Source organism: Aeribacillus sp. FSL K6-8210 (genome assembly GCF_037963925.1).
GTDB classification, from domain to species: Bacteria; Bacillota; Bacilli; order Bacillales; family Aeribacillaceae; genus Aeribacillus; species Aeribacillus composti.
Window position 1 is genome coordinate 1,952,131 of the sequence record NZ_CP150172.1, and the last position, 115,343, is coordinate 2,067,473.

Genomic DNA, 115,343 nt, shown 5'->3' on the forward strand with positions numbered 1-115,343 from the left:
GCTCAGCTTGGATTAACCGAAACGGCGCTTGGGATTATTCCAGGTGCTGGCGGAACTCAGCGTCTCCCGCGTTTAATCGGAAAAGGCAAAGCAAAGGAGCTCATTTTTACGGCTAAACGGCTAACGGCAGCGGAAGCAGCCAGCATCGGAATAGTAGAATATGTTGTGCCGTATGAGCAGTTAATGGAAAAGGCCAACGAACTTGCCGGACAAATAATTCAAAATGCGCCGATTGCTGTTGCCCAAGCTAAAATAGCCATTAATCGAGGTCTGGAAGTCGATTTATATACAGGTTTGAAGCTGGAGCAGATGGCTTATGAGATGACAATTCCAACGAAGGATCGTTTAGAAGGGCTGCAAGCCTTTAAAGAAAAGCGGAAGCCTGTTTATAAAGGAGAGTAAAGGAGGAAGTGCAAGTGATCAACGAGCAAGCAAAAACATTGACCGAGAAATTGGCGGAACAAGTCGAAAAAATTGAACAAGGCGGCGCATTAAAGTACCATCAAAAAAATGCGGAGAAAGGCAAGCTATTCGTACGAGATCGTCTAAAGCTGTTATTTGAAGAGGGAATGCAATTTGAGGATGCTTTATTTGCCAATTGTCTTGCTGACGGTCTGCCAGCTGATGGCGTGGTAACAGGGACCGGAAAAATCAACGGGCAAACCGTATGTGTAATGGCCAATGATTCAACGGTAAAGGCGGGATCGTGGGGATCACGGACCGTAGAAAAAATCATTCGTATCCAAGAAACCGCAGAAAAGCTTCGGTGTCCGATGCTTTATTTAGTAGACTCGGCTGGAGCGCGGATTACGGATCAAGTCGAAATGTTTCCTGGTCGCCGCGGGGCAGGGCGCATTTTTTACAATCAAGTAAAGCTTTCTGGAAAAGTGCCGCAAATATGCTTATTATTTGGACCATCGGCGGCCGGCGGTGCTTATATTCCAGCTTTTTGCGATATCGTCATTATGGTCGAAGGAAACGCTTCGATGTATTTAGGATCGCCGCGAATGGCCGAGATGGTGATTGGCGAAAAAGTGACGCTTGAAGAGATGGGTGGAGCACGAATGCATTGCAGTGTCTCTGGGTGTGGAGATGTACTTGTGAAAACAGAAGAAGAAGCCATTCAGTTTGCACGCAAGTACTTATCTTATTTTCCAGCCAATTTCGCTGAAAAACCGCCGATTGTCGAAGCAAAACCAGCGAAGAGCTTTGAAAAAACGATTGAGGACATTTTACCTCTGAATCAAAATGCGCCGTTTAATATGTATGACTTGATCGAGCGTTTTATTGATGAAGGCTCTTTTTGCGAAATCAAAAAGCTGTTTGCACCTGAATTGATTACAGGACTTGCTCGCTTGAATGGACAGCCAATCGGTATCCTTGCTAACCAGCCGCGCATCAAAGGCGGTGTCCTATTCCATGATTCGGCTGATAAAGCAGCCAAATTTATTACTTTATGTGATGCCTTCCATATCCCGCTTTTATTTTTAGCCGATATTCCAGGATTTATGATCGGCACAAAAGTGGAAAGGGCAGGAATTATCCGCCATGGAGCGAAAATGATTTCAGCGATGTCAGAAGCAACAGTTCCGAAAATTTCTATTATTGTGCGAAAAGCGTATGGGGCAGGTCTTTATGCGATGGCTGGCCCGGCCTTTGAACCGGATTGCTGCTTAGCGTTTCCTAATGCGCAAATTGCCGTGATGGGACCAGAAGCAGCGATTAATGCAGTCTATGCCAATAAAATTGCTGAGCTTCCTAAAGAAGAACAGGCAGCCTTTATTGAACAAAAACGGGAGGAGTATCGCCGCGATATTGATATTTATCGTTTAGCCTCAGAGATGGTGATAGATGGAATTATCGCTCCAAACCAGCTTCGCGAAGAATTGATTCGTCGCTTTGATGCCTATATGTCGAAATATATCGTCTTTTCGGAAAGAAAGCATGGAGTATATCCGGTGTAATAAAAAAGGTTCTTTGTCAAATATTGGGGTTCAGGCTACCGCGCTTCGCTTGGTGGCCTTTTCTTCTGAAAAAGGGGTACCTCCCTTTCTAGAAGAAAAGGTAGCGCTAGCCTATATGTCCCTCAATTCTTTTATACTTGTGGATTCATAGTATTTTTGAGCAAAACGGGTAAAATTCTTATATCCATAGGCATTTCGTTTTCATACCTTTAAATTGTTGATTCCTTGCATTGGCGCTTTTGATGCTGGAAGATACGCCTACTTCCGCACGGACAACCATGTCACAGGCATGTTGTGATTTTTGATACAATCCAGCTTTCAAGCATGTAAACAGCTTGAGATCCGTTGCTTCTCAAAGAGGCCGTAACCGGTCCGCGCTGCTGAATTTAGAAAGCGAACTAACGCGAGTGACGATATCCAATGGGTCGAGGGCGCTGCAGAATAATTTTTCCCCTGTGCCAAGCTCTCAACCTGAAAGCCAGTCTTTTCCGGAAACGGTTGAGCTTAATTCTAATGCACCATAAGCTCAACCCAATGCCATCCCTGTCGGCGGACAAATGAATGAGACGAGAGCTGTAATTTGTCCCCAGAATTCTTTGTTCAACTGTCCGTCATTGATCCTTTTGCATTAAAAATTATAGATTTTATCAATAAAAAGCATCGTTTTACATATTTTCACGAGCAAGAATTATGCCGTTTTGCAGAGGCACAATGTTACAAGCGAGAGACGTACCCAGTAAAAATAGAACTATGTGCTAAATGAACAATATAAAAATAAATTTAATTTACTGTTTTTAAGGAAGTAAACACAAAATCTGAAAAAGGGGAATGCTATAAACCCCCTTTTTCCTCATAATTTGCTATAATTGATGTTAGCTTAAAGAGTAAGTCTGTCAATTAACTCTGAATAAGATTCGCGTTCATTTCACTGTCACGAATTTTTCCTTCGTGTAAATATAAAATTCGATTCCCCAATTTTTTTGCTTCCTCAAGATGATGGGTGACTAATATAATGGGAATGCGCCAAAGCTTATGGATACGTAATAACTCTTCATGACCTTTTACACGTGTTTGATTATCTAATGCAGAAAAAGGTTCATCTAAAAGCAAGGCATCCGGCTCGGTTGCAATGGCTCGTGCAATGGCGACCCGTTGTTTTTCGCCGCCTGAAATTTCAGACGGATATTTATCTCTAAGGTGTTCAATTCGCAGCTCTTTCATTAAATTTTTGACAAAGCTTTCATTTTGCATGCCATAAGCAATGTTTTTCCAAACAGTCATATGGGGAAAAAGCGCATAATCTTGAAATACATAGCCGATGTTTCTTTTTTGAATAGGAACAAATACTTTCTTATTTTCAAATAAAATGGTGTCGTTTAATCGGATGATGCCAGCAGCAGGTTTGCTTATCCCAGCAATACAATTTAAGATTGTCGTTTTTCCGGAGCCGGAGGGGCCAAAAAGGACAACAATCTCATTGGCCACTGAAAATTTTACATCTAATTCAAAATGGGATAGTCTTTTTTGGATTTCAACGATAAGCATAAGAAAAAACTCCTTTAAGTAAGCGACAAATAAGCTCTAAAAATTTTTGAACTTACTATTTTTGTACATGTCTCATCATATTCCTTTTGCTCCACCAATTTAGCCATAAAATAGCGCTAAAGCCGAGGGCAACGATAATGATCACCCAAAATTTTGCCGCTTCCAAATTACCTGACTCCACCGCAAAATAAATGGCTAGAGGAATAGTGTCGGTGACATTCGGAATGTAGCCGGCGAGCATGAGAGTGGCACCAAACTCTCCTAACGCTCGTGCAAAGGATAAAACTAAGCCAGCTAACAGTCCTGGCCATGCCAGTGGAAAAGATATCGTCCAAAACACTCTCCATTTCGATGCCCCCATTGTATATGCAGCATTTTCAATATTTGGGTCATACTGCCGAAACGCTGCAGATGCACTTTGATACATTAAAGGAAAAGACACGACGACTGCTGCGATCACAACAGCATACCAAGTGAAAACAATTTGGAAATCAAACCAATCGAGCAGTAATCGACCAATAAAACCGTTTTTACCAAATATATATAATAAACCAAAGCCTACAACTGTAGGCGGAAGCACGAGTGGCAGCAAAATAATCGCTTCTATAACACTTTTCCCTCGAAAGGAATTACGACTAATCAATCGTGCCAACACAACCCCAGTAACAAATACGATAAACGTGGCGATTGTTGCCGTTTTTAAAGAGAGTATAAGCGGCGAGTAATTCATACTTGTCGTTCACCTTTTCATAAAGTTTCATCATTTTTCGTTATAAATGGTTATAATTATTTTAAACTTTGGAGTAAAGGAAATGGTAAAACAAGAAGTTGAGTCATTTCCATTGAAAAAGAGCGAAACAAAACATGATATAATCAAGATTAGATATAAACTACATAGCCATCTTCTTGTTAAGAAAATAATTAATTTTATTTATATTTAAATATAAATCATTGATACAGAAGTTATCAATACATTATATCAAATTACATTTAATTACTTATAACGAATTTTTTTATGAAGGAGCAAGTAGGTATGGAAAAAAATCTTTCTTATACAACCGAGGAAGTGGCAAACATATTAAAGGTTTCAAAATTAACCGTATATGATTTAGTGAAAAAAGGGTTATTACCTGCTTATCGTGTCGGACGACAAATGCGAATTGATCCTTCCGATCTAGAAGAGTATATAAAAAAGTCAAAAGAAGAACTGCAGCCAAGCTCCGTACAGTCATCAAAAAAAGAAGCATCGATTGAAACTCAAGGGTATTTGCAACCTAGACAATTAATTATAAGCGGCCAGGATATGAGCTTAGATATTTTGGCGAACTACTTAGAAAAATCCTCGAAAAGGTTTCGGCCACTTCGTTCTTATGTTGGAAGCTTAGAAAGCCTAATTTCAATGTATCAAGGATATTCAGACATTGTCAGTACACACTTAATCGAAGGAATTTCAGGTGAATATAATGTTCCGTATATCAATAAGGTACTAGTGAATTTTCAGTATATCGTGATTCATTTACTAACAAGGAAGGCAGGCTTTTACGTCAAAAAGGGAAACCCGTTGAATATTAAGCATTGGGAAGATTTAAGAAGAAAAAATATAAAAATTGTGAACCGGGAAAAAGGTGCGGGTGCTCGTGTTTTACTAGATGAATGTTTGAGAAAGTATCGCATACCTGTTTCTGAAATTAACGGCTATGACAATGAGGTAACCAATCACGTAAGTGTCGCAAGTGCTGTCGCTAAAGGGGATGCAGATGTCGGGGTAGGAATTGAAAGAGGGGCTAACCTAGTTAAAGATGTCGATTTCATTCCGTTAGTTAATGAAAAGTACGATTTGGTTATTTTAAAGAACGATGAGAATAGAGAGTTAATTAGTCAAGTCCTGCAAATTTTAAGATCGGTTCACTTTCAAAACGATTTAAAAGCACTAGGAGGCTATGATTTATCACAAACCGGGCAAGTCGTTTATGAAAGCTGAAATGGATCCAGCTAAAAGCCAGGGGTTTCTCTTAAAAACCTCTGGCTTTGTTTTATCACTTTTTGGCACTGGAATATCTGGTTTTCTTGATTCGTGAGCACTGGAAATGAAAAACCAAAAAGAGAAACATAAGTATATCTTTTTCTATTATATTTATTTATAATTAAATATAATTAATTATAAATAAAAGAATATAGGATGTTGTAAAGATGAACATTCATTTTAAAGCGATAGGAAAAATTCTAACCCCTTTTAACACCTTGGAAGGAATGCCGATTCAATCGGCAGCGGCGAAAAATGTAGAAGGAACAATAGAGCTTAACCCATTGTATGTAGAAGGAATGAAAGATCTGGACGGCTTTTCTCATCTTATTCTTATTTATTATTTTCATAAGGTTCATGAATATTCATTGCAGGTAGTTCCTTTCTTAGATGATCAACCCCATGGTATTTTTGCAACAAGATTCCCGAAAAGACCGAACCCAATCGGCTTTTCAGTCGTTCGATTGAAAAGTATTGAGGGGAACCATATCCATGTCCTAGATGTCGATGTATTGAACGAAACACCACTACTCGATATAAAGCCTTATGTTCCGATGTTTGATGCAATAGAAACATCTAAGATTGGATGGTTTGAAAAAAGAATCGAAAACGTAGATAAAGTAAAAGCTGATAAAAGCATTTATTGAAAAGGCGGTATTGGCAAGGCCGATTAAAAAGCACCTTATGGTTTTTTTCATTGCACTGAACAAAATGTTTTTTTCTATCCATGAACGGAGACACTTTACTATTCTATATAATTATATTTTATATAAATTAATTATATACTATACAAAATAGTTATAAGAAATTATAATAAGTTTTATATTAGATTATAAAAATAGAAGGGGGAGAGAAAGCATGAAGCATTCTATTCGCATGATCATGATCATGTTTTTGTGTGCTTCAATCTTTTTTATTTTTGGTTGTACAAACGAGGGAGAAAAACAGGAATCAAAGAAGACAGAGGATAAACAGACAGTAAAATTAACCATCTCAGCAGCCGCAAGCTTACAAGATGCCTTAACGGAAATTCAGAAAAAGTATGAAAAAGAACATGAAAATATAAAAATTACATTTAACTTTGGAAGTTCTGGTGCATTGCAACAGCAAATCGAACAAGGAGCGCCGGTAGACCTATTTTTCTCGGCTGCTGAAAATAAGTTTCGTCCACTCGTAGACAAAGGATTGATTAACAAAGAAGAGAGTAAAAACTTGTTAGGAAATGAAATCGTTTTAATCGTTCCGAAAGATAAAGCAGACACAGTAAAAGGATTTCAGTCTTTGGCAGACAGCGGTATTAAGCAATTTGCATTAGGAAATCCTGAAACTACTCCAGCAGGTCAATACGGGCAGCAAACTCTGACCAAGCTAAATCTTTGGCCAAAAGTAAAAGAGAAAGTCGTATACACAAAGGATGTGCGCCAAGTATTATCATATGTAGAAGCAAATACAGTGGACGCAGGAATTGTATTCAAAACTGATGCCCAAATATCTGATAAGGTAAAAATTGTCGACATCGCAGACGCAAATATGCATGATCCTATTATTTATCCAGTTGGCATCATTAAGGACACAAAGCATAAAAAAGAGGCTGCCGATTTCTATCAGTACCTACAGACAGAAGATTCGTTTCAAATTTTTGAAAAATTCGGATTTAAGATTTTGAAATAAGCGGGCTTCATTACTTTAAAAACAAAAAATCATAAACATCGATATATCAACGTTTCTAAAACATTAATGGGGGCGTCAATAAGCCGTATAAACGACTTATAAGACACCCCCAAAGCTCCTCAAGAACAACACTGTCATATTTTGGAGCACGAGGACTATGAGATGATAAGACCTTACATCGTTATTAGGTAATTGATTATGGTTTGTCAAAAACTTTTAGTAAAGGGCCCCTGCTAATCGACTTTCAAAAAAATAACCATGCACAACTCATGAAAGCAGCCCATAAAGTATATTATCATTCTAATGGATAATCGGGAGGAATCTATATTGAGTTATACATTTCCGGGAGGTCAACCGCAGGGGAAGCCCATCTTTATCACAAGTAAAATCAGGGAAGCGATGGTCGCTGAGTTAACCGCAATTAATGATTATAATTACCATATTGCAAATTCCAACATGGAAGAAGTCAATAGGGTTTGGAGAATGATCATGCTGGATGAAAAAAAACATTACGGAATGTTTCTAACCCTCTTGCGCAAATACGATCCTGTACAATATCAAACCTATCTCTACTATCAAAACACTCATTTGGATGTAAAGGAACCAATGCAGACCTATAGACCCAATTATGATAAACAATTGATATTAAATCTTGTCAGAAGTGATCTTAAAGGAGAACTAGAGACAGCCGTACTTTATGATCAATATGCAGCTGAAATCTCTATCCCGGATGTTAGTCATGTTTTCTCTGTCATTAGCCGTGATGAGAAATTCCATGCAGAACATTTAACGAAGCTCTTGATAAGTTATGATCCTGATCCCTACAATGGTCTGAAATAAAACTGAACTAAGCCCTTAAACGGTGAATTCCCTCCTTACTCAAGGGGAATGTGTCATCCTCATTCCCCTTGAGTAAGCAGTCTTCTCACCATAAATGATAAATCTAAAAGTCATGTCATTCATATAAGCTTCCCTAGCAATTTTTTATCTACAACTATTTCCACTTGTGATACGGTTCACCTTTAATTAATCTTAAACTGTTCAACAAATTCAATCCCTTTCCATTAGTGAAGTGACAAAAAATATCATCAAACTATAATTTTACTGAACCGTAAACTCTGACTCTTCACCTCTATATTTTTGAACTAATGTCCCAGCATCACGATTCTAACTCTCCCACAGCCGCTTCATCACCATCCGCTCCCACCACTTCCACGGCAATATATTTTTCAAGACCATTCCTAATTTCACGCCTTTGCCAACCGGATACCGCAATTTCGGATAAGGAGACTTTGCCACGTGTACAATCTGTTGGATCACTTCATACGGAGAGGGTGCCGTGTCAGCAACATGGTTGACATATTTCAAAATTTTCTCCATCTCTTTAACATAAGGAGAATCCGGATTGACCGATACCGCATCCAGCCCTTTTGACCAGATTTCCGTTTTATAGGATCCCGGTTCAATTAAAACGACATGAACACCGTACGGCAGCATCTCTAAACGCAAAGACTCGCTGAATCCTTCCACCGCAAACTTGGATGCCACATAAGGTCCCATAGAAGGGAATCCGATTCGTCCGCTAATACTGCTTATATTCACAACCTTGCCGCTTCTGCGTGCCCTCATCGACGGCAAAACAGCTTTTGTTACTGCCACCAAACCGAAAAAATTCGTTTCAAATTGCCTCTGCCATTCTTCAACAGCAAGCTCCTCCGTAAACCCTCCCGCTGCATACCCCGCGTTGTTTACCAACAGATCAATTTGGCCGTAATCTTCAATCACATTCTGAATTACAGTTTCCGCTGCTGAAAAATCGGTTACATCTAGTTGGATAATCTCAATCCGGTCTGTTACACCTGCTTCTTTGGCTGCCGCTTCCAGTCGTCCTCTCTTATCCAAATCTCTCATTGAAGCCAGCACGCGGTAGCCTTCGCGGGCAAGCGCTACACTTGTTAGCAATCCAAAGCCGCTTGAAGCTCCTGTAACAAACGCAACAGGTTGTTTCTTTAAAGTTTGATTCACAAGATTCCCTCCAGCTATTCATATTCTAACACTGCCTTTTTGTCAAATATATGTAGAGCATCATCACTGCTTTCGTTCGCAAATTCCTTCAAAAATCTGCTCCACCTAGATGTTTTGACAATTCCTGTCTCTTCTTAATAAACACTTTTTATTGGAATTGTATCATGGAAATAATGAGATAAAATAAATCCTGCCTTCTTTACAGAGGATTGGTTAAAAATATTTAATTATTAAAAATCGCCAAGTATAATAATTACCGGCGATTTTTAACTTCTATCATAGCTCATATGAATAAGTCGCTTTGCCTTTTCAAAATCTTCATCATTATAAATACTGACTTCTAAATCCCCTGTTCCGATATGACCGATATTTCGAACATCACGGCTAAATCCTAGCTCGAGTTCAATTTCATCTGGATTCACTTTTAAAAATAAGACGATTTTTTCTGTCTGAGGATGCACTTCTAAGCAGACAAAATTTTTAATGCGCTTAAAGGCTATGTAGTATTTTAATACAGCCATTTGTACATCATCGCCTAGTGCCATAATATATGCTTTTATTGCTTCAAACCGGTCTTTTAATTCTGTACTGGATTGTTCCAGATATTCGGAGACTGTCTTATATCCGGGCTTCGATGAGTTAATATGGTTTTCAACTTCCAGTAATGGTTGTGCAGTTGTTGCATTTACTAAATCGAGCAAAAGAAATCCATCTTTATAAAACTTATACTGGTACAACTCAATGTTCCGATTTATTTGTTGAACAGCATGTTCGTCATATTTTGTGAATCCACCCGCAATACATAATAAGCGCGGATTCGTCCAATCAATTGCGTCAGCCAAGTCATTACCGTATTTGCGCATTACCATAAGAGTGAATTCTGCTTTATGATCCAACAGCCAGTCCAGATAATATAATCCTTGGTTAATGACATTTTCATTGACAGCTCGTTTATATTCGATAATAACTGGAGAGTTATTTTCATCAATACCTAATGTATCGATTCTGCCGCCATGTGTCTTACCAGTAGAATATTCTGATGCTAAAAACCGAACACCTAAAAATGTTTCAAGATTACGCTCAATAAGGGTTTGCAGCGATTTTTCAATTGTCAGAGATGTGCCTTCCAATTCACTTACATGTTCTCCATTTATACGAAATAATTTAATATCACCCATGGAACTACTCCTTTTTTTATTGTGAATCTAAAACTACGATTACAATAAATGAATAATGATAGTATACAATAAGCGTTGATATTTAGCGGACTAAATAATTTTTTCGCTTGTAAATGAGACATATTAGTCAATCTATGTAAAGAATACGGAAGAACGTAACAAAAGACCCCAATTCAATTTTAATAATGTTCCACTCGTTCGGAAATATGTTTGCAAAATTATTTTGGCTCTTGGAAATACTAGAGAAACCAATCAATACATTCATTACAAAGACTGCTTGATTATTAACTACATGAAATGTTTATTACCTTTACAAGAAAGGAAATCATGTTGCAAATTGCAACACCAAAGAAGAAAAAAAGTAAAACTGTTAATCGCTTTTACTCAAGTGTCGTTATTAAACTATGAAAAAATTGGGGAATTTTAACGTTTTATTTTTCCTCATAATCAATTGTATTTATATCCATTACCAGTATAATGTATAAAAATGTAGTCAAGAGGTGATATCAGTAAATCAAATCATCAAAATAGTTCTGCGAGATCGAAAGCATGTTGAAGCATATGTACGTACGGAACAAAAGATGGTCGAGGACAATCGATATGAAAGTGCAGATTTTTGCAATTCAAGCCGTGTAAACTAAGTTGTCCAGGGCGGGACATTATTTGCTATCAGATCCAGTTTCAAAAATCAACAGCTGCTTGAATGGATTTTAAATTTTTACAAGTCTGGCGGCATGGTCGCATCGGTATGTTCAGGTGCACTATTGTTGGCAGAAGCAGGTCTATTATCCGGCAAAAAGGCAACTACACATTCATTTGCGATTGAATACATGAAATCTAATTATATGGACATTGAAGTAGTTCAAATGTCCGATTTTTGGATGAAGGCAATATTCTAACTTCTGCTGGAGTGTCAGCTGGAATCGATATGTCTTTATACATTGTAGCAAAATTACTGGGAGAAACAGTAGCACGTACAACAGCAGCTACAGAAGAATATCCATACTGGTCTGAAAATATTGGGGGAGCTGGTCGGAAGTTTTAGTAAAGTTGAGCATCACTTGACTGTAACTTGATTTTCATGCAGGCGAAACAGCGAAAATTTCTGTTTCGCGTAAAGTTATTTGCACTGATTTTAAAAATTTCTTTCATACTTTCGGGTCAATTATAAAGATTATGTTAAAAATCGTATTTTCCGTTGATTTATATAAGTATATTGTTATATGTTTATTGAAGTTAAGGAAATGATAATACTAAACAGTATTCATGTCGTGGATATGAAAAGACATTTTTTAGTGTGCGATGAACCATAAAGTAGATTGATATATAAGTAAATATTTATATAACTATATATGTATAGGGGGTGTTCCAAATGCAAAAAGTAGTGGTGGAAATAGAAAAAGCAGCACACGTTTTAAAGCTACTCGGTGATAAAACACGTTTAACGATTATGGCCATTTTAAAGAAACGCGAGTGTTGCGTCTGTGAGCTTCTAGAAGTATTTGATATGAGTCAGCCGGCTATTAGTCAGCATTTACGCAAGTTAAAAGATGCAGGATTAGTAAAAGAAGATAGAAGGGGGCAATGGATTTATTATTCTCTCAATCTAGAAAATGAGTTATATGATTTCATTCAAGAAATTCTGCAGCACATTCCAGATCAAACAGAGAATATTCGTAAGATTGAGGAAACCAACCCTACACTCCGTTGTGGTTGTTAACCTATTAATTTTAATTTAATTGGGAGGGAAAATGAATAATACGGGGAAAAAACGCCTATCGTTCTTGGATCGATATCTAACGCTTTGGATTTTCCTAGCTATGGCAGCAGGAATTGGCTTTGGATCTGTCTTTCCGGGCTTTGTAGACGCAATAAACAGTTTACAGGCAGGAACCACATCGATTCCAATTGCCATTGGTTTAATTTTCATGATGTATCCTCCGTTAGCAAAAGTTCGCTACGAGGAGATGGGACGCGTCTTTAAAGACATAAAAGTATTGGTTTTGTCCCTTGTACAAAATTGGATTATTGGACCAATATTGATGTTTGTATTGGCGATTGTATTTTTGCCGGATAAGCCGGAATACATGGTCGGACTCATCCTAATCGGTCTGGCACGTTGTATTGCGATGGTGATCGTCTGGAATGATTTAGCGAAAGGAGACAGAGAGTACGCAGCTGGGCTTGTAGCGTTTAACTCTGTATTCCAAGTGCTATTTTACTCTGTTTATGCGTATGTGTTTGTAACAATCATTCCAGAATGGTTAGGACTAGAAGGTGCTGTCGTTCATATTACAATGACGGAAGTCGCCAAGTCGGTGTTCATTTACTTAGGAATTCCGTTTCTTGGCGGAATGGTGACGCGCTTTTTGTTGGTAAAAGCAAAGGGCAGACAATGGTATGAAAAAGTATTCATTCCAAAAATCAGCCCGATTACATTGATTTCTTTATTGTTTACGATTATCGTCATGTTCTCTTTAAAAGGAGACGCTATCGTAAGTTTGCCGTTGGATGTAGTGAGAGTCGCCATTCCATTGTTCATTTACTTTGTATTGATGTTTTTCGTTTCCTTCTTCTTGGGGAAGAAATTTGGAGCGAGCTACCCTGTCACCACCACACTTGCCTTTACAGCCGGCAGCAATAACTTTGAGTTAGCGATTGCTGTAGCTGTTGGCGTGTTTGGGATCCATTCTGGTGCAGCATTTGCAGCTGTCATTGGACCACTTGTGGAAGTGCCTGTCATGATTGCATTGGTCAACGTAGCATTATGGTTTAAACGAAAATACTTTAAAACCGAATCAGTATCATACTAACAACAAAGGTGGAATGAACATGAAAGACAAAAAGACGATTTACTTCTTATGCACTGGCAACTCTTGCCGCAGCCAAATGGCAGAAGGATGGGCAAAAAAATATCTTGGCGACGAGTGGGAAGTGTACAGCGCCGGTATCGAAGCTCGCGGATTAAATCCAAACGCGGTAAAAGTCATGAAAGAAGTAGGAATTGATATTTCGAACCAAACATCGGATATCATTGATCCGGAAATTTTAAATAAAGCGGATTTGGTCGTAACATTATGCGGTCACGCCGCAGACCATTGCCCGGTAACACCTCCGCACGTGAAACGCGTACATTGGGGATTCGATGATCCTGCGAAGGCAGAGGGGACAGAAGAAGAAAAATGGGCTGTTTTCATGCGTGTTCGCGATGAGATTGGTGAAAGAATTAAACGTTTTGCTGAGACTGGTGAATAACTTCCTTCAGTCCCTCCATATCAATAACAAAAAGAGCCTGGAGAACTTTCTCGGGCTCTTCGTGTTTTTTAGGAGAAGAATTAGACAATTAACGAAAAAGTCATATAGCATTGGCTGTTGCAAGACAATATCAACATTAAGATTAATAGATTTGCTGCAATGGGGCAGATTTTAGGGAGAAAAATAGATATTTAATTTAGGTAAAAGTTTTAAGGGATTTATAGTACGATTTGAGGCTTCAATTATTACATTTTTGAAACACCGCCCGATTTCTAACATTATTTTATTTTGGTTATGTGTAGTTTAAGTGGGGCTTGAAAGAATAAAATCGAGAAAGCTTCCGATACAAGCGTCGATTCACAATCGCCTGAATGTGGGACCTATTCAAGTTTCGATATTGGCTGTTTTATACGAGATGTTGATGTATGCGATGGATTCAACTACCGCTATGGAACGCACGTTAAAGAGTTAGGTGATTAGTTGTCGGATGACTTTCGAAAGACGGAACATTCCTTTCTCCAGGTCAGCTAAAGAAGCGTAGGAATAAGAAAGGCGAAGGTACTGGGCTGCATGCTTATCATAGACATTTCCTGGATTTAATAGAATTCCATGCTCTAATGATTTTTCAAAAAGTTCCCGTATGGAGATTGAAGGCAATATGCGCAGCCATATATAAAAACCACCTCTAGGAACAGTCCAGGTCGCAATATCGGAAAAATACCTCTGTAATAAATCAATCATGATCTCTCTTCGAACCTTCAATTCTTTTCTGACCTCTTCCAAATGTTGATGATAGAGCCCGCTTGCTAGCCATTCCGCAACTGCCCATTGAGACAAGGAACTGGATCCGTAATCGGTTTGCATTTTAATATCCGCCAATCGCTCAATAACAGGCTTCGGTCCGACTATCCAGCCGATTCTCAGACCGGGACTCAATGTTTTCGACATGCTCCCAAGATATAAAACAAGCCCATTTTTATCGATGGCTTTCAATGGTGGGGGAGGCGGTGAATCGAGCCAGAGTTCTCGGTATACGTCATCTTCAATAATCGGCAGCCGCTCCTTTTCGCATACATCGATCAGTTTTCTCCGTCTTGCTTCGGACATCAAAATTCCTGTTGGATTATGAAAGGACGGAATTGTATAAAGCAATGAAGCATTTTGCCGCTTTTTTTGTTCCGAAATCTTATTTGCTTGAATTCCATGCTCATCTAAAGGAAGTCCAAATAATCGCATTTCGACAGATTGAAATACATGCAGGGAATACAGGTACGATGGTTTTTCCAGAAAGATCGTAGCACCTCGCCGCAATAGACCTATTGATATCAATTGCAATGCCTGCAGAGCTCCTGACACAATCAAAATGGAAGAAGGGGAAGCTTCAATCCCGATGGTTTTCAAATATCTACTGAGCTGTTCCCTGAGAAAAAGCAGCCCTTTCGGTTCCTCGTAGCCAAGTGAATCAATGTGCCCCGTCAGCTTTTCAAATACTTGTTTCATCATCTCACGTGGAAATAAATCTGGAGAAAGCTCTCCTGTTCCTAGCCGGATGATATTTGAATCAAACTCTGCTTTATTGATTTCCTGTATCGTAGGCAAATTAGGATAATAACTCCCCGCTTGCACATAGGAATTCCAGTCTGGGGGAGGGGTAGAGGTCATCAAAGACCATGAATTGTTAATAATCTTGGTACCGCTCCCTCTTTTTCCTTCCAGCAATCCATCAGCAATCAATTCTTCCATAGCCGCCACGATCGTACTGCGGTTCACTCCGAATGCTTGGGCCAATGTGCGTTGAGGAGGGATTTTTGTCCCTAAAGTCCATTCTCCTGTTTCAATCTTTTCTTTAATATATTCTTTGATCTGGATATAAAGGGGAACTGGAGTCGATTTGTCTGGCTTCCAATCTAATTCATTCATGAAAAAATACTCTCCCTTTACAATCATATGAGTCGATTATACAACTTGGTTGGTATTGAATCCATCCAATTGGTTGGAGACAATAATCGATTTCCGAGTAAAATTGTATTCATATGCTATACAATAGGAGGGATTGGAATGGAGGAAGCCTTTATTCACGGACTTATTCTTGCATTTGGACTTATTCTTCCTCTTGGCGTCCAAAACGTTTTTATTTTTAATCAAGGAGCTCTTCAGAAACACTTCATTCATGCGCTCCCAGCCGTTTTAACTGCTTCACTATGTGATACACTTTTAATCATCCTTGCTGTTTTCGGAGTATCTATTATGGTCTTGGGTTCTTTTTTGATCAAAACGATTATGCTGTGCTTAGGAATTTTATTTTTGTTATATATGGGGTGGAGCACTTGGAAAAGTACCTCTTCTACTGATAAAGAGAATAACGAAAAAACAGCCAAGGAAACTTTTACACCATTCAAACAAGTTCTCTTTTCAGCATCGGTCTCGCTGCTCAATCCACATGCGATCATGGATACGATTGGCGTGATCGGAACGAGTTCACTTCAATACAATGGAGGGGAAAAAGCAGCTTTTGCACTTGCCTGTATTCTAGTTTCTTGGATCTGGTTTGCGGGGCTGGCTTTGGCAGGACGGAGAATAGGGGATCTAGATAAATCTGGACACTTGATGAGTGCTTTCAACAAAATTTCCGCGCTCGTCATGTGGGGAGCAGCGATTTATATTGGATTCACACTGGCAAAATAAAAACAGGAGTTTGCAGTAGAGGTTTCATTACTCCAAATAGTAAACTCTTGTAAGTCTATGAAACAGGATAATAAACTAAAAGAAAAAATCCAGTTGCTGATTACTATAATAATCAGGAGACCAATAACTAGGAGAAAATTTTTTTTTGCGGAGTTAAAAGGAGGAGATAGGATTGAAACACCCGTATGCTCATTATCGTCCTTTATTTCCTGTTTTAGCATCGAAAATCCATCTGGCGAGCTGTTCGCAAGGAGCCATTTCAAAAACTGTTTCCGAATCGATTGAAGCGTATATGAATAGTTTGCTAACGGCGGGGGTTAATTGGAATCAAGCAATAAAAGTAGTTGAACAGGCAAAATACAGTTTTGCAAAATTAATCGGTGCTGAACCTAATGAAATTGCTGTATTATGCTCGGTCTCTGACATTTTTTCTGCTATCGCCTCTTCACTTTCTTTTGAAAAAGGGAAAAATATCATTGTGACGACAGATATGGACTTTCCAACCGCCGGTCATGTATGGCTCGCTCAGGAGAAATTTGGAGCAAAGGTCAGATTTATTCCTTCTCAACAAGGAGTCATTCCTTTAGAATATTATGAACGTTATGTAACGTCTGACACACTTGTCACATCCATTTCCCATGTCTGTTATTACAACGGTTTTAAACAAGATCTCAAAGCGATTGCAGACATTGTTCATCGTAAAGGTTCACTTCTTTTTGTTGATGCATATCAATCTGCTGGACAGGTGCCTATTGATGTAAAGAAAATGGATATCGACATATTGGCAGCAGGAACAAGGAAATACATGTTAGGTATTCCGGGAATATCCTTCCTATACATAAAAGCTGAATTGGCAGAGAAATGGAAACCGCGTGTCACAGGATGGTTTGGTCAGGAGGATCATTCGAAATTCAATGTTCATCAAATTATACCAGCAGCTGGAACACGTCGTTTTGAGACTGGAACGCCTTCTTTTATAAGCGCTTATGCAGCAGCTGCCGCTATTCGTTTACTTCTTGAAATAGGAGTGGAGAATATATCTTCTTATTTAAACCTATTAGCTCAATTCGCATTAGATTATGGACAAGAAAAAGGATTACACACTGTTACTCCTTTATCGGCTCACAAAAGAGGCGGCATAACTGCTTTTTATGTAAAAAATGCTGGGCAAATAGAATCGATCTTGAAAGAGAGAAATATCATTGTTTCTGCTAGAAACGACGTCATCCGAATCGCTCCTCATTTTTACAATACGCAGGATGATATTCGGCAAGCAATTGACGAGCTAACAACTGTTTTAACAGCGAATAAATAAGCAGCACAGGTCTAGGTACTGAAAGACTCGAAACTTTTGCATGGTTCCAATAACAATATATGAGTGGTTTAAAGCGGACAAAAGATTTGTGTGAATAGTCTATTTTTAACTTTATAGTGCAAAATTCAGCTAGTTTCACAACTAATGTCTTAACAGTTTTTTTCGGCTCCATTCAACGATCTGATGGAGCTTCAGTTTATTATTAAAAATGATTATTTGCAAATTGCAAATAATATAGTATAAATAAATATAGAGGTGAAAAAATGGAAAACGTTAGAGAGCTTTTTCAAGTGATGACACGTCGTTTTGGATTGCTGAATAAAAATTGCTGTTCTATTGATGGTGTTGATATTTCTCTCGTTCAAAGCCATATTCTATATGAAATTGATAAAAGAGAATACCCTTCTATGCAACAAGTGGCCGAAGTATTGGGAATGGATATTACGACATTCAGCAGACAGATTCAAAATTTGGTCAAAATGGGTTTAGTAAAAAAAACGCCGCTCCCTGAAGATCGAAGAGTATACACGTTATCTCTAACCAACGAGGGAAAATTTATAGCAACAACTATCGATCGAGAAATCAGACAATATTTAGAAGAGGTATTTTCACACATGACGGAATTCGAGAAAGAAACAGTAATTCGTTCGATTAAATTGTTGAATGAGTGCATGGCAAAATCGAGCGTATGTTGCAAACCATTATTTTAAGGCAAGCTATCTTGGCTTGCCAATTCGTTAAACTTATATTTGCATTTTGCAAATAAAATAAAAGAGATAAGATTATTCGAAAATTTCTTTCTGTTTCGTTGGAATGAACTCTTTTATTTTTAGTATTTTAATTGTTATTCACTTTTTAGATAGATATATTCAGGTTTGAAAAATACGGATTGAAAGTCAAGTTGAAAGTCAAGCTATGCAAAGTAATGGCGAAAGGAGAGATAAAGATTAAAAAGGAAACATGAGAGAAGATTTACAGGACACCTTTTACTATTTGCTTTTGGGTTCAGGCGTTGGAGCCGTTATTCATGGCGCTGTACCGACAGAATGAATTTCAATCTAAATGGGGGTGTATTGCTGCAATCATCGAAAATCCTTGGAATGTCCGTCTTTTCGTGATTCCTATCTCGCCAATGTTGATTACAATGAGCATGACATTGCATTGATGATTAACTGAGAAGCTGCAAGCTTACCGGGATATCAATATTGCACAGTATCTTTAAAAAGAAACTAGTCTTTGCGTTTGTAGACTCTGTCATGACGATGGCAGGGTTATTAGGATTTTTATTCTATCTTATTTAAGGAGTGATCACTTATGAATCACATGAATAACGATCAAATCCGGCAAAATGTCCGAAACCGCTATAAGAAAATTGCGCTGCAGGAAGTGAATTCTGGGGGTTGTTGTTCAGTCAGTTCCGGAGGTTGTGGTACACCTAAGGAGGTATCGGCAAAACTAGGTTATTCGGATGAGGAATTATCTGCCGTACCAGAAGGAGCCAATCTTGGACTTGGCTGCGGCAACCCGCTGGCAATTACGGAATTGAAACCTGGAGAAGTAGTGTTGGATCTTGGTAGCGGTGCTGGATTTGATTGCTTTCTGGCGGCACAACAGGTTGGAGAAACCGGCCGCATCATTGGTGTAGATATGACGCCAGAAATGATCAGCAAAGCTCGGAATAATGCTGCCAAGAATGGTTATACCAACACTGAATTTCGATTAGGAGAGATTGAACATTTACCGGTTGCAGATCGTACGGTTGATGTTATTATTTCCAATTGTGTCATTAATCTTTCTCCAGATAAGCCCCAAGTGTTCAAGGAAGCCTATCGTGTGCTGAAAACAGGTGGTCGCCTTGTCATTTCCGACGTTGTAGCGACAGCAGAGCTTCCATCGGAAATCAAAAACAATATGGATGTCTTGTATTCGAGCTGCGTATCAGGAGCAGCATCAATTAGAGAACTGGAATCATTGTTGCAACAGAGTGGATTCATACAGATCACCATTGAACCGAAAGATGAATCGAAGGAGTTTATCAAAGACTGGGTGCCTGGAGCGAACATCGAAGATTACATTGCTTCTGCGGTCATAAAAGCAATGAAACCTTAAAAAACGTGGTGTAACAGATTAGAAACTGTTAGGTAAGACAAAATGAGCAACTTGTTTTCCATGATGATTCCGATCTCATGAAAAAAGTGAAGATATTGCATACAAAACCGTTATGGATGTTGCCCATCTACATTTAATCGTAAGTGTTGTTATTGTGACATAGAAAAGGCAGTAGGGCGATTCCTAGTGCCTTTTGCCTTTTCTATATAAAAAATAAGGAGAGATTAAATATGAACATTCGCAGCTTTTACAAAGAGGATTGGCTGCAAGTGAAGGAAATTTACGAGCAAGGAATTGCGACAGGACAAGCAACGTTTGAAACGACAGTGCCACAATTCGAAAAATGGGAATCGACAATTGCTGAAAACTTGTGTCTGGTTGCTGAAGATGAAAAAGGTATTCAAGGCTGGTGTAAGATCAGTAAAGTATCAGATCGCTGCGTATATGCAGGAGTGGGAGAGGTGAGTGTATATGTTCGAGATGTGAGCCGAGGAAATGGTGTTGGAAAACAACTTCTGCAAGCCATGATCAAAGAATCGGAAGCAAAAGGATTTTGGACATTAAATGCAGGGATTTTCCCTGAAAACATACCAAGCTTACGTTTACATCAAAGTGTTGGATTTCGTGAAGTTGGTATACGACAACGTTTAGGAAAGTTAAATGGCGTATGGCGTGATGTTGTATTCCTTGAACGCCGCAGCAAAATTGTGGGTATAGATTAATCGTTGCTTTAAAAAAATGATAAACATTTCAATTGAACAGGAAGTGATGGAATTTGTTAGGTAAAAGGGAAAACAGCAATTTATCAAAATTTTCTTTATATATTGGAATGGATAAAGAAATTAAATATAATAAAAATGATAATCATTATCATTAATGGATTGTGGAAGGGGGTATTATGTTGACTTCACATTTATTGATTAGGGATATTCACGATTATTTTGATCATTTCAGTCAACTTGTGCATGGACATGTTCAAAACAATGATTGGGAACAACAGTTTTTCCTGCCTTCACATATTGGGAACGGAACGGTTGACATCATTGCATCTAGGGGTTAAGCAAAAAATAACAGGTAATGAACGATAAGCAAAACAGGCGCGAAATGTTTATATATTTTTGGTAAAATCCTCTTGAAATATTCAGAAAATTCTTTTAAAATAAGTGTAAACTTCATCCTATCTACCTTTTACAGGTGAAGGTAATGAAGATATCTCTTCTTATCTTAATTTAACAGTTGACTGATAAGATTCCATTTCCAGCCTTAGCCGGCTGGTTCAAATGGTTCGTAAAGCCAGTCCATATCACTAAAGTGTGTTTGGGCTGGCTTTTTTGTTTTTAAGAAACCTTTTTCAATAGGAGGCGGTGAACATCGGAGGCGCACTAGAGGGTGTAAAGGTATTAGATTTGACTAGGGTGCTTGCCGGCCCATATTGTACAATGATTTTGGCAGACCTCGGAGCAGATGTTATTAAGGTAGAAGCCCCGGGCGGCAGCGACGAAACGAGGTTCTGGGGACCGCCGTTTCAAAACGGTGTCAGTGCTTACTATTTATGTACAAATCGCAATAAGCGAAGCATTACCGTAAATCTGAAATCAGAAGAGGGCAGGGAAATCATTCGAATTCTGGCAAAAGAAGCGGACGTGCTCATTCATAATTTTAAAACTGGATCGATGGAAAAATGGCAGCTCGACTACGACGCCTTACAAAAAATAAATTCGCGGCTCGTCTATTGTTCCATCACGGGATTCGGGGAAACGGGCCCGTACCGGTATCTGCCGGGTTATGACTTTATTATTCAAGGGATGAGCGGCCTGATGAGTATAACCGGAAGCGAAGAGAGCGGTCCAATGAAAATCGGTGTTGCCATGGTGGATATTTTAACAGGATTATATTCGGTCATTTCCATTGAAGCGGCTTTGTTGGAAAGGGGAAGATCCGGCAAGGGGCAAAAAATTGATCTATCACTGATGGATACAGCGGTCAGCTCGCTTGCCAATGTCGCCAGCAATTATCTAATTTCCGGGAAGGTACCGCGTAGACTCGGGAATGACCATCCGAATATAGTCCCTTATTCGAAATTCAAAGCGTTAGATGGGGACATAATTATCGCAGTCGGGAATAACCGGCAGTTTGCCACACTATGTGAAGTAATGGGGCTGAGCGAAATGGCAATGGATGCTCGCTTCTGTACGAATGTGGCAAGAATGGAAAATAAGCTGGAGCTGACGAGGATTTTAGAATACCAGCTCCAGCTCAAAACGGTCAATGAGTGGATAAAACTGTTTTCAGAAAAAAATATTCCATGCGGTCCCATCCATACTATAGATCAAGTATTTGAACATCCACAAGTTTTGGCCCGTGATATGGTTGTCCAAGTCGAACACCCGGAAGCAGGAATGGTAAAACTCGTTGGTTCGCCTGTTAAACTATCAAGAACGAATACAAAGATAGAACGTCATCCGCCGATGGCCGGGGAGCATACATGGGAAATCCTGCAGGAAGCTGGATTTTCATTTGAGGAGATTACCTATTTTAAAGAGAATAACATTATTTAATCGCGGGAGGAGTTTTTAAGATGAATTTTGAATTCACAGAAGAACAACGGATGTTGAGAAAGATGGTCAGAAATTTTGTTGATAAGAAAATTATCCCGAATATGCGAGAGTGGGATGAACGGGGATATTTCGATCCGATCATTTGGAAGCGCTTAAAAGAATTAGGCTTGCTAGGTGTCTGCATCCCTGAAAAATACGGCGGCAGCGGAATGGATTATAATTCGCTGGCCATCGTTTGTGAAGAACTGGAAAGAGGTGACACAGCTTTCCGCACGGCGGTATCCGTTCATACCGGATTAAACAGTATGACGTTGTTACAGTGGGGGACCGAAGAACAAAAGCAAAAATATCTCGTTCCACAAGCAAAAGGTGAAAAAATCGGCGCCTTTGGCTTAACAGAACCGGGAGCTGGATCTGACGTGGCATCACTTGGAACAACGGCTGTTAAAGACGGTGACCACTACATTTTAAACGGCTCCAAAACATGGATATCTTTATGCGATGTCGCCGATCATTTTATCGTGTTTGCGTATACAGATAAATCGAAAAAGCATCATGGAATTTCCGCCTTTATCGTCGAACGCACTATGCCTGGATTTTCATCCAAGTCCATTAAAGGAAAGCTCGGAATCCGATCCGGAAATACAGGAGAATTGTTCTTTGATCAGGTCCGTGTACCAAAAGAAAATTTACTTGGCCAAGAAGGAGAAGGATTCAAAATTGCGATGTCTGCGCTGGATAATGGACGTTTTACCGTTGCTGCAGGGGCAGTAGGCCTGATTATGGCATGTTTGGAAGAAAGTGTTAAATATTGTCACGAGCGTAAAACATTTGGCAAAGAAATTGGTAAACACCAGCTTGTCCAGCAAATGATTGCCAACATGGAAGCGGGTTTGCAAATGAGCCGTTTATTGGTGTACCGTGCTGGAGAGCTCAAAAACAAAGGATTGCGCAATACGAGAGAAACATCACTAGCCAAATGGCAGGCCTGTAATTTTGCCAATAAGGCCGCAGATGATGCGGTTCAAATTCACGGAGCCTACGGTTATTCCAATGAATATCCTGTTGAGCGCTTCCTAAGAAACTCCAAAGCTCCTGTTATTTACGAAGGAACAAGAGAAATCCACACCATTATGCAGGCAGAATATGTGCTTGGGTATCGGGAAGATAAGCCATTAAATAACATGCTGCCAGCCTGGCCCTTTGAATGATAAAGAGACAGTAACGGATAGTTAGGTACCAATCGATAGCAGGATCGGATTCCATTTTGCATCCGATCCCCTTATTGCTTATTAATTGATAGCTTCATACTGTTTATGCAGATCTTTTAATGCGGCAATTAGGGCATTATTGGCCTTTCCTAAATAACCATTCTTTAACTCTTCCAACGGCTTTTCAATGCCGTTGCGCAAACTATGACCTTTCAAAAGCCTGGAAATATATTCTCTGCCGTGTTCGGTAGCAAGCGTACAGGAAGCATCCACAATCACACCATATAATTTATCAACCTCTGCTGTAATCGTTAAAGTTTCATAAACACTTCTGGCCGCCATCCCTGTCGGAAGTTTGGCGTGACCGGCAATAAAATAAGTATTCATCCATAATCTCTCCTAATCGTTTTATTTTTAGAATAATATGAAAATAATCAAATGATAAGACTATTGATAGATGAAATTTCCAATACATCCCTAACGAAAAAGTTATGAAAATGAAAATATGTGAAAGGCAGAATTAATAGCAAACTTATTTTATGTGGTACGCCATACTTGGTCATATACCTTCGTATATGATTTGAATGTATTTTCTCCCCGTTGGAACAAGTGCGTTCGATATCTATCGGATTAAAACAGGTAGTCGTTTGTTTAAAGTACCAAGGTACCCTAAAATTTACATCTTTAATGCTCGAATGAAGCGATATTTAGAGGTAAGCGTTCAGATTACGGAGCTCTTTCTCTCATTTGAAGTGATTTTTAATCGCTCTTATGAAGAAAAACTTATCATTGGAAGCGGAGGAATTTAGCAGCTTTTGTCGTAAGCTAAATACAGAAAGGAATCTTTGTTAAGAACATCAACCATCCTGCGAATAAAAGAAAAAAGGTTAAGACAACAATGTTCGATTAATCAAATAGATTCACGGGAGGTTGTTTAAAAAGTAAGGTGGTGTTGTAATATGGATAGAACTACTATTTTTATAAGTTCTGTTGCACAAGATGCTCTTTCCTCTATCCGAAACGCTGTATTTGAAGAATTAAAAAATATGGGGCATGAACCTATTCGCTTTGAAGATAGTATGCGATATATTCATCAAGATGCCATCCGAACTTGTTTGGAGTACGTATCAAGAAGTGATATCTTTCTACTATTTATCGCGGATAAAGCAGGAACATTCTTAGAGGATGAAGGGAAAACTGTTACTCACCTTGAATTTTTACGTGCATATCACGAAAATAAACGTCTTATCGTGTATGTTCACGATATAGTTCTTGATACCTATTTTCGGACGATCAGACCTCAAATAAAACAATCGTTAGTACAGTATTTAAGGGAACACGGTAAAGAACCGGATTCAATGTTGAATTTTATAAGCGAAAATATTAAAGAGGAGCCTCATATTGCCGAAAATTACGTATGGTACTTTCTTTATGATGCAGAACAAAAAGGGATATATTTCGAAAAATGCTCATTAGGTGTCGAAATTCTTTCAAACATAAAAAGCTATCTTTCAGCTCTTTTCAAAGAAAGCCTTCAATACTTAAATATTCGTTCTGAAATAGAACGGAGCTTAGAACATGTAGAATTATACGGGGATTTTTATGAACTATCACTTGAATTCATAAGTTTATTGCAGAATGGGCAAATTACAAATTGGAGAAGGCTATTAGCGCTTTTACGATCTAAGATGGTCGGCTGCAATATTTACTCTACAAATACAAAGTACCAACAAGAAGCTATAGGAGCATTAATGGACTGTAAAGCCGTAACTCTTTACGAAAAAAGAGATGAACAGATGATTTGCAAAGAATATGATGGATTAACAACTCCTGAGAACTTTTCATTAGATGATGCTTCTTCTTACGTTGTGCAAACATATAATGATCATAATCATAATGAAAAGCTATACTATTCACTGGAAAAAAGAATATGCTATTTCTTGTTTAAGGTAAAGACTTATGTATTTTGCTTTCATCTGCCCCTGCTAGGAGAGTGGGATTATTATAAACTGAAGGCTTACCAAGAGAATATATTTAATGCTATACTTGAATCAAAAGGATATTCTTATTGTTACTTTATCAAAATGCTGTTAGGAGGTCTCTCAAATGAACAATTATAAAGAAAATGTAATATTAATCGCCTCCGCACCACATGGATATGGAAAAAAAGTTGTAACGAATCGTCTTAGTCAAATGAAACGTGATCACGCAAACTTACAAAATAAACTTTCCCAAATAAAAAGTTCATTTCGTCATTCAAAATAAACGCTCATGATGTAAAGAATGCTCTACTGATAGAAGGAGTAAAATCCATTTCTTCGAATGTTTCAAATTTGCACGCTCTACAATTTCAATATGTTCAAGATAGCAGTAGAAGCCCATCTATCACCAAAGTATTCAAGAAGAAGGTCAGAAGAACTTTATGAAAAGAATGTCCAAACGGATGCAGAAAGGAATTTTCGTTAAGAACCTCAACCATCCTGCGAATAAAAGAAAAAAAGGTTAAGGCAACACTATTGCATTAATCAAATAGATTCTAACTTCATAAATTCACGACACAAATGAACCCCCCCTGAAGAAATCCTCGAATTTGAAGGAGTAACCATTAAGGATACACACCATGAAAGCTTTGCAACAGCAGTAAAAAGTAAGAATTTTCTTATACATGAAAAAGTACGTGGAAGCATTGCGCTTATATGAAGAACTGTATCAAAAAGAACCAGGAAATTTAAATTATCGTTATAAATTAGCTGTAAGTACTCCTCATGAATACGATGATTTAGAATAATAATTCATCTAATCGGATTTTCTAATAGGAAAACGCGGTGTTATAATTTGCGGGTTGAATATTAATGCATGAAATCTAAGAAAATCAAGTCGATCGGTTTGTTAAATTAACTGCTTTTTAACGATGTTCACTTTCTTAACCAGATAATTAAATAAATATTGTGAATACATCAACAATAATAACTTAAATTAATTTTTTTCTAGTTCAGATTCCTTTGAAATGCTTGTTGCATTGGTGATAGAGATTTATAGAAAAGTTATTGTAACTGCATTGGAGAATCATTTAAAAGCATGTGGATTTGAAGTAAACTTAACTAAAAAAGAAAATCATATTCGTTTATATATGAGCAGCCGAAAAACCATTAAGGAATTTTACGACTCATGACAAAGGATTGTACTTAAAACGCAAATTTGAAGTGTTCCCGGATCAAAATTTGGATACAGAAACATTGCAAAACGCAAAATTAAAGACAAAACATGCTGTTGCAGAAAGTAAAAAGCTTTTATCGATGAATATCGAAAAAAAAATTATTGCATTCATCGAGCATGTGGAACTGCTTGAATTACATTAGGAACGTATTATACATGGTTGTTAAAACATGACAAATCATTTAACGAAGAATTTTATAAAATTAACGAAAGGGCAGTTAAGTAGTCAATAGCTGCTTTATATTTTTCGAATTTTAGTTTACATAATATATATTATAGGAAGTTATAAATGGATCTTGTTTCACTAAAGAGATTACTTGTTGTGATGAGACGAAATAAAAAAATGAAACAAATTGTATTTTAATTGCATTTAATGAATTTCTTTTTAAATTGTAAATTTACATTGCAATTTAATTAATTGATCTTAAAAATTCGTTATGATTTGCTGCGTGTTTAAATTCATTCCATGATTAATTTTGGATTATGATTTATTTATTTTTATTAACGCTTCATTTTTGTTTGTTCTATATCCCGAAGTCCGTTCATTCATCTTCTTCTAAGTTTACATAATATATTTATGTTTTTAAAAAACTCCACTCATACCCTCATCCTCATGATTTGAGCGGCAAAATCAATGAATTATTGCCGCTCTTTGCCGTTCTTTTACTTCTCTTTTCCATTTTGTGGTATAAATTGGAAGCGATCATTAAAAAATGTTTTGTAGCCGAATTGCAGTGATAAAAAAGATGAAATCCCTACACTTCCGGCAATACCGATCAAAATCACAATTTGATATTCGATTGCAACTAAAGGGCTTGTACCTGCAAGGATTTGACCTGTCATCATTCCCGGCAAAAACACTATCCCCATACCGACCATGTTATTGATAGTCGGCAAAATAGCTGAATCAAATGCAGAGTTTACGATTGGTTTTGTTGCTGCATCGGGTTTAGCACCTAACATGAGCGCCCCTTCAATCAGATTCTTTTGGGTAGCAAAATTTTCGATCATTTCTTTCATGCCTAGCGTTATACCGATCATTGAATTTCCAATAAACATTCCGGCAATCGGGATAAAGTATTGAGGTTCATACCAAGGCTTAAAATGAATGACGATTAGATTAAAATACAACAGGCTGACGAGAGAGCCGATAACCATTGACAGCACAATGACCAGCTTCAATTTTTTCGATAAAGGCTTATGAAGCTGTTTAAATATATTATAAACGGCAAACGATTCCATGAAACAAAGCACCAATAAAACAATCCAAGGTGAAGGATTTTTAAAAATATACATCAATATGTATCCGACTAGCACAAGTTGAATCGTCATCCTGGCAGTTGAAAGGACAATTAATTTTTCACGTTTAATTTCTCGTTTTTTTACAAGCAATATTAAAATAAGAACAAATAAATATGCTGCCGAGAGCCTCCAAAATTCGATGTTGATAACTTCTTGCTTCATTGATTATCACCTGTTGGTTTATTTATCGTAATAACTTTATCTGCATATGTTTTTGGTATTGTATCTGAGTGTGTTACCATAATAACCGTTTTTTCTTTTTCCTTTGAATAACGAATGAATGCATCCATGATTTTCTCTTCAGTTCCTTTATCTAGCGCAGAGGTTGGCTCGTCTAATAAAAAAACTTCTGGATCCATTAGAAAAATTCTGGCTAGTGCAAGTCTTTGTTTTTCTCCGCCGGACAATTGTTCTACGTCATCCTCTAATTTTTTTTGCAAGCACACAAATTTTAGTGCTTCTTTCAACTTTTCATCGTCAATAGGCTCTTTTTCAGATAAAATTCTGCCGAAATTCAAATTCTCTCGAATATTTCCTTCAAACATTACTGGCTGCTGTGAAAGCATCACAACTTCCCGTCTTAAAGAGATTGGATTCCATTCAAACAATGACCGGCCTTTATAAACAATTTCTCCTTGATCTGGCGACAGCATGTGATTGAGCATTTTTAAAAGTGTTGTCTTTCCTCCCCCGCTTTGGCCAATGATGCACGTTACTTGTTTTTCTTCAATTTTCAACTCGTCAATGTATAGAATATCTTTGTATCGTAAATTTTTGATGTGAAACATGTAAAACAGCCCTTTCTTCATAAAAAGCGAAATCCCCTGTTTTGATTATGAATAAAGTTGCAAATGATTCAAACCATTATACTTATTAAACACTTCCCTCCCTCTATAAATGTTGATATATCAACGGTTGTAGCCGTTTCAGGGGTGTCAAAAAAATATTTTTCGACAAAGTTTCTAACATTATTTCTTAAATATGTGTATATCTTACATTGACTGGGTACGCTTCGCGGCCACTACTGGTTAAATTTGGTTGTAGTGGGGGAAGCGTATGGGATGCACCGTGGATCTCTGCATCGCTGATGATGACGAACCCTCCCATGTCTCTTGGCATCCTTGTGCCTACATTCCTTCGTTCGGTCTAGTCATCAGGCAGAGGCCGGCTAAGCTCCTTTAGGGACTCAAGGTCGAATGGATGATATCGCGCCAGCTTCTCCGTGTCATCCTTGTTGTCTAGAGAATCGAGACTATAGGCATCAAGCAGCCGTTTCGAGGCCAAAGATGTCCTGCATCATTCGCTTCGCATCGAACGCTTGGTGCTTCGTACATACAGCGTGCAATACCTTCAATAATTTTCCGCATAACACCACAATCGATTGCTTCTTCCGCAACGGATTATCAGGACGTGTCGTGTAATAGTCGTGCAGCTGCCGAAACGCTTCGTTGTGGCGGATCATCGGCATCATCACCCGGAACAGAAGGGCGCGCAACCGCCTTCTTCCACGCTTGGAGATCCGTTTTTGCCCTTTGTGTTGGCCGGAGGAATGTTCCCGCAGCGTCAGGCCCGCTAATTTGATAAGCTGCCGCGGATCCTGATAATGGGAGAAACTCCCGATCTCTGATAACAGTTCTACGATGGTCGCATCGCCTAAGCCCGGAACGGTCTTCAACCATTCGTACTCGACCGATGTCTGTACGAGTTCGATCAGCTGCTCTGTCAGTGCCTCGATTTCTTCTTCCAGTTGGCGGTATCGGCGGACAAGCGTGGCAATTTCGATACGGGCCATCTGTTGTCCTTCCGTTACGCCAATGGAGTGTTGGGCCAATTCCATCAACTTCTTCGCTTTCGGTTTTTGTGGCGATTGTAATCCCTCACTTTTCCGGTAAAGGGCCAGCACCTCTTCTAGTTCTTTTCCTGCCAGATCACTCGGAAATGGCGTATATTCCAGCACCGCGAGCGCCATTTTCCCAAATGACAGGAAGACTTGGGAAAACTCCGGAAAATATCGATCAAGCCAGCGAATCATTTGATTTCGAATCGCTCCCTGTTCTTCCACCAATTTGGAGCGAAATGTCGCTCCCACGCGCAGTTCGGCCTCCATCCCTTTCAGAATGCGCGGATAGCTGAATCGGCCGTCTTTCACTAACCGGGCAATGACGAGCGCGTCTTTCGCATCATGCTTGGTTGGAAGATTGTCGTCCAGCTCTTTGGAGCGCTTCACGTGCATCGGGTTTGTCATGACGAGAGGAATGCCCTTCTCGTCAAGAAAGTAAGCGAGATTGAGCCAATAATGTCCCGTTGGCTCGATGCCAACGATCACCTCGGTTTTTCCAAATTCCTTCATGGCTTCCACGATGCACTGGTACAACCATTCCAATCCTTCTCTAGATTGCGGAACGGGAAACGGCTTTTTTAACACCCTCCCTCGCTCATCCACAAAGCAGGCATAATGTTTTTTCTTTGCAATATCCATCCCAACAACCAGCGTTTGATCGGTGACTTGATTAATCTTCTTGTTTGAGATAGAATTCATGTATAGTCCTCCTTGGTATCCAAATTAGGGGTCAATTCGGTTGATTGACACCCCCGAATCATACCAAGAGGGCTTTTTTTATTCAAGTCCCCGAAAAAACTTCTAACAGGAATGCTCTTTATAAAAAGCTTGGCACTCTTATTTATTTTATTTCGTGCAGCAAACCACTGAAAATTTTTTATATCATTTAATGTCGGAACAAAAGAAATGGAAGCTTACAGTTACTCAAAGGAATGGAAAAAAGATAAAAAATTTGAATTTTATACCTCTTGTTTTAAATAAAAAAAGCTTTTTGAATGAAATTTTAACGTATTTGGAGCATTTTGTAAAATTTTTTACGAAGCGGAAAATCAATGTTATTGAAAGGAAAACGCCTTTTAATCATGAGGGCTTAATGAAGATCGACATTTTGCGTCTTGAAGCAGTTTTCTTCCCTGCTTTGGAGAAATGATCAGAGGAGCTTAAAAAAAATTTGTCCTTAACCTTTCGGTTTATCCATCTGCCTCAGCAATCCAACAATTTTGGGGCACTAGACACTTCATAAGCCCCTGGCCTTTTTTGCAAAACGGGATGCAAAAGCATTCAACTCGATATGATAAAATTTTTTCCTTAAAACAATAGAATAACTTGTGAAATAGAGCTGATTGAATCGTTCAGAAAGAATGACATAAATCAAAACAGACGGCAACGAGGCGGTTATAGGACGGTACGAGAACACCCCGACAAGCTCGTTGTCCACAACGCTTAAGCAGCCCTTCATCGATAATGAAGAAGCTCTTATATGCCGAATGAAAAATATGTACAGGGCTCCTTAGAAATTTTTCCAGTTCCAAGAGCCCGGATTGCGAAACATTTGATATGATCATGCTTTTTTCAAAAGTGTCTCTTTCCTTGTAGTTTTCAGCTTGGCGTCCTTTTATTTAAAGACAGAGTAAGTTGATTGGTTTCATGGTAACTAGTTTCTTTCTGCAGCTAAAAATTCTTTTCTATAATGATCAATTACCTATAAAAGTTATAGTTCACGGCGGAAGTCACCGCTTTTGCCGCCTGTTTTCTCCATTAAATATGTTTGGCCGATGACCATTCCTTTATCGATTGCTTTGCACATATCATACACGGTTAAGGCGCAGACGCTCGCAGCAGTTAATGCTTCCATTTCAACCCCTGTGCTTCCTTTTGTTTTCACAAATGAATGGATCATTAATTCATATTTGTTTTCGTCGCATTTCCATTCAAATTGAATATCCACCGCTTTTAAAGCAATCGGATGGCACATTGGAATGATGTCAGCCGTGCGTTTGGCGGCCAAAATTCCAGCTACTTGCGCTACTGACAGAACATCTCCTTTTTTGACCTGTGAGCTTGTGATTTTTTCATACACTTCTTTTGAAACAAGAATACTTGAGATGGCATGTGCAGTACGGACTGTTTCCTGTTTCTCTGAAATATCTACCATTTTTGCCCTTCCTTGCTCATTTAAGTGAGTCAGCTTCTTCATGTTTTTAACCTCCACTCATCGGCGGAATAAGGGCGACAACATCCCCATCCCGAATGATGTCATCTTCTGCAGCAAATTCTTCATTGATGGCAAAAAGGACGGAGGATAGGGCGGGCAGTGAATATTCTTTTTCCAACCGTTCGCGGAGTTGTTTAACAGTTATTTCTTGATATGGCAATGTCATCTCCTTTTTATTCAGCTGCTCTTTTAGTTGGGCGAAAAATAAAATTCGGATCATGACTTCATCTCCTTTGGAATGCCTTTTTCATAAGAAATCGTTTCTTGCTGATTGCCGATCCACAATGAGCCATCCTCCCAATGCTCTTTCTTCCATATCGGTACCATTTCTTTAATCCGCTCGATTGCATAACGGTTTGCTTCATAAGCATCAGCGCGGTGAGGAGTAGATACGGCGATGACGACCGCGGCATCCGTAATTTCTAATCGTCCGATACGATGGACAATGGCAACCTTAGCATTCGGAAACTGCTGTTTAATTTCAGCTCCGATTTGTTCCAGTTTTTTTTGAGCCATCGATTCATATGCTTCATATTCTAAATACAATGTTTTTTTTCCTTTTGTCAATTCCCTTACAGTTCCGATAAATGTAACGATAGCTCCGGCATTTCGATCCACAACAGCTTCGATGACACGTGAAACATCTATCGGTTCTTTCACAATTTGAAACATAATTATCCCTCCAAATATAATATAAAATGGCATTATTGTCTCATTTCCAACAGCTTCTCCTTTACATAGTTCACGATCCAGCTGATATACAAATCTTCATCTTTAATAAAAAATGAATGTTTTTCTTTCAAAGGGATCGAGCTAATCGATGCGATCACATTTGATAAATCAAGCAGATGAAGATCTTTCTCATCACGGATACAGACAATTTTCGGGTATGGAGCTTTTTTCAATCCTTCGATAATCAATACATCAATTGAAAAATGCCGGTAAAGTTCCATAATGTTCGAAAAATGTTCATTCGCTTTTATTTCAGCTTGCAACAGCAAAGTTTCTTCCCCTAGAACCGCCGAAACAACAGCACCAGCTTCCCAATGCCGATACGTATCTTTTTTTGGAATATCCGGTTTTCCACCATGACCGTGATGTTTAAAAGTACCGACTTTTATCCCATGATTGGTCAGCTCTTTGATGCATTTTTCAATTAGCGTAGTTTTTCCGCTGTTTTGATGCCCTACCACTTGTAAAATCATCATAGCCAACTGGAGGCTCCTTCTTCATCTTCGATTAACAGCACGTTAACTTCACTGCCTGCTTGAAATCCTCTGCTTCCGCCAGGCAAAACAATTAAACTATTAGTATGAATTAAGGATGAAACAATATTTGATTTGTCCCTTCCAATCGGATCAGCTACTAGCTTTCCATCATGATAGGACAGTTTTGCTCTCACAAAGCGCGTGAACGGATTCGGCTTTAAAAAATCTTTCGTTAAAATCGCCCGGGCTCGTTTTAAATAACAATTTTTTTGTCCGAGCATCGCCCTTATATACGGACGGACAAACAGCTCAAAACCGACATAACAAGCGGAAGGGTTGCCTGAGAGGCCGAACAAAATTTTGTTGCCGACAACTGCTGCAGAGGTAACACTCCCTGGACGCATGCCAATTTTATTGAATAAAACTTGGGCTTGAAGATGCTCGTACACCTTTGGGATATAATCAAAATCGCCCACTGACACTCCGCCTGTTGTGATGATAATGTCGGCCATTTGCATTGCTTTTGTAACAGCTTGAAATACATTTTGAAATGTGTCTTTCACAATTCCGTATAAAATCGGTTCACCGTGAGCTCTGAAAATTTGTGCCTGCAGCATATAAGTATTGCTATTGTGAATTTTTCCTTTTTCCAGCGGTTTATACACTTCAAGCAATTCGCTCCCGGTTGCTATGACGACAACCTTTGGGCTCTTCATAACCGGAACGTAATGATACCCGAACGTTGCCAGAACAGCGGATATTCCCGGAGTGATCACGGTTCCTTTTTCGATAAGCAAACTGCCCTTTTTCATATCTTCTCCGATGCGGGAGATGTTTTCTCCTGCCTCAACTTTTCTTTTTATTTGCACGTATGTTTTTCCGTCTTTTCTGAATTCCTGTGTTAATTCCTTCATGATGACGGCATTTGCACCTTCTGGAATGGCAGCGCCAGTCATAATTTTAACGGCTTGAAAAGGTTTTAAAGATCCTTTCCAAACAGAATCTGCTCCTTGAGTCCCGACGACTTCCAAAACTGCTGGATTGGAAGCTGAAGCGGCCTCGGTCGATGCTGCCCAAACAGCATATCCGTCATAAGGGGATCGATCAAATCCAGGCACATCCGTTGTAGCAGTTATATCTTGACCAAGCACACGATGAAAGCTGTTTTCGATTGATACATACTCTATTTCACCTTCATAGCTTTTTTCCAACACCCGGTCGATTGCTTCCTCTACTTGAATTGGCTTTCGCAACGATCCCATTCCTTTCCACCCTTCTTGCCCCCACCCGATACTACCAAGGAACATTTATTTTGTTTTGGAAAAGGGAGGCTTGAGGAAAAAGGTTATTATGAACAATATACTGGTCATATTCATCCTTTGTATTAATATTGATGAAAGCATCGTCATCATTGATCTCAACATATCTAGTATGAATACTTGGAAGAAAATGCTTCATGCTTAACTTATTTTGTTCAAGGTGCCATCGTATTTTTTCCTTCACTCGATGATGGTACATGGCGATCAATGGCTGAATATTTCCGTGAACACTAGGAACAATCGCTTCACAACCGTCATTTCTGTATAATTGTAATTTTTTCAACAAATGCGCATTGATAAAAGGAGTATCACAAGGTAAAACGATATACCATTCGGATTTGAATTGGGACATAACGGAATAAATGCCGGCAAGAGGTCCTTTTCCTTGATACAATTCGAGATCTTGAATATATGTCAGCTGGTTCCTTTGCAGCCATTTCGTATCTATTTCAGGATGTATGACAACAACCACGTCTTTTGTGATACATTGCAGCGCTTCGATACTATATAAAATAAATTCCTTTCCATTTCTTTTCGCAAATGCTTTCGGTTGCCCAAACCGTTTCGACTGTCCTCCTGCTAGCACAATCCCGATCATCTTGTTCACTGACGATTCATCTCCCAAACAAGATGGCGAAGTTCCGGCAAAATCAGCTTTTCCATGGCAAGACGAACCGCATTTGTCGATCCCGGCATGCAAAAAATGACTTTTTGTCCAATTGAACCGGCAAGTGCTCGACTAAGCATGGATGCGCTTCCAATTTCTTTATAGCTTAAATAACGAAACAATTCCCCAAAACCAACCATTTCTTTGTCAAGCAATTCTTTTACCGCTTCTACCGTCACATCCCGTTTTGTAAAACCAGTCCCGCCGTTCAATAAAAAAACATCAATTTCCTCAGAAGCCTCTTTCACAGCAGATTGAATGGCTTCCCGTTCATCTTTCACAATCTCGTAATCTATTATTTCCATTTGTTCTCTCGTTAATAATTCGATGATTAATGCACCGCTTTTATCCGTATCCTTCGTTCTCGTATCAGAAACGGTGATCACTTTGCAGCGAACAGGGCCATTTGCCTTGCTGCGATGTTCAGATACACTCATCAATCACACCTCACCCGCCAATATAAGACATTTCCACACGTCTTTTTGCAGAAAGAGCATTGATCCTTCCTCTTTCTTCGGAATAACGATCGTCCCGAGCCTGCCAAACACGGGTGATCTCATCCAATATTTCTTCACCGCTTGCTCCCTTTCGCATTTTAACTAATAAATCAACGCCGTTTGAGGCAAATAGCATGTATACTTTTTACCGTCAGCTGATAGGCGCATTCGCGTGCAATCATAACAAAAAGCTCCTGATAAGGAAGAAATAAAACCGCCTTCCACATCCGTACCTCGGTATCGATACCTTTTAGGAACCTCGCCAAAAACGTTGACTGAACTGGTTTAAGAGGTATTTCTTGGTGAATCATATCATGAACTTCTTTGCTCGTCAAAACTTCGTCCATTTTCCAACCGTTTAAGGTTTCGACATCCATATATTCGATGAAGCGGATCGTCATTCCTTTTTCTTCAAAAAAACGAGCCATCGGTAAAATTTCGCTCTCATTTATTCCTTTTACAACCATGTTCACCTTTACCGCCAGACCTTGTGCAACCGCTTCTTCAATTCCTCTAACAATTTCCTCAGACTTTGCTTTACCTCCGTTCATTTTAGAAAAAATTTCGTTATTTAAAGCATCTAAACTGACATTGATCCGGTTCATGCCCGCTTTTTTTAAACGCTTGGCATATGATATTAAAAATATCCGTTAATGGTCAATGAAACGTCTTGAAGATCTTGAATATTTTTTAACATCGATATTAGTACATCAATGTCCTTTCGGAGGAGCGGTTTCCCCCCCGGTCAGACGAATTTTTCGAATGCCTAAACGTAAAGAGGCTGGCCAAACGATATATTTCTTGAAACGTCATTAGTTATTCCCGTTTTATAAAAGAATACTGTCTTCCTTCCATTTCAGCATACAGTATACACAACGAAAATTACATCGGTCTGTCACCGAAATGCGCAAATTCAATAAAGGGCGGTTCATTGATCTCGCAACATCTTCCTCTCCTTATACATTCATTCTTCATATGTTACAGACAAGATAAACAATAGAATGAGATCTCTGTCACATAAATTCGAATGATCATAAAAGGTTAAATTAATTGTAAAAAAAATTTTCTGAAAAAGAAACCTATTTGGAATACATTTTACCAATTTATCATTTTTTTTATGGCTAACATGATGGGGCTCTATATAATGAATTGAGAAAGCAAAATAGATACACAAAAAATATTTTACGATTTCGGCAAACGGAGGCTTTCATAATAGAATCAGCAGTTTTCATTATGGACAATGTACCAATGCTTGGCGACTTGATGGAAAGAATGGTTATTATATTAGAAAACCGTTCATCCATCAACAGGATCTTCTTAGCTTTTTCCATTTCGGGTCACCTGTCGAGAATCCGTCCAGACTCGAAAAAACTCAAAGTTGATTGAAAAAAAGATACTATCGAAAAACAACTGATAGAAAAACATTAAAGAAAACCGCCGGCAACAAATCCGAAGCTTCCTGAGAATTAGGGATTTCACAAGTTACACTTTACAATAAGATGAAAAAATACCAGCTACCTAAATAGATGAACAACTTCTCAATCGTTTTCGAGAATGGCATTAACTTGGTTTACGCCCCGCTTTTTTCTTCTAGCACACTTTTCAGGCAACCATCTTTTTGATGTCAATGACATACTTTCAATGTTAGAATGATCTTTTTGCAATAGCGCTTTGTCCGGGTTAGACGTATTTTTCGCACAATGGCCGCTGACCATATTAGCAAAGAAATAAATTTCCCTACATGCCATCAGCTGTTTCCGCTTTAAAAACACACACTCTCCTTTCTATTTCAAGCAAAACAATATCCTTAGCGAAATGGTACCGATCTTTCATTGAAAACTGAAACATTTTCTAATGATGTTGCAACATCTTCCCTTCCCTCAATTGGAAGGATATATGCCAATACGGCATCACGAATCAATTATTCATAAACTTTTCAAAAGTGATGACGATGAAGTGAAGCAAATCACAAATTGCGGGAATTGTTTTTACTATGATGAACATTGATAAAAAAGATGGAAAGGAGAATATGGATGGGAAAAACTGTTGAATTAGATGTTCGCGAAGATTTAAAGAAGAAATTAGAGCCGTTTCAAAAAATCATGGCGGCCATTCAGCCTCTTGCACAAGGAGATGTATTTATTTTACACGCTCCGTTTAAACCTGTTCCGCTTTTTCCTATCATGAAGAAAAAAGGGTTTTCTTATCAAGCGGAAAAAATAGAGGATAAACATTGGAAAATTACCTTTGTTAAAACGGAGGAATGAAAAAATGATACTGGATAATCGCGGCTTAGAGCCCCCACAACCGATGATGCGGACTTTAACGGCATTAGCAAAATTAAAAAAAGGAGAAGCGTTGAAAATTATTAATGACCGCCGCCCGATGTTTTTATTTGAACAGCTTGACGATCTCGGTTATACCTATCAAACGCAAAAGCGCAGTGATGGAAGCTATGAAATAACGATTGAAAAGAAGGATGACGATGATGACGGCTAATCATACTTATGAAACGAATATTCGAATCCCTTTTTCGTTTATTATTTTTGGCTTGCTGGCGTTTTTCCTTTCTCAAATTCTTTTATTTCTGTCAACTCGTCAGCTTTCAACCGGAGAAATGCGCCTTCCTGTCGTATTGTCAGCTGTCCATTTATTAGTGATTGGCTTTGCTTTAATGACAGCCATGGGAGCCATGTATCAGCTTGTTCCAGTCGTGTTTTTAACCCCGATATGGAATGAAGCATTCGCTTTTATCCAAATGGTCGTCACGTCATTAGGAATACTATCTTTTAGCATCAGCCTGGCCTTTAATATTCAAATGGCTATATTTTCAGGCTTGCTTCTTACTTGCGGGATTGTAATGTTTTTATGGCAGATGTTCATGACATTAAAAAAACAGAAGAAAAGAACGGTCATCACTTTATTTGTTGGTACCGCCCTCATTTGTTTGCTCCTAACGATCGGGCTCGGATTGACGCTTGCCTATCATTTTTGGAGCGGCAGACAATTAATCGATCATGATTTGATTTTCAAAGCACATATATTGCTGGGATTTTCCAGCTGGTTTACACTTCTTATCTTCGGATTTTCTTACAAAATGGTTCCGATGTTTTCATTGGCGCATCATTTTTCAATGAACACGGCCCGATATGTCTACATTTTTTATATAAGCGGTCTTGTGTTAACTTTCATCAGTTTTATAACGGCAAATGACCGGTTGTTATCAGCAGGGCTTCAATTGATGGCTGTCGGATATGGGTTGTTTGCATACCATATGTTTGCCATTTTAAAGAAAAGGATGAAGAAAAAACTGGATAAACCTTTTCTGTTTGCTCTTTTGGCCATTGTTTTTGGAGTCATCCTGCATATAGCGGCGGCCGGTTTTTCTTTTGAAAGTGAAATCCATTCCCGCATCTTTTCCATCATCATCTACTGTTATCTGTTCGGCTGGATTGTATTAAGCATCATTGGCTACTTATATAAAATTGTTCCTTTTCTATGGTGGACACACCGGTATAGCAAAAAAATCGGCAAAGAAGCAGTGCCGACTTTGAAACAAATGATAAATGAAAAATGGATTGTGATGGAATGCTGTTTATTTGTTGCGAGTCTTATCGGCATGATCGCTGCTCTTGCCTCTTCAAGTACTGGTCTATTTCATCTTGCTCAAGGAGGAATGGTGCTGTTTTCTGGATTATTTGCCTGTACGATTGGCTCTGTATTGCTGAAATAAAAAAATGAGGGAACGATTTACTGAAATATAAAGGGTGATGTTACAATGGAAATAAAAGCAAAGATCTTGGAAAAACTGCAAAACGTTTTAGATCCTGAATTGGGAATTAATGTTGTTGATTTAGGACTGATCTATAAGATTGAAGTAAAAGACGGAACTGCATTCATTTTAATGACATTGACTACACCCGGCTGTCCGTTGCACGACTCAATAGCAGGCGGTGTGAAACGCGCGTTGCGTGATATTGAAGGCATTCAAGACGTAAATGTCCAAATCACTTGGAATCCGCCTTGGTCCCCTGATAGAATGAGCGAAAAAGCATTAAGGCAGCTAGGGTTCCTTTCCTAAACGTTTTTCAAAGACTGTTCCTTTCCTGAAAGGGACAGCTTTTTTTATGAAAGAAGTCCCAATTATTTTGGTGTTTTTGGCTCTTCTTCCAGCTCCCAAACAAACGGCATCACATTTAAAATTTTCGTTTAATCGTTTCCCAGCCAAAAAAATCCCCTTCCAGGAAAATCTTTTTACAAATGCTTTCTTCCTGCAGGGGATAATCGCTGTTCCTTGTTTTTCCGGAGGTGTCAACCAAAAAAATGTAACTGAAATCGCAAATGACGTTTCGTCCATTCCAATGAAAAAGCTCAAAATATTGTCATTCCGTAAGAATTGGCAAAACTGACGCCAACTATGGGACAATTAAAAACAATAAAAGCAAAGAATACATTTACCGTCGGCCATACCGGTCAGTAAATTCCGAGTGGAATTCGCATGACAGAACCTTGCAAGACGGGTTGGCAACTTAGATGCTTTTTTATGTTGCTATCAGGTTATAAATATCTTGGAACGTACTTGCTAACGGAGATAAAATTCGCCATACGGCAAATGCAAATGTCATGGCTAAAGTGGTGACTGGCAGTAATGCTTTTTGTTTCACCAAAATCCCCCTCCTAAACAGATGAATGGTGCCATCATCTGTACCATAAAAATAGGCGGGGAATGTTTGTGAACTTTATCATATAATTATTGATTGCCAAATCATTGTTAAAATTTCACCTCAACAAAAATGTTTTTCCGATTTTTGCCCATTCAATCAAATTGAAAAACCGCTTGCGTTTCCAACGGTTTAAACTTCCCGTTTTTGGCGAAGCGCTTTAGGAATGTATACACAATAAGGCTCACTTTCCAAATAGTCGCCTGTCACAGCATACGCTCTTGAGCGTGAGCCTCCGCAAACAAAACGAAATTCGCAAACACCGCATTTTCCTTTATAAAGATTTGGATTGCGCAATTTTTGAAATATTGGTGATGTTCTATAAATATCGGCCAGTGGTGTTTGTCTTACATTTCCCGCTTTGATTGGAAGCAATCCGCTCGGGTAAACATCGCCAATATGGGAAATAAACACAAAACCGTTGCCATCATTTACTCCCTTCGGAGCACGGCCGAGTCCGTCCACTTCCCCTGTAGCCCCTTTAAACAAAATATCTTCATAATGGATTTCTTTTCCATCTATTTGCTGTTCGCGCATTTTGGCTTGCAAGACGACACGACGGTAATGTTGTCCGGCAGTCGTTTTAATATCAAATGGTACACATTTGCTCTTTTCATATAACCAACGAAAAACTTGTTCATGTTGGGCAGGAGAAATCATATCCGATTGTTTTCCTCTTCCAGTTGGTACGAGGAAAAAAACGCTCCAAAGAACGCAATCAAGTTTTTCAACAAAATCCGCCATTTCTTCAAGAACATGAACATTGTAGCGTGATACAACCGTATTAATTTGAACAGGAATCTTAAATTCATGCAAATATTTGATTCCTTGCATCGTTAAATCGAAAGAACCTTTTGTGCCGCGAAAATGATCATGAATTTCCGCATTCGGGCCGTCCAAACTAAATGCCCAACGGGAAAGCCCGATATCTTTTGCCCTCTGCATCACTTCTTTTGTTACATTTGGAGTTGCACTCGGCGTGATTGAAACACGCAATCCCTTTTCAATAGCATATTCGGCAAGAGCGAATAAATCCGGCCGCATTAATGGATCACCGCCGGTAAATGCTAATAGCGGCTGGTTCATCGCAAAAATATCATCAATTAATTTTTTTCCTTCCTGAAAAGTCAACTCATGGGGATCACGATGATATTGCGCCTCGGCTCGGCAATGCAAACAATTTAATTGACATGCTCTCGTCAACTCCCAAATGACAATAAAAGGGTTTTGGTCATAATCCATCATCACATACAAACTCCTTTCTTTAAAATGAAAAATATCTCTGCTTCTTCTCATCATATAAAAAGGTGAAATTTTCGAAGTGAAAGCCATCACACTTTTCGGTAAAAGGGAAGAAATGATTTTTACGATAAAGTCATTCTTTTGACAAATGTTCAGCTGCTGCGGATCTTCCCCGTGATTGCTTCGGTAATTCGCAAATGGATGAGGTGGTCTGCCCCAAACCTTAAGTATGTTAGACACCTAATTTTTATTGGTAACTATGATTTACATCACACGACTCATTTGTAAAGAAACGCTATAATATGAAACGAAAATCAAAGTTGAAAAAAAGGTGTGATACCATGACAAATAGCTGGGTGTTTGAAAGATTAAGAAGCGTTCCCCTTTTCCGTGAACTGTCTGATGAAGAATTGACTTCCATAGTTGCTATCTCTCAAGTACGTACCTATCAACCAAAATCGTATGTATTCATGCAAGGCGACATGCTGGAAAACGTATATTTCATCCATTCAGGAACGATTAAAATATATAAAACGGACAGAAATGGAAAAGAACAAATTGTTTCCATCTTGCAGAATGGAGAAATGTTTCCCCATACCGGATTTTTTTGCAAAGGATCTTACCCTGCTCATGCAGAAGTTATGGAAGAATCTACATTAATTGTCATTCCCATCAAAGATTTTGAGGAAACGCTTATGCTCTTTCCGGTATTGTCCATCAAATTGTTTCGTGTGATGAGTGAAAAAATCATAGATTTGCAAAATCGGTTAGAAGAGCAAATTCTTCATAATACATATGAACAAATCGTATTGTTGCTGTTGCGGCTTACAAAAACGAATGCACTGCCGCAAGGAAAACTTTATCGTTTGACAACCCATTTAACGAATCGGGAATTGGCAAATATGATCGGAACTTCCCGTGAAACCGTTAGCAGAACGCTTAACCAGATGAAGCGGAAGGGTCTTATTCTTGTTGATGACGACGGATATTATTTGGTTGATGCTGAACAATTGGAGAAAGAAATCTTTATGTAGCGGCCGCCAAAAAGAAAACTGTTTTTTGATGAATGTTTGAAGCGATTAAGAATCATAATAAAGGAAAACGAATTTTCATGGAGGAAACGAAATGTCCACAAAACGTCAAGACAAGAAAATGAAAAATAACCCAACCTTCGGAGCATATGATGAACCTGTAAAGAGCGGCAGCGAATCCGACCTAAAACAAGGTTTGGCCATAACGCAGGAACAAATAAGAGATACATATACGGAGGGCACAATTGATGGAATGATAGAGGATGTTGACGGCAACAACATCCCGTTGAAGACTGAAAAAGAATGATAATGCCTTTTTTTCCTGATATTAAAAATTTAAGTGAAAATGCCTGTACCCCCTGCAATCATCATGATGAATGCGGGGGAATTTCATGGCCAATTTTGTCTTGACAGCGTTTAAAAAAATATATCGGCATTACTTCCCCAAAAAAATCGAATGATCATTGGGCAATCAACCTTCTGCAAAGGGAAAATGCGCTTACGGCAGCATGAACAGATTGATGATCATAAACATTGCAAAACAAAAATATACGGCATTGCCCACTTCAATTAAACCGATTTTTAAAATCGGCATTTTTTTTCCGTAAAAATAAACAGCTCGAATAACACTCGGAATATAAGCTATTATAAAAACGGCATACTCGGTAGCGACCAAGCCGATCATTAAGAAAACATGAAAACCCCATGACAACCATTTATAGTTCGGATTGTTTTTTTCCCGAATCATTGTTTTGACATAAAAAGTGCTGCCCACAAAAAATAAAAAACAAAGCATTATGGTGATGAAAGCTTCTTTTGTTATTTCTCCGCTTACAATAAAAGAACTGGCAAGACCTCCAATGCAAAAAACAGCGATTGCTGCTAGATCATTGAAAAAAGCACGATCTTTTTTCTTTTTCCCATAATAAATATTTATTAAAAAAAACGGTGTCATCGCCATTCCGAAATATATTATTTCCCATCTATAAATTAATGGAAAGAGCAGTATAACGGCAGCAGCGGCAAAATAAAGAGCAAACCACTTTATATAAAATGGCTTGCGCTTATTTTTCATAGCCATCAGTAACGGATATGTTGCTAAATATAAACATAACCAGCCGATAAATAATGGAATATGAATCCAAGAGAACCCTCCTATATAAGCCCCCAATAGAAATGGTATAACAAGCATTGCCCAGGCTCCATGCTGTTTTGGAATCACTAATTTCTTGACGGTTGCCATCATGTATCCACCTTTCATCAACAATTTCTTCTAAATTCCATTATAGTGAAAAAAACTAGCTACGTTGTGATTTGTTGCATACCTCTTTGTTTTGTCACAAAATAGCCACAACACTAAACGGGAAAGTGACACCTGTCACTATTGAAAAGAACGATTTGCGATATTATCTTTTTAACAATGAAATTGGGAGGGCAAAATAATGAAAACAATATTTACGGAAAATACGACAGTTGGAGAAATTGTCGCAATGCTTCCGAAAGCGAGCGATGTTTTTAAAAAAAATAAAATTGATTTTTGTTGCGGCGGTGATCGCTCTTTAAAAGAAGCAGCCGATAAACGGGGAGTGGCGATTGAGGAATTAATGAGTCAATTGCAGGATCTGTATGCTGCAATTGATGAAAAAACAGAGAAAAATTGGTTGACAGCAACATACTCAGAACTTATTGACCATATCATAAATAAACATCATCGTTATTTGTTGGAAGAAATGCCAAACCTTAGTCCCTATGTGACAAAAGTTATGCGAGTCCACGGCGGAAATCATCCACATCTAATAAAGGTTCATAAATTGTTTAATGAATTAAAAACGGAACTAGAACAACATTTATGGAAAGAAGAGTCTGAAGTATTTCCGCTTATTAGCCAGTTCGAGAAGCAGCCGACAAGCGAAAACGAACAAAAAATGAAAAAAATGATTGCCGATCTTACGAATGAACATGATAAAACAGGGGATATCATAAAAGAAATTAGGCGGATCACAAATGACTATACCCTTCCGAACGGGGCTTGCCGAACATATCAACTCGTTTACAATCGTTTAGAAGCTTTGGAATCAGACTTATTTGAACATATTCATTTGGAAAATAACGTATTATTTCCACGCATTCTTCAATAATTTCGGGTGGAAGAGGCGGCGATCCCCCGCCTCTTTCTTCACCATTTCAACATCACGGAAACGGACTGTTCAGACCTTGATTCAACCATTAAGACTTAAAACGTTTTATCAAGGACGAAGCTAAAGGCTATTGACAAGCAAAGTTTCATGGCATGCCGTCGTAATAGAGTTTTTTTCAGAGAATAGAAAGCTAAAAACGAAAAGCGCCTCGGTGTGTGACGTCATTTTCGCTGATGTTGCTGAATAAGCGGCTTTCGATATGGTTTCTTTCTTTTTGGAAGCGCTCTTTTTCTTGTTTTGATATTCTGCTTGTTTGGCACAAAAGAAGAATAACTTAAACATCTTTCTTCTGATATAATAAGTATAATAAGTTATATCCAACTTTTTTCAACTACACCACTACGATCACAAAGGAAGTGAAGGGAAATTGGAGGAATTTGTAGGATTTTGTATAAGGTGCAGCAAACCTATTCATTGTCTAAACGGTTTTTTGAATGGGGCTATTGACGAAAAAAATGGGTCGTTGTTTTGTTTTTCATGCTTAGAAGAGAATGAAAATTCGGATTTTTCTCATCCATCCCATTGAAAGCGCAAATAAATGGCATTTAGATTGCAAAGCCTAGAGTGTACCAACAAGTCTGTTTTCTTTTATTTTCTTCATAAAGCCTTTTTTGACATTGGGGAAATGGCCAAAGCATCTCATTCGCTTTCAAATCATAGTGTGCCAGTTCTCCTTGATCCTCTAACGATCCGCCATCTAGATTCTGTACAAAGATGAGAGAGCTCTGGCAATCGTTTTTAAAAAACAAAATGATATGCAATTTCAAACAACGTTTAGAAATGTGTCCGAATAATATGTCTGATCGAGACCAAGCGGTTTTCTTTCAGAACCCGCTCCTAAACCGCCAATGAAGCAAATAGAGTGAAAAACCCCTATCCTCACTAAATCCGGATAGGGGTGATCATTTTTTATGCTTCCGTTTCCAGCCAGCTATCAGTGACTTCTCCTGCCTCCTCTTTATCTATGTAAAAGGAACCGTTGCTGTATCGATCAGTCACCTTCACATTGGAAAGAGGCACTATTTCCCTGATACCTTTCTCCGTTTCCAATACCAAATTCTCATTTCCGTTGACGAGTAAGATGGCCGCTGTCCGATGCGGGTTTGTTTTCAGCTCTCTGTACAGCATTGATCCTCTTCTGGCTCGTTGTGTTCGTTCGATTTCCCCGATATTGATCATTTTCACAGCGCCTCTGTGCGTGACAATGGCGAGCTTTTGATCGTTAACATGTTTCTGAGCAAACACAAGTCCAGAAACGACTGCATCGCCTTCCTTTAATTGGATGCCTTTGACTCCTGCTGCACGGGAGCCGACAATATTCACTTCTTCTTCGTGAAATAAAAGACCGTATCCAAAACGGGTGGATAACAAAATCAATCCTGTTCCATCAGTTATATGAACCGCAACCACTTCATCGTCGTCTTTTAAATTGATCGCAACAAGCGGCTTGGAGTATCGCTGAGCTTTATATTGGCGAATTTCCGTTTTCTTCACCATGCCTTTTTTCGTAACAAACAAGAAAAATTTCTCGTCGTCAAAACTTTTTAAAGGAATGCCTTGTACAATCCGTTCATCTTGATCAATCGGAATGGTCCTTGAAATATGCTGTCCAATATCCTTCCAGCGAATATCCGGAAGCTCGTGAACAGGACAATATAAATAATTTCCTTTGTTTGTGAATAAGAGAAGAACATCTGTTGTGTTCATTTCATACTGGCATAACAGTCGATCCGAATCCTTCATGCCGAAATCTTTTCCGTTTGATGCTGTATACGACCGCAAGCTCGTACGTTTCACATAGCCGTCTTTTGTCACAGTAACAATTGTATCCTCGCTTGCGATGAGGGATTCCATATTGATAGTAATGGATTCAATTTCCGCCTCAATCTTCGTCCGCCGCTCATCGGCAAATGTTTTTTTCAATTGTTTTAATTCGGATTGAATGACTTTGGAAAGCTTTTTTTCATCCTCCAAAATGCTTGTTAACCCCTTGATTTTTTTCTCAAGCTCTTCTTCTTCCGCTTTCAACGCTGTAATATCAGTGTTTGTCAGACGGTACAGCTGCAACGAGACAATCGCCTCTGCCTGCGGTTCAGTAAATGCAAATTCACTAATTAAATTATCTTTCGCATCCCGTTTATCTTTTGAAGCACGAATAACAGCGATCACTTCATCCAAGATGGATAGAGCTTTGATTAATCCCTTTACGACATGCTCCCTTTCTTGAGCTTTTTGGAGCTCAAAAGTCGATCGGTTGATCACGACTTCCTTTCGGTGTTCGATGTAAGCATCCAACAATTCAGGCAGGCTTAATAATTTCGGATGCCGACGGTAAATTGCAACCATATTAAAGTTATATGGAACTTGCAAATCTGTGTTTTTATATAAGTAATTTAAAACTCCTTCAGCATCGGCATCTTTTTTCAGTTCAATGACGATGCGAAGACCTGTCCGGTCCGTTTCATCGCGCACCTCGGCAATTCCATCCACTTTTCTTTCGTACTTAAGGTCATCTATTTTTTTAACTAAATTTGCTTTATTGACCTCATACGGAATTTCTGTAATGACAATTTGCTCTTTTCCGCCTCGGATTTTTTCAATTTCCGCTTTGCCGCGAACAACAATTTTTCCTTTTCCTGTTTTATATGCTTTTTTAATCTCGTCGATTCCTTGAATGATTCCTCCAGTCGGGAAATCAGGGCCTTTTAACACTTCCATTAATTCCTCAACTGTGCAATCCGGATGATTCATTCGCATAATCACAGCATCAATGACTTCGCCAAGATTGTGCGGAGGAATATCAGTTGCATAGCCGGCTGAAATCCCTGTTGAACCATTGACAAGCAAGTTTGGGAACATCGCGGGGAGAACGACGGGTTCTTTCGTTGTGTCATCAAAATTCGGTACAAACTCGACTGTATTTTTCTCAATATCTTTTAAAAGCTCGGAAGCAAGTTTGGACAGCCGTGCTTCCGTATAACGCATGGCGGCAGGAGGATCGCCGTCAAGGCTTCCGTTGTTTCCGTGCATTTCCACTAAAACATTGCGAACCTTCCACTCCTGGCTCATCCGAACCATCGCTTCATATACAGAAGAATCTCCATGCGGATGGAAGTTCCCGATAACATTCCCGACTGTTTTGGCCGCTTTTCGAAATCCTTTATCATGCGTATTTCCGTCCATCAGCATCGCGTATAAAATTCTCCGCTGCACCGGCTTCAGCCCGTCGCGAACATCCGGAAGCGCGCGGTCTTGAATAATGTATTTGCTGTACCGTCCAAAACGGTCGCCCAGCACATCTTCAAGGGGTAAATCGACATAACGTTGTTGAGCTTCCATGCTGCTCCTCCTCTAGCACATTGTTTTAAATTTCGAACATGTTGTCATTTTCGTCAATACCAAAAGACACATTTTTTTCGATCCATTGTCGACGCGGTTCAACCTTGTCACCCATTAAGGTTGTCACTCTTCTTTCCGCTCTTGCTGCATCATCAATCCGGACGCGGATGAGAGTGCGTGTTTCAGGATTCATCGTCGTCTCCCATAGCTGCGGCGCATTCATTTCTCCAAGCCCTTTGTATCGTTGGATTGTGTAGCCTTTGCCGACCTTCTTAATGGCAGCGGACAGCTCCTTCTCATTCCATGCGTATTCGATGACTTCGGATTTGCCGCTGCCTTTGCTTACTTTATATAAAGGCGGAAGCGCAATATAGACTTTCCCTGCCTGAATGAGCGGCTTCATATATCGATAGAAGAAAGTCAATAAAAGCACTTGGATGTGGGCGCCATCCGTATCAGCATCCGTCATAATGATCACTTTGTCGTAGTTGCAATCTTCAATGTTAAAATCAGCACCGACGCCAGCTCCGATTGCATGAATAATTGTATTGATTTCTTCGTTTTTAAAAATATCCTGCAGCTTCGCCTTCTCCGTATTGATCACTTTTCCGCGCAGAGGCAGAACAGCCTGAAATCTTCTATCCCGACCTTGTTTCGCTGATCCTCCCGCAGAATCCCCCTCCACAAGAAACAATTCATTTTTCTTTGGATTCCGTGATTGAGCAGGCGTAAGCTTTCCGCTTAAAGACATTTCAGATTTTTTTCGTTTTTTTCCTGATCTTGCTTCTTCGCGCGCTTTTCTTGCCGCCTCTCTTGCTTCTTGCGCTTTTATCGCCTTTTTAATCAGGAGGGTGCTGATCTCCGCATTCTCTTCTAAAAAATAAGATAATTTTTCCGAAATGACTGTGTCAACAGCAGATCTCGCCTCTGTTGTACCGAGTTTTCCTTTCGTTTGTCCTTCAAACTGCAAAAGTCCTTCAGGGATTCGGACGGAGATAATTGCCGATAGCCCTTCACGAATATCTGTTCCTTCCAAGTTTTTGTCTTTCTCTTTTAATAAACCGGTCTTTCGTGCGTATTCATTAAACACTCTTGTCATGGCAGTTTTGGCGCCCGCTTCATGTGTGCCGCCGTCTTTTGTTCTCACATGGTTGACAAACGACAAAATGTTTTCGCTGTAGCCGTCATTAAATTGGAAAGAAAATTCGACTTCAATTCCTTGCTGCTCACCTTCGAAAAAGACAACAGGATGAAGAGTTTCTTTTCCTTCATTTAAATATGCGACAAATGATTCGATCCCATTTTCATAACAATAAGATTCTTGAACATTGTTCCGTTCATCAATCAAATCAATTGTTAATCCTTTTAGGAGGAATGCAGACTCCCGCAATCGTTCACTCAATATGTCAAATTGAAAAGTCGTAGTGCTGAAGATGAGAGGATCTGGTTTAAAATGGACTGTCGTACCGGTTTCTTTTGTTTCTCCTATCTTTTCTAATGTCGTAACGGGTTTCCCGCCCTTTTCGAACCTTTGCTTGTAAATAAATCCGTCCCGTTTAATCGTCACTTCAAGCCACTCAGATAAAGCATTGACGACTGAAGCGCCTACTCCGTGCAAGCCGCCGCTTGTTTTGTAACCGCCTTGCCCGAATTTTCCTCCTGCATGAAGCACGGTTAAAATTACTTCCGGAGTCGGCTTACCAAGCTTATGCATGCCAGTCGGCATTCCTCTTCCTTTATCAGCAACAGAAATGCTTTCATCTTTATGTATTTTGACAATGATATGGTCTCCGAAGCCTGCTAATGCTTCATCTACAGAATTGTCAACAATTTCATATACAAGATGATGCAATCCTCTAGCATCCGTGCTGCCGATATACATCCCCGGCCGCTTCCTTACTGCTTCCAATCCTTCCAATACTTGAATCGCATCGTCATTGTATTCCATTATCTTTGCTTTTCCCACAAACAAATAACTCCTTTCAAAAAACAAGAACAGATGTTTGTAAACTGTATTTTACATGGTTTCCCTGCGTTTGGCAATCTTACACGGCAACGTATATTATTGTATTACTCAAATGTCGTATGTTTCAAACCTTTCTTCAAAAAAAGAACCCATCAAGATGATGGGGGAAACATTTGTTATTTTGTTAACGCATGCGCCACTTTTATACACATATCCATGATAACGGGATAACCTTTTTCTTTTAATAATTGATAAGCTTCCTCGTTAACGCAGCCTAATTGAGCCCAAAAAACATCGGCATCAATTTCTAAAAATTCTTTCGCAACATCTAATAAATGCTCGGAACGTCTAAAAACGTTTACAATATCCACATGTCCTTCAATTTCTTTTAAGGATGAGACCGCTTTGACACCCAAGGCTTCATCGATCATCGGATTGACAGGAATAATCTCATACCCCGCATTTTGCATCGCTTGTGAAACTTGGTAAGATTCTCTTTCAGGATTGTTGGACAAGCCGACAACAGCGATTCGTTTGCTTTTTTTTAAAATATCACGGATTTCGTCTAGACTTGGATTTTGCATGAAAATTTGTTCACTCCTTCCAATGTTTCTTTTATTATAACTGTAAAAGCGTCGAACACCAAAGTTTTAAAACGGCTTTTATCAACAAAATATAGTCCTGATCGAATCAATTGTGTACAATAATAATAATAATAGAATCATGAATATAAAGGAGTTTCATTATGTCTTTTCTATTAATCTTAGTCCTTATCTTAGCTTATTTAATTGGTTCCATCCCCTTTGGACTTATCGTTGGCAAAATTGGATACGGTATTGATATTCGCGAACATGGAAGCGGAAATTTAGGTGCAACCAACACTTTTCGAGTGCTTGGAAAAAAAGCCGGGCTGTTTGTTACGGTTGCAGACATTTTAAAAGGTACTCTCGCAGCAAGCCTCCCCGTATTGCTTAGTGGTGACCTACACCAAGCATGGACGCTCATTGCAGGAATGGTGGCTGCTGTAGGACATATGTATCCAATTTTCGCAGGCTTTCGGGGCGGAAAAGCCGTGGCGACAAGCGGAGGGGTGCTGCTTTTTTATAGCCCATTACTCTTTTTATCTATGCTTGCTGTATTTTTTCTTGTTTTATATGTATCAAAATATGTTTCTTTATCCTCTATGGTTACAGCACTGTATACGTTAGTTTATACCATTTTTACCGGTGATGCGGCTTTAATGATCATTGTCGCGATCCTCGCAACCTTTGTTTTCTATCGGCACAGAGCCAATATTAAAAGGATCATAAATAAAACAGAGCCAAAAGTGAAATGGCTGTAAAATAGAAAGGAGCGGGAACTCATCTTCTCGCTCCTTGTTTTAATTGCGATAGTTTGATAAACACATCCATCAACGTTTTATAGCCTGATTCAACAAACATTTTTACATATTCACACCAGATCGCGGCTGTCATTTTTGCATCTTCTAAGGCGTGATGACGCTTTTGGACCGGGATGGAAAAAAACCGGCAGCATTCATCTAAACTTACGGCAATTTGTTCTCGCTGAACGAGCTGGAACAGCATGGCTGTATCCACAATCCGATGTTTAAATGGAATGCGGAAATGCTCCTTATTAGCTTCTGTAAGAAAATTTTTTTCATGATTGGCATGATGGGCGACAAGCGTCCGATTTTCTGCAAATTGATAAAAACGAATCAATACTTCCGATATAGGGGGAGCAGCTCTTACGTCTTCTTCAACAATTCCTGTCAATTTTTTTACATCAACGGGAATTTCCCCTTCATACTGAACAAAAGAGTAAAATGTATGCTTTTCTTCAATCTGCATGCCGTGAACTTTAACTGCTCCAATCGAAAGAATTTGATCCCCTTTTTCCGGAAAAAAACCTGTTGTTTCCAAATCAAGCACAACAACGTCCAGCTCCTGAAGAGGAGTTGACAAGCTTTCCTCCCGCTTTAAGTCTTGTTCCATTTTCCGCAAAAACGCTGCATGCTGAAGATTCGTTTCAAGACCTGTAAATGCTGAAGATTGCATTTTCCCCTGAAATTGCTTCATCAAGTGAAAAAAAGATGGAAGTTTCATGGATTAACGCCCTTTTCAATGATGGATTTCGTTTCATTCATCAATTTTTTTCCGCCTAAAATGATTTTTTTTAGCCTTCCTTTTTCTTCTTTTGATAAATCCTTTAAAGAGAGGTAATGAACTTCATCATATGTGTTCGCTTTTAATGAATTTTTAAAATGAATCGTTACTAATTCTTGAAAATATGTGTGATATGGAGATAATACATGACGAAAATACTCCTGCTTCATCAGAAGCTGAAACCTCGACAGCGTAGACGTATCCAACAATCGTTCTTTGATCGCCAATAAGCGGACAGAATTAATGTAAGGCAATAACCCGGCCTGTTTTAAATCAATAGCGCCTGAATGAGGGCCGTATGTTTCAGGAAGCAGCTGATGAAAAATACCCACCCCTTTTTTGACATGCATTGTGTTGTTTAACAATCGACCGAGAAAATCAGGATTATATTGAATATATTGGAAAATTTGGTTTTTCAGTCGATGAATCGATTCGGATTGTCCGATGATCATACGCGCATCAAAAAAGATTAATAAATAGCGGATAGAATCAAATGTTTCATCCTGCAGCCATTTATTGATCTGCTTGCTCCAGCTTTGTTCCGATCGGCACCATAAAGAAGTTGAACACATGACATTTCCTTCGCAGTAAGGATAACCGATGACGTTCAAGCCGAATGAAACTTCTTTTCCAAGCAGCAAAAAGTAGTCGAGAGCTTCTTTCTCATTGGAATGAAAAATGAGTCCGTGGTCTTGATCGCTTATTTTCGCCTGCTCGCCTCTTCCGCCGCTTCCGACTAAAAACCAAGTAAATTCACAAGGCGCAGGGCCGTATTTCTTTTTTACAATCTCGAAAGAAAGATGGAAGGATTGTTTCATAACCTGATCGTGTATACTGTTTAATTCCGTCACTGTTTTCGCTTTTTGCAAATGGCTGTTGCGCCATTCCTTCAATTGTTTGTAAGGATTCCCCATGTGTATAAAAATCCCCTTTTTTATAAATAAGCGTACAGATGATACATCATCCATACGCTCTTGCGGTTAGCTTCCAAGCTTTTGTTCATTGGATTCAAATGCTTCCGGATACCCATAAACTCCGTGCTCGCTTAAGTCCAAACCGATCATTTCTTCTTCTTCTGTCACCCGCAAGCCATTGAGCAATTTTTTCATCACAGCTAAGATGACGAATGAAACAACAAAGGCGTATAAACCTGAAGTAAACACTCCCAACGCTTGAATGCCGAGCTGCGTAAAGCCTCCGCCGTAAAACAATCCAGGGTTACCAATAGTTGCTAATTCAGGGGTTGCAAAAAATCCAGTTGATAAAGTGCCCCAAACACCAGCTACTCCGTGAACAGACAAACAATAAATCGGATCATCAATTTTAACTTTATCAAAAAACTTCATACTAAAATATACAAGAATTCCAGCTATTAGTCCGATTACGACAGCAGCCCATGTGTCGACAAATGCACAAGATGCGGTAATGGCGACCAATCCTGCAAGCGCTCCGTTTAACATTGTCGGTATATCAGCTTTTCCGCCAGCGATCCATGAAATGATCAAGGCGCTTACGGCTCCTGCTCCGGCAGCTAAATTCGTGTTCAAAGCAACAAATCCAAAAAATCCATCCTCAACTGTAATCGTGCTTCCTGCATTGAAACCGAACCAGCCAACCCATAAAATAAGTACGCCTAGAGCTGTATAAACTTGGTTATGTCCATAAATATTATTAACAGAACCATCCTTGTTATATTTACCGATCCGAGGCTTCAACAAGATCGTTGCAGCCAAAGCTGCCATTGCACCTGTCAAATGAACAACGGTAGAACCTGCAAAATCTTGTTTTCCATGTTCTGACAGCCATCCTCCGCCCCAAATCCAATGAGCAACAACTGGATAAACAAGTGCGGTAAACAATACAGAAAAAATTAAATAAACTGAAAGTTTCGCCCGTTCCGCAAATCCAGCAAAAGCAATGGCTAGAGAAACTCCGGCAAAGGCTAACTGGAATACAAAAAAGACGGATGTTGAAAGAGATAATCCATCTATTTCATATCCTGAATAAAAAAAGTCAGACATTCCTACAAAAAAGTTGCCGTTCTTCCCAAAAATAAATCCATAGCCGACTGCCCAGAAAACAATGGAGGCAATTCCGAATGTAAAAACAGTTTTTCCGGCAATATGTCCGGCATTTTTCATTCGTGTAGAACCCGCTTCGAGCAATATAAATCCTGCTTGCATAAAGATGACCAAAATAGCTCCCAGCATCACCCATAAACTGTTCATTAACGTTAATGAGTCCATAGCACAACCTCCCATGTAATTATTTCTTCTTAATCATGTTATAAAAAATAACATAAGAAGTATATCTCTATTTTTACACCTGTTTTATTTTAATGTCAATTCATTTTCCATAATTTTTCGAAAAAGTATGTTAGAAAATCTAACATAAAAACAAAATTAGACAATAGTTTATTTTTTCCGACAAAACGTTTATGATAATAAAAACAGTATTTAAGGAGGGTTTTATGAGAAAGGTTTTCTTAATATTCACAATTATTTGTTTGATGCTTTTTTCAGGATGCGGCAGCAAAGGTCAGGCAAATGAGCAAAACGCGGTCAAAAAAGAAAATGTGGATGATTCGCCACAATCTATACAAGCTGCTCCCAAAAAAGTGGAGCCGATCGAATCGCTCGTCACTGTTTCTGCAATAGGTGATGTTCTCATACATAGCCAGCTTTTTAAAGATGCGAGGACCGGGAGCGAATCATACAATTTTAAGCCAATGTTTGCAACAGTAAAACCTTTGCTCTCAAAAAGCGACTTAGCCATCGCCAACCAAGAATCGATCATTGGGGGAACAGAACTTGGAATCTCCAGTTATCCGTTGTTTAACAGCCCGTTCGAAGTGGCAGATGCGTTAAAAGATGCTGGCATTGATCTCGTCTCAACAGCAAACAATCATAGTTTAGATAAAGGAGAAAAAGGTATTTTAAATGCGATTCAGCATTATGAACAAATCGGGCTACCGTATGTAGGAAGCTTTAAAAACGAAGCGGACGCCAATACATGGAGAATTCAACAGGTCAACGGGGTGAAAATCGGCTTTCTTTCGTATACATATGGGACAAACGGTATTCCAGTTCCGAAAAATAAACCCTATTTAGTAAACCTTATTGATGAAGAAAAAATGAAAAGGGATTTAGACACACTAAATGGACAAGTTGATGTAACTATTGTTAACATGCACTGGGGAGAAGAATATCAATCCTTTCCAAGCGACGCTCAAAAACAGTGGGCGCAACTGTTAGTCGATCATGGTGCAGACATTATCATCGGTCACCATCCTCATGTATTGCAGCCGATCGAATGGCTGGAAGGAAAAAATGGAAACAAGAGTATCGTTGTGTATTCGTTAGGCAACTTCTTGTCTGGCCAAAAGGGAGATGGAAAAGACATCGGAGGGATTTTTTCGATTGATGTAATTAAGCGGACTGATGCTAACGGTACGACACTGACTTTGAAAAATCCGCGTTTACTCCCTACCTACGTTACCAAAAATAAAAATCATCATTACTATGTTGAATTGCTGGACCGCATCGACAAAAACGCCTATGAAAAAGTGATGAAGCATATGCATCAATGGTTGGAAACGAAAGAAGTGACGAACTCTATCCAGTAGAGTTTATTCATGGAAAGAAAGCTTTTCATGTAATATAATGTAAACAGGAAGCTGATATTAGGAGTGACAAAAATGAAACTAAATATTACCGATGATGCAGCAAAATGGTACAAGGAAGAATTGGAGTTAAACGAGGGAGATGCAGTCCGCTTCTTTGTCCGATATGGCGGATGCGGTCATGTGCAAAGCGGATTTTCCCTTGGAATTGCAAAAGAAGCTCCAAATCAAATCGGAATAAAAGCCGAAAAACTAGGGGTCACATTTTATGTTGAACATGATGATTTATGGTATTTCGACAATCATGACGTGACCATTCAATTGGATGAAAAAATTCATGAACCTGTTGTTCGTCTTATAAATTAGCAAATCGATTAAAAGCATGCTATAGGTCGAAAAACAAGTCTTTGTCAAAGAGCTGTTCTAGTAGACGAAGCATGCTATAGTCAGTAAAGAAACCCAACCGCAAATTTAATTTGCCGATTGGGTTTCTTGTTTCATCTCATCATTTTTTACTCAAATCTGACTTCCACAAAATGCCCGTCAAATCTTTTATTTTTTCAGCAATTTAAATCTTCTTAAATGATCGGTTAGCTGATATTTTTGCAGGATTTCTACTTGTTTTTCCCCCAGCAGGTCAAAATGCGGAAAATCTTTATGATGATGAATCCACTCCATTTTCAAACCGTTTTCATTTCCCCATTCTATTAAATGCTTTATATTGCTGCATCCAACCTTTGTTACAGAATGATAATCCGGAAACCGTTCATCATACCAATAATGCGTTAAAAAGGCGATTTCCCCTTTCCGCACTTTTTTCTTCCACTCAGCAAGCTCCTCTTTCTTGATTCCAAAGGCCAATCTTTATCTCTCCTCTTTCATCGCTTTTACATATGCTTCGTGCCATTCAGGATATAATTTCTTAAATACAACTGGGCGAAACGTTTCTTTTTTTACGCAAACATGGCTGGAAAAACCTTTTGCTGCCAATTCGCCATGAGAATTGAAAATTTCGTATCCATATACTGTTTTAATTCCGTTATATTTCTCAATCCACGTATGTATTATTGCCTTTTCACCGTATGTAATCGGTTTTTTATATTCGATTTGAATATCCACGACAGGGGAAATTATTCCGTCTTTCTCCATCGCTGCATACGAAAAGCCAAGATCTTGGATCAGCTTCGTCCGTCCAACTTCCATCCATATAATATAATTGGCATGGTACACGACACCCATTTGATCGGTTTCCGCATAACGAACTTCTATTTCTTTTGATGAAACAAACATAAGCTTCTCTCCCTTGCAAAAAATGAAATCGATCGAAAAAGCCTGCATCAGCGTCTGTGATACAGGCTTTCTATTTTAGGCCTTTTCAACTTTCTTACTTAAATTTTTTTGCGGAGTCTGTTTTTTATTCAAGCCGGTCCAACAAAGTTTGTCCCATTGTTGGCCGTTCATCAAATGAATTTAGAAGGCAAAAATTTTCAATGAACAATTTTATTATAACATTTCTATTTGCAATCGAAAACTAAAATGGAATTATCAACCTAAATTGAAAGCTAGGAGTTTCGTTCACGGGCTTCATCTTTAATTTCTTGTCGCATCGCCTCAATGCTTTCTTCTCTGCGGCGATTTTTTGCCTCAATCTGTTCACGCTCTCTGTCGTTGGCAAACTCTAATGTTTCTTCTGCTCTTTCGATGTTTTCAATCGTATTTTGTACCATTTCTTGCAATTTTTCAACATTGTCGGAACGGTCATCACGATTTGTTCGATTTTGCATCAAATATTCTCCTTTCTGGGAAAAATTGTTTTATCGCCATTTCAAATATAGTTTGTGCATTTGATGTTAAATTATGAAACGAACCTGTTTCCTCAATGAAAAGGAGAAAAATGATGGAACCATAATTATATTATGTAAATTAAAAGGCGGTGGACATATGTCCTACTCGCCTTTTGTCTGAATCACTTGAGGATGCTCATTCGTCTTATTTTGCATTTTTTTCCCTTTGTTTCCACCGAATCCTCTCGGTTTTGTTCCGATATGATTCGGATTAAAATGAGACTGGATATCATTTGAATTTGTCATCAAACAATCGCCTCCTGCTTTTATTGTTTACCAATAAAGCAGAAAACATGCTGTCAAACACGACTGTTTGCTATCAGCTCGATTTTTCCAATTGCCGTTTTTCCAGCCTTTTTTCAAGTCTTTCTTCAATTTCATTCAATGCTTCACGGTCTTTTAGCAAGTTTTGCTTATTTTCCAACACAAGCTGTTTAAACGAAATTTTCGTTTTTTTCATTTTTTATCCCTCACTTCTTTTCTCTGTTACTTTTATTGTACAAAATATTCCGACATTTTCCCGTTGAAAATTTGAATGTTTAATGACAATATAACCAATAATGCAAAATTTCATACGTTTCAAAAAAACTCTTCTTTTGCAAAAAGAAAAAATCGGCAAAGTCAGCCGATTCTTTTTGATTCCCGAAAGGAAATCAGCGTCTTTTTATTTCAGGTTTAGTTTTTCTTTTATCGTTTTTTCATTTAATTCTCCCACTACTTTATCTTGTATGACTCCATTTTCATCAAGAAAAAATGACGTCGGATATGTAAGAATTTTATATCCACTATTCATTTTATTTTTTTGATCAAGTAATATCGGAAACGTAAATCCAGCCTGTTGAACAAAATTTTCAACATCTTTTGCACTTTTCTCACTGGCAGTAAAGTTAACCGCGACAATCGTTACTTCATCTTGATGCTTTTCATATATTTGTTGCATGATCGGCATTTCTTTTTTACATGGTGGACACCAAGTGGCCCAAAAGTTTAAAAGTACTTTTTTTCCATAAAAATCGGAAAGCGATTTCTTTTCTCCATCCAAAGTCGTCACTTCAAAATTCGGAGCTTTGTTTCCTATTTCTAAACCGACTGTTTCCTTCTGGGAATTGATCCATTGCCATACTGCAATCGCTGCTAATACGATTAATAAAAAAACAGCAAGCTTTTGTTTCATAAACCATAACACCTCTGATTCAATACGATAGCATTTCGAAATGATGCCCAATTTCATCATATATTATTTTTGTGAAAAAAACAGTATTTCATATCAATTGTCTAATTTTAGCCAAAAAATAACGGGAACTATGAACAGTTCCCGCTTTTTTTCAATTATTATCCTTTTAATCTTTCTCTTAATACCATTTGTAAAATTCCGCCATGTCGGTAGTAATCAATTTCAACTTCACTGTCAAAGCGAACTAATACTTCAAACTCTTTTTTGTTTCCGTTCTCATCAGTTGCCGTTACTTTGATGTAATCGCGCGGTTTTACCGATTCATCAATGTGAACATCCAATACTTCTTTACCGGTTAAACCAAGTGTTTCCGCATTTTCGCCTTCTTTAAACTGAAGCGGAAGAACACCCATAAGAACAAGATTAGAACGGTGAATACGTTCGAAGCTTTCAGCGATGACCGTTTTGATTCCCAATAAGTTCGTTCCTTTAGCAGCCCAGTCGCGAGAGCTTCCCATTCCGTAATCTTTTCCTGCCAGTACAACAAGTCCTGTTCCGTCCTGTTTATATTTCATGCAAGCGTCATAAATAGACATTACTTCGCCTGTCGGCCAGTACGTTGTATATCCGCCTTCAGTTCCCGGTGCAATTTGGTTGCGAATGCGGATGTTTGCAAACGTACCTCTCATCATTACTTCGTGGTTTCCGCGTCTTGAACCGTAAGAGTTGAAATCTCTTGGCGATACACCTTTAGACAGCAAGTATTGGCCTGCAGGAGTATCTTTGCCAATCGCACCTGCTGGAGAAATGTGGTCTGTTGTGACAGAATCACCGAATTTTCCAACAACGCGAAGCCCTTTCAACGGTTCTACTTTACCAGGCTCAGGAGACAATCCTTCAAAGAATGGCGGATTTTGGATATAAGTAGACTCTTCGTCCCATTGATATAATGGCTCATCTGTTGTTTCAATGGCATTCCAGCGTTCGTTATCATCAAATACACGTTCATATTCTTTACGGAATAATTCTGGTGTAACAGTTTGTTTCACAACTTCATTAATTTCTTCCATTGAAGGCCAAATATCTTTAAAGTAAACATCGCTTCCGTTTTGATCCTTTCCGATTGGATCATTCAGTAAATCAATGTCAACAGTCCCTGCTAATGCATAAGCAACAACTAGAGGCGGTGAAGCTAAATAGTTACCTTTCACGAGCGGATGAATACGGCCTTCAAAGTTCCGGTTTCCGGAAAGAACAGATGTGACGAGCAAATCATTTTCAGCGATCGCTTTTTCAATTTCATCTGCAAGCGGTCCAGAGTTCCCGATACAAGTTGTACATCCGTAACCGACGAGGTTAAACCCTAATTTTTCAAGATAAGGCATTAAGCCAGAATTTTGAAGATAACCGGTTACAACTTTTGAACCAGGTGCCAATGATGTTTTTACATATTTCGGAACAGTCAATCCTTTTTCAACAGCTTTTTTTGCAACGAGACCAGCGCCTACTAAAACATATGGGTTTGACGTATTCGTACAGCTTGTAATCGCCGCAATAACGACAGCACCCGTTTTCATTGTTGTTTTTTCACCATTCGCAAATTCAACCGTTACTTCCTTATTAAGTTCTTCCGGCTGCAAGCCAAATCCTTGGTTTCCTTGCGGAGCTGTAAGAGCTCTATGAAATTCTTCTTTCATTTTTGAAAGAGGAATTAAATCTTGAGGACGCTTCGGACCGGAAAGATTTGCTTCAATTTGAGAAAGATCGATTTCAACTACATCCGTAAAAATAGGATCCTCTGCTTCAGGCGTGAAGAATAAACCGTTTTCTTTACAATATGTTTCCACTACTTTTACATGCTCTTCATCGCGACCAGTTAAACGCAAATATTCAAGCGATTCATTATCAACAGGGAAAAATCCGCATGTTGCTCCGTATTCAGGCGCCATATTCGCAATAGTAGCACGGTCAGCAAGCGGAAGCTTTGCAACACCAGGGCCGAAAAACTCCACAAATTTTCCTACCACGCCTTTTTGACGCAGTACTTGAGTTACTTTAAGGGCTAAATCTGTTGCTGTTGTTCCGTTAGGCAGCTCGCCAACAAGTCTTACTCCGATGACTTCAGGTACAGGGAAATAGGAAGGCTGTCCAAGCATTCCAGCTTCAGCTTCGATTCCGCCGACACCCCAACCTAAAACACCGAGTCCGTTAATCATGGTTGTATGGGAGTCTGTTCCAACTAACGTATCAGGATATGTTTCGTATTCTCCATTTTCACCTTCAACCGCATGGACAACGCTTGCTAAATATTCCAAGTTTACTTGGTGGACAATACCTGTTGCTGGCGGAACAGCACGGTAGTTGTCAAATGCTTTTTGAGCCCAATTTAAAAATTTATATCTTTCAGCATTTCGTTCGAATTCAAGATTCATGTTATATTGCAGCGCATCATCTGTTCCGGCACGATCCACTTGAACAGAATGGTCGATAACAAGATCAACAGGCTTTTCCGGATTGATTTTTTGTGGATCTCCGCCCATGTCAGCCATCGCTTTTCTTAATGAAGCTAAATCAACGACAGCAGGAACGCCGGTGAAGTCTTGCAAAATGACACGAGATGGTTTAAATGGAACATCCAAATTTTTAATTTCATCTGTTCCCCATTTCGCAAGGTTTTCAACATGTTCTTTTGTAATAACTCGTCCATCCACTTGGCGCAGGACTGATTCCAAAAGAACTTTGATTGAATAAGGCAAACGGGAAACTTGACCAATTCCTGCATCTTCTAGCGCTTTTAATGAATAGTAGTTGTACGTTTTTCCGTTAATTGAAAAGCTTTTTCTTGCACGGAAAACGTCATTTTTCTCTAACTGTTGCTGTGACATGTCATTTTATCCCCCTTTAAACGTAATTTCGACAAAAATGCCGAATATCTCCCCACTTTAAACATCACACATTTAAATCTTAATATACTTTTTATGATAAGTAAATATCAATGATGTTATCAATTATTATAAGAAATGCTTATTTCACTAAAAAATTTAAATATTTTCAGTATAATTTTTCTTGCTAATGAAAACGTTCGTATAAGAGAAAAAATAGTGAAAAACGACGGAAGCTCCGCCGCTTTCAAGTCTCATCCAAATTCACTTCCTGCACAATTCGATCTAAATCGCGCTTGTACTGTTCTAAATGCTTTCTCTGCGTTTCCGATGCAACTTCCAATGCATTTTGAATTTGTTCATACGCCTCATTAATTTCCTGGCGAAGATGCTTTAGCTGATGTCCATAATCAGAACTGTTTTTCGTTAGATTGACATGTACTTTATGAACTTCCACCATTCCTTGTTGCACTGCATCAAATGCTTGTTTTTTATTTTTATGGTACGGCAAATATAGCACTCCTTTCGTTTTTTTTATCTTCTATAGTGTTTTTTTCAAGAAATCAATTTATTCTAAAATGAATGAATGATTTCAAAATCATTCAAACTAAACGACGAAAGATAACAATGCTATTCTTTACTATTAAATATTAAGGAGCGATGTATATGGCAAAAGATCAAGTACAAAATGATCAAAAACAAAACGTTCAAAATCGGAAGGGACAGCCAGAGCCGTTATCTGGATCGAAAAAAATAAAAAATCGAAATCATAGCCGCCAAAAACATAACTCGGAGCATGATTTATAAAAAAATGGGGATGTTTAATTGAAATGTCCCCAAGTAGACAGCGGAAATAATAAAAATGCTTTAAGCGGCTTGAGCTCTACATTCTAATGGGCTTAAGCCGTTTAATTTTTTTGATAACGTTCGTTATTATAAAACTGAATATTCCTTAATGGTCTGTTGTAACGCTTCAAACGTTTCATATCCCTCTTTCACATTATAAGGTTCCCCAAAAAGATTCCATTGGGCCGTTATCAATGCAACGTCCAACTCTTGTCATACTATGGCTTTTAAGCATATCATAAGTCTTTCTTCGGCTTATAGACGTCCCCTTTCATCTTATAGAAATGTTGAAATGATGTTTATGTTTTCAATGAGAATTTGACTTTCTGGACTGCCGCAGTTTTGAATTTATACACGTCTTTTCTACATATTATGTCTTGCGGAAATCCTTCGTTTATGGTTTTTCTTTAACGACGAATTTTTAAGTTATATCTATTTTTCATTTAGAACAATGTTTTTGTTAATAATAAAAAGTTGATGACAAATGATTGAAATGAAAGTGGAATCTATCATAAAATATAGTAAGGTGAAAATGGAAGCTTTTTTTCAGCAAATGACAGATATTGATAATATAAAATTTTTAAGTCTGGAGGCTGTCATGAACGGGCGTTTATATGAAATGTTAATTTATCCTTCCAAATCAGGCGATATTAAAATCAGTATTTACCGTGATGCAGTTGAATACCAAGTTTTCGCGGAAATTAATGACTGCTTTTCTGTCGGCCGTCATAAAAAGAAATTAGAAGCTGTGAGACGTGCTGTGAAAGAATTGATAGATGCATATGAGTCGATTAATCCTTAACGGTTTTCATCAACTTCGCCGAAGTGCACGAATTAATGGAAATGTTAAGGCGATGGGGGTGATTTCATGCTTGAAGGCTGGTTTTTATGGTTTATTCTCATATGGGTTGTGTTTCTTATAACTATGTTATCGATTGGCGGCTTCTTCATGTTTCGCAAATTTTTGAAACGGCTGCCGAAAGAAGACGGAAAATCTGAACTTGATTGGGAAGAGTATTATATTCAACAGACTCGGCATTTATGGTCAGAGGAACAAAAGGCGTTGTTAGAAGAATTGGTTGCACCGGTTCCAGAGCTTTTCCGCGATGTTGCCAGACAAAAAATCGCAGCAAAAATCGGTCAACTGGCATTAGAAGAAAAAGCTCCATCTATTACGCAAGATTTAGTCATTCGAGGCTATATTATCGCAACTCCAAAACGGGACCATAAATTTTTAATTAAAAGACTAAAAGAAAAAAATATCGACTATTCCAAATATGAAGCACTCTTTTAAACAAAAACATAAGCCTTTCGGGGATTTGTTCCGAAAGGCTTATTTATATGGAATAAACGGTAACCTGCTTTGAACAGCCGGCAGCTATATGTATTTTTTTACGTTCCGTTCAGTTGATTTTTCAGTTTTTTATACGAAATGAACATCGCAATTCTCCAAGGAACAATCATTCCAAAAGCCAGCAGCCAGAACATACCGCTTAATTCGCCAACATCGATAGACGCGCTTAAATAAGATTTTAGCAGAATTCGTACAACTAACAGACCAATCAAAATGTAAACAAAAGCTTTTGACCTTTTTAAATAGATTTCTTCTCCCCGAACTTCAAAAGTAGAGGTTTTTATTAAAAAAATCGAAAAAATCAGCCCGACTGTCAACGCCTCCAAAATTTCCATCGGCGTTATGCGGAATTGCGGAAATAAATACATAAGGGCTCCAGTGCTCATAAAGATCGGAGGCAAAATAATTTTTTTCGCTGTCGCCGGCTTTTTAGCAGCCTTTGTTCTGATCATAATTACGACAATGCCCATTAATACAGCCGTAATAGAAGACCAAATGACCATGCAGAACCATCCTTTTATTTTCAGCTTCTTTCTTTAATAATATTATAGAAAAAAAAGCAAAATGAAAAGGCTAATTCATAACTCTTTTGATGGCTTCCATCACACGATCTTCATCAAAAGGCTTTGTAATAAAATCGAGTGCTCCTGCTTCTATCGCTTCGATAACCATTTTTTGCTGTCCCATTGCCGAACATATAATGATTTTCGCATCCGGAAATTCCTGTTTAATTTTTGTAATAGCCTCAATGCCGTTCATTTTCGGCATTGTGATATCTGTGATTAATACATCTGGTTGTAATTGTTTGTATAATTGTACCGCTTCGATGCCGTTTTCCCCTTCTGCAACAACCTCAATACTATGCTTTTTCAAAATGTCCTTTAATGTCTCCCTTAAAAATTTCGCATCGTCAACGATCAATGCTTTCAAATTAATTCCACCTCAATTATCCTCGCAAACTAAATCCTTTGATATTATACTACTTTCTGTCACAAAAAAGTACCGAGAGGTTTAAAATATTGTCAAAAATCTCGTTTTTCTCTTAAATGACTAAAAATTAAAACCCGGTTGGTAAAAATATAAGAATTTTGTTCATCCAATTAATAATTTTAGTCATCCAATCAAAAAACAGCAGAATTCCCATGAAAATCATGAATATGCCTCCAATTTTCATGATTTTCACATTATGTTTTTTGATCCAATTCATCCGCCCGATGAAGAATGATAAAATAAAGAACGGTACTGCAAAGCCTAGCACATATGCTGTCATATACAGAACTCCAGAACTAGGATTTGTTGCCGCTAAACCGATTACTACCATAAGAATTGGGCCCGTACATGGAGTCCATCCAGCTGCAAACGCCATACCAATCAGAACAGATCCAAGAAATCCGGCTGGACGATTTTTGAATTCAATCCTTCTTTCCTTCATTAAAACATCAGGTTGAAAAACACCGAGAATAACAAGTCCAAAAAAGATAATGAGGATCGCTCCTATTTGTCTTATCAGATCTTGATAGTTCAAGAAAAAGTTTCCAATCAAGGATGTGCCGAATCCCATTGCGATAAAAATGGCAGAAAAACCAACTAAAAAAAAGAAAGTATGTAATAAGCTTCTTTTTTGCAGCATAGCGTTTTCAGTTTTCAACTCATTAACCGATACCCCAGTTATATACGATAAAAAAGCAGGATATAAAGGCAAGCTGCACGGAGAAATAAACGATAAAAAACCTGCTCCAAATGCTAAAAACACATTAATTTCCGACATTTTGCTGCTCCTTCCAAAAGATTTACCTCCATCCATTCTAACAGATCATTGAATAAATGTTTAAAAGAACGTTTGACATTTTCCGCACATTATTACAATGAACCTTCCTATCATGAATACCATATTCTTACAACTTCTTATAACGAAAAAAGAATTAATCTTACCTTGAGAAAGGAAAGACTAATTCTTACTTCACAATTCCGTATAAAACAACGCATATATTAAGTAGTATAGATAAAAATTACATGATGTCAAAAAATATGATTGGTCATCATGAACTAATTTAATGAAAAATCATTCAATAATGCCTGAAACGAAATTATTTTAATTGATTTTGCATCGCTTTCATCATTTGATTGATTTTCTTCTGGGACGGTTTCATTCCCATTTGCATCAAAAACCTTGATATTTCAGGGTTTTAAGCATTTTTCAAACCACTTTTTCTGTAAAGAAAAATATACCATATTTTCTGTTATTTGTCTATCAAATATTTTGAGAAATAGAAAAAATGTGGTTTATCCTATCTCACATGTCAAAATAATCAATCCCGCTTTTGTATAATTGACATTCACAACTCTATAAGTATAACCTGCAACCTCATATTCATCATTAACTGTAATTTTTCAAGTAAATAAAAAGTTGCACTTGTTTAGTACAGCCCACCTATTCATCATCCTCAACAATACTTTCCCAATCCATATCAACATCATGAACTTTTAAAGTTACTACTTCCCCATTGCTTGTTTTAATTGATATTTCATCTATCTCAATATTAAACGAATTAAGCTTTGTTATGATTTCCGCAATTGCTTCGTTTTCTGATCCAGCATTAATCAATTTTGAAACAGCAAACGATAAAGTGCCTTGAGCCAAATATTTTTTTAATTTCTCATTAACTTTAATCATTTTACATTCTCCTCTCAAATAGATGTTAAATTTTTTATTTTACCGAACTTAAATTTTTTCTTTCTGTTATAACTAAAGAAACATTACTTTTTTACCATACCTAATTTCTTCTGAACTGTAACCAATCCGACCAACAATAAATAACGTTGTTGTTTTGTTAATCGTAACCAATCTTTGCTTGCTATGATCATTCATTACCCTCCTTATCAAAAAATGTACTATATAGTGTTCATTTTGCATATTGTAGTGTTAATTAAATATTACACACTATAATGTGCATTGTCAACACTATAATTGCCAAAATAAACAATTTAATATATAATTTTCACTAGCAAGGAGGATTAATTATGATAAAAGTACATTTATCACGGATCATGGGAGAAAAAAAACTGAAAATAGCTGATGTGGCAAGAATGACAGGGTTGCATCGGAATGGAATTGCAAAGCTATACAATGAGGAAACTGATGGAATAAAGTTTGATACTTTAGACAAGTTATGTAAAACTTTGGATTGCAAAGTTGAGGATCTTATTGAATATATTGATGATGAAAAAGACCACTCGAAATGAGTGGTCTTAATTATTAATGCTATTGTCCATGTTAATATTCATAAACGGTTACCTTTTTGAACGAAATTCTTTTTAATTTCGATCTCCTAGATATTCCTGTTGGATTTTTTCTAATTTACCTGTTTCTTTAAACTTTAAGATCGTATCATTGAAAAATTTTAAAAGTTCTGTATCTTTTTTTCTTACTGCCATTGCATAGCTTTTCTTCGGTACAAACTCTTCTCCATTAGGGAGATATATAGCTCCCGTAAAATATGTATACGTCTTAGTTAAATCTGTTTCTACGAGGTTATCAATACCAGGCACAACATCAACATCTCCACGTTTTAAAGCAATAATCACATCGTCAAATGTAGGAAATTCTCTTAGTTCAACTGGAATATTATTTGATTGAGCCATTTCTTTTATTACTGCGATATTAAAGTCTCGATATACTTTTAAATCGTTTGTCCATTCTGTCTGAACGGGAACAATAATTTTATCTATATCGTACTTTGCCTTGTTTTCAATTTTACTTTGCACTTGTTGCTCTTCCTTTGTTTTATTTTCTTCAACAGTTTTTTCTGAACTGCAACCTATCATACTTATAAATACCAAACAAAATATTGTTAAAAGCAAATTTTTTTTCAAACTTAATCACCTCTTTACGAAATTTTCCTACTAATTGAGCATTTTGCAAAATTAGATTTTTATTAAAAAGAGTTTTAAAAGAAACCCAAATAAATTGGGGTATTTTGTATCTTTGGTTTACAAATATTCTGTTTGTCCTTTTTTGGGCGTACTTGCAGAATTTTTCGCTTTAAAAATTTTTTAAGCGGTTTGTTGCTTTTTACTCTCTTTTGCCATTGCGAGAGCTGAAACCAGTAATACGATGGCGTTCAAGTAAATATGAGTTTTTACTTTATCGATTCCCCACACATGCAGGGAGTTCGCTGTAAGATAACTTTTCATTCTTGAATTGCACCGTTCTACACTGGTTCGCTCATTGTAAAGTTCTTTCCAACGTTTGGAATCGCGGTGTGGATTAGAGTACCGGCGAAGATCCTTATTCACGTTAATTTTTACTACCATTCCATAGTTGGAGGATGAACAGGCTGCCATTCCTAATGGGCAATCCACTTTTCCGGTTGCGTGTGGACATCTGAATTTGAGCTGGTCCTTATTGGCTCCCCAATAAGTCATTTCGTACCCCATAGAACAGCGTGGGGTTCCATTGGAGGCAATTCCTTCGGGAGTCATTTTCATTACGCAAATTGAGTGGAATAATAGCTTGAGCCCCAATGTTCTTGGCGGATTCGTAGTTTTTAAGCTGGTCGTACCCACCATCCATTATCAGGAAATCAATTTTAGAGTTTGTACAACTCTTTACTTGTTCAATTAATTGTGGTGCGACATCCCCATCGTTGATATGAGCAGGGGTTACTTCAATCGCCATTGGTAATTCACTTTTGGTGTCAACGGAAAGATGCATCTTATAGCCAAACCAAGTAATTTTATTACCGAAGGAATCAAACTTTGCCCCCCAATTGGCGTTGCCTGTTTGTTCACTTCGCTTCTTAGGCTGCTTCTTTTCGTAAGCATCAATGGCGGCACTGTCGATAGCCTGATGTTTTCCATCAATTACTCCTTCCTCTTGAGCTAACTGGACGAGATCTTGAAAGATTCTTTTCACGAGTCCAGTTTTGGTTAGTGAAGAAAATACTCGGCTAAGAGTAGAGATGGATGGTGCAGGCCTGCTAATATCTAAACCACATTGGTAACGAAAACGCAGGTCATTTTTCAATCGATTGTGAAGAGAAGTAAAAGTATCAATACCTTCTAATGGGGCAGCGATAAGAGCCCTTAATATCCCTTCTTTGGAATGTCCTTCAGCCCCTTGGGGTGAAGAACTTTTCAATTGTTTAGCATAAGGACGCAAATCTAGAGCACTAAAAAAGATCGGTAATTTCTCTTTTGACTCTAAAATTTGCAATTCTTCAAAGGAAAATAGACTTTCTTGTAGAATATACAAAGTGACTTCCTCCTTGTGGATTTTTGTGGTTTGGTCACTTCAAAATTCTACAAATAAGGGGTGAAGTCCTTTTTTATGCTTTAGAAAACCTTATGGCTCTTGGGTTGAAAAATGTGCAAAATGCTCACTAATTATAACATTACTATGTGAACCAAAAAAGGAACGGTAACTTACCGTCCCTTATGAGCGTAATTTTAGTCCATTTACTTGGACAATACGAAATGGATAATCTTTTTACATTAACTCTTTTTATTTATAACTGTATTTTTTATTTTGGACGAAGAAAAAAATGAAACGAGTGGAATTATTTTAAATGGTGATGAGTGATGAAAAAATACAAACTGAAAAGCAATATTTGGGAACTAATTGAAAAGAGTGGATTGCGGAATGATTACATACGAAAACACGTAAATGTGCAACAAAAACAGCTTTGGAATTGAAAAAATGGAGTAAGTTTCCCGCCTTTGGAGAAAGCCTTTATTTTAGCGAAAATTGTAGGGTGTAAAGTGGACGATCTTGCGGAGCTGGTTGAGGTAGAAGAGGAAGAATAAACTTTTATGAGTAGACTTCAATCCTAATGTTGTACAGTACAATAATAAAGGAGTAAGTATATGAAGTTACTTTTGCCATTCATGATACTGATAGGCGTTGTACTAGGCTTTTGTTTAATAAATTTAATTAATATGAAGTTATTATTACCCTTCATGACATTAATTGGTGTTGTATTAGGTTTTTGTTTAAATTTAATCAAAGATTATATTCAAAATAAGCCTAAAATCAGAACTGGGATCAATGAGTCATCTGGAAAATTTAATTACTATAAAAATTTTGTAAATGAAAATGGTTTTGACGTAGAAAAGATAGCAACTCCCGATGAAGCTTCATTTTTAGAATTAAAAATAAAAATTGACGTTTATAATATTGGAAAATCCGATACTGCTATTAAAGATTTAATGATTGACGCAACAGCTAACAATACTACAATGAGTTTTAAACCTGAATTAAAGATTAATGGAGAAACCAACAAAGACTACACATTTAATGTAAAAAGTGGGAGTATTACTACTTTGGACTTACACTTAAAGATTCACAAAGATGAAGATACCGAATATCTATTTAATTTAATAAAAATGTAACATTGTTCCCAGATGAAAAAGAATGTTTGTTATTTACCGTAGTAAGGTACTGTCAAGAATTTTGTGTAATGTAAGATAGATAGGGTATCTCTGAAATGGATTTAGAATAGAGAGGGATATTTCCTCCACACAGGAGACTGAATATTCAGTCTCCTGTGTGGAAAGGGAGAATTCCCTTATTTTGTTTATTTACAATATTTGGTTAACAATAACGTTCTTCAAACATTCGTTGAAGGGCTTCATGCGCTTCGGCAAATCCTCGCAACTTTCGCCCTGCCCATTTCTCATTAAAATCTTGAACAGTCAAATACACGACTTTTTCCGCGGCTTCTAAACTGTTCAAACTGTTCATCGGCTTTAGGCGTTTCCGAATCTCCTTGATCGTTCGTTCGATGGCATTGGTCGTGTAAATCACACTTCGAATACTGTTTGGATAATCCATAAATGTAAGGAGGACATCCAACTCATTTGCCCAAGATTGAACTTCTCTTGGATATTTGCTGGACCATTTTGATTCAAACTGTTGAAACATCTCCAGTGCAATTTTTTTATTCGGAGATCGATAAATGAGTTTCAAATCTTCCGCCATTTCGAATTGGTCTTTTTTCCGAACACGACTAAGTGTGTTACAGACTTTGTGAACGACACAACGCTGCACATCGGCTTTCGGATAAACCGCCTTAAAGGCTTCCTCTAAACCCGGTAGTCCATCGAATACGCCCAGAAGCACTTCCTTGACGCCTCTTTGGTAGAGATTTTGAAGAATTTCCTGCCATACATAGGCACTTTCTTGTCCTCCTACAAAGAAATCAAGAATTTCACGATATCCTTCTTCATTCACACCTAACACCACATAAATGACTTCTTTCTCAACGGTTTCACGACGAAGTTTTACGTATAAACCATCCAAATATAAGACGGAATAACGCTTATGTAGAGGACGAGTGTGCCATTTCTCGATGTCTTCCTTCACGACATCGGTAATATGACTAATCGTTGTTGGTGAGTAGGCATTTCCTAAAATTCGTTCAATAAACTTACCAATTTCCCGCGTACTCATGCCACTTTGATACATTTTGATGACGGCTTCCTTGAGCCAGCCAGTATGACGTTGGTAAGGGGCAAACAGCTGCGTTTGAAATTCCCCATTTCGATCTCTTGGGACCAAAAGACCTTCAATCCGGCCATATTGCGTATCTAGATTTCGTTGATAATAACCGTTTCTCATATTCGACGTTCCAGCCTGTTCAATTTCGAGGAAACTTTTCATTTCTTCTCGCATGATCAGTTCTAATTTTTCCTTTACAAACTGACGAATAACACTTTCCAGTTGATTTGCCCAGTCTACATTCGGTATACTTTTAGACATAGGTAGGGTTCTCCTTTCTCTGGAATGTGTTTTTGTCCAAATCAGAGAATACCCTACCTTTTTTCTTTTGGTCTAGCAAAATGCTTTACACAAAATTTTATACATCATCTTTGGTTAAAAAATCTGACATTATTTTTTATTATTAAAGCAAATTATCCCTCTGAAGAAAAGAAATAGCAAAGGTTTTCCTGTATAACTAGCACCTAGTTTTACAAAGAAAGCTAAAAAACATGAAGAATTCGAAAACCCAATGTATAAATTGCACTTTAACACAAAAGAAAAAACCCTGATTTTTATAACAACATATAAATTAGTACCTGTTAAACATTTTTCGTTTAAGGTGGCGTGTTAGAATCCTCGTTGTCTCTTATATAAGATTTCCAGTATAATATCATGAGTAAAATAGAGGTATAACAGGTGTAAAATTAATGTATTCACCAAAAGGCAGGGTCAATCCCTGCTTTAAATTCGCTTCACGCGACCATTGAATTTTCTTTCCAGTAGCCTTTAGACATGTCCGCAATCGCTACACCTGTGCTTGTTTGCGTTCCGATAAATTTTCCATCACCGACATAAATGCCGACATGTCCATCTTTTTTATAAGTGTCAAAGAACACAAGATCACCCGTCTTCATTTTACTAGGCGGAACCGGAATTATCCGGATTTCCGCAAAATATACTTTTACAATTTTTGCAAAAAACTTAAAACTATTTATTATTGAATCAGAGAAAGATCTAAATCTGATCCTTTCCTTTTAACTCAGATAAATATTTTTCTACAGCTTCCTCAATAAGCAAATAAACATTCTTCTCCTGTAAGATCGACTGCATTTTCAGTTCTTTATGTAAATCCGTGCGTAAGTCAAAAGATACCCGTTTTCTTTCCACCTTTCTTTCTTCCTTTCTTCTTTGGTTGTTTTCTTCGTTCGTATCAACGTTACTTTCTTCCCCAACTACTTCTGTTAATATATGGGTAGGAGTTATTTGTTTCTGTTGGCGTTTCATGTTTTTAATGTCATTCACCTTTGACACGTTTCATCAACTCCTTATAGAAATTCTCATATTGTTCTAATGCCTGTTTTAGCTCTGCATTTTGGTAGAATCCATATAGAGATAGTCTACCTATCGGTGCTTTTCGTGTGATAATGGTTTTGAATACTTCATCCGGATAATCTTCCTCAATCATTTCATTAAAAGCCTTTGCATCACTGCGTCTGACATCATTCATCGTCCGTAAAATACCGATTACCTTTGTTCCCCGCTTTCCAAAATCTCTTGCACCATTTACAGAGTCCATGAAATTAGGAATAGCAGAGTAACACCAGTTGGAGCATTCAAATAAAACAACGACATATTCACTGGCACATAATGCATTCGTTGTCTGTTCACTTAATGATGGTGGAGTATCGATGACAATGAAATCATATTCCCCTCTTACTTGATCCAATACATGATCTAAAATTAAGCTAGGATTTCCACGAAACGGAACGGTTTCCCCTCGATATGTTTTTCCTGTATAAATCCAACGAGGAAAGGTTGCTAAAAAGTTATTGGCAGGAAGTAAGTCTAAATTTTCCCCAATCGGCACAATGTATTCTTTTACATCACCCTGCTGCATCGCTTCCAATACAGACTTCCCTATAAATTCATTTGAAGGTTTTTTAGATAATAACTCTGTCAGGTTTCCTTGTGAGTCCATATCTATTGCAAGTACCTTGTATCCGTCTTGATTTAACAAATACGATAAAATCCCTGTTGTTGTGGATTTGCCACATCCACCTTTTTGAATCCCCATTGTAATAGTGATTGCCATCCTTTACATCCTCCCTCTATAAATGTTGATATATCAACGGTTGTAGCCGTTTCAGGGGTGTCAAAAAAATATTTTTCGACAAAGTTTCTAACATTATTTCTTAAATATGTGTATATCTTACATTGACTGGGTACGCTTCGCGGCCACTACTGGTTAAATTTGGTTGTAGTGGGGGAAGCGTATGGGATGCACCGTGGATCTCTGCATCGCTGATGATGACGAACCCTCCCATGTCTCTTGGCATCCTTGTGCCTACATTCCTTCGTTCGGTCTAGTCATCAGGCAGAGGCCGGCTAAGCTCCTTTAGGGACTCAAGGTCGAATGGATGATATCGCGCCAGCTTCTCCGTGTCATCCTTGTTGTCTAGAGAATCGAGACTATAGGCATCAAGCAGCCGTTTCGAGGCCAAAGATGTCCTGCATCATTCGCTTCGCATCGAACGCTTGGTGCTTCGTACATACAGCGTGCAATACCTTCAATAATTTTCCGCATAACACCACAATCGATTGCTTCTTCCGCAACGGATTATCAGGACGTGTCGTGTAATAGTCGTGCAGCTGCCGAAACGCTTCGTTGTGGCGGATCATCGGCATCATCACCCGGAACAGAAGGGCGCGCAACCGCCTTCTTCCACGCTTGGAGATCCGTTTTTGCCCTTTGTGTTGGCCGGAGGAATGTTCCCGCAGCGTCAGGCCCGCTAATTTGATAAGCTGCCGCGGATCCTGATAATGGGAGAAACTCCCGATCTCTGATAACAGTTCTACGATGGTCGCATCGCCTAAGCCCGGAACGGTCTTCAACCATTCGTACTCGACCGATGTCTGTACGAGTTCGATCAGCTGCTCTGTCAGTGCCTCGATTTCTTCTTCCAGTTGGCGGTATCGGCGGACAAGCGTGGCAATTTCGATACGGGCCATCTGTTGTCCTTCCGTTACGCCAATGGAGTGTTGGGCCAATTCCATCAACTTCTTCGCTTTCGGTTTTTGTGGCGATTGTAATCCCTCACTTTTCCGGTAAAGGGCCAGCACCTCTTCTAGTTCTTTTCCTGCCAGATCACTCGGAAATGGCGTATATTCCAGCACCGCGAGCGCCATTTTCCCAAATGACAGGAAGACTTGGGAAAACTCCGGAAAATATCGATCAAGCCAGCGAATCATTTGATTTCGAATCGCTCCCTGTTCTTCCACCAATTTGGAGCGAAATGTCGCTCCCACGCGCAGCTCCGCCTCCATCCCTTTCAGAATACGCGGATAGCTGAATCGGCCGTCTTTCACTAACCGGGCAATGACGAGCGCGTCTTTCGCATCATGCTTGGTTGGAAGATTGTCGTCCAGCTCTTTGGAGCGCTTCACGTGCATCGGGTTTGTCATGACGAGAGGAATGCCCTTCTCGTCAAGAAAGTAAGCGAGATTGAGCCAATAATGTCCCGTTGGCTCGATGCCAACGATCACCTCGGTTTTTCCAAATTCCTTCATGGCTTCCACGATGCACTGGTACAACCATTCCAATCCTTCTCTAGATTGCGGAACGGGAAACGGCTTTTTTAACACCCTCCCTCGCTCATCCACAAAGCAGGCATAATGTTTTTTCTTTGCAATATCCATCCCAACAACCAGCGTTTGATCGGTGACTTGATTAATCTTCTTGTTTGAGATAGAATTCATGTATAGTCCTCCTTGGTATCCAAATTAGGGGTCAATTCGGTTGATTGACACCCCCGAATCATACCAAGAGGGCTTTTTTTATTCAAGTCCCCGAAAAAACTTCTAACAGGAATGCTCCTTTCTTCCAAGGTTCTTTTCTTTTTTTCTTGTTTCTTTTGTTCGTTCTTATCATCACTATTTAATTGAATTCGACAAGATCAGTAAAACACCTTTTTAAACCAAAACAATAAAGGAAGCAAAAAGCTCCCCTTCTTACTCTAAAAACATTACAGAGTAATATACATGTAATGCAATGAAACAATTAATCGCCTATCGGCGAAGCCGAAACAGAAAGTGAACCACCTTCGGAACTTCACTTTCCGTTTCGGTTAAAATGGAATTCACGTATCGGAAATTAAAAAGGATGAAATCATAACAATTTATCATTTTTCCGCATAAGTACTTTCATGACAAAAGGTTAATCTTCCGAACGTTGACATGATGGAATCAAGTTTTGAATCATTTTTCTTTATGATAAGTGATCCCTTTACATCTTCCTTCTTCCAACGTTCTTTTCTTCTTTTCTTGGTTCTTTTGTTCATTCTTAACATCACTAATTAAATGAATTCGACATGATAAGTAAAACACCTTTTTAAACCAAAACCATAAAGGGAGCATAAAGCTTCCCTTCTTACTGTTGTGCAAATTCTTCACACCCGAACACTTATTTTTTTATATAGGGGCGTTTTAGGATCTGGTACGAAAATAACGTAAGTATGTCCAAGTTTGCAGATTTTTTGCACCAGAACTTTATATCCGATATATATAAACTCATTAAAAAAGGTAAACGTAAGATATATTCCTAAGCTTCTGCCCAGCACGCTAACAAACTTTGTTAGAATTTCGGCAACACCTCCACGGCATCGGCAAGATCACTGTATCTTTCTTTCAAATACCGTGATGTCGTGACGATATTGCTGTGACCAGCACCCAATGATTCACCATCTCTTAGATCAAAGCAGATTTTAGTCTATGTATACCTTCTTCTATTTCCTCTATTGCTAGATTACCATAGCCTAAAATTATTTTATTTTGATGTATTCCTTTATGAATCGTATGAAGTTCTACTGGGTAAATTTTAACTTTATGTTCTACCATTATTTCCTGTACCTTTTCATTTGAGAACTCTATATTTTGAAATTCAACAATCAAATGCAGACCTGTTGAATCACCTGAAATTTTAACCTTAGTACCAAACTGTTCTACTAAACATTTTTTTAAATGATCACGACGTGTTTTATATATTTTTTTCATTTTTCTAATATGGCGTTCCAGATGTCTTTCATCTATGAAACGCGCAAGGGTGAGTTGTTCTAATGAAGGGGTGTGAAGATCCGTGAACCATTTTAAATCTTTACAACGTTTTGTTAAAGAATGAGGGAGAACTAAATACCCCAACCTTAGGGCAGGTGATAAGATCTTGCTGAAAGTTCCAATATAAATCACCCTGTTTGGATCAAGCCCCTGAAGTGAATTAATTGGCGCTCCTTGATAACGAAATTCACTGTCATAATCGTCTTCTACAATAAAACAATCAACTTTTCTGGCAAATTGGATTAACTGAATTCGACGCTGAATAGGCAACGTTCCCCCAAGCGGAAACTGATGAGATGGAGTAACAAAAATAAATCTTGGTTTTTTATTTGGGGGGATTAAATCCGTTTTCATACCGTGTTCATCTACAGGTATAGGGTGGAGCATTGCCCCAGTAGAAGAAAAAATGGTTTGAATTTCGTGTGTAATAGGATCTTCAATCATTACTTCATCCCCTGGTGAAAGAAGTAGTTTTGCTATAAGGGATAAGGCTTGTGTTGCTCCAGATGTAATAACTAGCTGATCAGGATAACAATGTACCCCCCTTGTTCTCTTTAGATACCGAGACAGGATATGACGCAGTTCAATTCTACCTTCAGGGTATCCATAGCCAAATACGGAATGTGGAGTTTCTATACACACTCGTTTAGCGATTTGTCCCCAATTATGCCTTGGAAACATGTCTAAAGCGGGGATACCGGAACGAAAATCTATAAAATCATTTCTTTCATCTTTCAAGTGCTGAATTTCAAAAAAAGATAAATAATCCGTTCTCTCTTGTTGACTTAAGTAGGCTCCTTCCGCAACATATGTTCCGGAACCTTGCCTTGCTTCAATGTATCCTTCTGCTAGCAATTGTTCATAAACTTCTACAACCACATTCCGTGATATGCCTAAATTGGAGGCTAGTTCACGGGTAGGTGGAAGACGCTCTCCAGCTACAAGTTCTCCTTTCAATATTTGTGTGCGAATTTGTTCATAAACTTGTCGTGTTAAAGGTATGTCTAATGTTCGATCAATCGTGATCCAGAGCATGCTTATTCCCCTTTTGTTTAAATTGGTACTATAAAAATCAATAATAATTGGTCCTTATCACTACCATTTTATCATGCTAAATTATTTAAAAAAGATAATATACATAAATTGGGGTACAAGATAAATAATCCTAATCGTTACGGGGGCGGGGGCAAAATGATCGTTGAAACCCAAGCAAAGGAGCAAAATCATCCCTTATTAAATTGGAATCAACACTTTTTATCATCCCTGGTATTTTTAGAACAACTTGAAATTGCTACTCTAGGCCCTTCTGGAACAAGTAGTGAGGCATCAGCTCAATACTTGCTTTCATCCTTAAAAAACAGTCATGGAAAGTATTCACTTTTTCCTACTTATGAAGAAGCTTATGAAAACTTAGTTTCAGGGACATCTAATATTCTTCTTGTAGCTAATGCCTACAAGGGAATAGATAAGTTTTACATGTCAAAAGATATCCAATTTTTATTTCCATTTGTCTTTGAAACACCTTTATACGGAGTTGCAAAAAGACCTTGTGAAGAATTGAATAGGAACCGTTCATTGGTTATTGCTACTCATCATGCTCCTTCTTGTCTTCTTCCTTGGTTCTTAGCCGATTTCGACATGAAATATGAGGTGTTATTTGTCAATTCAACAAGCGAAGCTGCTATCAAATTACAGAAAGGTGAAGTGGACCTTTGTTTAACAACTGTCAATGCAGCCCAAAAATATAACGTAGAATTCATTTCGCCGACCTGTACCATTTTAATGTTATGGTCCGTTTTTGGTAAAAAGTCAACAATCGTATCGTTCAAACTTTAACAATGGAGGAAAAAATCATGGAAATGAAATGTGTAATGGTTATTGATGCAGATTTACCTACAGGATTAATCTCAAATACTGCTGCGGTATTAGCCCTGACTTTGGGAAAGGAAATTGAGGGAATTATTGGTCCAACGGTAAAGGATGGAAGCGGTCATCCTCATGTAGGGATAACTACTACACCTATTCCTATTTTAAAAGGTGATTCCCTAAAAATTAAAGAGTTAAGGAACAAGTTATACGCAGAGGAATTTTCTGATTTATTTGTTGTAGATTTCACCAATGCGGCACAGACAACAAAAAGTTATGAGGAATATATCGAAAAAATTTCGACCTTATCAACAAACGATCTTGAGTATTTAGGATTGGCTTTATATGGAGACAAGAAAAAAGTGAATAAACTAACCGGAAGTATGGGGCTTCTCAGATAATAGGGGGAATCCAAGATGGGGAATCAAGTGAAAAATCAGTTAGACAATATGATTGTGATTCCAGGGGGGACTTTTCTTCGTGGCAGCAATGAATCGCCGGATGAACAACCAGTTAAATCCGTAACATTACACCCTTTTGCCATTGATAAAACACCAGTAACAAATAAACAATTTCGAGTATTTGTAGAAGCAGGCGGATATGAAAACCCTGTTTTCTGGCTTCCGAAAGGATGGGAGTATATCAAAACTAACAACATTAAATATCCAAATTATTGGTACGATGATCATTTTAATCAAGACGACCATCCTGTCACAGGAGTCAGTTGGTGGGAGGCAATGGCCTTTGCTACGTTTGTAGGCAAGACCTTACCGACCGAAGCGCAATGGGAGTACGCATGCAAAGGAACGGATCAACGAAAATATCCGTGGGGAAATGAAGAACCAACTTCTGATCATGCAAACTTTGCTGTTGACTGCGATCCCGAAGAATTGAACCGTAGCTCAACCTCTGTTTATGCTTTTCCAAAGAATAAGTCCTTTTTCGGATGTTTAGATATGGCGGGGAATTTTGCAGAATGGTGTTTGGATAATGTTTCTCTTAATTACGAATGGGATGAAACCGGAGTAAATCCATTATATCTTACGCAAGAAGAAGATTATCACATAGTTAGAGGTGGATGCGGACTACATAATGAAGATTTCATGAGATGTACAGCAAGAGATTACTATCCCGTTTCAGTCAGGGATAATCTAATTAGTTTTCGTTGTGTTATCAATCTTATTTAAGGAGAGAGGACTATGAATCCAATAGTTAAAACTCCAAATTTAGATCGAAAGCCATCTTCACTTCGTTATTATCAGGAAGGGCCACCAAAATCGGTTGATTTAAATACCTGGCGTCTATCAGTTACTGGATTAGTAGACAAAAAATTGAGTTTTACCTATCAAGATTTATTAGAGATGCCACAAATAGAAGAAAGCAGAAGAATGGTTTGTGTCTGTAATTGGAGTATTCGTCGGACGTGGAAAGGTGTTTTATTATCGAACATTATAGAAATGGCTGGAGTATCCCATCCTGAGAAGTATTATTTAAAGCAAACAAGTATAGGAACTAAGGAAAAAGGAGTTTATGAATCTACGATTCCTTTGGGTGATGCTCTTTCCAGACGGGCATTGATTGTTCACTCAGTTGATGGGGAACCTTTACCCATGGAACAAGGGTATCCTGTTCGATTATTTGATTTCGGTTTATACGGCTACAAAAACGTCAAAGGGTTGGCTCAATTAGAAGTGAGCGAAGAATATCAAATTGGGGAATGGGAACGCCGTGCAGGATATGACATAAATGGGATTGTCCGTCCTAAAAAGTACTGGATCGTTGATTTGAAAAAATGGCGTTTTGTAGAAAAGCCAGGTGAAGTCACGGAATTTTAGCTCAATTGATGAAAGGGGAATTTCATGAACTTAAAAAGAGATTTAGGATGGAAAGAAGCTACCTCTCTTGGCACTGGCGCTATGGTCGGTGCGGGTATTTTTATTCTTAGTGGTGTAGCAGCTGGTAAAGCAGGGCCGGCTGTGATGCTTGCTTTTGTAATCGCAGCAATCTTAGAAATTTTACTAGGACTATGTTACGCAGAATTAGCATCGAGATACCCTAGAGCAGGTGGTGCTTATGAATATGTGAGGCAAACAATGGGTTCATTTGTTGGGACGTTAATTGGATGGTCATATTGGGGAGCATGGCTTGCAGCAAGCAGTTTCGTTTCACAAGGGTTTGGTAACTACCTTAACTCCTTAACGGGTGCTCCTCCGTTGCTAAGTGCAGTGGTACTCCTTCTGGTTTTAGGATTTCTAAATATTTTGGGTATCAAGTTCAGCGGCGTTGTTCAAGTAGGAATTGTAGTTGTTGAAATCATCGTACTCCTTTTATTTTTTGCTCTAGGTTTTAGTCATGTGGATTATTCGCTATATACACCTTTTGCTCCTAACGGCTTTGAAGGAATTCTTGCCGCAGCATTAGTTGGTTTTCTTTCGATGGTTGGATGGGATGTGATTGTGGATGCAGGAGAAGAAATGAAAAATCCGAGTAAAACCATTCCAAAGGCTATTTTTTCATCCATTATCATCGTACTTTTTCTATACTGTGGTCTTTTATTCGTTTCGACAGGAGTCGTCCCTTGGCAGGAACTTGGATCATCAAAAGTACCGGTCGCTTTCGCAAGTCAGCAATTTTTAGGAGACTTCGGGCCGACCTTAGTTAGCATTGTGATTGTTATTGCTTTACCAGCCACAGCTAATGCTTTTATTATCTCGATTTCGAGAACTGCCTTTGCCATGGGCCGCAATGGATTTTTGCCGAAAAAAATTGGCTTTATACATCCTCGCTTCCAAACTCCGGTTTACGCTATATTACTAGGAGTTAGTATTCAAATTCTTTTTACATTGGTAAGTTCAATTAATATTGCAGTTAATGCAACAGGTTTTTTATATTTAATCACTTTTATTTTTACGATGATTGCCTTTTTTATCTCGAGAAGAAAAGCGACTCTTGAAAAAAAATCAACGCAGTTTTTAACTCCTTTTTATCCCTTTCTTCCAGCTTTAGCCTTAATCATCAGCCTTTGTTTACTAATTCCAGTTGGAGGGTCTGGCTTTTTTTCAGGATTGATATGGCTATCAATGGGGTTTTGTATCTATTTAATTCGTACTAAATCGATCAAAGCTACTGACAAAGTAAGAAGAAAAGAAAATGAGATCAAGATATCCTCCAATGAAGTGATCGACAGTGTTGTTGAGTGATTCTACCTTCGTGAGAAAGTGTAAATATAAAACCAAAAAAAACATTTTCAGGGAATCAAAATCTAAAAAATGAAACATTAATAGTCATAAAACCTTTTGTTGATTATGGATTAAAAGAAGCAGCTCTTACGTCATATGAACATGCATTAATCTATTTGAGGGAGAAGGCTTTGCACAAGTGATCGAAGAGCACGACCAGAGATTGCGCACGCGTTTCCCGACCGATGGTTGCAGCCAACTTCTCCATTTGATACAAGCGCCCCATTGGTGAAGCTGCCGGGGCGCTTGTCATGCTTTTGCGGAAACCGTTTATTTCACGGAAACAGGAAGCTTTTTCAATCCATAAATCGCTGTGCTGTTGCCGATTGGAACAGGGCGGCGATCCGATTGCCAAGAAAGGCGATCCACTCTTTGCAGGAGACTGGTTAAAGCGATGTTAGCTTCCAAACGCGCCAGGGGGGCACCTAGGCAAAAGTGGATGCCTTGCCCAAACGCAAGGTGGTGGTTGGGCTTGCGATGAATGTCAAACACATGGGCGTTTTCGAATTGGTTTTCGTCACGATTGGCGGAACCAATCCAAGCCATTACGATTTCGCCTTTTTTCAACTTGTTGTTCCCTAATTCCGTGTCTTGTTTCACTCTGCGGATGATGACTTGGGCGGGTGAACGGTAACGTAGCGTCTCCTCGACCAGTTGGGAAACCAGGGCCGGATCATGTTTGACCTGTTCAAACACCAGCTTATGCTCGATGAGGCTGTATACCGCATTGGAAATTAAATTGGTTGTAGTCTCATTTCCCGCCACAAGCAATAAGTTGCAAAAGGCAATTAGTTCTTGGCTGGACAGTTTCGCTTCCTCTTCCTTCGCTTTGATGAGGATCGAGATGAGGTCATTTCCTGGATGTGCCCGTTTTTCTTCAATGATTTGCTCAAAAAAAGGCGCTTAATTCCGCTTCGGTTCTGTTGCGGATCTCTTTGAATTTGGCCAAGTGTTCGGGGTGATCGTTCTCGGGGGGAACTGACCAGCGTATCCGACCAGTCTTTGAACCGTTTCATTTCGGACGATGGAACACCCAACATCTCGGCAATGACAATCACGGGCAAAGGATAAGAGAAATCATTTACAATATCAAATTCCGATTGCCCTTGGACCGAATTGAGCAGTTCCACTGCAATCTCATGAATACGGGGTTCCCACTCTCTCATTACTTTGGGAGTAAAGGAGCGACTTACTATGGAGCGGATATCGGTGTGCTTGGGCGGGTCCATGGCAATGATGCTTTGTGAAAGTAAACTCTGCCCTCTTCGCGGAATGACATTTGAGAAAAATTCCTTATCCTCCAATACCCTTTTGACATCTTTATAGAGGAAAACATTCCACATGCCTGCCTTGTCATTGTAATAAACGGGGGTTTGTTTCCTCATTTCTTCATACCACAGGAAAGGATCATAGGGGTCTATTTTCCCACGCAAATAACTGCTGGGGATCAGTCTGACATCCATCGTTCGATTTTCCATGAGTTTCCCTCCAAAGTGAGATCAATTTGAAAAGATAAGACTCTTTTATTGTGCGACATGGGTATTAACGGCTTCCCTCTGCGCCCTCGAGAGAAAAGGGACATCTCTTTTGGAATAGGCAGGTCTCCGTGTTCATCATGCCCAATGAATTACTCTACTACTGCCCTCGCGAAGCGCACATGTTTACTCGCATAATAGCCGTCCGTTCGACTCTGAAAATAGCGTTCTTGAATATCGGATGGGCTTAAGTTCTCATGAAGACGGAGCCCTAAACTTTCCAGTTCAAAAGCCAGTGTTGACGGGTCAAAGGTCGTTTTAATCGGCTCTCCTATCTTTCGTAAATTCTCCTGTATCTTTTTCATATATGGAGTAGCTTCTTCTGGTACAAAGTAATCGAAAATAACCGCACTGCCCACGGGGGCAATATCGGTAATGGAACGCAGCGTTGCGAACACTTCGTTTTGAGTTAAGTACATTGTGACACCTAGCCAACTAAAAAAACTTTTAGTCTGCAAGTCATACGAAGTTCCCTTGAGTGCATCAGCCAAACTCTCCTTTGTGAAATCTACAGGTACAAAATGAAGATTTGATGGGATTTCCCATTCTAATTCAGCCAGTCGATTAAGTTTGAAGGCTTGTGTGGCCGGGTGGTCAACTTCAAATACCTGAACCTGACTTAGGAGATCTGGACGACGAAAAGCAAAAGTATCCAACCCAGCTCCGAGTATCACATACTGCTCCACCCCTTGTTTTACAGCCTGATCAAGGTTATCTTCCGTATATCTTGAACGGCTAAGGACATTAGGTAACCCCATGGCTTGCAATAAAGACGGCAAGGTATTTGTCGCCTGGTCGGAGCATGCCAAGATACTTTCAGGAACATTAATCTGGAGAGCCCTAGAAAATCCTTGTTCAATGAGTGCACGTCTTTCCTCTGGAATCAAACGATAGGCTAGAAAGTCATCAAAAATTTTTGGGGTATCATTCATGGCATGGTAGGCACGTAAGTAGGCGGTCATTATTGCGGTAAGACTGACTTGGTTTTTTTCATTTGAATATCCTCCTTTTTAGATGCATCAACGGACTCGATGGCATTGCTTTTTCAATAAGTTGAAAATCCTCAAGCGATTGCAAATATCTCTGTGTGGTGGATATATCAGAATGACCCAACAACTTAGAAAGTGTATAAATGTCTATCCCATTTAAAATACATTGAACTGCAAAAAAATGTCTAAATGTATGCGGACTTACTCTTTTATCTTTAATTCCTGCACGTCTAGCAGCTTCTTTAATGATGTTGTCTAAGCCAACATGCGAAATTAAATCGCCTTTGTATGACAAAAAGTAGTAGTTTGGATTAAAATATTTATCCCTGAAATATTCCTTTTTGATCCGCTCATATTTTATAAGAATTTTCTTTAACGCAGGGCTGATAAATATATAACGTTCTTTGTTACCTTTTCCATTGACGAGAATTGTGGTTTCTTTTACATTCTTTGTTTCTAATTGTCTTAATTCCATTGCACGCAGTCCACAGTCGGCAAGCATAGCAATAATTGCCTTGTTGCGTGCTTCAAAATAACTCTTATAAGTAAAAGAATTAATCATTTTATCAACTTCTTCTGCTGTGAAGCCCTTTAATACCTTTTTTGGCAGTTTAGGAGTTTCCACTTTTTTTGCTATATTTTCTTTTAAATACTCCTCTTCTTTACACCAAGAAAAGAATGCCCGGATTATCTTAAACATGGAAACAATGCTTTGTGGCTGTAACCCTGATTTTTGTTTTAATCTCACATATGCTTTTAAATCATACGTTGTAATACTTTCTAACTCTGTAATGCCACGTTTTTCCAATAAAAAATTTTTTAATTGTTTTAGTTCTTGACGTTTGTTTTTTATTGTCTTTTCTGTGAACCCTTTAGCTAAACAATAATAGTCATATTCCGATAAAACATCTTCTAACAACACAAAAAAACCACCCTTTCTGCTTAAGTTTTCACAGAAAAAAGTGGTTTGTTTTTAAATATGAAAGATAAAGCAATTTTAAGCGAAAAATCGTGAAGAAAAATAAACCAAAATAAGGGCATTTTTTTGATTTTTTGCTTAAAAAATGAAGGATAAACCTGCTAAAAAACCAATCATATCAAGGTTTCTGACACATTTCATTATTTTAATTGATTTTGCATCGCTTTCATCATTTGATTGATTTTCTTCTGGGACGGTTTCATTCCCATTTGCATCATCATCATTTTCAACATTTGTTCGTTAATAGGTGGATTTTTCTTCAAATAATTCATCATATACTTTCGAGCGATAAAAAAGCCTAGCGCTACGCCGGCAAGTAATGCCAGAACAGCGATTAATATCGCCAGCCAAAGTTCCATCTTATTTCCTCCTTCATGTTGTCTATCATACAGTGTACTAAACCATATGACATTATACAATATTTCATTAGCAAATTTCCTCAACTTTAGACAAATTTTCTTTCTTTAATTGGACTCAGCCACCCGTATCGTTCATTTGTAAAATCCATGGCAAAAAAATAAGGATCAAATTTTCCCAATATATCAAAAAACAATAACTCACCGTCAAAGCTGCCGGTACAAATCATTTCAATATACCGTTCCTTTAAAACCATAGTAGCTTGTCCTTTTTGATTTTCCATTTGGATGGCGTGAATCGATGATACCTTTTGATAATGGTTTCGGTGAGACAAGAATGACTGAAGCAGCAAATCTATTTCTGAAATGGGAATGGCTCTTGAAATATAATTGACTTGCCTTTCCAATTGTTCAAAAATAGGATGCGTTTTCCTTGTCCAAAAAAATTCTTGATATAACTGAAAAATTTTCGATTCCCTATGATAAAAATGCTCAGCAAATTCCTTTTTTATCAAATACAAATAAAAGTGCCTCATGCGCTCACCTCATTGTTACATTCCTTTTTTGCTATTATAAAGCAAGGAATGTAAAAGGTTTGTCTTATGGTGGCGGATAGAGGCACTAATTTTGGCGATTATTTCCGAACTAATTCTTTTACTTTTTCGACAACATTTTCAACAGTAAAACCGTACTCGCTTATAATTTTTTCCCCAGGTGCAGATGCTCCAAACTTGTCGATAGCTAAGATTTCACCTTCAGATCCGACATAGCGCTCCCAGCCAAGCGAAGATGCCATTTCGATCGCAAGACGCTTCGTTACGCTGCTAGGAAGAACTGATTCTTTATAATCTTTTGATTGCTTTTCAAAACGGTCCCATGACGGCATGCTGACGACTTGCACATCAATTCCATCAGATGCAAGAATTTGTTGAGCTTTAATAGCTAATGCTACTTCTGAACCTGATGCAAGTAGAAGAGCATCCGGTTGATCCGATTTCGCCGGTGAAATGACATAAGCGCCTTTTGCAACACCTTCTTCAGCATTTTCTTTCGTACCTTTAATAGTTTCTAAATTTTGGCGCGTTAATACTAATGCAGTCGGTGTTGATTTAGATTCCAGCGCAGCCTTCCACGCAGCTCTTGTTTCATTTCCATCAGCTGGACGAATGACAGAAAGATTCGGCATTGCTCTCAAAGAAGCTAATTGTTCAATCGGCTCATGTGTTGGTCCGTCTTCTCCAACCGCTATGCTGTCATGAGTGAACACGTAAGTTACAGGGAGATTCATTAATGCTGCTAAACGAATCGCTGGCCGCAAATAGTCAGAGAAAACAAAGAACGTTCCGCCAAAAACACGTAAACCTCCATGCAGAGCCATACCGTTCAATGCTGCTCCCATGGCAAACTCTCTGACACCAAACCAAATGTTTCGTCCGCTGTAATCTTCCGCAGAAAAGTCTCCTGAACCTTTTATTGTCGTTTTGTTTGATCCAGCTAAGTCTGCAGATCCCCCAAAGAAATAAGGAACTTTTTCAGCTATTGCATTTAATACTTCTCCAGAAGAAGAACGGGTTGCAACGCTTTTTCCTTCTTCATAAAAAGGTAAAGATTGATCCCAATTTTCTGGCAATTCACCATTGATTGCTGCCTTTAACTCTTTTGCAAGTTCAGGATATTCTTTCTCATACTTTTCAAACAAATTATTCCATTCAATTTCTTTCTGCTTTCCACGTTCTTTTACATTTTTCTCAAAATGCTCATAAACTTCTGCTGGAACATAGAAATCTTCTTCAAATGTCCATGCATAGGCTTCTTTTGTCAATTTTGCCTCTTCTGGACCTAACGGCGAACCATGAACGGAAGAAGTGCCTGCTTTATTCGGCGAACCATATCCGATTGTTGTTTTTACTTCAATTAATGTCGGTCGTTGTTCATCCAATTTGGCTTCTTCAATTGCTTTCGAAATCTCTTCAATGTTGTTGCCGTCCTCAACGCGCAGCACTTGCCAGCCCATAGATTTAAAGCGCTCTTCTACATTTTCTGAGAATGATTTATTTAAATCCCCATCTAGGGAAATATCATTCGAATCATAAAGAACAATTAATCGTCCAAGCTTCAAGTGACCAGCTAAGGAAGCTGCTTCAGAGGAAATCCCTTCCATTAAGTCACCGTCACCGCAAATGACGTATGTGTAATGATCAACAATATTGTATCCTTCTTTATTGTATGTAGCTGCTAAATGACGTTCTGCCATCGCCATTCCAACGGCCATTGCTATTCCTTGGCCTAATGGTCCAGTTGTTGCGTCAACGCCAGGTGTATGTCCGTATTCAGGATGTCCAGGTGTTTTGCTTCCCCATTGACGAAACGACTTAATATCATCCATGGAAAGATCATAACCCGATAAATGAAGCAAGCTGTAAAGCAGCATCGACCCATGTCCGGCAGATAAAACAAAGCGATCTCGATTAAACCAATTAGGGTTTTCAGGGTTAATGTTCATAAATTTCGTCCACAGCGCATAAGCCATTGGTGCGGCGCCCATTGGCATTCCAGGATGTCCGGAATTCGCCTTTTCAATCGCGTCAATGGATAATGTTCGAATCGTCATGATGGATAAATCTTGAATGGAATGAGTCACCATTATCATCCTCTCATCTGTATTTTCAGTTTATAATCTTATCTTTATTGTTGCAATAAGGCAACACCCATCCGTTAATGCAGCCTTTTATTTTTAAATTTTTTCAATTTTTCCGGTGTAACATCATTACCTTTCGGATCAATCACTGTAACATTTTTTAAGGTGTTTTGAAAATCCCGACGAAACGACTCTAAATATTCCTGCCTTAATTGCTGCTGCTCAAGCTTTTCCTCTTGCGTCAATCCTTCTGACTTAGACTTTTTAGATAGTTCATTAATACGGTTAAGTTTTTCTTTTGAAATCATAAGCTGAACCCCTTGTATATTTTTGCCGCGCTCTTTTATCATACTAAATGCGACCACTAATGACAACAATTATTGCTATGATTCTCCTTTTTCTGACAAAAATTGTTGATATCTGCGATGGACAGTAGCTTTTGAAACGTCATAGCCGAATCCTCTTAATGTTGCCGCTATTTCTGAAAATGTCAGGCCGTTTTTCCGCAATCGGTCAATCTCCTCGATCGGAACTTCTTTTCGCTCTCTTTTATAGGAAGAATTTCTATTCTTTAAATTTTTTTCAGGCCTGTACCCATTTTGTATAGCTCTCAACATTCCCCGCTTTATTTTCAAATTATGAATTTTTCGTTGATATTCTTCGACAATTCCTATGATTTCAAGCACCATCGTGTCTGATTCAGACAGTTCCATCTCCCCGCGATGGGCAGCGGTGAAAATTTTCACACCTTGTTTCAAAATGGAATGGACAATGGCGATTTTGGCATTCCCTCTGCCAATTCTTGTTTCATCCTGTATTAATACCGCTTCAATTTCTTTCTCCTCAATCAATTCCAGCAGTTGAAAAACCCCTTCACGATCAACATCATACCCGCTCGCTTTTTCTTCTATCACTTCAACAACTTCCATACCGTTTTCAGCTGCGAGCTTTAACAGCTCGTCCTTCTGTCTTTTCAAAGATGTTTCCTGCTCATCTTTTTCAGTGCTGACTCTTGCATAAACGACTGCTCTCATGTTAAATGCTCCTTGCGGTTATTCTTTGTTTGCCAAATATTCAGCATTGTAGTATTTATTTTTTTCAATCGGAATGACGATTGTTTCCCCCGGTTTTACAACAAGGCTTTGGAGATTGTTTCGCTCCTGAACCCATTTAACAAACTCTGAATGAGACATATTGTCATATTCTTTATATTCATCAGCGATTTTCCACAAACTGTCCCCTTCCTTCACTTGAACCTCCAAATAATGATCGAGCTCTTCCCTTTCTCCAGTATACGAAATCGCCAAAACTGCCGCCATGATGACAAGGAAAAAAGAAACGATGTAAGACCATGATAATTTATCCATTTAGAACCGCCCCCTGAAACAGAATATTTGTTCGGTTTTTTGTTTTTAAGTATAAAAGGGAACACATGTTTCTGTCAAGCAAATATTCGAACTTACGTTTGCTTTTTTGGAAAAATCATGCTATAATCGACACAAATTGATATGACTGAGGTGCTTGACATGTCAACAAAATTATCTAAGAGACAACAAGATATTTTGAACTTCATTAAGGAGGAAGTAAAAAAGAAAGGATACCCTCCCTCTGTAAGAGAAATCGGCGAAGCGGTCGGTCTTGCCTCCAGTTCAACTGTTCACGGGCATTTAGCAAAGCTTGAGAGCAAAGGACTGATTAGAAGAGACCCCACAAAGCCGAGAGCCATTGAAATTTTGGACGATGATGGCAGCCACCTTCTAACAAACAATGTGATCAACGTGCCGGTCATCGGAAAAGTGACGGCTGGTATTCCGATCACTGCCGTTGAAAACATCGAAGAATATTTTCCGCTTCCGAATCATATTGCATCAGGTGATGATCAACTTTTCATGCTTGAAGTAGTCGGAGAAAGCATGATCGAAGCAGGCATTCTGGACGGAGATTTAGTTATTGTCAGACAGCAGCAAACAGCCAATAACGGCGACATCGTTGTCGCGCTCACAGACGACAATGAAGCGACCGTAAAAAGGTTTTTCAAAGAAAAAGACTTTATACGGCTTCAGCCGGAAAACCCAACAATGGAACCGATTATTTTAAAAAATGTGACAATACTCGGAAAAGTGATCGGGCTATACCGTTCCATACACTGAATATTCGATGTCTCAAAACAGGTGAGGCATCCTTTTTCTTTTTATAAAATTTTCAAAATTCCCTCTCTTAGCGATGTTAAATTTTTAAAAATGTTTTCTAATCAATATGTATGCAGACAAGCTAGATTCAATGAAACAAATTTCAGGCGCCTTCTCCGCGCCTGCATGCAAAGCTATTATGCAACAATTCTCAACAGTCATTGTTTTTTGATTTATTTTGTTGTAGAATTTTTTATTGTAGATTTCGCTTCCTTAGTCAGTGCCGGGATGATTTACTGAATTGTTTGAATTCTTCTAACTGCTTAAATTTTAGGTATAGGAGAGGTGCTATGAATCAATTACTTATGAAACAAAGTGAACTGGAAAATGCAAAGCAATATGTCAATGAAGTATTTCAATCCGTGCAAGAAAAAAATCCGAATGAGCCTGAGTTTCTTCAAGCTGTAAAAGAAATATTTGACTCGCTTGTGCCTGTATTTGCTCAACATCCTACATATATAAAACACGGAATACTTGAAAGAATTGTTGAGCCGGAAAGATTGATCATTTTTCGCGTTCCATGGGTGGATGACGAAGGAAAAGTGCGTGTAAACCGCGGATTTAGAGTGCAATATAATAGTGCAATTGGGCCATATAAAGGAGGCTTGCGCTTTCACCCGACCGTCAACGCCAGCATTATTAAATTTTTAGGATTTGAACAAATCTTCAAAAATTCATTGACTGGGCAGCCGATCGGCGGAGGAAAAGGCGGATCTGATTTTGATCCGAAAGGTAAATCAGATGGGGAAATTATGAGATTTACACAAAGCTTTATGACAGAGCTTTACAAACATATTGGACCAGATATTGACGTTCCTGCCGGTGATATTGGAGTTGGCGCAAGAGAGATCGGATACTTGTTTGGCCAATATAAAAGAATACGCGGCGGATTTGAAGCTGGGGTGTTAACCGGAAAAGGCATTGGTTACGGCGGAAGCCTAGCGAGAACCGAAGCGACAGGGTATGGAACTGTTTATTTTGTTGAAGAAATGCTTAAAGACCATGGATTAAGCTTCAAAGGAAGCACAGTTGTTGTCTCTGGTTCTGGGAACGTTGCCATATATGCGATTGAAAAAGCAACACAATTAGGTGCAAAAGTTGTCGCATGCAGCGACTCTGATGGCTACATTTTTGATAAAAATGGAATTAATCTTGAAACGGTTAGAAGGTTAAAAGAAGTTGAAAGAAAAAGAATTAAAGAGTATGTAAATGAACATCCTCATGCAGAATATTATGAAGGCTGTTCCGGAATTTGGTCCATTCCGTGCGATATTGCCCTCCCATGCGCTACTCAAAATGAAATCGATAAAAAAGCAGCTGAACTCCTTGTTTCCAACGGACTCAAAGCTGTTGGAGAAGGCGCCAACATGCCGTCTACATTAGAAGCGATCGACGTGTTTTTATCAAACAATATTCTTTTTGGACCTGCAAAAGCTGCTAACGCAGGCGGAGTTGCTGTTTCAGCATTAGAAATGGCTCAAAACAGCGCAAGATTATCTTGGAGCTTTGAAGATGTCGACGCAAAATTACGTGATATCATGAAGAACATTTACCGAAATTGCGTCAACGCTGCAAATGAATACGGCTGCTCCGGAAATCTTGTCGTCGGCGCTAACATTGCAGGATTTAAAAAAGTCGCTGATGCAATGGTAGAACAAGGAGTCATTTAAAAGATAGAAAAATGGTCATTTCCATCATTTATTCTTTATAGTGAGTAAACATATATGATAATCGCTAAAGCTTTACCTAACCTGCTTTGGCGATTCATCATGCTCACTATAATACCCCATCTTAACTTGAGTGAATAGAAATTGACATCACACCGATCCAAATTCACTCTTCTTTATTTCCACGATTGGATCAAATTTTTCTCTATCAGTGTATCCCATTCAATGAGAGAATTGAAGTTTTATGTCAGATTATCTTACATATTTTTTTACGCTGATGCCTGGACTGATTGTCTCTTGCTTTTTAATTAAAAAAGACAGATTGCGCTGATGTTCGTTTTTCTGCTTCTTCTCTTCTTTACTCTCAATATTTTGTATCATTAAGTATAAAATTTATAGAAACAAAGTAACTGCTATTAAAATTGATTTTTCCAATTAAAACATTTTATTATTGATGTGGTTGCCCCTTTTATCCAGCGCCAACAACCTTCAGCACAAATACTTGTTCATCTAAAAAACACCGAATACGACCCGCCCTTCCTCCAAATGAAACGGCGGTATTTTCACTGACTGACTTTGGATAAGACGATTCGTTGACGATGTACTACCGACTTTACATGCATCACGTAAAAATGCTAAACTGAACGCAGACAAAATCGACATGCGCCCTAACCGAAAATACAGATCTTTTGCAACGCAAACATATTTCTGGAAGTCATTCGGGGGGGGAACAAAATGATTTATCATTTAGCAGGAAAACTTGCAATATTGATCATTAAAATTTTTAGTTTGCTAGAAGTCAAAGGCAAGCAGCATATTCCGGCAGACCATCGTTTTATTGTTACATGCTCTCATCGCAGCTGGGTAGATGTAGTCTTGCTCGCCGCAGCACTTTTTCCAATTCATGTCCATTATATGGCCAAAAAAGAATTGTTTCAGAACACGCTCATAGGTTGGTTTTTGAAAAAGATGCATGCTTTTCCAGTTAATCGTGAAAATCCTGGACCGAGCGCACTAAAAATTCCTTTGAAACTGTTAAAAGAAAATAAAGTTGTTGGAATTTTCCCGAGCGGCACAAGAACAGACGAGGAAGTTCCTTTAAAAAGAGGCGCGGTTACAATTGCGATGAAAGCCGGCGTTCCCATATTGCCTGCAACCTATCATGGTCCAAAAAGTTTAAAAGATTTTTTTGCCGGGAAAAAAGCTGTCGTTGCATTTGGCGAACCAATCTATTTAGAGAAAAATGCAAATCAAATTGATGATGCGCTTCAACAGCTTGAACATAAGCTGAAAGCTCTTGAAAAAAGCATAAACGACTAAACATTGACGTTTCTGATCAGCTTGTCATTTTTAGACAAACTGATCAGAAAGCTAAAGGCGAAGTAAAGTTCTGATATTTTCATTTATCGATCTAGTTCGATCCACTTATTTGTCTTCAAAGGCGGTTTGTACGCACGAAGTTTATCTATTAATATAGAGGGATTGTCTGCAAAAATCATAAACTGTTTATGCGTTTCAGGCATGAAGCCTCCCTCTACCGCATTCTCAATCATCTGTTTTACCGGCGTGTAATAGTCATCGATATTTAACAACGCCACAGGCTTTTCATGAATCCCAAGCTGCCCCCAGCTAACCGCTTCAAATATTTCCTCAAAAGTACCATAGCCTCCGGGAAGAGCAATGAACGCATCTGAAAGCTCTCCCATTTTTGCTTTCCGCTCATGCATATCATTGACTTCATAAAGCTGAGTGAGATGCTTGTGGACAACCTCTCCTTGAAATAAATTCGTCGGCATAACGCCCAATACGGTGCCTCCTAACTCTAATACGGTGTTTGCAATCACTCCCATCAGACCAATGCTGGAGCCTCCATATACGAGCTCAAGCCTGTTTTTTACCAATTCTTCTCCCAGTTTGATAGCTGCTTCTTTATACTTAGGATTTGTTCCCGGATTCGATCCTGCAAAAACACAAACACGTCTCATATTACCACTCCTGCTTCTTCTCTAAACGTTCTGACGAATGAGAAAGTCCTATTAAAAGCTGTGAATGGGATATTTCCATCACAGCTTTTTTACAAAATTATTGAAAAATCTGACTGATTTTCTCTATTTCTTCCTTTGTTAACTGGACATCTAACGTTTTTAAATTGTCAAGTACCTGTTCCGGCTTCTTCGCACCAGGGATGATCGCATCGATGGAATCGACCGTTAAATACCATGCTAGCACAACGTGAGCAATTTCAGCATTTTTCGCTTCTGCGATTGGACGCAATTGCTCGACTTTTTCGAGATTACGCGCAAATGCTTCCCCTTGAAACAAAGGATTTTGTGCACGTGAATCATTGAACTTCGCATCTTTCGAATATTTTCCGCTTAATAGACCTGAGGCAAGTGGAAAATATGGTATAAACGATATTCCATTTTCCGCTGTGTAAGGAAGCAAATCTTTTTCTGCTTGTCGTTTAAATAAGTTATATTCGGACTGAATTACATCGACATACCCATCTTTGTTCGCTTCCTTTAATTGTTCGAGCGAGAAGTTCGATACACCGATCGCACGAATTTTCCCTTCATCCTTAAGCTTCTTCAATTCACCGACAGCTTCATCCTTCGGTGTCGTTTCGTCCGGAAAATGAATGTAATATAAATCTATGTAATCCGTTTTTAAGCGTTTCAGGCTGCCCTCGACCGACTCGCGAAGGAAATCGGGAGAGTTATCAAGAACAACTTTTCCGTCTACAAATTTGTGAGCACCTTTAGTAGCAATGACTACTTCATCACGACGGCCAAACTCCTTGACGACTTCACCGATAATTTCTTCCGAACGCTCAGGACCGTAATAAAATGCCGTATCCAAAAAATTTATTCCATGATCCAAAGCTGTACGAACGATTTCTTTCCCAGTTTCATCGTCAAGGTTTGGAAAAATGTTGTGCCCGCCAACAGCATTTGTTCCAAGTCCGATTGGGTTCACATATATATCGGTCTTGCCTAATCTAGTCTTTTTTGTCACAATATTTCAACTCCTTTCATTTACATTATAACAAATTCTATCAGAAAAATCAGTTTTTTAACTAATAAGCTATTAAATATTATTATGGCTTTATAAATGAAATTATGAAAGGATTCTTTTATTCATTTTCAAGCAGCAGTTGCTCGACTGTTTATTGTTTGTTCCATTATGTTCAAATTCTTGAGGTTGTCTAAAGCATCATAAAAATATCTTAAGCAACTGCAGCCTGCTGCAATAACAAAATAAAGAGGGGGCTGTCTAATAAGTCGATTTTCCGGCTTATAGACGCTCCTTTAATGTTTTGGAAACGCTGATATATCAATGCTTATGATGTTTCGTTTTCAGTGGATTTTGACTTTCTGGACAACCTCTTTATTTTATGGACTTATCGGACAGACAATTTTTTTCAATCTTGTTTATATCCTTCAGAAGTCTTATGAAGGATTTTTCTTTTGCTCTCTTTCTTCATTAGGTTCTTCAAAAGTTTTATGACGGACATTCAGCACATACAATCGCTTCTTGTTGGACTTCATTGCCTCTATAAAGAACATTTATAAATTTTATTTCATTATTTTTGTCCTTCACAGTTGTATTTCTCAAAATCTTTCATTTTAGCAACTCGTCGGACAGCCCCACTGTTTGCTTGAAAGCAATTCCGTCCTTTACTTTCAATCTTTTTATTTAGAAGGATATTCTTTTTTTCGGCAATTATATCAATTAATTAAAACAGAATAAAGCATTACTGAAAAATTGCAAATTAGTGTCTGTCAAAACATTTATTTTGCGAATACTTATCTTGATTTCATAAAATCCACCGAACGCTCACGATTTTTTATTGTAAATCTTGTGGAATTCGGCAGCTCTGTTAATATATTTGATGCACAAGGTTCAAAGTTGATAAACATTTTTTCAAATATAAGAACTCCCGCACTTTGACGAAACTTTTTGGCATTACGGATCATTTTTGATCCGCTTTGCGTGGAATTAAGCAGCTCTTTTGATATATGATGTACGAGCCTTGAGAATTACAAACATTTACAAATGAAAGAGCACGCCCAATTTCCTTCCGCATTTTGTTATAAACATTTTGGAATGACGGCCAATTGATTGCTGGCAACATTTTGATCCAATTTACTTGCTTTTATTGGTATCTTTCACAGCTTATTTTTGATAAAGCTGCCGGTACCAATTGGATGCTGCCTGAACTTCTGATAAAGTCAGCTCATGTCCTCCATTTTCCCAATGCAAGTGCACATTTGCGTTGTTATTTTCTAAAAATGTTTTAAGCTCTATTGATTCTTCAGGAGAGCAAATTTGATCACGCTTTCCAGCTGCAATAAAAACGTTTTTTCCTGATAGATCCGGCAGATCCATCCCTCTTCTCGGCACCATCGGATGATGCAAGATGGCTCCATTTAGCGCATCCCGAAAATGGAATAAAAGGCTGGCTGCTATATTTGCTCCGTTGGAATAACCGATTGCGATTACAGAATTTCGATCAAATCGATATGTTTGCGCTGCTTCATCTAAAAACGAGTTTAATTCCTTTGTACGGAAAACAAGATCTTCTTCATCAAAAACTCCTTCGGCAAGTCTTTTAAAAAAACGCGGCATTCCATTTTCCATTACATTTCCGCGCACAGCTAAAATCGATGCTTCTGGATCAATAATTTCTGCAATGGGAAGAAGATCAAACTCATTTCCGCCGGTTCCATGCAGCAATAGGAGTGTCGGTTTTGCCGGATTGCTTCCTTTTTGAAAAATATGTTTCATCGTTTTTTCTCCTTCTCAGCGTTTATTAAGCATTACTTTTCTTATTCGTCAAGGTTACGGACTTCCACTGGCATCAACTTATTTTCCAACCGTTCCCGATACTTTTCGTAACGCTCCGGAAGCTTTAATTCTTTTCCAAGTGCATCTAAAGATTCATCAATTGCAAAACCCGGAGGATCTGTTGCAATTTCGAACAAAATTTCACCATGCTCTCTGAAATAAATAGAATGAAAATACTTTCGATTCTGAACTGGCGTTACCCTGTATCCATTTGATTCTAAAGATGTTTTCCATTCTAATTGATCGTTGTCGTCTTTTGCCCGAAGCGCGATATGATGGACTGTTCCAACCCCCATGATGCCGCGTCCGGAAGAAGTAAATTTTACATCAACGACATTGCCGATTTCACTTGGAGACTGAAAACGAATAAAATCTCCTTCCCTTCCAATTCGTTGAAGTCCAAAAATATTCTCCAACAACTCTGACGTTTTTTCAGGAAATGATGAATATAATACGGCGCCGCCAAATCCTTTAATGGCAACATCAGAGGTGACATGGCCAAATTCCCATTGATTTAATTCTCCTTCTTTTCGTTCCACTAGCTCAATGTTCAAACCGTGCGGGTCTTGAAATACAAGCAGTGACTCACCAAACCGTTCTGTCATTGTAAACGGAATTCTAAATTTATCTAGTCTTTCTTGCCAAAAGCTCATGGAACCTTCTGGTATCACATAAGAAGTTACACCCACCTGACCATTGCCGATTTTTCCTTGATACGCATCAGGCCAAGGAAAGAAAGTAATCAGTGTCCCTGGCTTTCCTTCTTTATCCCCGAAATAAAAATGGTACGTGCCGGGATCATCGAAATTCACAGTTTTTTTAACTAACCTCAGCCCTAAAACTCCAGCATAAAAATCAATATTTTCCTGCGGATGGCCGACAATAGCAGTAATATGATGAATTCCAGCTGTTTTCTTTTTCATCTTTGATTCTCCTTTATTATTTTCTTTACGCGATTCGTTTTTGTAAATCAATCATTTTAACGGGTCATTATTTCGAATTAAAATATCTCGAATTAAATTATTTTTAATTCAAAATAATTTTATCAAATCTTTCATTTATTGTCAAAAAGCTGATCTGTTGAATTTTTCATCTCTTTTCGTTCCGTATTCACTAAAATACCATCCTTACCAAAATGAAAGCAATCGCAAGAGCAGCGTTTGAATGCGAAGAGAAACCTCCCTCTCCTCTTGCGCGCAAAATCGTTACAGAAATTGTTGTTCTGGCCGCAGCAAGGGCAATTGGCCGTTCCATAAATTTTTTTGTGATGACTCGGCAAACACAGTCGAATTTAAGATTGGTGATGAACACGCAACATCCTGAAAGTAGCCGGCATCCGCCAGCTGCTTTCAGATAAACCGAAAACATGCAAAAGCAAATTGCTTTTTGCAGACTGATCGGAATGACCGTTGCAATTTAATATTAGTAAATCCGTATGGCTTTAGCAAATGTAGACAAATGAAGTTTAATACCGTAACCGGACAGGTATCATTTCTGATCTTCTTTTTTATCATCTAAATCAAAGAACTCAGCAAAATCCATTAACAAAGCATCTTTGTCTTTTAACGCCAATTTTGCTAAGATGATTTCAAGAAGACATAAGCCAATTAAAATAAGTAATCCTTTCATCATATTCCTCCCCCCCTCAAACTCATCTCTTTGTCAACATCAACATAATGTATGAAACGCGTTTCAGGTCAAGGATTTTTAAAAGAAAGGGATATTTCATGGCAACGATTCGTGATATTGCAAAGCTTGCAGGTGTTTCTGTTACAACGGTTTCGAGAGTTTTAAATAATCATCCATATGTCAGTGACGAAAAAAAAGAAGCGGTTTTAAAAGTGATAGAAGAAATCAACTATAAACGGAACATTCATGCAGTCCACTTGTCTAGAGGCTTTTCAAATTTGATCGGCGTCGTCCTGCCTAAAATCGATCATCCTTATTTTAGCAGCATTGTGGAAGGGATTTCGGAGGAAGCGATCAAGCATCATTTGCAGCTTGTTCTCTTTCAAACGAATTATGAACCAGCAAAAGAGCTTGAAGCATTGGAATTGTTGCGGGGAACCTTATTGGATGGTGTCATTTTTTGTTCAAGAGCCATTTCCTTTGATGTATTGAAAGAATATAAAAATGCTGGACCGATCGTTCTTTGCGAAGATTCAGACCAAAGCCATTTCCCTTCTTTGAGCATTCCGCATGAACAGGCATTTCAGTTTGGTTTGGACTATTTAATTTCGAAAGGTCATACGAAAATTGCATTTACTTTAGGACGAATGGAAGGGCCAAACAGTAAAAAAAGAAGAAAAGCCTATAAAACAAAAATGAAGGAATTAGGCGAACCGATTCGAAGCGAGTGGATCTTCGACAAATGCCTATCGATCACTGACGGCAAACAGCTTATGGAAAAGCTTCAGCATTTAGAGAAAAAACCGACTGCCTTTTTTGTTACAAACGATCAAGTGGCAGCAGGTATCTTATTAAGTGCCGAACAATATAAAATAAAGATTCCTCAAGACATTGCCATCTTAAGCTTTGATAATCAGCCTATTGCCGACATCATGGGAATCACTACTATTGAAATCCCAATAAGAAAAATGGGGAAGCTTGCGGTGCAATCGATTATTCATTGTAAAGAAAAACGGGAGCAAACAAATAAGAAGATGACTCTCCCCTTTCGGTTAATTGAGCGGAAAACTGTGTAACCCATGAAGAAGGATGCCCCCTCTTTAGAGTTCAAATCTTTCCTGCCAAACGATCATCTGCAAAAACCGAAGCAGCTTGGCAGGATTTTTCATTTGATTTTGTAATCATTTTGACGATTTGCATGCGTCTTTTTCCATATTCCGTTTTCTTTTGACGTTCAGTGTGAAATTCATCGATTACTACTCAAAGCTGGTTAACAACTTGTCTGCATACTTACTCCCCTTTTTGGCCGACAGCAAAGTGTACGTCAATCACAAATGGCCTTACAGATGTTTTCAATTGCATAGCAATGAAAATCCTTAAAATTGGAGCGTTATTTCCCCAAACCGCTTTTTAAAACAATTTTCCTACTCCGTTAATTTTCTTCTTATCAGCAAGCTTGCGATCACGATGCTCAAAATATTTGCTGCATAAACAAACGCTTTATTTCCGTCAACCATCGAGTTGAATTTGTAAAAAAAGTGCGGCCATGGTATAAGTTCGCCGTTTGTCACGTATTCGACAACCGTATAAATGGCAATGAATCCGAACGCCATTTCAACATTTTTGACCAATAAAATCAATAACGCACCAATCAGCAAAAAATTCAACCCGAGCAGCAAGGCGAATAAAATTAAATGCCAAGGCACATCCGCTAGATTACGGAAGAAAAACAACAAGATCATTAACAAATTCATCACGGTGTAATATCGCATTAAATCAATAATGGCGTGCTTTTTATACAGATTGATCAATGTTTCCCATGCCCCGTCCTCCCTTCTAACCATGATCCGAAGCAGAACAAAATCATTGAAAGGAAATCGAAATACGCCTCAAGTCGTAGTTCAAAATATGCCTCAGGTTCGTTATGAGCAGCAACGACAAAAGGTAAGATGAAAATTGAAAGGAGGTCATTCAAATTATGAAAAAAATCGGTTTGTTCATCGCAGGTGCAATAGCCGCAATAGTTTTAATCGCCAATCTCGGCTCAATCGTCGGACTTCTTATCAGTTTGCTTGTTCTATACTTTTCGTTTAAACAATTTGTGAAATCCGACAAAAAATCAAAAAAATGGTTTTGGGGGATTGTCGGGCTGATTGCACTATCTGTTTCAGCTGCAAATGTCCCAGCTATTCTCGGTTTAATCGCCGCATATGTGCTTTATCTCATTTTTAATAATTGGAAAAAATCGAATGATCCGTATGTGTCAGACGATCCATTCACCAATTTTGAAAAACAATGGGAATCACTAAAACGACAATAAATGGAGGGGAAAAAAATGAGCATATTTACGAGATTAAAAAATGTGATTATGGCCGATTTACATGATTTATTGAATGAACAGGAACAAAGGAATCCAATTGCGCTATTAAATGAATATTTGCGCCAATGTGAAAAGGAAGTTGAAAAGGTTCAAAAATTAATCGAACGCCAACGATTATTAAAACAAGAGCTGTTAAGAGAATACAACCATGCTGAACACTTAAAAGAAAAAAGAAAATATCAAGCCGAAATTGCGTTGAAAGCGCAAGAAGAAGAATTGCATCAATTTGCCATCAACGAGCAGCAGCAGTATGAGGAGCGTGCATCAAAATTAAAACAAGCGCTTGAACAAGCAACGAAACAGCTCATTGACTTAGAACATAAATATGAAGAAATGAAACATAAATTAAAAGATATGCATATAAAGCGCATGGAGCTGATGGGACGAGAAAATATTGCACGCGCCTACTCCCGGATCAACCAAGTTCTTGAGCAGCATAATTCCGAAAAGAACCATTTTGTTCGCTTTGCTGAAATAGAGAATTACCTTGATGAACTGGAAAATCGAATCAACAACAGATACGATACATTAACATTTGATGCAAGAATCGCAAAGCTTGAAAAAGAATTAAAAAATCAAGAAACGGATTCAAATTCTTAACGTAAATTGTTATGCTATAAGGGCGTAGTTCTCTACGCCTTTCCATATTTATGTTCACACTAATAGGAAGGAGAGGAGCCTCGTGTTTCATCAATCGAAAATAGATTTTACAAAATGGATTTTCGTCATTGGCATCATCTTATTCATCGCAGAGCTTTTATTTTTCAATGGTGAGGCCCTTTTCTTCCTAATGATGATGATTTTTTGCGTATATATTGGAAGAAAAAGAATGCCGAAAAAATCAGGATTATTGTTATTTTGGATCGGAATAATCGGCGGCGTTCTATCTTTTTTCAATATGTTTACATTCCGACTGCTTCTATTTGCTGTTTTCATTTACTTTATTTTTCACTATGTTCAAAACAAGCAGGTAGCTGCTAAAAAGTCTCCTAAAATTGAAGAAGCAGATCCAATCCTCTCGCAAGAAGAGACATTTTCCAAAACGCCTCTTTTTCAAAACAGATTGTTCGGAACGCAGCGAACCGAAGAACAAATATACAGATGGAACGATGTCAACATTCAAACAGGCATCGGCGATACAGTAATAGATTTAAACTATACGATTCTTCCGAAAGGTGAAGCGGTGATTGTCATCCGAAAGCTTATCGGCAATATCGAAATAATTGTTCCTTACGAGCTGGAAGTGTCCGTCCACCATTCCGGTTTCATCGGCTCCTACTCCATTTTTGATTATAGTGAACCGAATGTATGGAACGAAACAATTCGATATGAGTCCAAAAACTATCATGAATCTGCCCAAAAAGTGAAAATCATCACCTCTATAACCTTTGGCAGAATAGAGGTGAAAAGAACATGAATGTATTGCAAAGACAAATTATTATCTGCTTAGTAACATCAGTAGTCACTTTTTTATTTTTCACTGTTTCGCTTTTGCTTACGTTCCTGTTTCCTAATTGGACATTACTATGGAAACAAAAAATTCTTGATATTCCGTTTATCCTCTTCACGTTCGTAATCAGCAGCGCCATCGGCTTGCTTTTCGGCATTCTATTCGGACTTCCGTTTAAAGATAAACTACACAAGATTAAAGACAAACTAAAAAAAATAACAAAAGGAGAAACGGTTGAACAAAATGAACATATAAACATTAAAGAATTAGATGAAATCAACCTTCGAATTGACCAAGTGCAGCATCATCTCATTGAACAGACGAAATTAACGCAAAAACTTGCAGGTGAAAACGCAAAAGAACAAGAAAAAAGATTGGAAGAAATCATTTCACAAGAAAGGCAAAGGCTGGCACGCGAGCTGCATGACTCTGTCAGTCAAAACTTGTTTGCGGCCTCGATGCTCATTTCTGCTGTTAAAGGAAACAAGGAAAAAATCGATGAAGGAACGAGCAAACAAATCCATTTAGTTGAAGAAATTATTCAGCAGTCCCAGCTTGAAATGCGCGCTCTTCTTTTGCATTTGCGGCCTGTCCCTTTAAAAGGTAAATCTTTGCAAACTGGAATTGAAGAACTGCTCACAGAGCTGCGGCAAAAGGTGCCGATGAACATCCAATGGAAGACAGAGCAATTTCCTCTAGATAAAGGGATTGAAGACCATTTATTCCGCATTTTGCAAGAATCGGTGTCAAACACTCTTCGCCACGCCAAAGCGAATACACTTGAAGTATTGCTGATCAAACGGAAAAATATGGCCATTTTACGGATTGTCGACGATGGTGTAGGATTTGACGTTCAATCGGCAAAATCAGGAGCATATGGTTTGCAAAACATGTATGAACGTGCAGCCGAAATCGGCGGAACATTGCAAATTGTCAGTGTCCCTCATGAAGGAACTAGATTGGAAATAAAAGTACCGTTGTTAACAGATGAAGGTGATAAAAATGATTAAAGTATTACTAGTTGATGATCATGAAATGGTAAGAATCGGCGTTTCGGCTTTTTTATCGTCCCAGCCTGACATAGAAATCGTCGGCGAGGCTGATAATGGCAAAAAATGCATTGAACTAGCTTTACAATTAAAGCCTGATATTATTTTAATGGACCTCGTCATGCCGGAAATGGACGGGATTGAAGCGACAAAAGAAATACTTCATCAATGGCCAGAGGCAAAAATCATTATTGTCACAAGCTTTCTCGATGATGAAAAAGTCTACCCTGCCCTTGAAGCCGGTGCTGTCAGCTATATGTTAAAAACTTCAAAAGCAGACGAAATCGCCGATGCGATCCGTTCAACATATCAGGGACAATCTGTCTTAGAGCCTGAAGTGACAACGAAAATGATGGCAAGAATGAATAAAAAACAAAACCGCCATCCTCATGAAGAATTAACAAACCGAGAAATGGAAGTGCTGCTTTTAATGGCTCAAGGGAAATCAAATCAAGAAATTGCAGATGAGTTGTTCATTTCATTAAAAACCGTCAAAGTTCACGTCAGCAACATTTTAAGCAAGCTGGGCGTTCAAGACCGCACCCAAGCCGTCATTTATGCGTTCAAGCATTCGCTAATCAAGTAAAATTGGCAATAAGCGAAGAAAAGAGAAAGTGGAATGGTTTTTCACCGAAGCACAAATACAGGAAATTTCATTCGAAATTTATTTATCATTTTACATCATTAGCATTGCATAAATATAGTTAGAATTTTCTGTTAATTAATTTTTGTGAATCTGTGCCAAAAAGACAAAACCTAAAGAAAGGTGGCACTGCCTATTTGGTAAATATATACAGTTAAACCAGAGCGACAACGACAAAAGGGAGATTATGGACTGGCTCGCCCATCAAATTTTCGCAACCAAACATAAGCTGGTTTCCACAGAGCTCTCTTTAACCAACGAGTAATTCGAAGTAGGGATTTCTTACTTTTCATCTCCAATTGAATGAGAACATGTAAGCAATACGTGATAAGGGCTAAGAAAATTTGATTTTGAATAGCTGTTTCACTCATTCCATAAAAGTGCTTAATTTCCACGTGTTGCTTGAGCCATTTGAAAAAGAGCTCAATAGCCCAGCGAGATCGGTAAATATCACTTATCTCTTCTGGTTTTAAATCAAATCGGTTGGTGATGAAACGAAGTAAGTTCCCTTTTGTGTCCGTAACTTCTAGTAGACGAAAGACATTTTCAGTACGATTTTGTATGGTACCAATGTAGACCATTTTATCGGATAGAACGTGACAATCATCAGGAAGTGAAAATGTATAGACTTCACGAATGACTGCGTTTTTCTTCAGTCTTGAAACGAAGAAATAGCCATCATCTGTCATCCGATCAAAACGTTCATAGTCCACATAACCGCGGTCAAACACATACATGGCTTCTTGATCATCCACTAGGACTTCGAGTTGATTTCGGTCATGTTCTTTTGCTGTCGTAATCACTGCTTTTTCAGGATAGACGGTGTCTTTATCCATGAAAACGAGCCGTAAGTGTAGCTTTACACCAGCTTTTGTTTTACGGAATTTTGCCCATTTATAATGGGTCAAATTCAACGGGAGTGTACTTGAATCAATGATTTTCAGTGGCATATTCTTTCCGTTTTGATAATGGTACCGTTGAATTTTCCAAACAAGATCCAAGAACAAATTTGCAAGAATTAGTGGGTTGATCTGATTGTTTTTTCGGGATAGCTGAGAGGCACTTATCGATTCAAATCCGAGTGCTTTTTGAAGATCTTCGTCTACAAGTGCATCACTCATTTCCTCTAAGCTCTTAAATTCGAGCAGCTGGGCTACCAATAAAAGTTTAATATAGGCTTCTGTTGTCAGCTTTTTTGTGTAATAGTCCTGTTTCAATTCTTTGACTTGTTCGCTAAGTTTTTGAATATTTATGGGTGAAACCCATTTACCAAATGATGAAATTAGTGTATTCTTGTCCATAACAGTTATCCTTTACGATTGGATTTGGACAGGAACCACCTGTACTTCCATTGTAAAGGATTTTTTTGTTTCGAAATCAATAAAAAATTGAACATTCTTAGCATTTTGAATCATCAGATTTAATTACTGCAATGCTAGTGATTTTACATATATAATCAAAACAAAAAAATTGCTAGTTTTCCCAACCTAATAGAAGATCACATACGCAAGCGATGTTATTCATCTCCCAAATGGATGCATATTCGTCGACAAAAGCAAATATAAACATGTGAACGCTTGATAAAATCGGCTAAAAATAATTCAAAAATCTCAAGCGAAACGATGGCGGAAATCGAAATAATCGGTAAAAGAAATCAGAAATCCTCCTATTCGTTTTCCGCCAAAAACTAGTTTTCTCTTAAAAAAACAATAGATGAACAAAAGTCCTAGCATGACTATCTAGGCTGCCGAAAAATAGCAGCCTTTCCTTGCAGATAGCACATCTAATAAGCCTTTTGTTTCTAGCTTTAGGAACAGTGTAAAATGAAATTCATAATAAGGTTCTTCTGCTCGAAACTTGAAAAAGACGTAATTTTTCCCCCAACAGTATTCCGGCTTTTATCGTATATATGGAGCATGCTCTTTTTCCAATGCATCCTGCAGCCATCTCGGATGCATCGTTAAAAGGTTTTCCGGCAGATCGTTTGGAGCGAAAAATCGTGCATCAAGCGTTTCATCTGTTTTTTGACGCAGCGTCCCTCCAATGATTTTGCACTCAAAGCAGGTTGTAATAAAGTGGCTGATTTCGCCATTTGGGTATAAAAAAATTTGTGAATCCGGATCTGAGTAAATGCCGATCAACCGGGTTACCTCCACTTCAAGACCTGTTTCTTCATAAATTTCTCTTATAATTGCTTCTTCCACCTTTTCTCCCGGCTCTACATGCCCTGATGGAATGCCCCATAGTCCGTTATCCGACCGTTTTAATAGGAGAACTTGCTGCTGTTCGTTAAAAATAATTCCCGCCACTCCTGCTTCGATCCGCTCCGGCCATGCAAAATCACGCGTATTCCATTGTTTAATTTTGACACGATCATCAAATAAAGACTGCAAATTTCCGATCACCGCATCCGGATTGCGGTAATCCCCGGGAGATGGAAACGGTGCATTCTTCCCGTTGGAAATTAAAATCGCTTGAATCCCTGCTTGATGAGCACCTAATATATCAGTTAACGGGTTATCGCCGATCATAACCACTTTTGCTTTAGACGAAATCGATTCAATCGCTTTCTGGAACATAAATGGATTCGGTTTGCCGACAATGTACGGTTTTTTCCCGGTTGATGCTCGTATCATTTCAGCAACAGCTCCTGTTGCAGGCAAAGGACCTTTCGAAGTAGGGAAACTCATATCGGCATTCGTTGCAATAAACTTCGCACCATTATGTATTTGTTTTACCGCTTCCTGAATATCGTACAAAGATACATTTCCGCTCCAGCCGACAACAACGGCTTCTGCCTCCTCTTCACCCTTTACAACCATTACTCCTGCTTGACTGCACTCGTGCTGTAAATGATCGTCCCCCAGCACGTAGGCACTGCGAATATTTTGTTTTCGCAAATATTGAGCTGTCAACCAAGCGGATGTAATGATTTCCTCTGGACTTGCTGTAATCTCCATTCGCTTGAGCCGTCCGGCAATTTTTTCTCTCGTAGTACAAGGATCATTTGTAAGAAACCGAATCATTTTCTTTTCTTGACGCAAGCGCCGCAAAGATTCAACTGCCCCAGGAAGCGGATTTTCTCCTATGTAAATCACTCCGTCTAGGTCAAATAAAAACACGTCAAAATCATCTATGATCATGAAATCATCCTTCCTTAGTGAACCATTTTCGCATGAAACAAGCTGATTGAAAAAACCTCCTCATCAGCAAGCTAATTCAAGTTAAAGTGATCGTTTTCTCGAAAAGATTTGAACTTATTTAAAATACCTCAAAACTAACTCGTGTTAAAACAATCGTTTTCTCAATGAACCATTTCTTAAACTTGCGCAAAACTTTTAGAAGTTTTTTTGCTGTCAAACCAAAAGATGTTTCAATAAAACGATTTGCCTTGCTTGAAAGTTTGCATGAGCTTGTATGAGGAGAATCTTCTCTCTTTATTTCCACTTCTACATATGATTATAATAGATTTATCGTTCACGCAGCAAAAAGGCGGTTTAAATGGAGAAAATGTGATGTGGAATATTGGGAATTTGAGCAATAAGACAAAAGTTTTTTCAAAAAGACTGTGCAATTCGTGCACACTAAGAACTAATCTCTAATCAAATGTATGCTTTTACGACTGATCTCCTTTCTAATAAAGAAAGGTCTGTATTTGATCTGACATTTATGCAAGTTGTCTTCCCCCTCTAAATGCCAGCAATACTGAACATTTATCCCCCTTTTTGCAGGGAGCTGGTCTATGTATCGCTCAAAAGTTTAAGGTGAGGACATTTATCCCCACCCAAATACATCTTCTGATATCAAAAAAATCAAACACATTCTTCTATTTTCTAAAGCTTAAATTGCCGTACAAATTCATTCAGCTCTTCGGCTAGCTTCGCTAGTTGTTCGGAGCTGTTCGCCACTTCTTCCATAGAACTGCTTGTTTGTTCGGCTGCCGCAGAGGTTTGCTCAATACCTGCTGCTGATTGCTCGGAGATCGAGGCTATTTCCTCGATGGAACGGTTCATTTCCCGGCTGTTGGAAGCGATTTCCGTCAAGTTGTTCGCAATTGTTTGAATATGATGAACCATGTCCGTAACAGCTTTGTTGATCGTTTGAAATGTTGCGCCTGTATTTTTAATTTGCTCTGTTCCTTGTTCAACCTCCTGATAGCCGCTCTTTAAAGCATCAACTACATTCTTTGATTCATTTTGGATATTGTCGACAATGCTTGTTATGTCTGAGATTGAGACGGAAACTTGTTCAGCGAGCTTTCTTACTTCATCTGCAACTACTGCAAAGCCTTTTCCGTTTTCGCCTGCTCTTGCCGCTTCAATCGCTGCGTTTAATGCTAGAAGATTCGTTTGGTCCGCAATTCCTTGTATGACGGATACGAGTTTTGTAATTTTTTGCAAATGTCCGTTTAAACCGAGCACTTTATCAACAGATTGTTGAAAAATTTCGTCAATTTTCGACATTTGTTCGGTAGAAGACATCATTAGTTTATTTCCTTTGCCGGCAATGTCAAGCACCTCTCTGGAGACTGATTCAATATGCTCCCCTTTTTCGCTGGCATCTTGAACTTTTTCGACAAATACCTCCATCTTTGCTGCCATGTCGCTCGCGCTGCTTGCTTGCGTTTCAGCGCCTGATGCCAATTCCTGCATGGTGGTTGAAACCTGCTCTGATCCGGCCTTCACTTCATTTGCAGAGTGGGTCATCTCCTCGCTGTGGCTTGTCAGTACTTCAGAAGCATTCGAAATGTTTGTAATCATTTCTTTCAGTTTCTTTTGCAGCTGATTTATGGCATGTGCCAGGTTTTGTGTTTCATCTTTCGAACTGATTTTTATTTCACCTTGTGTTAAATCTCCGTTAGCCAACAAATGCATGCGCTCTGATACGGCATGTATTGGTTTGGAAATGCTGTTCGAAAACAGCCATACGATGAAAAATCCAATCACGACCGTTGCGCCAATGACAATCATTAAAAAAACGAGAAGATCTTTAGCCGGCTGATTGAAATCCATTAAATACGTGCTCGCACATACAACCCATCCCCAATGAGGATCGGTTTTGGAATAGGCGACTTTTTTTTCAATTCTATTTTCGTTATCAGGCAGCGCCCATTCGTAATAAGTTAAACCGCCGCCTTCATTTCCGGTTTTGATCATTTTTTGAATGAATTTTACGCCTTTAGAATCTTCATCATTCCAGCTTTCTCTGCCTTCTACGGCTGGGTGTCCAATTAAAGTTCCTTCTTGATTGATAATAGAAATGTAGCCGTTTTCGCCTAAATCAAAATTTTTATTAATTGGCCGTTTGCCGTCAGCATTCTTTTCCCCCAATATCGCAACTTTTACCTGTTCCTGCGCTTCTTCTAAAGACAGTGTACCCTTTTCGACCTCTTTATTTAACGCATCGATTAACTCAATGGTCATTTCAACGCTGTTTTTTAAGTTCGTTTCCCCCAGCTTGTTTAAACTGGAAGTCGTTTTCTGATAGCTTAATAAACCTAAAATGACTAACGGAATCGTTAATAAAAGAAATGAAATGGTCATTAGCTTCATACGTATCGTGAATTGAAATTTCTTTTTCATGAAAATCATTACCCCTTTGTTATGCCATAATTTTTTTAAAGACTTAGTTCTTTCCTCTTAGAAAAGCGTTACGAACTCATTTCCATCCATTTTCACTCCCCAAATCCGAAATTGGTTGCTTGACATTTTAATTATCGGCCTCTAAACATACTTTTTTTAGTTAATTAATCATTTATTGGGTTCATCACCAAAAGATGTACTTGATTTTTACGTTAAAATGTGATAGAGGTCTCTAGACGGACACGCAAAGTAAAACGCTGGATATTTCGATACCCATATCCTCGCCTTTTGATCAATTTTATTTTGTTGTTGATTCCTTCCATTGGACCATTTGAGTAAGAAAAAACGATGCAAGAAAGCACTGCGTCTCTTCGGGTGATGAGTGCCTTGGCAATACTGCGTACGGCGGCACAGTCGCTAAAAAGGTACCGGTCAAACCATTGGGTCAAACGAGTTTCGGCTTGCTTTCTTGTTTGGCTTTTGGATACGTAACGGAAATGTTGAAGTGCTTGATAGACATCACGTAAATAAGCACTTTCTTGGCACCATTGTCGAACTTCCTGTCTCTCTTCTTCTGTTAATTTTTCTGGACGTTGGCTTAACAATCGGCACACGCGGCGAACGCTTCCATGTTTGGTTCCCCTTTGGCAAGGTATTTGCGACAACGTTCCAGTGCATCGGTGAATAACTGAATCACATGGAAGTGGTCAAGAACATGGATGGCTTTTGGACATACCTTTTCAATGGCTTTTCTCATGGCAGGAGCCAAGTCGCTGACAACATACTTCACTTTGGAGGCGACGGGTTGAAGCGCCTCCACAATGGCTTCTTCATTTTTTCCAGAAGCAATGGAAAGGACATTCCGAGTCTGTGTATCCATCACCGCTACTCCGTAATCATGTCCCTTTCGGAAAGCGAATTCATCCACACATACTACTGTAGGATTCGATGTTGGTAAAAGAGCCGGGGCATATTGATAAAACCAGCGTTCTACTGTCGTATAGGCGAGTTGTAACAAGCGAGCGACTTCTTGAATCGTTTTTCCGATGCATAACTGGGCGACCCAATGTTGAAACGATTCCGTCGCGATACTGTGAGACGGAAGTCCCGGATAAGAAACGGTGAACGTCAGAAAACAGGCTTGGCAACGCCGTCTTTCTATGGGAAGTTCAATCCAAAATAAACCGACCGTATTGGTATAGCCATGAATCCATTGTTTTCGTTTCGATGATATTTTGGTTGTCCGTCCGAAGCAAGTCGGGCAGATCGGACAATGAGGAGGGAGGGAAAGTTCAAAAATCCATCGTTCTCCCTCTTTTCGTTCTCCATGAATAAGAAAGCCTGGTAAAGTGATCAAATCTTTGATAAACTGAGATTGCATGCGAAATTTCCTCCATGGTTGATGGTTTGGTCACCTTTACCATACAGGAAATTTCGCATTTTTTGTACCCTTGATCAGAAAACAACCTGATTGTCAAGTACATTTTGTGGTGAAGAGCCATTTATTGTCAAATATGTATTTTTTTAGCTAACATCGAACGTATATGGTCAAAAATATAATGAACCGATAATCCTTTATTTAAGCGTTTTCATTAATTTTATCGTTCATTTAGTGCGGTTCTTTTACGTCAATGAAGCAAAAATAATCTGAAAATAGTCTATATGTTCGATCCGATAAAATTTATTTTTCTAATTCATTTACTATGAATAAGCAGCAATTATTTTTTTGTATTTTCCCTCATCGGCTTCGGCTCGCCTAATAAATATCCTTGAGCGTAATGAACCCCCAATGCTTTAGCCATGTCTAAATCTTCTTTTTTCTCAATTCCTTCTAAAACTAGTTTCATATTGGTACGTTCGCAAAGAAATAAAAGCTTTTTAATAACATCTTGATTTTTGCCCGAATTATATAAATTTTGGCCTAAAGAACGATCGACTTTAATATAATGCGGGTTTAAATCGACAATGGTTTCTAACGATATTTCACCTTTTCCGAAATCATCAACGGCAACTTTATACCCTTCATCTTTTAAAAATTGAATATTTTTTTTCAACAATTCAATATTTTCGATTTTTTCACTTTCATTTATTTCAAAAACTACTTTTTCGGTCGACTGAAAAAAAAGGTTTATTTTTTTTATAAATTGGGTAAAAGAATGATGAACAATCGTCGATGGAAATACGTTAATAAACAGCTTTTGCTGCAGGTCTCCCATCGATGTTATTGCATTGTGAATGGAGCAAGTATCCAGTTCATATAAAAAACCGCATTCACGGGCGATTTGAAACAAAATTTCCAGATCGGAAAAATATTTGCAGCGAAGCAAAGCTTCGTATCCATATATTTTTGATTCTTTTAATTCATAAATAGGTTGAAAAAAATGACAAAATGATTTGTTATCTATAATTTCTTTTATCCTTCTAATTTCCCATTTAACCAATGGAAGAACCTCCTATACGTCTATCTATAGACCTATTTCGGATAATGTCTAATGTTATATTTCATATTTTTAGTATATATTTTAATACTTTTAATATCAATAGTCTCTTGGGGGCTTAACTCTCATAGTAGATTGTAAAAAGGAATCACTATTATCCCCAAGGAGTGACGGTTCATGACTAAAATACAGCAAATAATCGGAGAAAGAATCCGAAATTTTCGCAAGCAGAAAGGGTGGAGTCAAGAAGAATTAGCAGATATAGCAAATCTACATGCTACTTATATTGGACAATTAGAAAGAGGTGAAAAAAACGCAACATTGGAAAGTATTAACAAAATCGCAACGGCGCTTGAGGTTTCTTTAGAGGAATTATTTAAATCTATTCAACCAAATTCAAAAAAACCAGATTATACTTTGTCGCAAATTATTACAAAACTTCAGGCAAGGCCGGTTGAAGATCAAAAATTCATACTAAACATGCTGGATCTCCTATTGAACTGGAAAGATAAGTAGCAGTATTCCAAAAAGGGGGAACAATCCCCCTCTTTTGGAACTTATTTATCATTTTACAGCATGTTAGCAACATGCTTTTCAGCATCTAATACATCCATCTCCCCTGATAAAAGCCGGGGCAGCAAAGCGTTTTGCAATTTTTTGAGCCGGTCATTTTCATTGGCATTATGTATCATCATCGCATAATAATTGCTGGTGAAACGTATAAATTTTTTTAAAATATCATCCGGCGGAAGCACAATTTTCATTTTTTTTATCTCATCCGCGCTGACATTCGGCTGTGCAGATCCAGTAGACCGATCTAAAATTTTTTGGCGGAAATCCGGCAATTTAGTTATGGCATAGACAAATGGCAATGTATTCATTTCGTGCACGCTAGAATAAAATTTGCCGACACGTTGATTTAATAATGCGGGTTCTTCAAAATAGTAAATGCCGCATTTCCCGATTTCAGCGCCTGTTAGCCCAATGAGCAGATCTCCTTGTGTAATTTTGAAACGATCTAATCGATGGAATAAAGATGGATCTACATATGCTGCATCTTCTTTGTTGATGAAAGGCGGGACAATATTTTTTATTTTTATTACAGGTATGCCTTCACATTTCCATTCCTTGCTTTTAAAAGCATATCCATTTTGTAATTCTATAACTTCACCTAATGTTCCTGCCTTCCATCCTTTCGGAATCATTCCCAATTCAGAAATTTCGAACCCTCTATCTTTAAAAGGCCCAAACTCTATGAACCAGTATTTGTAAAGTGTCATGATCGTTTCATCGATCGTTTTATTTATCTTGATATTCAGTTCAATTTTATCATCAATTGTTCCTAATATGTCCGCAATCTTCTCTTGCGTCCGCATGTCCGGCAGCAATACGAGCGCATTTTTAATAGAATCCATGCTGACAGCCGGATACGCAGCTCCCTGTTCCTGAGAAACTAAATAATCTGTAAAAGATTGATTGGAAATAAGGTAATACACATACCTCGGATGAATATGCTCCGTAGGCCGAAGAACCGCAAAACCGGTCGATACAACTTGATTTTCTTTCGGATTTTTTAAAAACAAAAAGGATCTTCGATTCGGACGGACGGTCGAAAGAATTGTATCGCCTGCTCGAACCAGCCTTTTTGCTCTGCTGGGCGCTTCATGAATCAAATATTGCGATGTCTCCCTCAGTTCGCCTGTTCCAACAGACGAAATATCGATGTAATCGATCATTTGAAAGGGAAATTGTTTCGTTAATGATTCAGGATTTATTTGAACAATATCACCAAGCCGAACTTTCTTCCAGCTCGCCACATAAATTCCTCCACATGCATTAATTTTGAAACTTTATGGGGCAGTCTAATAAGTCGATTTTCCGGCTTATAGACGCTCCTTTAATGTTTTGAAACGTTGATCCGTTGATATATCAATGCTTATGATGTTTCGTTTTCAGTGGATTTTGACTTTCTGGACAGCCCCATGACAATTCCGAAGCAACAATCAGATCGCTTCCCCAATTTTTCTAGTTATAGCTCGTTCAGAACATAATCCTCCTGTTTTGATCCATATTGATTAGCTTTTCATTTTCAATCAAAGCGGATAAAAAAGACTGCACTATTTTAATTTTTCTTCTGCTTCCGGCATGATGATAGATGTAAAAATTCTTTTTTTTCGGTTAGGAGCAGGCTGGTTTTCCATTAGCTTTTTCATCGCCCGGTTGACAGTTTGAGCAAATTGAAAAAACTCTTCGTCGCTTGCATAAAAGCGAACCTGCCGAAATCCCACCCCATCTTTTAGGAGATCGATTTGTTCTTGTCGTAAATATCTCTCATAATCCGCTAAAATATTGGCGATAAATCTCATAAATATGTTCAAATGTTCATCTCTGCTTATATGCTGCAAATCGCTGTCTTCGAGCCCAATCGTTTCATCCGGCAAGGCATAAACTTTTTCTATTGTTCCCCTTATCTTTCTTTTCTCAACGATTTCAATCAGCTTTGCTTCTTCAAGTTTTTTTAAATGTCTGTACAAGGATGCTTGCGGAACTTCCGGCAGAAACTCCATTATTTCCTGCACAGTCAAGCGTTTTCCGATCAATGTTTGAATGATCCGAATCCGTACCGGATGCAAGATTAAAGCAGCTTTTGATTCAATCATGAAAACACCTCATTGTACCGTTTGTTCAACCATTTTTGCAAATGGTCGCAAAGCTCTTCGTGAAGCGGTTGATCCGCATTTTTGATATAATTATTTTTCATTTTCAACATATTAATCTCATCTTCTTGTTTTTTCAATAAATGATCCATATTTTGAATCATATAATATTCCAACTCCCCTTTCACTATAGCGGGAAGGCGGTTGAGCTTTTCCGGATCAGCTTGAACGTCCTTGTCACCGGTAATGGCCAAAACAGGGCATTCTATTTTTTTTAAATCTTCGAGCACATCGTATTGCAAATGCTCCCGAAACCATTTAGCATTTATTTTTTGAAAACCAACTTTGATCACATCTTGATCAGATTGCATGATTTTTTCAAAAAGGGCATTCGCCTTTTTTTCGTTTTTTTGCTCGATGTTAAACATGCGGA

General features: G+C 38.4%; 116 protein-coding genes and 6 pseudogenes (2 of these 122 only partly in view). 52 read left to right on the top strand and 70 right to left on the bottom strand.

Annotated elements, in window-relative coordinates:
- Both NSQ41_RS09335 and NSQ41_RS09340 read left to right on the top strand, forming a co-directional pair.
- On the top strand, window positions 1-402 hold the 3' portion of the coding sequence (locus NSQ41_RS09335; RefSeq protein ID WP_063389474.1) for an enoyl-CoA hydratase. 378 nt of this gene lie to the left of the window's left edge; 402 of the gene's 780 nt are visible here — the last part of the coding sequence; its start codon lies beyond the left edge, outside the window; the stop codon is at window positions 400-402.
- Between the two features lie 14 nt (window positions 403-416).
- Window positions 417-1,964 (top strand): acyl-CoA carboxylase subunit beta, encoded by a 1,548-nt coding sequence (locus NSQ41_RS09340; protein ID WP_339211539.1) that lies wholly within the window; start codon window positions 417-419, stop codon window positions 1,962-1,964.
- An 897-nt stretch (window positions 1,965-2,861) separates the two neighbouring features.
- Here NSQ41_RS09340 and NSQ41_RS09345 read toward each other — a convergent pair.
- The gene (locus tag NSQ41_RS09345) at window positions 2,862-3,509 is read right to left on the bottom strand and encodes an ATP-binding cassette domain-containing protein (RefSeq protein WP_094245826.1); all 648 of its coding nucleotides are present in this window, start codon (window positions 3,507-3,509) and stop codon (window positions 2,862-2,864) included.
- A gap of 55 nt (window positions 3,510-3,564) precedes the next feature.
- Window positions 3,565-4,239, bottom strand: a complete 675-nt coding sequence (gene modB / locus NSQ41_RS09350) for a molybdate ABC transporter permease subunit (protein WP_066250710.1) — start codon at window positions 4,237-4,239, stop codon at window positions 3,565-3,567.
- Window positions 4,240-4,542: 303 nt separating this feature from the next.
- Between modB and NSQ41_RS09355 the strand changes: the two genes are divergently transcribed.
- The 4 genes from NSQ41_RS09355 to NSQ41_RS09370 all read left to right on the top strand — a co-directional run bounded on the left by NSQ41_RS09355 (window position 4,543) and on the right by NSQ41_RS09370 (window position 8,043).
- Window positions 4,543-5,490: a helix-turn-helix transcriptional regulator gene (locus tag NSQ41_RS09355; RefSeq protein ID WP_339211540.1), complete on the top strand. Its 948-nt coding sequence runs from the start codon at window positions 4,543-4,545 to the stop codon at window positions 5,488-5,490.
- Window positions 5,491-5,699: 209 nt separating this feature from the next.
- On the top strand, window positions 5,700-6,179 hold the full coding sequence (gene tsaA, locus NSQ41_RS09360; RefSeq protein ID WP_130157274.1) for a tRNA (N6-threonylcarbamoyladenosine(37)-N6)-methyltransferase TrmO: 480 nt from the start codon (window positions 5,700-5,702) through the stop codon (window positions 6,177-6,179).
- A 229-nt stretch (window positions 6,180-6,408) separates the two neighbouring features.
- Complete coding sequence (gene modA / locus NSQ41_RS09365; RefSeq protein WP_339211608.1) at window positions 6,409-7,203, top strand: molybdate ABC transporter substrate-binding protein; 795 nt, start codon at window positions 6,409-6,411, stop codon at window positions 7,201-7,203.
- Window positions 7,204-7,530: 327 nt separating this feature from the next.
- A complete protein-coding gene (locus NSQ41_RS09370; RefSeq protein WP_094245830.1) occupies window positions 7,531-8,043 on the top strand; it encodes a rubrerythrin in 513 nt (170 codons plus the stop codon).
- 327 nt (window positions 8,044-8,370) lie between these two features.
- On the opposite strand, the gene NSQ41_RS09375 is transcribed toward NSQ41_RS09370, so the two are convergent.
- A complete protein-coding gene (locus tag NSQ41_RS09375) occupies window positions 8,371-9,228 on the bottom strand; it encodes an oxidoreductase (protein WP_339211543.1) in 858 nt (285 codons plus the stop codon).
- A 266-nt stretch (window positions 9,229-9,494) separates the two neighbouring features.
- The gene (locus NSQ41_RS09380; RefSeq protein ID WP_339211545.1) at window positions 9,495-10,406 is read right to left on the bottom strand and encodes a DUF5655 domain-containing protein; all 912 of its coding nucleotides are present in this window, start codon (window positions 10,404-10,406) and stop codon (window positions 9,495-9,497) included.
- A 734-nt stretch (window positions 10,407-11,140) separates the two neighbouring features.
- Here NSQ41_RS09380 and NSQ41_RS09385 point away from each other — a divergent pair.
- The 4 genes from NSQ41_RS09385 to arsC all read left to right on the top strand — a co-directional run bounded on the left by NSQ41_RS09385 (window position 11,141) and on the right by arsC (window position 13,661).
- Window positions 11,141-11,305, top strand: a complete 165-nt coding sequence (locus NSQ41_RS09385) for a DJ-1/PfpI family protein (protein WP_339192822.1) — start codon at window positions 11,141-11,143, stop codon at window positions 11,303-11,305.
- A 473-nt stretch (window positions 11,306-11,778) separates the two neighbouring features.
- Window positions 11,779-12,126, top strand: a complete 348-nt coding sequence (locus NSQ41_RS09390) for a metalloregulator ArsR/SmtB family transcription factor (protein ID WP_144598537.1) — start codon at window positions 11,779-11,781, stop codon at window positions 12,124-12,126.
- A gap of 31 nt (window positions 12,127-12,157) precedes the next feature.
- Window positions 12,158-13,219: an ACR3 family arsenite efflux transporter gene (gene arsB / locus NSQ41_RS09395; protein WP_144598538.1), complete on the top strand. Its 1,062-nt coding sequence runs from the start codon at window positions 12,158-12,160 to the stop codon at window positions 13,217-13,219.
- A 19-nt stretch (window positions 13,220-13,238) separates the two neighbouring features.
- The gene (gene arsC, locus NSQ41_RS09400; RefSeq protein WP_339192826.1) at window positions 13,239-13,661 is read left to right on the top strand and encodes an arsenate reductase (thioredoxin); all 423 of its coding nucleotides are present in this window, start codon (window positions 13,239-13,241) and stop codon (window positions 13,659-13,661) included.
- A 468-nt stretch (window positions 13,662-14,129) separates the two neighbouring features.
- On the opposite strand, the gene NSQ41_RS09405 is transcribed toward arsC, so the two are convergent.
- Window positions 14,130-15,581 carry a PLP-dependent aminotransferase family protein gene (locus NSQ41_RS09405; RefSeq protein WP_339211547.1) on the bottom strand — a complete coding sequence of 484 codons (1,452 nt, stop codon included), beginning with the start codon at window positions 15,579-15,581 and terminating at the stop codon, window positions 14,130-14,132.
- Between the two features lie 138 nt (window positions 15,582-15,719).
- Here NSQ41_RS09405 and NSQ41_RS09410 point away from each other — a divergent pair, with 138 nt between their 5' ends.
- From NSQ41_RS09410 to NSQ41_RS09445, 8 genes are all read left to right on the top strand, one after another.
- On the top strand, window positions 15,720-16,346 hold the full coding sequence (locus tag NSQ41_RS09410) for a LysE/ArgO family amino acid transporter (protein WP_063388315.1): 627 nt from the start codon (window positions 15,720-15,722) through the stop codon (window positions 16,344-16,346).
- Between the two features lie 172 nt (window positions 16,347-16,518).
- Complete coding sequence (locus NSQ41_RS09415) at window positions 16,519-17,661, top strand: aminotransferase class V-fold PLP-dependent enzyme (RefSeq protein ID WP_339211549.1); 1,143 nt, start codon at window positions 16,519-16,521, stop codon at window positions 17,659-17,661.
- A 263-nt stretch (window positions 17,662-17,924) separates the two neighbouring features.
- Entirely contained in the window at window positions 17,925-18,371 is a 447-nt protein-coding gene (locus tag NSQ41_RS09420; protein ID WP_339211551.1) for a MarR family winged helix-turn-helix transcriptional regulator, read from the top strand.
- Window positions 18,372-18,975: 604 nt separating this feature from the next.
- Complete coding sequence (locus tag NSQ41_RS09425; protein ID WP_339211552.1) at window positions 18,976-19,770, top strand: arsenite methyltransferase; 795 nt, start codon at window positions 18,976-18,978, stop codon at window positions 19,768-19,770.
- A 230-nt stretch (window positions 19,771-20,000) separates the two neighbouring features.
- Window positions 20,001-20,492 carry an N-acetyltransferase family protein gene (locus NSQ41_RS09430; protein WP_339211554.1) on the top strand — a complete coding sequence of 164 codons (492 nt, stop codon included), beginning with the start codon at window positions 20,001-20,003 and terminating at the stop codon, window positions 20,490-20,492.
- 179 nt (window positions 20,493-20,671) lie between these two features.
- On the top strand, window positions 20,672-20,830 hold the full coding sequence (locus NSQ41_RS09435) for a hypothetical protein (protein WP_339211556.1): 159 nt from the start codon (window positions 20,672-20,674) through the stop codon (window positions 20,828-20,830).
- Between the two features lie 310 nt (window positions 20,831-21,140).
- Complete coding sequence (locus NSQ41_RS09440) at window positions 21,141-22,328, top strand: CaiB/BaiF CoA-transferase family protein (RefSeq protein ID WP_339211609.1); 1,188 nt, start codon at window positions 21,141-21,143, stop codon at window positions 22,326-22,328.
- A gap of 20 nt (window positions 22,329-22,348) precedes the next feature.
- The gene (locus NSQ41_RS09445) at window positions 22,349-23,539 is read left to right on the top strand and encodes an acyl-CoA dehydrogenase family protein (protein WP_339211558.1); all 1,191 of its coding nucleotides are present in this window, start codon (window positions 22,349-22,351) and stop codon (window positions 23,537-23,539) included.
- A gap of 81 nt (window positions 23,540-23,620) precedes the next feature.
- Here NSQ41_RS09445 and NSQ41_RS09450 read toward each other — a convergent pair whose 3' ends face one another.
- Window positions 23,621-23,926 carry a DUF3870 domain-containing protein gene (locus tag NSQ41_RS09450; protein ID WP_339211560.1) on the bottom strand — a complete coding sequence of 102 codons (306 nt, stop codon included), beginning with the start codon at window positions 23,924-23,926 and terminating at the stop codon, window positions 23,621-23,623.
- Window positions 23,927-24,498: 572 nt separating this feature from the next.
- Between NSQ41_RS09450 and NSQ41_RS09455 the strand changes: the two genes are divergently transcribed.
- The 4 genes from NSQ41_RS09455 to NSQ41_RS09470 all read left to right on the top strand — a co-directional run bounded on the left by NSQ41_RS09455 (window position 24,499) and on the right by NSQ41_RS09470 (window position 26,898).
- A complete protein-coding gene (locus tag NSQ41_RS09455; RefSeq protein WP_339211562.1) occupies window positions 24,499-25,659 on the top strand; it encodes a DUF4062 domain-containing protein in 1,161 nt (386 codons plus the stop codon).
- Complete coding sequence (locus tag NSQ41_RS09460; RefSeq protein ID WP_165381934.1) at window positions 25,646-25,804, top strand: hypothetical protein; 159 nt, start codon at window positions 25,646-25,648, stop codon at window positions 25,802-25,804. The genes NSQ41_RS09455 and NSQ41_RS09460 overlap by 14 nt, the downstream gene beginning before the upstream one ends.
- A 400-nt stretch (window positions 25,805-26,204) precedes the next feature.
- The gene (locus tag NSQ41_RS09465) at window positions 26,205-26,327 is read left to right on the top strand and encodes a hypothetical protein (RefSeq protein WP_339211564.1); all 123 of its coding nucleotides are present in this window, start codon (window positions 26,205-26,207) and stop codon (window positions 26,325-26,327) included.
- 448 nt (window positions 26,328-26,775) lie between these two features.
- Complete coding sequence (locus NSQ41_RS09470) at window positions 26,776-26,898, top strand: hypothetical protein (protein ID WP_339211566.1); 123 nt, start codon at window positions 26,776-26,778, stop codon at window positions 26,896-26,898.
- A 520-nt stretch (window positions 26,899-27,418) separates the two neighbouring features.
- On the opposite strand, the gene fetB is transcribed toward NSQ41_RS09470, so the two are convergent.
- The 11 genes and pseudogenes from fetB to moaA all read right to left on the bottom strand — a co-directional run bounded on the left by fetB (window position 27,419) and on the right by moaA (window position 36,735).
- The gene (gene fetB / locus NSQ41_RS09475; RefSeq protein ID WP_063387658.1) at window positions 27,419-28,219 is read right to left on the bottom strand and encodes an iron export ABC transporter permease subunit FetB; all 801 of its coding nucleotides are present in this window, start codon (window positions 28,217-28,219) and stop codon (window positions 27,419-27,421) included.
- Complete coding sequence (locus tag NSQ41_RS09480; protein ID WP_339211610.1) at window positions 28,216-28,845, bottom strand: ABC transporter ATP-binding protein; 630 nt, start codon at window positions 28,843-28,845, stop codon at window positions 28,216-28,218. Before NSQ41_RS09480 ends, fetB begins: the two co-directional genes overlap by 4 nt.
- Before the next feature lie 473 nt (window positions 28,846-29,318).
- On the bottom strand, window positions 29,319-30,596 hold the full coding sequence (locus tag NSQ41_RS09485) for an IS110 family transposase (protein WP_339196343.1): 1,278 nt from the start codon (window positions 30,594-30,596) through the stop codon (window positions 29,319-29,321).
- Window positions 30,597-31,608: 1,012 nt separating this feature from the next.
- Window positions 31,609-32,094 carry a cyclic pyranopterin monophosphate synthase MoaC gene (moaC, locus tag NSQ41_RS09490; protein ID WP_327874036.1) on the bottom strand — a complete coding sequence of 162 codons (486 nt, stop codon included), beginning with the start codon at window positions 32,092-32,094 and terminating at the stop codon, window positions 31,609-31,611.
- A 4-nt stretch (window positions 32,095-32,098) separates the two neighbouring features.
- Complete coding sequence (moaD, locus tag NSQ41_RS09495; protein WP_063387661.1) at window positions 32,099-32,332, bottom strand: molybdopterin converting factor subunit 1; 234 nt, start codon at window positions 32,330-32,332, stop codon at window positions 32,099-32,101.
- Window positions 32,329-32,784 (bottom strand): molybdenum cofactor biosynthesis protein MoaE, encoded by a 456-nt coding sequence (locus NSQ41_RS09500; protein WP_130156967.1) that lies wholly within the window; start codon window positions 32,782-32,784, stop codon window positions 32,329-32,331. Before NSQ41_RS09500 ends, moaD begins: the two co-directional genes overlap by 4 nt.
- Before the next feature lie 32 nt (window positions 32,785-32,816).
- Window positions 32,817-33,320 carry a molybdopterin-guanine dinucleotide biosynthesis protein B gene (gene mobB / locus NSQ41_RS09505; RefSeq protein WP_201108594.1) on the bottom strand — a complete coding sequence of 168 codons (504 nt, stop codon included), beginning with the start codon at window positions 33,318-33,320 and terminating at the stop codon, window positions 32,817-32,819.
- Window positions 33,317-34,582, bottom strand: coding sequence for a gephyrin-like molybdotransferase Glp (gene glp, locus NSQ41_RS09510; protein WP_339192849.1), 1,266 nt, complete (start codon window positions 34,580-34,582; stop codon window positions 33,317-33,319). Before glp ends, mobB begins: the two co-directional genes overlap by 4 nt.
- Window positions 34,583-34,613: 31 nt before the next feature.
- Window positions 34,614-35,237: a molybdenum cofactor guanylyltransferase gene (locus tag NSQ41_RS09515; RefSeq protein ID WP_339211611.1), complete on the bottom strand. Its 624-nt coding sequence runs from the start codon at window positions 35,235-35,237 to the stop codon at window positions 34,614-34,616.
- Between the two features lie 5 nt (window positions 35,238-35,242).
- Window positions 35,243-35,743, bottom strand: coding sequence for a MogA/MoaB family molybdenum cofactor biosynthesis protein (locus NSQ41_RS09520; RefSeq protein WP_130156971.1), 501 nt, complete (start codon window positions 35,741-35,743; stop codon window positions 35,243-35,245).
- A gap of 10 nt (window positions 35,744-35,753) precedes the next feature.
- Window positions 35,754-36,735: pseudogene (moaA, locus tag NSQ41_RS09525) on the bottom strand (GTP 3',8-cyclase MoaA).
- 1,101 nt (window positions 36,736-37,836) lie between these two features.
- Here moaA and NSQ41_RS09530 point away from each other — a divergent pair.
- The 4 genes from NSQ41_RS09530 to NSQ41_RS09545 are packed head-to-tail and all read left to right on the top strand — an operon-like array spanning window position 37,837 to window position 39,884.
- Window positions 37,837-38,070, top strand: coding sequence for a DUF2249 domain-containing protein (locus NSQ41_RS09530; RefSeq protein WP_063387667.1), 234 nt, complete (start codon window positions 37,837-37,839; stop codon window positions 38,068-38,070).
- A 4-nt stretch (window positions 38,071-38,074) separates the two neighbouring features.
- Window positions 38,075-38,302: a DUF2249 domain-containing protein gene (locus tag NSQ41_RS09535; RefSeq protein ID WP_063387668.1), complete on the top strand. Its 228-nt coding sequence runs from the start codon at window positions 38,075-38,077 to the stop codon at window positions 38,300-38,302.
- The gene (locus tag NSQ41_RS09540) at window positions 38,289-39,536 is read left to right on the top strand and encodes a hypothetical protein (protein WP_339211568.1); all 1,248 of its coding nucleotides are present in this window, start codon (window positions 38,289-38,291) and stop codon (window positions 39,534-39,536) included. The genes NSQ41_RS09535 and NSQ41_RS09540 overlap by 14 nt, the downstream gene beginning before the upstream one ends.
- Window positions 39,537-39,581: 45 nt before the next feature.
- Complete coding sequence (locus NSQ41_RS09545; protein ID WP_063387670.1) at window positions 39,582-39,884, top strand: metal-sulfur cluster assembly factor; 303 nt, start codon at window positions 39,582-39,584, stop codon at window positions 39,882-39,884.
- 460 nt (window positions 39,885-40,344) lie between these two features.
- Here the strand turns inward: NSQ41_RS09545 and NSQ41_RS09550 are convergent, their stop codons facing one another.
- Window positions 40,345-40,467: a hypothetical protein gene (locus NSQ41_RS09550; RefSeq protein WP_257790151.1), complete on the bottom strand. Its 123-nt coding sequence runs from the start codon at window positions 40,465-40,467 to the stop codon at window positions 40,345-40,347.
- 189 nt (window positions 40,468-40,656) lie between these two features.
- Entirely contained in the window at window positions 40,657-41,769 is a 1,113-nt protein-coding gene (locus NSQ41_RS09555) for a TIGR04053 family radical SAM/SPASM domain-containing protein (protein ID WP_339211570.1), read from the bottom strand.
- A 338-nt stretch (window positions 41,770-42,107) separates the two neighbouring features.
- On the opposite strand from NSQ41_RS09555, the gene NSQ41_RS09560 reads away from it, so the two are divergent.
- Window positions 42,108-42,800, top strand: a complete 693-nt coding sequence (locus NSQ41_RS09560) for a Crp/Fnr family transcriptional regulator (protein WP_130156977.1) — start codon at window positions 42,108-42,110, stop codon at window positions 42,798-42,800.
- A 91-nt stretch (window positions 42,801-42,891) separates the two neighbouring features.
- Window positions 42,892-43,104, top strand: a complete 213-nt coding sequence (locus tag NSQ41_RS09565; protein ID WP_339192851.1) for a YozQ family protein — start codon at window positions 42,892-42,894, stop codon at window positions 43,102-43,104.
- A 192-nt stretch (window positions 43,105-43,296) separates the two neighbouring features.
- Here the strand turns inward: NSQ41_RS09565 and NSQ41_RS09570 are convergent, their stop codons facing one another.
- On the bottom strand, window positions 43,297-44,040 hold the full coding sequence (locus NSQ41_RS09570) for a YwiC-like family protein (RefSeq protein ID WP_144598043.1): 744 nt from the start codon (window positions 44,038-44,040) through the stop codon (window positions 43,297-43,299).
- Between the two features lie 199 nt (window positions 44,041-44,239).
- On the opposite strand from NSQ41_RS09570, the gene ric reads away from it, so the two are divergent.
- Window positions 44,240-44,935, top strand: a complete 696-nt coding sequence (ric, locus tag NSQ41_RS09575) for an iron-sulfur cluster repair di-iron protein (protein WP_339211571.1) — start codon at window positions 44,240-44,242, stop codon at window positions 44,933-44,935.
- Between the two features lie 969 nt (window positions 44,936-45,904).
- On the opposite strand, the gene parC is transcribed toward ric, so the two are convergent.
- From parC to NSQ41_RS09590, 3 genes are all read right to left on the bottom strand, one after another.
- On the bottom strand, window positions 45,905-48,334 hold the full coding sequence (parC, locus tag NSQ41_RS09580; RefSeq protein WP_339211573.1) for a DNA topoisomerase IV subunit A: 2,430 nt from the start codon (window positions 48,332-48,334) through the stop codon (window positions 45,905-45,907).
- 25 nt (window positions 48,335-48,359) lie between these two features.
- Window positions 48,360-50,282 carry a DNA topoisomerase IV subunit B gene (gene parE / locus NSQ41_RS09585; protein ID WP_094246508.1) on the bottom strand — a complete coding sequence of 641 codons (1,923 nt, stop codon included), beginning with the start codon at window positions 50,280-50,282 and terminating at the stop codon, window positions 48,360-48,362.
- Between the two features lie 194 nt (window positions 50,283-50,476).
- Window positions 50,477-50,884, bottom strand: a complete 408-nt coding sequence (locus NSQ41_RS09590; RefSeq protein ID WP_063387680.1) for a CoA-binding protein — start codon at window positions 50,882-50,884, stop codon at window positions 50,477-50,479.
- Between the two features lie 161 nt (window positions 50,885-51,045).
- Between NSQ41_RS09590 and plsY the strand changes: the two genes are divergently transcribed.
- Window positions 51,046-51,642: a glycerol-3-phosphate 1-O-acyltransferase PlsY gene (plsY, locus tag NSQ41_RS09595; protein WP_063387681.1), complete on the top strand. Its 597-nt coding sequence runs from the start codon at window positions 51,046-51,048 to the stop codon at window positions 51,640-51,642.
- Window positions 51,643-51,661: 19 nt separating this feature from the next.
- On the opposite strand, the gene NSQ41_RS09600 is transcribed toward plsY, so the two are convergent.
- The 3 genes from NSQ41_RS09600 to NSQ41_RS09610 all read right to left on the bottom strand — a co-directional run bounded on the left by NSQ41_RS09600 (window position 51,662) and on the right by NSQ41_RS09610 (window position 54,711).
- Window positions 51,662-52,357, bottom strand: coding sequence for an exonuclease domain-containing protein (locus tag NSQ41_RS09600; RefSeq protein ID WP_232515542.1), 696 nt, complete (start codon window positions 52,355-52,357; stop codon window positions 51,662-51,664).
- A gap of 44 nt (window positions 52,358-52,401) precedes the next feature.
- On the bottom strand, window positions 52,402-53,379 hold the full coding sequence (locus tag NSQ41_RS09605; RefSeq protein ID WP_063387683.1) for a DUF294 nucleotidyltransferase-like domain-containing protein: 978 nt from the start codon (window positions 53,377-53,379) through the stop codon (window positions 52,402-52,404).
- 66 nt (window positions 53,380-53,445) lie between these two features.
- Window positions 53,446-54,711 (bottom strand): ammonium transporter, encoded by a 1,266-nt coding sequence (locus tag NSQ41_RS09610; RefSeq protein ID WP_066248561.1) that lies wholly within the window; start codon window positions 54,709-54,711, stop codon window positions 53,446-53,448.
- 224 nt (window positions 54,712-54,935) lie between these two features.
- Between NSQ41_RS09610 and NSQ41_RS09615 the strand changes: the two genes are divergently transcribed.
- Both NSQ41_RS09615 and NSQ41_RS09620 read left to right on the top strand, forming a co-directional pair.
- Entirely contained in the window at window positions 54,936-56,090 is a 1,155-nt protein-coding gene (locus NSQ41_RS09615) for a CapA family protein (protein WP_339211575.1), read from the top strand.
- 72 nt (window positions 56,091-56,162) lie between these two features.
- Complete coding sequence (locus tag NSQ41_RS09620) at window positions 56,163-56,453, top strand: HesB/YadR/YfhF family protein (protein WP_063387686.1); 291 nt, start codon at window positions 56,163-56,165, stop codon at window positions 56,451-56,453.
- Between the two features lie 186 nt (window positions 56,454-56,639).
- Here NSQ41_RS09620 and NSQ41_RS09625 read toward each other — a convergent pair whose 3' ends face one another.
- The 8 genes from NSQ41_RS09625 to NSQ41_RS09660 all read right to left on the bottom strand — a co-directional run bounded on the left by NSQ41_RS09625 (window position 56,640) and on the right by NSQ41_RS09660 (window position 62,498).
- Entirely contained in the window at window positions 56,640-56,948 is a 309-nt protein-coding gene (locus NSQ41_RS09625) for a hypothetical protein (RefSeq protein ID WP_066248556.1), read from the bottom strand.
- 3 nt (window positions 56,949-56,951) lie between these two features.
- Complete coding sequence (locus NSQ41_RS09630; protein ID WP_063387688.1) at window positions 56,952-57,377, bottom strand: thioesterase family protein; 426 nt, start codon at window positions 57,375-57,377, stop codon at window positions 56,952-56,954.
- Between the two features lie 272 nt (window positions 57,378-57,649).
- Window positions 57,650-57,871, bottom strand: coding sequence for a small acid-soluble spore protein Tlp (gene tlp / locus NSQ41_RS09635; RefSeq protein WP_063387689.1), 222 nt, complete (start codon window positions 57,869-57,871; stop codon window positions 57,650-57,652).
- Window positions 57,872-58,033: 162 nt separating this feature from the next.
- Complete coding sequence (locus NSQ41_RS09640; protein ID WP_063387690.1) at window positions 58,034-58,177, bottom strand: acid-soluble spore protein N; 144 nt, start codon at window positions 58,175-58,177, stop codon at window positions 58,034-58,036.
- A gap of 73 nt (window positions 58,178-58,250) precedes the next feature.
- Window positions 58,251-58,391, bottom strand: a complete 141-nt coding sequence (locus tag NSQ41_RS09645; RefSeq protein ID WP_082829475.1) for an FbpB family small basic protein — start codon at window positions 58,389-58,391, stop codon at window positions 58,251-58,253.
- A gap of 204 nt (window positions 58,392-58,595) precedes the next feature.
- On the bottom strand, window positions 58,596-59,105 hold the full coding sequence (locus NSQ41_RS09650; RefSeq protein ID WP_339211576.1) for a redoxin domain-containing protein: 510 nt from the start codon (window positions 59,103-59,105) through the stop codon (window positions 58,596-58,598).
- 158 nt (window positions 59,106-59,263) lie between these two features.
- Window positions 59,264-61,990, bottom strand: a complete 2,727-nt coding sequence (gene acnA / locus NSQ41_RS09655; protein ID WP_063387692.1) for an aconitate hydratase AcnA — start codon at window positions 61,988-61,990, stop codon at window positions 59,264-59,266.
- A 244-nt stretch (window positions 61,991-62,234) separates the two neighbouring features.
- A complete protein-coding gene (locus NSQ41_RS09660; protein ID WP_063387693.1) occupies window positions 62,235-62,498 on the bottom strand; it encodes a hypothetical protein in 264 nt (87 codons plus the stop codon).
- Window positions 62,499-62,653: 155 nt separating this feature from the next.
- On the opposite strand from NSQ41_RS09660, the gene NSQ41_RS09665 reads away from it, so the two are divergent.
- From NSQ41_RS09665 to NSQ41_RS09675, 3 genes are all read left to right on the top strand, one after another.
- Window positions 62,654-62,794, top strand: coding sequence for a small acid-soluble spore protein P (locus NSQ41_RS09665; RefSeq protein ID WP_063387694.1), 141 nt, complete (start codon window positions 62,654-62,656; stop codon window positions 62,792-62,794).
- 523 nt (window positions 62,795-63,317) lie between these two features.
- Window positions 63,318-63,635: a hypothetical protein gene (locus tag NSQ41_RS09670; RefSeq protein WP_063387695.1), complete on the top strand. Its 318-nt coding sequence runs from the start codon at window positions 63,318-63,320 to the stop codon at window positions 63,633-63,635.
- A gap of 66 nt (window positions 63,636-63,701) precedes the next feature.
- Window positions 63,702-64,127 carry a DUF2621 domain-containing protein gene (locus NSQ41_RS09675; RefSeq protein WP_063387696.1) on the top strand — a complete coding sequence of 142 codons (426 nt, stop codon included), beginning with the start codon at window positions 63,702-63,704 and terminating at the stop codon, window positions 64,125-64,127.
- A 98-nt stretch (window positions 64,128-64,225) separates the two neighbouring features.
- Here the strand turns inward: NSQ41_RS09675 and NSQ41_RS09680 are convergent, their stop codons facing one another.
- The 5 genes and pseudogenes from NSQ41_RS09680 to NSQ41_RS09700 form a co-directional block, all read right to left on the bottom strand.
- Entirely contained in the window at window positions 64,226-64,690 is a 465-nt protein-coding gene (locus NSQ41_RS09680) for a CcdC protein domain-containing protein (protein WP_063387697.1), read from the bottom strand.
- Between the two features lie 70 nt (window positions 64,691-64,760).
- Window positions 64,761-65,117: a response regulator gene (locus tag NSQ41_RS09685; protein WP_063387698.1), complete on the bottom strand. Its 357-nt coding sequence runs from the start codon at window positions 65,115-65,117 to the stop codon at window positions 64,761-64,763.
- A gap of 127 nt (window positions 65,118-65,244) precedes the next feature.
- Window positions 65,245-65,955: a cytochrome c biogenesis protein CcdA gene (locus NSQ41_RS09690; RefSeq protein ID WP_066251214.1), complete on the bottom strand. Its 711-nt coding sequence runs from the start codon at window positions 65,953-65,955 to the stop codon at window positions 65,245-65,247.
- A gap of 319 nt (window positions 65,956-66,274) precedes the next feature.
- Window positions 66,275-66,352: pseudogene (locus tag NSQ41_RS09695) on the bottom strand (YneF family protein); the annotation flags it as partial.
- Window positions 66,353-66,618: 266 nt separating this feature from the next.
- On the bottom strand, window positions 66,619-66,861 hold the full coding sequence (locus NSQ41_RS09700; RefSeq protein ID WP_339211578.1) for a hypothetical protein: 243 nt from the start codon (window positions 66,859-66,861) through the stop codon (window positions 66,619-66,621).
- A gap of 347 nt (window positions 66,862-67,208) precedes the next feature.
- On the opposite strand from NSQ41_RS09700, the gene NSQ41_RS09705 reads away from it, so the two are divergent.
- The gene (locus NSQ41_RS09705; RefSeq protein ID WP_339211580.1) at window positions 67,209-67,430 is read left to right on the top strand and encodes a helix-turn-helix transcriptional regulator; all 222 of its coding nucleotides are present in this window, start codon (window positions 67,209-67,211) and stop codon (window positions 67,428-67,430) included.
- Window positions 67,431-67,502: 72 nt separating this feature from the next.
- Here NSQ41_RS09705 and NSQ41_RS09710 read toward each other — a convergent pair whose 3' ends face one another.
- Together NSQ41_RS09710 and NSQ41_RS09715 are read right to left on the bottom strand one after the other, a co-directional pair.
- A complete protein-coding gene (locus NSQ41_RS09710) occupies window positions 67,503-68,060 on the bottom strand; it encodes a transporter substrate-binding domain-containing protein (RefSeq protein ID WP_339211581.1) in 558 nt (185 codons plus the stop codon).
- Between the two features lie 180 nt (window positions 68,061-68,240).
- Window positions 68,241-69,441: pseudogene (locus NSQ41_RS09715) on the bottom strand (transposase).
- 611 nt (window positions 69,442-70,052) lie between these two features.
- Between NSQ41_RS09715 and NSQ41_RS09720 the strand changes: the two are divergent.
- The gene (locus tag NSQ41_RS09720) at window positions 70,053-70,577 is read left to right on the top strand and encodes a hypothetical protein (RefSeq protein WP_339209805.1); all 525 of its coding nucleotides are present in this window, start codon (window positions 70,053-70,055) and stop codon (window positions 70,575-70,577) included.
- Between the two features lie 202 nt (window positions 70,578-70,779).
- Here NSQ41_RS09720 and NSQ41_RS09725 read toward each other — a convergent pair whose 3' ends face one another.
- The 6 genes and pseudogenes from NSQ41_RS09725 to NSQ41_RS09750 form a co-directional block, all read right to left on the bottom strand.
- On the bottom strand, window positions 70,780-71,946 hold the full coding sequence (locus NSQ41_RS09725) for an IS256 family transposase (RefSeq protein ID WP_339209806.1): 1,167 nt from the start codon (window positions 71,944-71,946) through the stop codon (window positions 70,780-70,782).
- A 462-nt stretch (window positions 71,947-72,408) separates the two neighbouring features.
- Window positions 72,409-72,587 (bottom strand): annotated as a pseudogene (locus tag NSQ41_RS09730) (NlpC/P60 family protein); the annotation flags it as partial.
- 94 nt (window positions 72,588-72,681) lie between these two features.
- The gene (locus tag NSQ41_RS09735) at window positions 72,682-72,978 is read right to left on the bottom strand and encodes a hypothetical protein (protein ID WP_339209807.1); all 297 of its coding nucleotides are present in this window, start codon (window positions 72,976-72,978) and stop codon (window positions 72,682-72,684) included.
- Window positions 72,962-73,759, bottom strand: a complete 798-nt coding sequence (locus tag NSQ41_RS09740) for a ParA family protein (RefSeq protein ID WP_339209808.1) — start codon at window positions 73,757-73,759, stop codon at window positions 72,962-72,964. Before NSQ41_RS09740 ends, NSQ41_RS09735 begins: the two co-directional genes overlap by 17 nt.
- 386 nt (window positions 73,760-74,145) lie before the next feature.
- Window positions 74,146-75,423, bottom strand: a complete 1,278-nt coding sequence (locus NSQ41_RS09745; protein WP_339196343.1) for an IS110 family transposase — start codon at window positions 75,421-75,423, stop codon at window positions 74,146-74,148.
- Between the two features lie 987 nt (window positions 75,424-76,410).
- Window positions 76,411-77,811, bottom strand: a complete 1,401-nt coding sequence (locus tag NSQ41_RS09750; RefSeq protein WP_339209809.1) for a PLP-dependent aminotransferase family protein — start codon at window positions 77,809-77,811, stop codon at window positions 76,411-76,413.
- A gap of 156 nt (window positions 77,812-77,967) precedes the next feature.
- Between NSQ41_RS09750 and NSQ41_RS09755 the strand changes: the two genes are divergently transcribed.
- From NSQ41_RS09755 to NSQ41_RS09775, 5 genes are read left to right on the top strand one after another with little or no spacing between them, the layout of a single operon-like run.
- Window positions 77,968-78,612, top strand: coding sequence for a bacilysin biosynthesis protein BacA (locus tag NSQ41_RS09755; RefSeq protein WP_339209810.1), 645 nt, complete (start codon window positions 77,968-77,970; stop codon window positions 78,610-78,612).
- A 17-nt stretch (window positions 78,613-78,629) separates the two neighbouring features.
- A complete protein-coding gene (locus NSQ41_RS09760; RefSeq protein WP_003353594.1) occupies window positions 78,630-79,043 on the top strand; it encodes a DUF2000 domain-containing protein in 414 nt (137 codons plus the stop codon).
- 15 nt (window positions 79,044-79,058) lie between these two features.
- Window positions 79,059-79,829 carry a formylglycine-generating enzyme family protein gene (locus NSQ41_RS09765; RefSeq protein ID WP_339209811.1) on the top strand — a complete coding sequence of 257 codons (771 nt, stop codon included), beginning with the start codon at window positions 79,059-79,061 and terminating at the stop codon, window positions 79,827-79,829.
- Window positions 79,830-79,841: 12 nt separating this feature from the next.
- Window positions 79,842-80,477 (top strand): molybdopterin-dependent oxidoreductase, encoded by a 636-nt coding sequence (locus NSQ41_RS09770; protein WP_339209812.1) that lies wholly within the window; start codon window positions 79,842-79,844, stop codon window positions 80,475-80,477.
- A gap of 24 nt (window positions 80,478-80,501) precedes the next feature.
- Window positions 80,502-81,842 (top strand): amino acid permease, encoded by a 1,341-nt coding sequence (locus NSQ41_RS09775; RefSeq protein ID WP_339209813.1) that lies wholly within the window; start codon window positions 80,502-80,504, stop codon window positions 81,840-81,842.
- A gap of 309 nt (window positions 81,843-82,151) precedes the next feature.
- On the opposite strand, the pseudogene NSQ41_RS09780 reads toward NSQ41_RS09775, so the two are convergent.
- From NSQ41_RS09780 to NSQ41_RS09820, 9 genes and pseudogenes are all read right to left on the bottom strand, one after another.
- Window positions 82,152-83,359 (bottom strand): annotated as a pseudogene (locus tag NSQ41_RS09780) (cytochrome P450).
- Window positions 83,360-83,508: 149 nt separating this feature from the next.
- Window positions 83,509-84,348: an SAM-dependent methyltransferase gene (locus NSQ41_RS09785; RefSeq protein ID WP_339209815.1), complete on the bottom strand. Its 840-nt coding sequence runs from the start codon at window positions 84,346-84,348 to the stop codon at window positions 83,509-83,511.
- 58 nt (window positions 84,349-84,406) lie between these two features.
- Entirely contained in the window at window positions 84,407-85,327 is a 921-nt protein-coding gene (locus tag NSQ41_RS09790; protein WP_339209817.1) for a tyrosine-type recombinase/integrase, read from the bottom strand.
- 197 nt (window positions 85,328-85,524) lie between these two features.
- Window positions 85,525-85,743 (bottom strand): YneF family protein, encoded by a 219-nt coding sequence (locus NSQ41_RS09795; RefSeq protein ID WP_063388294.1) that lies wholly within the window; start codon window positions 85,741-85,743, stop codon window positions 85,525-85,527.
- Between the two features lie 86 nt (window positions 85,744-85,829).
- Window positions 85,830-86,261 carry a sporulation inhibitor of replication protein SirA gene (gene sirA / locus NSQ41_RS09800; protein WP_157727967.1) on the bottom strand — a complete coding sequence of 144 codons (432 nt, stop codon included), beginning with the start codon at window positions 86,259-86,261 and terminating at the stop codon, window positions 85,830-85,832.
- A 113-nt stretch (window positions 86,262-86,374) separates the two neighbouring features.
- Window positions 86,375-88,384, bottom strand: a complete 2,010-nt coding sequence (gene tkt, locus NSQ41_RS09805) for a transketolase (protein WP_066251217.1) — start codon at window positions 88,382-88,384, stop codon at window positions 86,375-86,377.
- Between the two features lie 71 nt (window positions 88,385-88,455).
- Entirely contained in the window at window positions 88,456-88,686 is a 231-nt protein-coding gene (locus tag NSQ41_RS09810) for a DUF896 domain-containing protein (protein WP_066251255.1), read from the bottom strand.
- A 75-nt stretch (window positions 88,687-88,761) separates the two neighbouring features.
- Window positions 88,762-89,412: a recombinase family protein gene (locus NSQ41_RS09815; protein WP_066251220.1), complete on the bottom strand. Its 651-nt coding sequence runs from the start codon at window positions 89,410-89,412 to the stop codon at window positions 88,762-88,764.
- A gap of 18 nt (window positions 89,413-89,430) precedes the next feature.
- Window positions 89,431-89,745, bottom strand: a complete 315-nt coding sequence (locus NSQ41_RS09820) for a LysM peptidoglycan-binding domain-containing protein (protein ID WP_063388298.1) — start codon at window positions 89,743-89,745, stop codon at window positions 89,431-89,433.
- Window positions 89,746-89,904: 159 nt separating this feature from the next.
- Between NSQ41_RS09820 and lexA the strand changes: the two genes are divergently transcribed.
- The 3 genes from lexA (at window position 89,905) to NSQ41_RS09835 (ending at window position 93,554) form a co-directional block, all read left to right on the top strand.
- Window positions 89,905-90,528, top strand: coding sequence for a transcriptional repressor LexA (gene lexA, locus NSQ41_RS09825; protein ID WP_063388299.1), 624 nt, complete (start codon window positions 89,905-89,907; stop codon window positions 90,526-90,528).
- Between the two features lie 329 nt (window positions 90,529-90,857).
- Window positions 90,858-92,237: an NADP-specific glutamate dehydrogenase gene (gene gdhA / locus NSQ41_RS09830; protein ID WP_094245873.1), complete on the top strand. Its 1,380-nt coding sequence runs from the start codon at window positions 90,858-90,860 to the stop codon at window positions 92,235-92,237.
- 732 nt (window positions 92,238-92,969) lie between these two features.
- Window positions 92,970-93,554, top strand: a complete 585-nt coding sequence (locus NSQ41_RS09835; RefSeq protein WP_066251223.1) for a lysophospholipid acyltransferase family protein — start codon at window positions 92,970-92,972, stop codon at window positions 93,552-93,554.
- 83 nt (window positions 93,555-93,637) lie between these two features.
- Here NSQ41_RS09835 and NSQ41_RS09840 read toward each other — a convergent pair whose 3' ends face one another.
- From NSQ41_RS09840 to NSQ41_RS09860, 5 genes are all read right to left on the bottom strand, one after another.
- Window positions 93,638-94,219 carry a TIGR00730 family Rossman fold protein gene (locus NSQ41_RS09840; protein WP_066251226.1) on the bottom strand — a complete coding sequence of 194 codons (582 nt, stop codon included), beginning with the start codon at window positions 94,217-94,219 and terminating at the stop codon, window positions 93,638-93,640.
- Between the two features lie 97 nt (window positions 94,220-94,316).
- Entirely contained in the window at window positions 94,317-95,249 is a 933-nt protein-coding gene (locus NSQ41_RS09845; protein ID WP_066251228.1) for an aldo/keto reductase, read from the bottom strand.
- Window positions 95,250-96,410: 1,161 nt separating this feature from the next.
- Window positions 96,411-97,022 (bottom strand): alpha/beta hydrolase, encoded by a 612-nt coding sequence (locus NSQ41_RS09850; RefSeq protein WP_339209818.1) that lies wholly within the window; start codon window positions 97,020-97,022, stop codon window positions 96,411-96,413.
- A gap of 41 nt (window positions 97,023-97,063) precedes the next feature.
- A complete protein-coding gene (locus NSQ41_RS09855; RefSeq protein ID WP_339209819.1) occupies window positions 97,064-98,005 on the bottom strand; it encodes a ring-cleaving dioxygenase in 942 nt (313 codons plus the stop codon).
- Window positions 98,006-98,570: 565 nt separating this feature from the next.
- Window positions 98,571-98,714, bottom strand: a complete 144-nt coding sequence (locus NSQ41_RS09860) for a hypothetical protein (protein WP_339209820.1) — start codon at window positions 98,712-98,714, stop codon at window positions 98,571-98,573.
- 95 nt (window positions 98,715-98,809) lie between these two features.
- Here NSQ41_RS09860 and NSQ41_RS09865 point away from each other — a divergent pair, with 95 nt between their 5' ends.
- The gene (locus NSQ41_RS09865) at window positions 98,810-99,787 is read left to right on the top strand and encodes a LacI family DNA-binding transcriptional regulator (protein ID WP_063387811.1); all 978 of its coding nucleotides are present in this window, start codon (window positions 98,810-98,812) and stop codon (window positions 99,785-99,787) included.
- Window positions 99,788-100,135: 348 nt separating this feature from the next.
- Here NSQ41_RS09865 and NSQ41_RS09870 read toward each other — a convergent pair whose 3' ends face one another.
- Window positions 100,136-100,522, bottom strand: coding sequence for a hypothetical protein (locus NSQ41_RS09870; RefSeq protein ID WP_339209821.1), 387 nt, complete (start codon window positions 100,520-100,522; stop codon window positions 100,136-100,138).
- 167 nt (window positions 100,523-100,689) lie between these two features.
- Here NSQ41_RS09870 and NSQ41_RS09875 point away from each other — a divergent pair, with 167 nt between their 5' ends.
- The 5 genes from NSQ41_RS09875 to NSQ41_RS09895 all read left to right on the top strand — a co-directional run bounded on the left by NSQ41_RS09875 (window position 100,690) and on the right by NSQ41_RS09895 (window position 104,176).
- A complete protein-coding gene (locus NSQ41_RS09875) occupies window positions 100,690-101,031 on the top strand; it encodes a hypothetical protein (protein ID WP_063387809.1) in 342 nt (113 codons plus the stop codon).
- A 15-nt stretch (window positions 101,032-101,046) separates the two neighbouring features.
- Window positions 101,047-101,691 (top strand): PspA/IM30 family protein, encoded by a 645-nt coding sequence (locus NSQ41_RS09880; protein ID WP_063387808.1) that lies wholly within the window; start codon window positions 101,047-101,049, stop codon window positions 101,689-101,691.
- Between the two features lie 82 nt (window positions 101,692-101,773).
- Window positions 101,774-102,508: a cell wall-active antibiotics response protein LiaF gene (gene liaF, locus NSQ41_RS09885; protein ID WP_066251251.1), complete on the top strand. Its 735-nt coding sequence runs from the start codon at window positions 101,774-101,776 to the stop codon at window positions 102,506-102,508.
- Window positions 102,505-103,551 (top strand): sensor histidine kinase, encoded by a 1,047-nt coding sequence (locus tag NSQ41_RS09890; RefSeq protein ID WP_339209823.1) that lies wholly within the window; start codon window positions 102,505-102,507, stop codon window positions 103,549-103,551. Before liaF ends, NSQ41_RS09890 begins: the two co-directional genes overlap by 4 nt.
- The gene (locus tag NSQ41_RS09895) at window positions 103,544-104,176 is read left to right on the top strand and encodes a response regulator transcription factor (protein ID WP_063387805.1); all 633 of its coding nucleotides are present in this window, start codon (window positions 103,544-103,546) and stop codon (window positions 104,174-104,176) included. Before NSQ41_RS09890 ends, NSQ41_RS09895 begins: the two co-directional genes overlap by 8 nt.
- Window positions 104,177-104,418: 242 nt before the next feature.
- On the opposite strand, the gene NSQ41_RS09900 is transcribed toward NSQ41_RS09895, so the two are convergent.
- The 5 genes and pseudogenes from NSQ41_RS09900 to NSQ41_RS09920 form a co-directional block, all read right to left on the bottom strand.
- The gene (locus tag NSQ41_RS09900; protein ID WP_339209824.1) at window positions 104,419-105,534 is read right to left on the bottom strand and encodes an IS4 family transposase; all 1,116 of its coding nucleotides are present in this window, start codon (window positions 105,532-105,534) and stop codon (window positions 104,419-104,421) included.
- Window positions 105,535-106,131: 597 nt separating this feature from the next.
- Entirely contained in the window at window positions 106,132-107,376 is a 1,245-nt protein-coding gene (locus NSQ41_RS09905) for an HAD-IIA family hydrolase (RefSeq protein WP_339192858.1), read from the bottom strand.
- Between the two features lie 690 nt (window positions 107,377-108,066).
- On the bottom strand, window positions 108,067-109,815 hold the full coding sequence (locus tag NSQ41_RS09910) for a methyl-accepting chemotaxis protein (protein WP_339209825.1): 1,749 nt from the start codon (window positions 109,813-109,815) through the stop codon (window positions 108,067-108,069).
- Window positions 109,816-110,027: 212 nt separating this feature from the next.
- Window positions 110,028-111,196, bottom strand: a pseudogene (locus tag NSQ41_RS09915) (ISL3 family transposase).
- A gap of 337 nt (window positions 111,197-111,533) precedes the next feature.
- Entirely contained in the window at window positions 111,534-112,256 is a 723-nt protein-coding gene (locus NSQ41_RS09920; protein WP_339209826.1) for an EAL domain-containing protein, read from the bottom strand.
- A 174-nt stretch (window positions 112,257-112,430) separates the two neighbouring features.
- Between NSQ41_RS09920 and NSQ41_RS09925 the strand changes: the two genes are divergently transcribed.
- Entirely contained in the window at window positions 112,431-112,769 is a 339-nt protein-coding gene (locus NSQ41_RS09925) for a helix-turn-helix transcriptional regulator (RefSeq protein WP_063387802.1), read from the top strand.
- 53 nt (window positions 112,770-112,822) lie between these two features.
- Here NSQ41_RS09925 and NSQ41_RS09930 read toward each other — a convergent pair whose 3' ends face one another.
- From NSQ41_RS09930 to NSQ41_RS09940, 3 genes are all read right to left on the bottom strand, one after another.
- Entirely contained in the window at window positions 112,823-114,070 is a 1,248-nt protein-coding gene (locus tag NSQ41_RS09930) for a restriction endonuclease subunit S (protein ID WP_339192861.1), read from the bottom strand.
- A 300-nt stretch (window positions 114,071-114,370) separates the two neighbouring features.
- Complete coding sequence (locus tag NSQ41_RS09935) at window positions 114,371-114,913, bottom strand: helix-turn-helix domain-containing protein (RefSeq protein WP_339192862.1); 543 nt, start codon at window positions 114,911-114,913, stop codon at window positions 114,371-114,373.
- Window positions 114,910-115,343: the 3' end of an alpha/beta fold hydrolase gene (locus tag NSQ41_RS09940; RefSeq protein WP_327873789.1), read on the bottom strand. It continues 523 nt past the right edge of the window; 434 of the gene's 957 nt are visible here — the last part of the coding sequence; the start codon falls outside the window, past its right edge; its stop codon occupies window positions 114,910-114,912. The genes NSQ41_RS09935 and NSQ41_RS09940 overlap by 4 nt, the downstream gene beginning before the upstream one ends.

Excerpts from the sequence above, each read along its gene's own strand:
- NSQ41_RS09345 (WP_094245826.1), bottom strand. The coding sequence starts at position 3,509 with ATGCTTATCGTTGAAATCCAAAAAAGACTATCCCATTTTGAATTAGAT.
- modB (WP_066250710.1), bottom strand. The coding sequence starts at position 4,239 with ATGAATTACTCGCCGCTTATACTCTCTTTAAAAACGGCAACAATCGCC.
- NSQ41_RS09355 (WP_339211540.1), top strand. The coding sequence starts at position 4,543 with ATGGAAAAAAATCTTTCTTATACAACCGAGGAAGTGGCAAACATATTA.
- tsaA (WP_130157274.1), top strand. The coding sequence starts at position 5,700 with ATGAACATTCATTTTAAAGCGATAGGAAAAATTCTAACCCCTTTTAAC.
- modA (WP_339211608.1), top strand. The coding sequence starts at position 6,409 with ATGATCATGATCATGTTTTTGTGTGCTTCAATCTTTTTTATTTTTGGT.
- NSQ41_RS09380 (WP_339211545.1), bottom strand. The coding sequence starts at position 10,406 with ATGGGTGATATTAAATTATTTCGTATAAATGGAGAACATGTAAGTGAA.
- NSQ41_RS09385 (WP_339192822.1), top strand. The coding sequence starts at position 11,141 with ATGGTCGCATCGGTATGTTCAGGTGCACTATTGTTGGCAGAAGCAGGT.
- NSQ41_RS09390 (WP_144598537.1), top strand. The coding sequence starts at position 11,779 with ATGCAAAAAGTAGTGGTGGAAATAGAAAAAGCAGCACACGTTTTAAAG.
- arsB (WP_144598538.1), top strand. The coding sequence starts at position 12,158 with ATGAATAATACGGGGAAAAAACGCCTATCGTTCTTGGATCGATATCTA.
- arsC (WP_339192826.1), top strand. The coding sequence starts at position 13,239 with ATGAAAGACAAAAAGACGATTTACTTCTTATGCACTGGCAACTCTTGC.
- NSQ41_RS09405 (WP_339211547.1), bottom strand. The coding sequence starts at position 15,581 with ATGAATGAATTAGATTGGAAGCCAGACAAATCGACTCCAGTTCCCCTT.
- NSQ41_RS09410 (WP_063388315.1), top strand. The coding sequence starts at position 15,720 with ATGGAGGAAGCCTTTATTCACGGACTTATTCTTGCATTTGGACTTATT.
- NSQ41_RS09420 (WP_339211551.1), top strand. The coding sequence starts at position 17,925 with ATGGAAAACGTTAGAGAGCTTTTTCAAGTGATGACACGTCGTTTTGGA.
- NSQ41_RS09425 (WP_339211552.1), top strand. The coding sequence starts at position 18,976 with ATGAATCACATGAATAACGATCAAATCCGGCAAAATGTCCGAAACCGC.
- NSQ41_RS09430 (WP_339211554.1), top strand. The coding sequence starts at position 20,001 with ATGAACATTCGCAGCTTTTACAAAGAGGATTGGCTGCAAGTGAAGGAA.
- NSQ41_RS09445 (WP_339211558.1), top strand. The coding sequence starts at position 22,349 with ATGAATTTTGAATTCACAGAAGAACAACGGATGTTGAGAAAGATGGTC.
- NSQ41_RS09450 (WP_339211560.1), bottom strand. The coding sequence starts at position 23,926 with ATGAATACTTATTTTATTGCCGGTCACGCCAAACTTCCGACAGGGATG.
- NSQ41_RS09455 (WP_339211562.1), top strand. The coding sequence starts at position 24,499 with ATGGATAGAACTACTATTTTTATAAGTTCTGTTGCACAAGATGCTCTT.
- NSQ41_RS09460 (WP_165381934.1), top strand. The coding sequence starts at position 25,646 with ATGAACAATTATAAAGAAAATGTAATATTAATCGCCTCCGCACCACAT.
- NSQ41_RS09465 (WP_339211564.1), top strand. The coding sequence starts at position 26,205 with ATGAAAAAGTACGTGGAAGCATTGCGCTTATATGAAGAACTGTATCAA.
- fetB (WP_063387658.1), bottom strand. The coding sequence starts at position 28,219 with ATGAAGCAAGAAGTTATCAACATCGAATTTTGGAGGCTCTCGGCAGCA.
- NSQ41_RS09480 (WP_339211610.1), bottom strand. The coding sequence starts at position 28,845 with ATGTTTCACATCAAAAATTTACGATACAAAGATATTCTATACATTGAC.
- NSQ41_RS09485 (WP_339196343.1), bottom strand. The coding sequence starts at position 30,596 with ATGAATTCTATCTCAAACAAGAAGATTAATCAAGTCACCGATCAAACG.
- moaC (WP_327874036.1), bottom strand. The coding sequence starts at position 32,094 with ATGAAGAAGCTGACTCACTTAAATGAGCAAGGAAGGGCAAAAATGGTA.
- moaD (WP_063387661.1), bottom strand. The coding sequence starts at position 32,332 with ATGATCCGAATTTTATTTTTCGCCCAACTAAAAGAGCAGCTGAATAAA.
- NSQ41_RS09500 (WP_130156967.1), bottom strand. The coding sequence starts at position 32,784 with ATGTTTCAAATTGTGAAAGAACCGATAGATGTTTCACGTGTCATCGAA.
- mobB (WP_201108594.1), bottom strand. The coding sequence starts at position 33,320 with ATGATGATTTTACAAGTGGTAGGGCATCAAAACAGCGGAAAAACTACG.
- glp (WP_339192849.1), bottom strand. The coding sequence starts at position 34,582 with ATGGGATCGTTGCGAAAGCCAATTCAAGTAGAGGAAGCAATCGACCGG.
- NSQ41_RS09515 (WP_339211611.1), bottom strand. The coding sequence starts at position 35,237 with ATGATCGGGATTGTGCTAGCAGGAGGACAGTCGAAACGGTTTGGGCAA.
- NSQ41_RS09520 (WP_130156971.1), bottom strand. The coding sequence starts at position 35,743 with ATGAGTGTATCTGAACATCGCAGCAAGGCAAATGGCCCTGTTCGCTGC.
- NSQ41_RS09530 (WP_063387667.1), top strand. The coding sequence starts at position 37,837 with ATGGGAAAAACTGTTGAATTAGATGTTCGCGAAGATTTAAAGAAGAAA.
- NSQ41_RS09535 (WP_063387668.1), top strand. The coding sequence starts at position 38,075 with ATGATACTGGATAATCGCGGCTTAGAGCCCCCACAACCGATGATGCGG.
- NSQ41_RS09540 (WP_339211568.1), top strand. The coding sequence starts at position 38,289 with ATGATGACGGCTAATCATACTTATGAAACGAATATTCGAATCCCTTTT.
- NSQ41_RS09545 (WP_063387670.1), top strand. The coding sequence starts at position 39,582 with ATGGAAATAAAAGCAAAGATCTTGGAAAAACTGCAAAACGTTTTAGAT.
- NSQ41_RS09555 (WP_339211570.1), bottom strand. The coding sequence starts at position 41,769 with ATGATGGATTATGACCAAAACCCTTTTATTGTCATTTGGGAGTTGACG.
- NSQ41_RS09560 (WP_130156977.1), top strand. The coding sequence starts at position 42,108 with ATGACAAATAGCTGGGTGTTTGAAAGATTAAGAAGCGTTCCCCTTTTC.
- NSQ41_RS09565 (WP_339192851.1), top strand. The coding sequence starts at position 42,892 with ATGTCCACAAAACGTCAAGACAAGAAAATGAAAAATAACCCAACCTTC.
- NSQ41_RS09570 (WP_144598043.1), bottom strand. The coding sequence starts at position 44,040 with ATGGCAACCGTCAAGAAATTAGTGATTCCAAAACAGCATGGAGCCTGG.
- ric (WP_339211571.1), top strand. The coding sequence starts at position 44,240 with ATGAAAACAATATTTACGGAAAATACGACAGTTGGAGAAATTGTCGCA.
- parC (WP_339211573.1), bottom strand. The coding sequence starts at position 48,334 with ATGGAAGCTCAACAACGTTATGTCGATTTACCCCTTGAAGATGTGCTG.
- parE (WP_094246508.1), bottom strand. The coding sequence starts at position 50,282 with ATGGAATACAATGACGATGCGATTCAAGTATTGGAAGGATTGGAAGCA.
- NSQ41_RS09590 (WP_063387680.1), bottom strand. The coding sequence starts at position 50,884 with ATGCAAAATCCAAGTCTAGACGAAATCCGTGATATTTTAAAAAAAAGC.
- plsY (WP_063387681.1), top strand. The coding sequence starts at position 51,046 with ATGTCTTTTCTATTAATCTTAGTCCTTATCTTAGCTTATTTAATTGGT.
- NSQ41_RS09600 (WP_232515542.1), bottom strand. The coding sequence starts at position 52,357 with ATGCAATCTTCAGCATTTACAGGTCTTGAAACGAATCTTCAGCATGCA.
- NSQ41_RS09605 (WP_063387683.1), bottom strand. The coding sequence starts at position 53,379 with ATGGGGAATCCTTACAAACAATTGAAGGAATGGCGCAACAGCCATTTG.
- NSQ41_RS09610 (WP_066248561.1), bottom strand. The coding sequence starts at position 54,711 with ATGGACTCATTAACGTTAATGAACAGTTTATGGGTGATGCTGGGAGCT.
- NSQ41_RS09615 (WP_339211575.1), top strand. The coding sequence starts at position 54,936 with ATGAGAAAGGTTTTCTTAATATTCACAATTATTTGTTTGATGCTTTTT.
- NSQ41_RS09620 (WP_063387686.1), top strand. The coding sequence starts at position 56,163 with ATGAAACTAAATATTACCGATGATGCAGCAAAATGGTACAAGGAAGAA.
- NSQ41_RS09630 (WP_063387688.1), bottom strand. The coding sequence starts at position 57,377 with ATGTTTGTTTCATCAAAAGAAATAGAAGTTCGTTATGCGGAAACCGAT.
- tlp (WP_063387689.1), bottom strand. The coding sequence starts at position 57,871 with ATGCAAAATCGAACAAATCGTGATGACCGTTCCGACAATGTTGAAAAA.
- NSQ41_RS09640 (WP_063387690.1), bottom strand. The coding sequence starts at position 58,177 with ATGACAAATTCAAATGATATCCAGTCTCATTTTAATCCGAATCATATC.
- NSQ41_RS09645 (WP_082829475.1), bottom strand. The coding sequence starts at position 58,391 with ATGAAAAAAACGAAAATTTCGTTTAAACAGCTTGTGTTGGAAAATAAG.
- NSQ41_RS09650 (WP_339211576.1), bottom strand. The coding sequence starts at position 59,105 with ATGAAACAAAAGCTTGCTGTTTTTTTATTAATCGTATTAGCAGCGATT.
- acnA (WP_063387692.1), bottom strand. The coding sequence starts at position 61,990 with ATGTCACAGCAACAGTTAGAGAAAAATGACGTTTTCCGTGCAAGAAAA.
- NSQ41_RS09665 (WP_063387694.1), top strand. The coding sequence starts at position 62,654 with ATGGCAAAAGATCAAGTACAAAATGATCAAAAACAAAACGTTCAAAAT.
- NSQ41_RS09670 (WP_063387695.1), top strand. The coding sequence starts at position 63,318 with ATGATTGAAATGAAAGTGGAATCTATCATAAAATATAGTAAGGTGAAA.
- NSQ41_RS09675 (WP_063387696.1), top strand. The coding sequence starts at position 63,702 with ATGCTTGAAGGCTGGTTTTTATGGTTTATTCTCATATGGGTTGTGTTT.
- NSQ41_RS09680 (WP_063387697.1), bottom strand. The coding sequence starts at position 64,690 with ATGGTCATTTGGTCTTCTATTACGGCTGTATTAATGGGCATTGTCGTA.
- NSQ41_RS09690 (WP_066251214.1), bottom strand. The coding sequence starts at position 65,955 with ATGTCGGAAATTAATGTGTTTTTAGCATTTGGAGCAGGTTTTTTATCG.
- NSQ41_RS09700 (WP_339211578.1), bottom strand. The coding sequence starts at position 66,861 with ATGATTAAAGTTAATGAGAAATTAAAAAAATATTTGGCTCAAGGCACT.
- NSQ41_RS09705 (WP_339211580.1), top strand. The coding sequence starts at position 67,209 with ATGATAAAAGTACATTTATCACGGATCATGGGAGAAAAAAAACTGAAA.
- NSQ41_RS09720 (WP_339209805.1), top strand. The coding sequence starts at position 70,053 with ATGAAGTTACTTTTGCCATTCATGATACTGATAGGCGTTGTACTAGGC.
- NSQ41_RS09725 (WP_339209806.1), bottom strand. The coding sequence starts at position 71,946 with ATGTCTAAAAGTATACCGAATGTAGACTGGGCAAATCAACTGGAAAGT.
- NSQ41_RS09740 (WP_339209808.1), bottom strand. The coding sequence starts at position 73,759 with ATGGCAATCACTATTACAATGGGGATTCAAAAAGGTGGATGTGGCAAA.
- NSQ41_RS09745 (WP_339196343.1), bottom strand. The coding sequence starts at position 75,423 with ATGAATTCTATCTCAAACAAGAAGATTAATCAAGTCACCGATCAAACG.
- NSQ41_RS09750 (WP_339209809.1), bottom strand. The coding sequence starts at position 77,811 with ATGCTCTGGATCACGATTGATCGAACATTAGACATACCTTTAACACGA.
- NSQ41_RS09755 (WP_339209810.1), top strand. The coding sequence starts at position 77,968 with ATGATCGTTGAAACCCAAGCAAAGGAGCAAAATCATCCCTTATTAAAT.
- NSQ41_RS09760 (WP_003353594.1), top strand. The coding sequence starts at position 78,630 with ATGGAAATGAAATGTGTAATGGTTATTGATGCAGATTTACCTACAGGA.
- NSQ41_RS09765 (WP_339209811.1), top strand. The coding sequence starts at position 79,059 with ATGGGGAATCAAGTGAAAAATCAGTTAGACAATATGATTGTGATTCCA.
- NSQ41_RS09770 (WP_339209812.1), top strand. The coding sequence starts at position 79,842 with ATGAATCCAATAGTTAAAACTCCAAATTTAGATCGAAAGCCATCTTCA.
- NSQ41_RS09775 (WP_339209813.1), top strand. The coding sequence starts at position 80,502 with ATGAACTTAAAAAGAGATTTAGGATGGAAAGAAGCTACCTCTCTTGGC.
- NSQ41_RS09785 (WP_339209815.1), bottom strand. The coding sequence starts at position 84,348 with ATGAATGATACCCCAAAAATTTTTGATGACTTTCTAGCCTATCGTTTG.
- NSQ41_RS09795 (WP_063388294.1), bottom strand. The coding sequence starts at position 85,743 with ATGGAACTTTGGCTGGCGATATTAATCGCTGTTCTGGCATTACTTGCC.
- tkt (WP_066251217.1), bottom strand. The coding sequence starts at position 88,384 with ATGGTGACTCATTCCATTCAAGATTTATCCATCATGACGATTCGAACA.
- NSQ41_RS09810 (WP_066251255.1), bottom strand. The coding sequence starts at position 88,686 with ATGATTTCAAAAGAAAAACTTAACCGTATTAATGAACTATCTAAAAAG.
- NSQ41_RS09815 (WP_066251220.1), bottom strand. The coding sequence starts at position 89,412 with ATGAGAGCAGTCGTTTATGCAAGAGTCAGCACTGAAAAAGATGAGCAG.
- NSQ41_RS09820 (WP_063388298.1), bottom strand. The coding sequence starts at position 89,745 with ATGGATAAATTATCATGGTCTTACATCGTTTCTTTTTTCCTTGTCATC.
- lexA (WP_063388299.1), top strand. The coding sequence starts at position 89,905 with ATGTCAACAAAATTATCTAAGAGACAACAAGATATTTTGAACTTCATT.
- gdhA (WP_094245873.1), top strand. The coding sequence starts at position 90,858 with ATGAATCAATTACTTATGAAACAAAGTGAACTGGAAAATGCAAAGCAA.
- NSQ41_RS09835 (WP_066251223.1), top strand. The coding sequence starts at position 92,970 with ATGATTTATCATTTAGCAGGAAAACTTGCAATATTGATCATTAAAATT.
- NSQ41_RS09840 (WP_066251226.1), bottom strand. The coding sequence starts at position 94,219 with ATGAGACGTGTTTGTGTTTTTGCAGGATCGAATCCGGGAACAAATCCT.
- NSQ41_RS09850 (WP_339209818.1), bottom strand. The coding sequence starts at position 97,022 with ATGAAACATATTTTTCAAAAAGGAAGCAATCCGGCAAAACCGACACTC.
- NSQ41_RS09855 (WP_339209819.1), bottom strand. The coding sequence starts at position 98,005 with ATGAAAAAGAAAACAGCTGGAATTCATCATATTACTGCTATTGTCGGC.
- NSQ41_RS09860 (WP_339209820.1), bottom strand. The coding sequence starts at position 98,714 with ATGATGAAAGGATTACTTATTTTAATTGGCTTATGTCTTCTTGAAATC.
- NSQ41_RS09865 (WP_063387811.1), top strand. The coding sequence starts at position 98,810 with ATGGCAACGATTCGTGATATTGCAAAGCTTGCAGGTGTTTCTGTTACA.
- NSQ41_RS09875 (WP_063387809.1), top strand. The coding sequence starts at position 100,690 with ATGAAAAAAATCGGTTTGTTCATCGCAGGTGCAATAGCCGCAATAGTT.
- NSQ41_RS09880 (WP_063387808.1), top strand. The coding sequence starts at position 101,047 with ATGAGCATATTTACGAGATTAAAAAATGTGATTATGGCCGATTTACAT.
- NSQ41_RS09890 (WP_339209823.1), top strand. The coding sequence starts at position 102,505 with ATGAATGTATTGCAAAGACAAATTATTATCTGCTTAGTAACATCAGTA.
- NSQ41_RS09895 (WP_063387805.1), top strand. The coding sequence starts at position 103,544 with ATGATTAAAGTATTACTAGTTGATGATCATGAAATGGTAAGAATCGGC.
- NSQ41_RS09900 (WP_339209824.1), bottom strand. The coding sequence starts at position 105,534 with ATGGACAAGAATACACTAATTTCATCATTTGGTAAATGGGTTTCACCC.
- NSQ41_RS09905 (WP_339192858.1), bottom strand. The coding sequence starts at position 107,376 with ATGATCATAGATGATTTTGACGTGTTTTTATTTGACCTAGACGGAGTG.
- NSQ41_RS09910 (WP_339209825.1), bottom strand. The coding sequence starts at position 109,815 with ATGAAAAAGAAATTTCAATTCACGATACGTATGAAGCTAATGACCATT.
- NSQ41_RS09925 (WP_063387802.1), top strand. The coding sequence starts at position 112,431 with ATGACTAAAATACAGCAAATAATCGGAGAAAGAATCCGAAATTTTCGC.
- NSQ41_RS09935 (WP_339192862.1), bottom strand. The coding sequence starts at position 114,913 with ATGATTGAATCAAAAGCTGCTTTAATCTTGCATCCGGTACGGATTCGG.